Genomic DNA, 115,343 nt, shown 5'->3' with positions numbered 1-115,343 from the left:
CCGGTGAAATTACGCTACGTGGTGAAGTACTTCCTATTGGTGGCTTAAAAGAGAAATTATTGGCAGCGCATCGTGGTGGAATTAAAACAGTCATCATTCCAAAAATTAACGAACGTGACTTAAAAGAGATCCCAGAAAACGTACTGGCAGGCTTGGATATTCACCCAGTTACTTGGATTGACGAGGTGTTAAAGCTTGCTTTAGTGCATCCTGTTGAGAGTTTTTCGGTCGAAACACCTAAAAACCAAGAAAAAAGCTAAAAAAAGTGCTTTTTAGGGCTTTTCAAATCTAAACGGTATGATAAGTTAAGCACTGGTTTTCAAGCCTAGCCCTTATGGGGCGTAGGCTTAAGAAAAATATAATCATGTGAGCATTAAAAGTTTGCTCTAAAATTTTCAAAACAGTGATGTTAGTTTAAAAAACCATCGCTCTTGATAATAACAATGAAAGAGGATGATATTGTGAATAAATCTCAATTAATCGATCAAATCGCAGCTGATGCTGACATTTCTAAAGCGGCTGCAGGTCGTGCACTAGATTCATTCATCGAATCTGTATCTGGCGCGCTAAAAGAAGGCGACTCAGTTGCACTTGTTGGTTTTGGTACTTTCTCAGTACGTGACCGTGCTGCACGTTCAGGCCGTAACCCGCAAACTGGTGAAACAATCCAAATTGCTGCTGCAACTATTCCAGCTTTTAAAGCCGGTAAAGCGCTTAAAGACGCAGTAAACTAATCACTGTTTTAAACACATTAGTTATGGCGAGTGTAAAGTTACTGATTCACCACAACAGATGAATTAAGTAACTTTACCGCCAGTTACTTCAAGTGAAAAAGCGTATCTGGTAAGATACGCTTTTTTTACATGTGACAAGGTAAAATACCTTGATCAAAAAGAGATAAACAAATGCTTGAGAAAATCAGAGAAGGTTCGCAAGGACCTGTAGCCAAAATAATTTTAGGCGCGGTGATTTTATCTTTTGCCTTAGCAGGGATTGGTAGTTACTTAGGTCAAACCACAGAACAACCCGTTGCTGAAGTAAATGGAATTAAAATTAGTCAAACCGATTTTAACCGTGCTTACCAAAATGAACGTAGCCGTTTAGAGCAACAATTTGGTGAATACTTTACACAAATTGCTGCTGATCCAAATTACATGGCGCAAATTCGCCAAGGTGTAGTTGACCGCTTAGTACAACAAGAATTGCAATCACAGCTAGCGGCTGATTTAGGCCTTCGCGTAAGTGACGAAAGTGTACGTAAAACAATTTTAGAACTACCGTACTTTCAAATTGGTGAAAAATTTAATAACGACCGTTACTTGCAAGTAATTCGTCAAATGAACTTTCAACCAGATGCTTTTCGTGAATACTTACGTAAAGATATGACACGCAGCCAAGTAGTATCCGCTGTTGCAGGTACAGACTTTGCACTAGAGAGCGAGCTTAAAAGCGCAATTGCTCTACAGCAGCAAACTCGTAGTATTGATTATGTAGTAGTAAACAAAGAGGCGCTTGCCGCGAACGTTGAAGTATCAGATCAAGAAGTGTCTGATTACTATGACCTAAACGCATCACAATTTTTGTCTCCAGAGCTTATTTCAGTAAGTTACATTGAGCTTAAAGCAGCAGATATTAATGTTGAATCGGTGACCGAGGATGACGTTAAAGCGTATTACGAGCAAAATAAAGCACAATACGTTGAGCCAGAAAAACGTCGCGTATCACATATCTTAATTGATAACAGTGAAGACGATGACGCAGCAAAAGAAAAAGCTAATGCACTTCATGCACAACTAGAGCAAGGTGCAGACTTTGCTGAGTTAGCAGAGTCATCATCTGACGATATCGTTAGTGGCGAAATGGGCGGCGATCTTGAATGGATAGAACGTGACGTAATGGACCCTGCATTTGAAGACGCGACTTTCGCACTTCAAAACAAAGGTGATATTTCTGAAGTTGTTGCTTCTGAGTTTGGTTATCACATAATTAAACTTACAGATATTCAACCACAACAAGTTAAAGCGTATGACGATGTTAAAGCTGACTTACGTGCTGAACTAGAACAAGCTGAAAAAGTAGATGCGTTTTACGAAAAGCAAACAGAAATGGGTGCACTTGCATTTGAAATTTCAGACCGCTTAGACGACGCTGCAGAAGTTGCTGAAGTAGAAGTTAAATCTACACCTCTTTTAGCACTTAATGCTCTACCAGAGCCGTTAAACAGTCCTGCAGTTGTAACAGCACTAACATCAGTTGATTTACTTGAAGATAAAGTAAACTCTGAAGTTATTGAACTGGGTGAAGAGCACGCAATTATTGTTCGTATTAACGAGCATAAACCTGCTGCGACTAAACCACTGGATGAAGTAAGCGAGCAAATTAAAGCGCGTTTAGTTAACGAAAAATCATCTGAGCTTGCTAAAGAAAAAGCGCGTAGCTTATTTGCAGAAGTACAAGCAGGTAAGAGCTTAAACGATGTCGCAAACGAGCAAAGTTTAACGGTTCGCCAAGAAGCGCAGTTAACGCGTCAAAGCTACACTGTTTCACCTGCTATTGTGACTCAAGCATTTAAGATGGCTCACCCAGCAGATTCTGCAGTAGTTGAGCTTGTTAATTTAAATAATGGTGATGCAGCAATTGTTGCGCTTAAGTCGGTAACAGATGCACAAGTTGCAGCTAACATTGACCCTCAAGCAAAACAAAGTATTACTATGGCGCAAGCTAATAAAAACTACATGGTATTTATTGAAGCGCTTAAAGCAAATGCTGAGCTTAATTTACCAACGGCTACACAAACTGTTGAATAATTAATTTAGTTCATAAAAAAAGGCGCTTTTTAAAGCGCCTTTTTTATTGTCTTGAATAAAGTGGGTATTAATTACCTCTGGCAATAAACTCAATCCGATTGCCGCTAGGCTCTCTAATCATCATATGTTGCGTTGGGCCTTTTCCTAAGTTCTCTGGTGCAAACTCTATAATAATATTATTTTGCATTTTTAAGTGTTCATGTAGCTCGCTTAACTTTTTGATACTTTCAACACTGAGTGCTAAATGATGTAACCCCACATTGTCTGCCCGATTAAACTCTACACGCTTGTCATCATTTTTAACGCGCCACAGTGTAATAGTTATTTTGTTATTAGATAAAAAATAAGCAGGATAGGTTGGGTCATTTCCCAGCACTTTAAAACCAAGTACATCTGTAAAAAATACTTTAGATGAATCTAAATTGGACACTGTTAAACCAAGGTGATCAACACCGCCAACCCAATTTTTAACGTTTTTTGATGTATCAGCAATGGCTGAGGCAGACAAAAGGAGTAAGGGGGAAAGGCTAAGCAATAACGTTTTTTTAAGCATGAGGTCTCTTGTTAATTAAATAAAGTTAACAACAAGACCCATCTAAATACGGTTACCTTACAAAAAAGGTATAAATTTATAAGCTGTTTTTAGCAGCTAAGTAATCGCTGCGTTACTTTTGATTGAGGGTTTTGAAAAACATCTTCAGTCGGGCCGTATTCAACTACTTCGCCTTTATCGAGTACAACCACATAATCACTGATATGACGCACTAGGCTTAAATGATGGGTGATCATGACGTACGTAAGGCCTGTATCGCGCTGCAGCTTAAGTAATAAATTCACTATTTGCGCACGTATAGACGGGTCTAAAGACGAAACGGCTTCATCGAGCACAATCACCTTAGGATCTAAAATTAATGCGCGAGAAAATGCTACACGTTGTAGTTGCCCCACACTAAACATATGCGGGTAGTAGTGTTTATGATCGATTAACAAACCCACCTTTGAGAGCGTTGCATCAATCTTCTCAGTTCGTTCGGCTTCATCAAGCTCAGTATTATATTGCAGGCAATCATCAAGCATTTCGCCAATGGTTAACCCCGGGTTGAGCGATGCAGCTGAATCTTGAAAAATCATACGAATATGGCGACATTGATTATCGCGTACGCCATTGTCTTCAATAATATTATTTTCGAGCAAAATTTGCCCGCTATCAGCAGTATCAGCTCCTGAAAGTAGTTTTGCTAACGTACTTTTACCTGCACCTGTTTCACCAATTATGGCTATACTTTCGCCTTTACCCACAGAAAATGAAATATTTTTAAGTACTTCAAACTTTTTACGTGAAAAAAGCCCAGCTCGCACATTAAATGTTTTTGATAGCGCTTGTACTTTAAGTAGCGGCTGCATTATTTCATATCCTTAATTAACGGAAAATGGCATGCATAACTATGACCATGATGCTTAGTAAGGGTGGGAGTTACCACGCAGGCTTTTTGCGCTTGCGGGCAGCGCGGCCCGAGGCGGCAGCCAATAGGCAAATGTTGCAGGGTAGGGATAGTTCCTTTAAGGGCATAAAAAGGTTCTTTATGCGCTAAACCTTGTTCGTAGTCTGGCAGGCTTTTTAGTAATGCTTGCGTATAAGGGTGGCGAGGCTGTTTAAATATTTCATGAGTTGGACCTGCTTCAACCATTTGCCCGCAATATAAAACATGAATACCATGTGACCAATGTGCAATCTCTTCAAGTTCATGAGAGATCATTAAAATAGACATGTTTTTAAGCTGGTTTAAGCTTTTTAATAACCTAAATACTTGTGCGCGCGTTGTACTTTCAAGCGCAGTAGTTGGCTCATCAGCTATTAATAACTTAGGCGTGCGAGCAATGGCCATTGCAATCATTACTTTTTGGCATACGCCTTCTGAGAGTTCATGGGGGTAACTGCTTAGTACCGCTTCGTGGTTTTTAATACCCACTTTATGAATAAGTGCTTTTACTCTGTCTTTTCTTTCGCGGTTGCGTTTTAAAAAGAAACCTTTAGTTGCTACCTCAGGGAGTGTTTCGGCAATTTGATCAAATATTTTAGCGGTTGGGTCAAGGCAGCGGCTTGGATCTTGATAGATCATCGCTATATCTTGGCTTACTATTTTACGGCGCTTTTCTGGGCTTAAACGCATTAAGTCTACGCCGCGCCAATGTATACGGTCGGCAGTAATATCCCAGCGTTCGTTCAATACACCAATAATCGCTTTTGCTATTAGGCTTTTTCCAGAGCCAGACTCGCCTACAAGCGCATGTACTTCGCCTTCTTTTAAGCTAAAACTCACTCTGTCTACGGCTCTAATTACAGTTTCAGAGGTACGTAGTTCAATTGTTAAGTTACGAACATCGAGTAATTGCATTTAATCAGCCTTACGTGCTTTAAGCACTTGTCGCAGGCCATCGCCTACTAAATTAGTAGATAACACGGCTAAAAATAACAGCACACCAGGTAGCGCTACAGTCCACGGCGCTAAATAAATAAGGCCTAGATTTTCGGCTAATATTGCGCCCCATTCGGTCGTCGGTGGCTGAGCCCCTAATTTTAAAAATCCCAGTGCTGAAATATCTAATATAGCGGTAGAAAGTGCCATCGTGAATATAACCACAATATGCTCATAAATATTAGGGAAAATACCGCGCGATATAATATGCCAATTAGATGCGCCATCGAGTTTAAACGCAGTAATGTAGTCTTTACTTAATTCATCAACAATCAGGTTACGCACTGAGTGAATAAACTGCGGCAGTAAGGCTAAAATAATGGCCCATACGGTATTCATTAAACCTGGGCCGAGTATTGCGATTATGATTATTGCCAATAACAAAGAAGGAATAGAAAGCGTTATATCAAGTAAATGATTTAAAAAGCTTGAACGCAGCCCTTTACTAATCCCTGCAAAAGTACCTACTAGTACACCAAAAATAGTGGTGATTAGGGCGGCTACAACAGAAAGGCCAAACGTATACGTAGCCCCATTCATTAAGCGCGAGAGTACATCACGACCTAAATCATCGGTACCTAAAAGAAAGCGTACATCGCCCATTTCTCGCCACGATGGTGGAATAAGTAGTGCATCACTGTGTTGTTGATTTACACCATACGGGGCTAAAAAAGGAGCGGTGGCGGCTAATAGTGCAAACGCTATAAATATCCATAAACCAACCAAAGCAGGGTGGTTATTTTTAAACTTTCGCCAAAGTCGCGCGAGTGGCGATTTATTCGACTCTTCAGAAAATAAATTAAACTTTGCCATGAGCCTGATTCCGCGAGAGTGGATCGAATAAAGTGTAAGTAAGTTCAGCTGTAATAGAAGCTAAAATAACAAATAAAGATACCGCCATTAATCCGCCTTGAATTGCAGGAAAGTCACGCTGATAAATACTATCGATTAGCCATCGGCCAATACCCGGCCACGAAAAAATAACTTCGGTAATCATCGCAAGCGTTATTAGCGTACTAAATTGCAAACCAATTTGCTTAATTACCGGCAGTAATGCATTACGCAGTGCATGGTGCACGATAAGTTGACGGCGGTTAAGGCCTTTTGCCCTAGCTGTTTTAATAAAGTTTTGATCCATTACTTTAAGCATCGACTCGCGAGTAAAGCGCACTAATACCGTGGTTGGATACATAGCCAGTACAATAGTCGGAAGTGTTAAGTGGCGCAGCGCATCAATAAAAGCCATGCCTTTATACGGAAAGCCAGCAAGTGCAATATCAATTAAAATAAACCCAGTATTTGCGGGTATTTCGTAAAGTAGTCCCATTCTGCCCGACATAGGAAACCAGCCAAGCTTTAATGAAAAAACCATAATTAACAATAATGCGAGCCAAAATACAGGCATCGAATACCCAACCATAGTGGTCGAGTTTATAAGCTTGTCGGGCCAACGTTTATGATAGCCAGAGCCTAAAATACCCGAAGGTACACCAACAACAACCGATACAATTAAAGCATAAATACTTAGCTCTAAAGTGGCCGGTAGCAAATCAACAATATGGCTAAAGACGCTGTTACCCGAGGCAAACGAAAACCCCCAATCACCCTGAAATATTCGCCCTAAAAAGGCAATGTATTGCATAAAGTAATTGCTGTTGTATAAATATTTGTCTTCAAGCTCACTATGCTGTGCAAAGTTACTGCTCGGTATGCCACTTAAATTACTGAGTGGATCACCAGGAAATAAATACGCTAGCGAAAACGTAAATACACTAAGCATTAGTATCATAAAAAGGAATAAACCAAGGCGGCGTAAAATATAATCTAAGATCATTATTTTTTCCTCGCATTGGCAAGCGAAATAGCGCCAAACGGGCCAAGTGTTATGCCTTCCACATCGGCGCTACTCGCTTGAAAGCGCAGGCCATGAGCAATAGGCAATAACGGCAGCTCTTTAATAATCAAACTTTGTGCATCGTCGTAGTATTTTTTACGTTTGTTTAAATCAGTGGTGTCGAGTGCTTGAGTAAGCAATAAATCAAATTGGGGATTACACCAGTTTGCTGGGTTTTTGCCACTAAAAGTAGCGGTACAACTGAGCAGTGGGCTAAAAAAGTTATCAGGATCGGGTGTATCTGCCGCCCAACCAAGTAACACGCTGTCGTGCCTGTGCTCGCCAATACGCTGAATAAACGTGTTCCACTCATATTCTACAATGCTTACATTAACGCCCACTTTGCGTAAATCACTTTGCATAAGCTCAGCCATTTTACGTGCGTTAGGGTTATAAATACGACTCACAGGCATAGCCCATATTGTCATATCAAAGCCATCAGGTAAGCCTGCTTCAATAAGTAACTTTTTAGCAAGTTCTGGATCAAACGTAGGAATATCTTCTTGTGGCTCAAATGCCCAAGAGGTTGGTGGCAAAATAGATTGTGCGCGAGTACCGTTACCGTAATAAACCGCCTGCATTATTTTATCTACATCTATTGCATGCGCAAGCGCTTGGCGTACGCGTAAATCGTCAAACGGGGCACGTTCTGTATTAAACGCCCAATAACCTATATTTAAGTTTGTTTCTTTTTCGATATTTATATCATCGCGTTGCGCTAAAATACTTAATTGCGCACTACTTGGATGAGCCGTTACATCGCACTCTTTAGTCAGCATTTTGGCTATGCGCGCAGTGCCATTGGGTGTTATGTCGTAAACCAATTGTTCAAGTGCTACATCGTGCTTCCAATAAAGTGGGTTACGGTAAAAGCGTACAAGGTGATCTCGACGATACTCTTTATAAATATACGGGCCTGTGCCAATCGGGTACTGATCAAATAAGTTTTTTTGATTGTTTTTCTTAAGTTTCATGGCGTATTCTTCTGAAAGCACCACAGCAAAGTCGGTAGCCATATTGGCTAAAAAGCTACTTTCAGGATTAAACAATTCAAAACGGACTTGATAGTCAGACACGCGGACAATTTTACGAATAAGTTGATCAATCCCCACACTTTGAAAATACGGGTAATTGGCATCGCCCACAAAGTGATATGGATTGTATACATCGAATAATCGGCTAAAGGTAAATATAACGTCGTCGGCGTTAAAATCCCGCGAGGGGGTAAAATAAGAAGTAGTATGAAACTTTACATCTTTACGCAGGGTAAAGGTAACCGATTTACCATCTTCACTAATTTTCCAGTCGGTTGCCAGCTCACTTTGAAACTCTGCAGTGACAGGGTCAATACTAATTAAGCGGTCGTATAATTGGTTAGCAATTATATCAATAGTTGAACCGGTGGTCGTGACTTGCGGATTAAACGACACAGGGTTGGCTTCAGCGCAGTAAACTAAGCCTTGGTTTTTTTCTTCTATGATTTCTTCTTTGCTATCAAGGCAACCAACTAAAGTGGTGGCAAGCAAAACAAGTAATAATTTATGCACCCGCATAACCTCTGACTATTGTTGATCCAACAAGTTGTATTTTTTAAGATAACCACGTAATTGATGATACGTTAAACCAAGTACTTCTGCAGTTTTCTTTTGATTAAATTGGCTATGTTCGAGCGCTTTATTAATCATGTTTATTTCAAAGTCGTTTGAACGCTCTTTTAAGCTACACGGAAATTGAATATCAAGGGTTATATCTGCGCTTGCTTGAGCAATCGGCTGCGCAACTACAATAGGCTCTGCATTAACTGTTTGAGCCGCTATAGGTGCTTTAATGCGCGCTTTTGGTCTAAATGGGCTATCGAATGGGTCTAAAATAATCTGGTGAACGGGGATATGTTCACTACCGTGGCGATACAAACTTCGTTCAACCACATTTTTAAGTTCGCGAATATTACCAGGCCAATCATAACTAAGCAGTGTTTCTGTTGCGCTTCGGGTAAAACCGCTAAAGAGTTCCCATTCTAAATCGCGCGCCATATTCATCGCAAATTGTTCAGCAAGCAGCATAATATCGTCTTGGCGTTCGCGCAGTGGCGGCAGGGTAATTACATCAAAGGCGAGGCGATCGAGTAAGTCACTTCTAAATTCACCTTGCTCAGCTAAATAAGGAAGATCTTCGTTTGTAGCACACACTAAGCGTGTATCTACTTTTACAGTTTGTTTGCCGCCAACACGCTCAAACTCACCGTATTCTATAACGCGCAGCAGTTTTTCTTGTACCATAGCGGAGGTGTTAGCTAGTTCATCTAAAAACAGTGTGCCGCTATTAGCGCGTTCAAAACGACCTTCGTGGCGTTTACTTGCCCCCGTAAAAGCACCGCTTTCGTGGCCAAATAACTCACTTTCGAGTAGGTTTTCGTTAAGCGCTGCACAGTTAAGCTTTACGTAGTTTTGATCCCAGCGTTTTGATAAAAAGTGTAAGCGTGCTGCTATTAGCTCTTTACCTGTGCCGCGTTCACCAATAATAAGTACCGGTTTATCTAAATTAGCCAGTTGCGATACCTGATCTAATACAGACAGAAAGCTATCTGATTGGCCGAGTAAATTATCCTGTTGGCGATATTGGCTCATATTTCCTAACTCTTGGTCATTTTTACTAACAGTTAGTGTATTTCATAAGTAGGGATAACTAAAGAAATTTGTATATTTAGTTTAACGTAATGAAAATAAAGTGTATTTTAACTTTTAAAAAGTTGGCAAGCATATTGATACTAGTTATAGCAGACTAACTAAGTTTTAATTACAGAGGTAAATGTTATGGGAATTTTTTCACGTTTTGCAGATATTGTTAATTCTAATATCAACGCCATTTTAGATAAAGCAGAAGACCCAGAAAAAATGGTTCGTCTGATTATTCAAGAAATGGAAGATACGCTTGTTGAAGTACGTTCTACTTCAGCTAAAACATTAGCTGAGAAAAAAGAAATCGTACGCCGCCTAGATACACTTAAAGCACAAGTAAGTGATTGGCAAGATAAAGCCGAGCTGGCTTTAAGTAAAGACCGCGACGATTTAGCGCGTTCAGCTCTACTTGAAAAGCAAAAATCGGCAGATGCAGTTACTTCAGTAACGAGTGAACTTGAACATGTAGAGTCTCATATCGAGAAACTACAACAAGAAGTAACGACACTACAAGAAAAGCTAGCAGATGCGAAATCACGTCAAAAGGCAATTATACTTCGCCAACGTTCGGCTGAGTCGCGCCTTGAAGTGAAAAAGACACTTGATAGCTCAAAAGTAGAAGACGCACTTAATCGCTTTGAACGTTACGAAACTAAAATTGATGGACTAGAATCTCAAATTGAGTCTTACGATTTAGGTAAAAAAACGTTAGCGGACGAAATTGCTAATCTACAAAAAAATGAAAAGATAGATGATGAGCTAGCCGAACTTAAAAAGAAGCTAGCTGATAAATAACTTATAAAGGGGTACTTAAAGTACCCCACTGCTTAAAAACATCAAAACGGATTGTCAGGAGAGGATTATGTTTGATCCAGAGATACTAGTTGCACCATTTATCTTGTTTATGATTTTTGTTGCACCGCTGTGGTTAATTTTACACTACCGTAGCAAAAAACAAGTAAGCCAAGGTTTAAGTGAACACGAACATCGCCAGTTACTTGAGCTTGCACATAAAGCCGAAAAAATGGCCGACAGAGTCGAAACACTAGAAGCATTGCTTGATCAAGAGTCACCACAATGGAGACGCAAAGTATGAGTGCCAAACGCGAATTATTAAGAGACCCACAACGCGGTAAAATAGCCGGCGTATGTGCGGGATTAAGTGACTACTTTAATATGGAGTTATGGTTAGTTCGCATTATATTTGTTAGTGCGGTACTGCTAACGGGTGGCCCATTATTTGTGGTAGCGTATATTGCAGCCTGGTTTATTTTAGATAAAAAAGAGCCCGCGACAGCGCAAACTAACAGCTCAACTAAACATGACGATCCACTAGAAGTAAAATTTAAAGTATGGCAAAAGGGCGAGCCACCGCGCCGCGCATTGCAAGATTTAAAAGAGCGTTTAACGCGTGTAGATACTCGCCTTCAAGATATGGAGCGCCATGTTACTTCAAGTGAGTTTACGGTGAGCCGTGAAATTAACAAACTTTAAAGGATTTAATAGCACCTTATTTGCAGCGTGATAAATTACGGCAAATTAGGTGCAAGACACTTTATGAGCCAATCATTTGCAAAAAAGACCTTTAAAAGTATTAAAGGCAAAGCACAAAAAGCCCTTCATCGCAGTTTAGACCAACACGTAAAACTTGCCGTAACAGGCCTAAGTGGTAGTGGTAAAACAGCCTTTATTACCGCGCTTGTTAAACACTTAACAACCCAAGCGGACGATAAAAACTTACCTTTTTTTGATGTAATGCGCGAGCATCGCCATGTTGCCACTAAAGTTGTGCCGCAAGAGGCGTTAAAAGTCCCTACATTTAATTATACGCGCGCGCTAAGTTCATTATTACCCAGCGATGGGATGCCTACGTGGCCTGCATCAACCGAGCGTATTAATACACTACGCTTAGCAATAAAGTATCAGAGTAATGCAGGGCTGCGTGGGCACTTTTCGCCGCAATCAACGCTTTATTTAGATATTATTGACTACCCGGGTGAATGGCTTCTTGATTTACCTATGCTTGAACAAAGCTATTCTCAATGGTGCGAACAGCAATATCCGTTACTAACTCAGCCTTCGCGTGTAAATACATCAAGTGATTTTCTAGCTGCTGTTGAGCAACTTGATTTAAATGCGCCTGTAGATGAAAACGCACTTGCTCATATTGCTCAGCTTTATCAAAGCATGTTAGTAGGGCTTAAAAAAGATACCAAACTTGCCATGTTACAACCCGGGCGCATGCTTATGCCTGGCGACTTACAAGGCGCGCCATTGTTATTGTTTTTTCCGGTATCGGGTGAAATAAACAGTGACAATGTCGTTGCGGGGTCTAATTTAGCGCATTTAATTAAGCGTTTTAACGCCTATATAAAAGAAGTTGTAAAACCATTTTATAATGAGCATTTTAGGCACTTTGACCGCCAAATTGTACTTGTCGATGTACTTAGTGCGCTAAACGAAGGGCACGAAACACTACAAGAGCAAAGCAGTGTAATAAACCAATTACTCGCGCACTTTAACTATGGTGAGTCAGGCTTTTTTAAACGTTTATTTAAACCAAACATAGATAAAATATTATTTGCAGCTAATAAGTCAGACCACATAAGTGCAAAACACCATAAAGATTTAGCACTGCTGCTTGATTCGCTCGTGCATGAACAGAGTAATCATTTAAAGTTTGATGGTGTGCAAATAGAAACCATGGCTATGTCGTCAATTACAGCAACGCAGCCGCGCCAAATTACCGACAAAGGCCAAGCGCTTGATTGCATTTACGGTAAACCATTAAACGAGCCTGATTGGCTTACGTATTTACCGCCGCAGCCTCCCACGCGGATGCTAAATAAAAGTGAGTGGCCAGCACAGGGATTTGAGTTTTTATCGTTCTCTCCAATGCCGAGCCCCGATAAACAACTAAAACATATTCGATTAGATCATGTCATGCAGTACCTGCTAGGAGACAAATTAACATGAGTGAGTCAAACCAACCATTTCAAGCAGGGCGTCGTATAGATACGCAAAGCATTGAGCAAAACGAACCCGTTTTAGCACCTGCAAAAATTATTCAGCACGGACAAAGTGATTACGAAGAACTTGAAGATGAAGCATTAGAGCCCGAAATTGATCTTGAGCCTGTGTACAAAAAGTCAAAGTGGCAAACGCTTAAAGGTGTGTTTGCTATTAGTTTTATAGTACTGGTGCTTTTAGAGTTTGCGTACTCGTTAGTATTTGCTTTCGAGCAGTCAATTATTTTAGGCAGTGTTTATTTAACTGCGGTTGTAAGTGGTGTGCTGCTAATAGGGCGCTTATTGTGGCGAGAGTACCGAATGCTGCGCAGTTTAAAGCGTAACCAATTGCACCGAGTTGAAGCCGACAGGCTTTTAAACAGCGAGCAAGTAGGTGGTGCATTACCTTGGCTCGAAAAGCTAAATAAACACCAAGAGCTTGATAACTTTGAAACCTTTAAAAACCAAGTAGCGATGCATCACAGCGACAAAGAAATCATGACGCTGTACGCCAATAGTTTATTAATAACCCAAGACACCAAAGCTAAAAAGCTTATAAATCGTTTTGCGACTGAATCTGCACTGCTAGTTGCCCTAAGCCCACTTGCGCTGGTTGATATGATGGCTGTGCTTTGGCGCGGTACTAAACTGATTGAACAAATTGGTAAAATTTACGGCATTGGTTTTGGCTACGCAAGCCGTATAAAGCTATACCGCATGCTAATAAAACAAGTAATGTTTGTAGGCAGTGCAGAGCTTGTATCTGACCTTGCTGCAACTGCATTGAGTGCTGAGCTATTAGGTAAGCTTTCGGGACGGGCTGCGCAGGGCGTAAGCGCGGGTATTTTTACTGCACGTATTGGTTACAAAGCAATGGAGCTTAGCCGCCCATTACCACGGCTTGAGAACAAACGCAGCTTACTAAAAGGCACTGTGCAAAGCATCGCAGGTAAAATTATGAGCCGTAAAAAGGCGGAGTCAACGCAGTAAGGGTAGTGGCAATATTTGTGTACAAACATGAGCTGCACGGTTTTTACACAAATAGCCATCTGAGCATCCGGCATGCTTGCTGTTTGTAAGCGCATACGTTTTGATTGTTGAATCGCAAAAACATAATAATCAAAAAACGAGCCTACAATGAGCAAGCATCATATAAACACCCAATGTATTCACGGACCACAAAAAGCAAACGACCCGCACGGCGCACTTACTTCTCCTTTGTATCAAACCTCTACCTTTCATTTTGAAAACGCCGCACAAGGTGCTGCGCGTTTTGCAGGCGACGAACCTGGCTATATCTATACGCGCTTAGGAAACCCCACAACCACAGAGCTTGAACAAAAAGTTGCCCAACTAGAGAGCTGTGAAGCCGCAGCTGCAACCGCAACAGGTATGGGGGCAGTATCAGCCTCAGTACTGAGCTTTTTATCGCAGGGAGATCACCTTGTTGCCTCAAGTGCTTTGTATGGTTGTACCTTTGCGTTTTTCTCGCATATGTTGCCGCGCTGGGGAATCGAAGTCACGTTTGTTGATATGACCAACGAGGACGAACTACGCGCTGCCATTAAACCTAATTCAAAAATGATATTTGTAGAAACGCCAATTAACCCCACTATGGCGGTTATTGATTTGGCACTGATTGGCGCAGTTGCTAAAGAGCACAATTTAATTAGTGTGGTCGACAACACCTTTTTAACGCCGCTACTGCAATCGCCTAAAAAATACGGTATCGACATTATAATGCACAGTGCGACCAAGTACTTAAACGGCCATGGTGATGTAGTAGCGGGTATTGTATGTGGATCGCTTGAGCACATAACACACATTAAAATGACCGTACTAAAAGATATTGGTGCAACCATAAGCCCGCACGATGCATGGCTAATTAATCGAGGCCTAAAAACACTCGCTATTAGAATAGAGCGCCATTGTCAAAGCGCACAAATAATAGCTGAATATCTAGAAGCGCACCCACAAGTAAGTACCGTATATTACCCTGGGCTTAAATCGCATCCAGGTTATAAGTTTATTGGTAACCAAATGAAAGCCGCTGGTGGTGTTATTGCATTTGAAATAAAAGGTACGCTACAAGATGGCGCGCAATTTATTGATAGTATGAAACTTTGTACACTTGCTGTAAGCCTAGGCGACGCTGAAACACTGATTCAGCATCCTGCATCTATGACCCACTCGCCTTATACGCCAGAGGAGCGAGCTGCCGCTGGAATAAGTGATGGGCTGATCAGGCTCTCGGTTGGGCTTGAAGATGTTAACGACATTATTAGTGATTTAAACCAAGCTTTCACTCAAATTGGCTAGGTGTATTTAATTGTGTACGTGAAAAGTCAGGCTGCAGGCCTTTAATTTAAGGCCTGTATTTTTAATGTTCCACAGGTGTAATTATAAATTTACGATTGTAGTGATCGTGCCAAATACTGATGTTAGCCTATCTATTAAACTTTTCTTCACTTTTGCATAGTATGGGGTCATTCGATATTCAATAGATTTGAGTATCACACTGACACCGATTTAGGGCACACACCCAAGAAGGTACTTATGGCTAAAGCAAGTAAATACACATCCAAAACACCAGACGAAAATGGTGTTATACATTGGAGTGATGAAGAAAATAAAATTTGGTCTGAGCTTGTAGCACGCCAACTTGCGTGCATAGAAGGCAAAGCCTGCAATGAGTACATGCAAGGGTTAAAAAAGATTAACCTGCCGCACGATCGTATTCCTCAGTTAAGCGAACTAAACGAAGTATTGCTAGCCACTACTGGGTGGCAAGTTACGCCAGTACCTGCGCTTATCGACTTTGATGAGTTTTTTAGATTACTGGCAAACAAGCAGTTTCCGGTAGCTACATTTATTCGTAGCCGCGAAGAATTTGACTACCTACAAGAGCCAGATATTTTTCATGAAATATTTGGCCATTGCGCCATGCTAACTAATCCTGACTTTGCCGAGTTTACGCATAAGTACGGGCAATTAGGTTACGCAGCGCAGAAAAAGGACCGTGTATACCTTGCGCGTATATACTGGTTTACGGTTGAATTTGGTTTAATGCAAACCGAAGATGGCCTGCGTATTTACGGCGGCGGTATTTTATCAAGCCCAGGTGAAACCCAGTACGTATACTCAAACACCCCAGAAATCAGCCCAATGAATGTGCTTGATGTACTGCGTACGCCGTACCGTATTGATATTATGCAACCACAGTACTACACCATAAATTCGATTCATGATCTGTTTGATATATCGCAAATGGATATTATGACTTTGGTTGAGCGAGCTAAAGAGCTTGGCTTGCACGACCCAAAATTTCCACCAAAAGAAAAATTAGCCAGTTAAACATTAATGCTAAAAAAGCTAAAAGTAAGGATTTAGAATGTCTTCATTAAGTGCACAAAAATGCGAAGCCTGTCATGTAGATGCGCCAAAAGTATCTGACGAAGAGTTAGCGCAATTAATTACTAAAATCCCAGACTGGGTACCAGAAGTACGCGACAGCATTATGCAGCTTGAGCGTGTTTATAAATTTAAAAACTTTAAACAAGCTATTGCGTTTACTAACAAAGTAGGCGACATGGCAGAAGACGAAGGCCATCACCCAGGTTTATTAACCGAGTGGGGCAAAGTAACGGTTACATGGTGGAGCCATTCAATTAAAGGCCTACACAAAAACGACTTTATTTGCGCAGCTAAAACAGACGACGTATTTAACGCGCTGTAAACCACGCTAATTGAGCAAACCAACAAAAGCACTTATTTTTATAAGTGCTTTTTTATTGGTTGAATGGAAGTAATTAGTTGCCAGCTATCAGTGATGAGCAGCTCGGCGTTTATTTTTGCTTTATAGATTTTTTCGGTATTTACTAATTTCATTACTGTATTCGATTTCATATACATCTGTTGCTGAGTTTGGTGTTTCAGCAAAGAATGTCACTAATTCTAAAAATTCATTATTATTGTAATCGAGATTTTGATAATCAATTAACATACCATCTTCTGGAACTTCAGTAATCTTTATAGAGCCTGGGTACCTTACTCCATACTTTAATTTTTCATTACCTTCTTTTTTTATTATGCTTAAGAAAATCCCCTTTTCTTTATACGTTTGCGGTATGTAAATTACTTTCCCTGCCTGGTAAAGACAATCGTCTATAGTAATACCAATAAAAGGAGTGCCCATTATTTGGTTGAAATTTTCGACAAAATATTTGGGTTTTTCATTAGAGAATTTACTTGAAATCTCATTTTTTCTATTAATATTAAGTTCAAATTCTGTATCTTCTTTGTGTGCTCGCATTGACACTTCATGCCTTAGAGAGAGATATTTTTGTTTTAATTTATAATTCCTATCTAATAAAGTTTGGTATTTATCTTCTATTTTTTCAGCTTGCTCTTTATATTGTTGAAGTGTTTTGGTGAGTGTTAGGTGTTCTTCAGCTGAGCTGGAAAATTTCTCCGACATATCTTCGAACTGTTGGTTGCTATGTAATAAGTCGTCTTTAATTTTCTGGTTTTGCCCTGTTAGCTTGTTGATTTCATCAAGTTGCTGTTTTTCTGTAATTTTCAGTTTATCAATTTGACTTTGCTTTTTAGATGAGTCTTCTCGGTGCTCTAGAGTTTCCTTTATCGCACTTGTGGCTTTCTGGCTCTCATCCTGAAATTGTTTATCTAATTTTTCGTATTTCTCAATGGGAATAAATTTAGCAGGCTCTCGATTTGCTTTGAAAGAGTCATACTTTTTTTGCCAATACTCTCTGAAAAAATTAGGTATATGTACTGCAAGAGGATAGAAAATAGTAGCTAAAATTGTTAATACGATAGGGGAGTAAATGTAGAAGCCAAAGCCTAGTTCTTCATATGTGTTTAGTTTTATGCTGAATTTTAAAGGTTCAGCTAAAAACCACCAAATACTCTTCCAATTTAATAAGCAGAATGCCCAGACAAAAGTGAAAATGAGAGGCCTATCTTTAAAAAGATCAAAAAAACTACCTTGTTCTTGATTATGCATATTATTTTATCTATTTAAGTTTTTAATAATTTAACGTAATAATCTGGTTATGTAAAAGTTTAACGAATTAGAAACTGTGAATTATGTTTATTGCTTATCAGCTTATTATTAATAGCAAAAAAGCTCTAAACCAAAGGCTTAGAGCTTTTCTATATACAAGTAAAGTTCAGCTAAAACACCTAACTTCAACGTATCGTTGGGTTTCGTTTCACTCAACCTAACCTTCGATTACTCATCAATTGAGCGGAGTAGGGCGTTTATGCCTACTTTTTCGCGTGTTTGCTTGTCTACTTTTTTCACGATGATTGCAGCGTAAAGGCTGTGGGTGCCATCTTTTGACGGTAGTGCGCCTGGAACAACTACTGCGCCTGCTGGTACGCGGCCGTAGTGAATTTCGCCAGTTTCGCGGTCATAAATACGGGTGCTTTGGCTGATGTAAACGCCCATTGAAATTACAGCGCCTTCTTCAACGATTACGCCTTCAACAATTTCAGAACGTGCGCCAATAAAGCAGTTGTCTTCAATTATAGTTGGGTTAGCTTGTAGAGGCTCTAAAACGCCGCCTATGCCAACGCCACCTGATAAATGTACGTTCTTACCAATTTGTGCACACGAGCCTACAGTCGCCCATGTATCAACCATGGTGCCGTCGTCAACGTATGCGCCAATGTTTACGTACGATGGCATAAGTACAACGTTTTTACCTACAAAGCTGCCTTTACGTGCTACAGCGTTTGGTACTACGCGCATACCGCCTTGCTGAAACTGCTCTGGGGTGTAGTCGCTAAATTTAAGCGGTACTTTGTCGTAAAACTGGTTTACGCCATCGTTCATTGGTTGGTTGTCGCGAATACGAAACGACAGTAACACTGCTTTTTTAAGCCACTGGTGTACAACCCATTCACCTGATATTTTTTCGGCAACGCGTGCAGCGCCGCTATCAAGTAAATCAAGTGCGTCGATAATAGCGTGTTTTACGTCGCTTGATACTGTGCTTGGGCTGATGCTATCGCGGTTGTCCCATGCGTTTTCTATCATTGTTTTTAAATCTGACATGTGTGTCCTCTATTCTGTTTCGGCGTTGAATTTTTTACGTAATGCCTGATGAATTTTTGCTTGCTCTTCATCAGTCAGCGCTTGGTATTCGTTATTAGATACAACAAAGAAATCCTCGGCACGTTCACCTACTGTGGTAATACGGGCAGCGTGAATGTGTAGTAAATGCGCTTGGAAAACTTCGGCTATTTTGGTTAGTAAACCTTGAATATCGACGGCTTGAATTTCTATTAAGCTGCGATCTTTGCGTGCATGTGGGCGCAACACAATTTTAGGTTTAATATTAAAATCTTTAAAGCGTTGAGAGCGGCTCTTTTTAAAGCGAATTTTTTTACGCGGATCGCTCAATGCTTGCTCAAGCCCGCGTTTAATTGATTGCGCTCTACCACTGGCTATAGGGTCGCCGCTTACTTCTAGTATTACAAAGCTAAACAGGACATAACCGTCTTTTGTGGTCAGTACTTGCGCGTGTTGTATTTGCGCTTTTTTAGAGCCAATTACGCTCACTAATCTGGCAAATAGTGCGCCAGAGTAAGGGCTGTATACAAATACTTGCGTACCGCCATGCATTGCTTTGTTAGACACAATAACACTTGGTTGGCTTAAATCTGGGCTATTTAATAAATGCTCGGTTTGCCATGATATTTGCTGCTCACTAAAGGCGGTATAATAGTTGGCTTTAAAACGGCTCCAAATTAAATCAATTTTTTCCTCTTGATAACCTAAATTAAGAAGACGCTGTTTAGCTTGGTGCTTTTTGTCGCGAATTTGGTCGCGTTGATCCATTGGGTTTTCGAGCCCTAAGCGCAGTGCGCGTTGCGTGTGTAAGTATAGCTCACGCAGTAGGGTGTTTTTCCAATCGTTCCACAAGTTGTCGTTGGTTGCACGTATGTCGGCAACAGTTAAACAATATAAGTAGTCGAGTTGGCGCTCTGTTTTAATGCGTGTAGCAAAGTCTTTTATTACAGCAGGGTCGTTAATATCTTTACGCTGCGCGGTAACCGACATAAGTAAATGGTTACTTACAAGCCATGCTACTAGCTTAGCATCAGCCGATGAAAAGCCATGCAATTTAGCAAAAGCTATGGCATCAACAGCGCCAAGTTCTGAATGGTCGCCACCTCGGCCTTTAGCAATATCATGAAATATACCCGCTAAATAAAGTAGCTCTGGTTTATCCATTCGAGTAACTATTTCACTACAAATAGGAAACTCGCTAATGCCTGTTTTATCAAAGTATTCGTAAATATTTTTGATTAACTTATGGGTGTGCTCATCAACGGTATAAGCATGAAATAAATCAAACTGCATTTGCCCAAATATATTACGCCACTGTGGTAGGTAAGCGGCAAGCATGCCGTGCTTGTGCATCAGCGTAAATGCGCGTCCCATGCCATTAGGGTGTTTAACTAAGCGTAAAAATGCTTCACGGCAGGCTGCGTAATCTTGTAAGTCACCCAATAAACGACGGCGCACCTGGCGAATGGTACGAATAGTGCTTGGGTAAATATGCGTTATTGCTGGGTTATCGGCTATGTGTTCAAACAATACAAAGAGTTGGTCGCGTCTAAAAAATACCGACGGATCTTTTACGCGTATTTGATGGCCCACTTGTTCAAAATTTCTGTCGAGTTCTATCACCGTTTTTTCACTACTTTCGGGCATTATACTTTGTTCAAAGTATGAAAGTAGCATTTGGTTAAGCTCGCGCACGCGGCTCATTATTCTAAATAAGCGTTTCATCATACGCTCAACAGACGCTTTACCGTCGCTACCAAAACCTAAAATTTCAGCGGCTTGCGGTTGATGATCAAACAATAAGCGGTTTTCAGCTCGACCTGCAGCTAAATGCAGTGCAAAGCGAATATTCCATAGGTTTTCTAGGCACTCAGAAAGCTCTTGAAACTCTTCGTGAGTTAAGTATCCGTGGCTTATTAATTCTTGCAGGGTTTCGGTTCTAAAGTGCTTTTTTGCAACCCAAATAATCGTTTGTAAATCGCGCAGACCACCGGGGTTTTCTTTAATGTTTGGCTCAAGATTATACGCGGTGCCGTGGCACTTTCTGTGGCGTAAGTTTTGCTCTTGAACTTTAGCAGTAAAAAATTCACCTGAGCGCCATACTGGCGTTTCAATAATATGCATTTTGAGTTTTTCAAACTCAATGTGGTTACCAAAAATAAGGCGGCTTTCGAGCAAGCTGGTGGCAAAAGTAACGTCTTCACGTTTTTGCTCAATGGCTTGTTCTATCGTGCGCACGCTGTGGCCAATCTCTAAGTTGAGATCCCATAGCATGGTGACAAACTGGCCTATTTTTTCGCATATTTCTTCGCTTGGCGGTTTAGTTACAAGCAATAAAAAGTCGATGTCGGAGTAGGGATGTAGCTCGCCACGTCCGTATCCGCCTACAGCAATTAGCGCTAAATCAGGCTCATGCGCTAAGTCGTAAACATGAAACAGCTTTATGAGTAGGCGGTCAATAAACTCAGCCCGGGCATTAATTAAATTCCCAACCGGTTGTTTAGAAAACTCGTTATGTAGCCATTTATAAAAATAGCTAGAACAATCGCGATAATCACTAAGTTGCTCAGCATCGCTGAGCAACTTTTTTACTTTGTTGGGTAATGCCACGTGGGCTGGCTCCTTGTAGAACCTTTATTTTGATAAGTACTTTTATCAAATGGTTCGGTTTTTATTAGTGTTCGATAATCCTGTCGATTGTATCATCTGATCGTAGCGTTAAAATTTCAACACCATTTTCAGTCACTAATAAAGTATGTTCCCACTGCGCAGACAAACTACGGTCGCGTGTAACTACTGTCCAATCATCTTTAAGAAGCTTACATTGGCGTTTACCCGCATTAACCATAGGTTCAATAGTTAAACACATACCTGCTTTTAAGGCTTCGCCAGTACCGGCTTTACCGTAATGCATTATTTGTGGTTCTTCATGAAATCCTGCGCCAATACCATGGCCGCAATACTCACGTACAATTGAGTAATTAAAGCTCTCTGCATATTTTTGAATTGCTTCACCAATATCACCTAAGCGCACACCTGGTTTTACCATTTTGATAGCAAGGTATAAGCTTTCTTGCGTTACTTCTGCAAGACGTTTACCTTGAATATTTGGTGTACCAACGTGGAACATTTTAGATGTGTCACCGTGGTAACCATCTTTAATGACCGTTACGTCAATATTTACGCTGTCGCCTTCTTTTAATGCTTTGTCATTTGGAATTCCGTGACAAATAACATGATTAACTGACGTACAAACTGATTTTGGAAAGCCATGATAATTTAATGGAGCAGGGATTGCTTGTTGCACATTAACAATATAATCATGACAAATTGTATTTAGCTCATCGGTGGTAACACCTGGCACTACATGAGGGCCGATCATTTCAAGTACATCGGCCGCTAAGCGCCCAGCTACGCGCATTTTCTCTATTTCTTCAGGGGTCTTGATAATAGCGCTCATTGAGGCTCCAAAGTTGAGTTTTTAACATTTTTCGCAGAACAAATTTTGCACGCGACGTTGAGTATTTAATTTTAATATGGTATAAAGCGCGCCGTCTTTTTACAAATAAATTCTTAAATGATTTTTTGTATTTAAGGCAAACACAATTTTATTTTAACACACACACGTATCGTCACATACACTTGGGTGCATTTGAAGTTTAATTACTTCGGTGTTGGTGCTATGGGATATGTGGAGGCCTAACCCTAAACAACTATAGAGGATCTATAAAATGGCAAACGTTTCAATGCGCGATATGCTTCAAGCTGGTGTTCACTTTGGTCACCAAGCACGTTACTGGAACCCTAAGATGAAGCCTTTCATCTTCGGCACACGTAACCGTGTACATATCATCAACCTTGAGCAAACTGTACCAATGTTCAACGACGCACTTAAGTTTTTATCAAGTGCTGCAGCAAACAAAGGTAAAGTTCTTTTCGTTGGTACTAAGCGCGCAGCAAGCGACGCAGTTAAATCAGCTGCTTTAGAAAGCGACCAGTTCTTCGTAAATCACCGTTGGTTAGGTGGTATGTTGACTAACTGGAAAACTGTACGTCAATCAATCAAGCGTCTTAAAGACCTTGAAGCACAAAGCCAAGACGGAACTTTCGAGAAATTAACTAAGAAAGAAACGTTAACGCTTAACCGCGAAATGGAAAAGCTTGAAAAGAGCCTTGGTGGTATCAAAAACATGGGCGGTCTTCCAGACGCGCTTTTCGTTATCGATGCTGACCACGAGCACATTGCTATCCGTGAAGCAAACAACCTAGGTATTCCAGTTGTTGCAATCGTAGATACTAACTCTAACCCAGACGGTGTTGATTACATCGTACCTGGTAACGATGATGCTATCCGTGCTGTAAGCCTTTACACTAGCGCTGTTGCAGCTGCTATTACTGAAGGTCGCGAGAATAACATCGTTGCTCAAGCTGAGAAAGACGATTTCGTTGAAGCTGAGTAATTAGCTGTCATCAAGTCTTCATCTTTTTAAGGTGAAGACTTGCTATTCTTGTCGAGCGGGTAACCCGCTTATCTAACCTGATTTCAGATTTGAGGATTTACTAATGGCTGTAACTACTGCCCTAGTTAAAGAATTACGCGAGCGCACAGGCGCTGGCATGATGGATTGTAAAAAAGCGTTAACTGAGACTGATGGCGACATCGAGTTAGCGATTGAAAACATGCGTAAAAGTGGCGCTGCTAAAGCTGCTAAAAAAGCAGGTAACATTGCTGCTGAAGGTACTATCATCATCAAGCAAAACGCGGGTGTTGCAGTACTAGTAGAAGTTAACTGTCAAACAGATTTCGTTGCAAAAGACGTAAGCTTCTTAGCATTTGCTAACAAAGTTGCTGACGCTGCAATTGCTGACACTATCTCTATCGAAGACTTACAAGCTAAGTTTGAAGAAGACCGTGTTGAGCTAGTGACTAAAATTGGCGAAAACATCAATGTACGTCGTTTACAGTACGTAACTGGTGAAAACCTAGTTGAGTACCGTCATGGCGATCGTATCGGTGTTGTTGTTGCGGGTGTTGCTGATGAAGAAACACTTAAGCACGTTGCAATGCACGTTGCTGCATCTAGCCCTGAATACTTAACACCTTCAGATGTACCAGCCGATGTTGTTGCTAAAGAAAAGCAAGTACAAATCGAAATCGCGATGAATGAAGGCAAGCCTGCTGAAATCGCTGAGAAGATGGTTGTTGGCCGCATGAAAAAATTCACTGGTGAGGTTTCTCTTACTGGTCAAGCTTTCATCATGGAGCCTAAGAAAACTGTTGGCGATATTCTTAAAGAGAAAAACGCAACAGTTACTAGCTTCGTACGTGTAGAAGTTGGTGAAGGTATCGAGAAGAAAGAAGAAGATTTTGCTGCTGAAGTTGCTGCTCAAATTGCTGCTGCTAAAGCTAAGTAAGATTACTATTTGTGAAGCAAAAGGAAATTAGATGCAATTAAAGTACTATTTGGTTTTGCTTCGCAGCTAGAAATTCTTTAAAATAACCGCGCTTTTATGTTTAACATAAGCGCGGTTATTTTTTATCCATAATTCAATAAAAGTTGGCCCCAATACTATGATTATCAATCGCAAACCTATTTTTAGACGTGTTCTTCTCAAATTAAGTGGTGAAGCTTTAATGGGAGACGCAGGCTTTGGCATCGACCCTAAAGTTTTAGATCGTATGGCTCAAGAAATTAAAGAGCTAGTAGAACTCGACGTAGAAGTGGGTTTAGTTATTGGTGGAGGTAACTTTTTACGCGGTGGATCACTTGCAGAAGCAGGTATGAACCGCGTAGTAGGCGATCACATGGGTATGCTTGCTACGGTTATGAATGGCCTTGCAATGCGTGATGCGCTACACCGTGCATTTGTAAACTGTCGTTTAATGTCGGCTATTCCGCTTAATGGTGTATGTGACGCTTATAACTGGGCTGAAGCAATTAGCTTATTAAAAACTGGTCGCGTTGTTATTTTTGCAGCAGGTACAGGTAACCCGTTTTTTACTACCGATTCTGCAGCGTGTTTACGCGGTATCGAAATTGAAGCGGATACTGTAATTAAAGCGACTAAAGTTGATGGCGTATACAGTGATGACCCTGTTAAAAATCCAGATGCGACGCTTTATACCCATTTAAGCTACAATGAAGTTATTGACAAAGAATTAAAAGTTATGGATTTAGCGGCGTTTACTCTAGCCCGCGATCATAAAATGCCATTGAGCGTATTTAACATGAATAAATCAGGCGCGCTAAAACGCGTAATTATGGGTGAAGCGGAAGGAACACTTATTTCTTCACAAGCCTCAGATGAAGTAATCAAATAATTAGGATTAAACCGTGATTAACGATATTCAAAAAGACGCGCAAGCGCGCATGCAAAAAAGTGTAACTGCACTAGGTAGTCAACTATCTAAAATTCGTACTGGCCGTGCACACCCTGCAATTTTAGATGGCATTATGGTGTCGTACTACGGTGCACCAACGCCTTTAAACCAAGTTGCTAACGTAACAATTGAAGATTCTCGTACACTGGCTATTGGTGTGTTTGATAAGTCTTTAGCGCAAGCTGTTGAAAAAGCAATTATGGCGTCTGACTTAGGTTTAAACCCTATGTCAGCAGGTACTGTTATTCGTGTACCACTTCCTCCTCTTACTGAAGAGCGTCGTAAAGATTTAATTAAAATTGTACGCGCTGAAGTAGAAGGCGGTCGTGTTGCTATTCGTAACATTCGTCGTGATGCTAATGGCGATGTAAAAAGTTTATTAAAAGAGAAAGACATTTCTGAAGATGAAGCGCGTCAATCAGATGATGCAATTCAAAAGCTTACTGATAAGTTTATTAAAGAAATGGATACTCTATTAGCGGCTAAAGAAACAGAATTGATGGAAATCTAAGTAAGGTCCTGTCTATCTTTCGAGGTTGAATTTGCAGCAGTGTGTTTGGTTTTTAGGTAAGGCAGAGCCTATGTTGTGTGGTTATTCCCCATAATTAGGCGATAACGATGCATAAAATCCAAACACGCGCTGCCCAAAGGGTTCTGCCTAGGGGCGATTAACTCTTTGTTACTCGATTTTTACTTAGTCCACTAGGTTACAAATCTCGCGCCGCGATTAAATCGCCCCTAGATTGAACAAATTACAATCCTGAAAGGTCGACAGGACCTATTAAAATTATTAGTTTTGAAACGCCGTCTAGGGTATACTAGGCGGCGTTTTTTTATGGAATACTCGATATTTATGGTTCTAGATGCTGATACAATTTCACAGCAATGTTTACCCAAACATGTAGCTATCATCATGGATGGGAACGGACGTTGGGCGCAAGCTAGAAATAGACCTCGTGTGTATGGGCATAAAAAAGGCGTGGACGCAGTTCGTCAATCTGTTCAGTTTTGTACTAAATTAGGGATACAATCGTTAACCTTATTTGCTTTTAGTAGTGAAAACTGGCGCCGCCCAGAAGACGAAGTAAACACTTTAATGGAGCTTTTCTTATTTGTTTTAACAAAGGAAGTTAAAAAGCTTCATAAAAACAATGTAAAACTGACCATTATTGGAGACTTATCACGATTTTCTGAAGGATTACGTAGCAAGGTAGACGCTGCGCATAAGCTGACTGAAAATAACACCGGGCTGTGTTTAAATGTAGCAGCTAATTACGGTGGTCGTTGGGATATGGCGAATGCGGCTAAACAACTTGCTTTGCAAGTTGCGCAGGGCACACTTAACGCAGAAGATATTACAGAAGAGCGCTTAGCACAGCATATGAGCATGGCAGATCAGGCCGAGCCTGATTTACTTATTCGCACTGGTGGCGATGTTCGTATTAGTAATTTTTTACTATGGCAAGTTGCTTATGCAGAACTTTACTTTACCGAGACACTTTGGCCTGATTTTAATGAAGCAGCATTTGCTGAGGCCATTGCGTGTTACGTTGCCAGAGAGCGACGTTTTGGTTGTACGGGCGAACAAATAAAACAATTACTCGCTCAAACCTAAATAGAATAAGGGTCACATTTTGTTAAAACAACGAATTTTAACCTCACTTGTGCTTGCTCCATCGGCATTGGCTTTGGTTTTTTATACACCGCTTACGTTATTTAGTTACTTTGCTGGTGCAATAGTATTATTAGGCGCATGGGAATGGTCTGCATTTATGGGCCTTTGCGACAAGCTTAAACGTGCTGCCTTTGTTGTGTTTATTGGCGCTTTACTTGCCTTGCTTAATTTACATTGGCCTATTGAATCATTATGGGAAAATGGCAAGCTAGTCGGCGATGCAAATTACGTATTTACGCTTTCATTTGCTTGGTGGATTGTTGCTAGCTATTTAATTTGGCGCTACCCAGAAATGGCTAAAGCGTGGAATGAAGGTTTAGTTATGCGCGGCATTGCAGGATTACTCACGCTTGTGCCGTTATGGCTTGCCCTAAATACGCTACGTAGCGCGCAATATGCTGAATCAACACATTTTGGCTCAGTACTTATTTTAGTTGTGCTTGGCATTGTGTGGAGTGCAGATGTGGGAGCTTATTTTTCAGGTAAGAGTTTTGGTAAACATAAACTTATGCCAAAAGTGAGTCCTAATAAAACCATTGAAGGTTTAGCCGGCGGTGTAGTCGCTTCTATTATTTTTGTATTAGCATTTTGTCACTTTACCGATGTTGATTTAGTTGTATGGCCTGTGTACGCGATAATGACAGCATTTATTGCGTTGTTTTCTGCGGTGGGTGATTTACTAGAAAGTATGTTTAAACGTGAAGCTGGTTTAAAAGATAGCGGTCGATGTTTACCAGGACACGGCGGTATTTTAGATAGAATTGACAGCTTAACGGCTGCTGCTCCAATGTTTGTTATGTGCTATGCGTGGACTCTTAGTTTATGAGCCAAAAGCAATTGCTGGTTATTTTAGGCGCAACAGGCTCAATTGGTTTAAGCACATTGGATGTTGTATCGCGCAATAAAGAGTTATTTGATGTTTTTGTTTTAGCAGCAGGTCAAAACGCAAAAAAAATGGCGGAGTTGTGTATTGAACATGAACCGCTTTATGCGATTATGGCTAACCAGCAGGCCGCAGAGCAGTTATCTGCTCATTTAGCTAATACGCAGTGCCAAACTCTTGTTATGCACGGCGAGCAAGCAATGAGCGATTTATGTGCTCATCCCGATGTTGATATTGTTATGTCTGCAATTGTAGGCGCTGCAGGTTTATTGCCAACACTCAGCGCAGTAGAAGCCGGCAAAAAAGTATTGCTAGCCAATAAAGAATCTTTAGTGATGTCGGGTCAGTTGTTTATCGATAAAGTTAAACAACATAAAGCCACTTTGCTGCCAATTGATAGCGAACATAATGCTATTTTTCAATGCCTACCTTCTTCGTTACAAAATGCCAAAGGCGATCAAAAACTGCAGCAACATGGCGTAAGTAAAATTTTGCTTACCGGCTCTGGTGGCCCGTTTTTAACGCGTGATATAAATACGTTAAAAGATGTAACCGTTAGCGAAGCCGTAGCGCATCCTAACTGGTCTATGGGGCAAAAAATATCAGTAGATTCTGCAACTATGATGAACAAAGGCTTAGAGTTTATTGAAGCTAAGTGGTTATTTAATTGTGATGCAAGCGATATTGATGTGGTTATTCATCCTCAAAGTATTATTCACTCAATGGTGCAGTACCACGATGGCTCTATTTTAGCGCAAATGGGTAACCCCGACATGCGAACGCCAATCGCGCATGCGCTTGCGTATCCTGAGCGAATTAATGCCGGTGTTAAACCGTTAAACTTCTCTGATATTTGTGACTTTTCGTTTACTAAACCTGATTTTTCTCGTTATCCAAACCTACAATTAGCGATTGATGCGTGTAGTGCCGGGCAAGGTGCTACCACAACAGTAAACGCAGCAAATGAAATAGCCGTAGAAGCATTTTTAAAAGGTAGGATTGGCTTTACCGATATATACAAAATAAATGCACAAACGCTTGAAGCCGCGGCTTACACCAATGTTCAAAGTTTAGATGAAATTTTAGAGTGCGATAAATTAGCGCGTATTAGCGCTTCAGAGTTTATAACAAAAGTGGCGCATTAATATGTTTGATTTTTTTTGGAATCTTGGCTCATTTATTTTAGCGCTTGGTATTTTAGTGGCCATACATGAATACGGCCATTTTTGGGTTGCACGTAAAATGGGCGTTAAAGTGCTGCGTTTTTCAATTGGTTTTGGTAAACCACTTTTAAAATGGCACGACAAATATAATACCGAATACGTGATTGCCGCTATTCCATTAGGCGGCTATGTAAAAATGCTTGATGAGCGCGTTGATGACGTGCCGGCAAACCAACGTCATTTATCGTTTAACGCAAAATCTGTTCAAGCACGTATTGCTATTGTTGCAGCCGGTCCAATGGCCAACTTTTTGTTTGCCATTTTTGCACTTGCTGTGATGTATATGGTGGGTGTGCAGTCGGTAAAACCCGTTGTAGGAAGCATTACCGAAGGTAGCCGCGCAGAGCAGGCAGGCATTATGCCTTCTCAACACATTATAAAAATTGGCGATGACGATATAACGACATGGCAAGATGCCACGTTTGCGCTTATGTCTAACTTAGGCGAGCAAAGCGTTGAAGTTATTGTGCGTGATGAAAACCTTCAACCACGCACTAAAACACTTAATTTAGAGGGGTGGAAACTTGATCAGCGAGACGTACCACCACTGAGTTCGTTAGGTATTGTACCATTTAGGCCTCAAGCCACTTTAACAATTGCCGCCGTAACTAAAGATTCCGCCGCAGAACACGCTAATTTACAAGTTAATGATACAATTTTGGCTGTAAACGGTGAAACAATAAGCAATTGGCAGCAATTAGTTAATCTTATTACGCAATCAGCTAACAAATCTTTACAATTTAGTGTAAAAAGACAAGATACTATACAAACCATTATAGTAACTCCGAAAGGGCGCATTGATAATAACGGTATTGAGCAAGGCTTTTTAGGTGTGGCTCCCGTTGTACAGCAATGGCCTGATGGTTATGTAGAGACTAGGCATTTTGGCCCGCTCGATAGTATTGTGCGAGGCACAAAAGAAACATGGCGCTTAATTACACTCAGCTTTGACATGATTGGTAATTTAATTACAGGCCAGGTTTCGGTTAAAAATTTAAGTGGCCCTGTGGGCATTGCAGTAGGCGCTGGAACTAGCGTAAGCTATGGATTAGTGGCCTTTTTAAGCTTTTTAGCCTTAATAAGCGTTAACTTGGGTGTATTTAATTTATTACCCTTACCAGTGCTTGATGGCGGACACTTAATGTATTACATAATTGAACTTTTTCGCAAAAAGCCAGTCTCTGAAAAGACACAAGAGTTTGGTTTTAAAGTGGGTGCCTTGTTACTCATTTTTCTAACATGTTTCGCTTTGTTCAATGATGTATCGCGTTTGTAGTTACAGCGTGGCAAATTACTAATTAGAACACGATTGTAAAGCACCACTAGTAGGGTGTTATGCGGTAATACAGTTGTAAAGGATAAAGATAATAAAATGGCTATAAAAAAACATTTGGCAATAACAAGTTTATTGGGTGCAAGTTTTGCAGCCCTAGGCCAAAACTCCTTTATTGTTGAAGACCTGAAAGTTGAAGGTTTGCAGCGCGTAGCACTTGGTGCAGCGCTAACACATATTCCTATTAACGTAGGCGATAATGTTGATGACTATACGATTTCAAAAACAATAAAGTCACTTTATCGTTCTGGGCACTTTGATAACATAAAAGCACTTCGTGATGGCAACAACGTTATTTTTAAAGTAACGGAACGTCCTACCATCAGCTTTATTGAGTTTGAAGGCAATAAAGACATTAAAGACGAGCAGCTTAATGAGTCTCTTGATCAGCAAGATATTCGCCAAGGTGAACCACTTGATAAAACCGTTATCGATAGTATCGAAAAAGGCTTAGTTGAGTTTTTCCACAGTATTGGTAAATACAACGCTAAAGTAGATATCAGTATTACTAAGCTGCCACGTAACCGCGTTAAACTTAAGTTAGAGTTTGATGAAGGTGATGCTGCTTCTATCCGCCAAATTAACTTAGTGGGTAATGAACTTTTTTCTAATGAAGAACTTTTGAAGCTTGCTGAATCGCAGCAAGATTTACCTTGGTGGCAGTTTATGGGTAGCGACCGTTACCAAAAGCAAACCATTGAAGGCGATTTAGAAAAAATTCGTAGTTATTATTTAGACCGTGGTTACCTGCGTTTTAATATCGACTCAACGCAAGTTTCAGTGAGCCCTGAACGTGAATCGGTTTACGTTACAGCTAACTTAACTGAAGGCGTAAAATATAAAGTTAAAGGTTTTGACTTTATTGGTGACTTGCTTGGCCGTGAAGACTTAATTAAAAGTGTTATCCCACTTAGAGCGGGTGAGCTTTATAACGGTTCTGTAGTTACTTCATCTGAAGAGTTTATTAAAAGCTACTTAGCACGTTTTGGTTACGCTAATGCTGAAGTGCGTACAATTCCAGAAATTGACGACGAAAAGCAAGAAGTACAATTAACACTATCGGTTAATCCAGGTAAGCGTGTATACGTTCGTCGTATTATTGTTGGTGGTAACCAAAATACGGCAGATGAAGTACTACGCCGCGAAATGACACAACTTGAAGGCGCATGGTTATCTAATCAAAACCTTGAGCGTTCAAAACTGCAAATTCAACGTCTACCTTACATGGAAACTGTTGATTTTAACGTAGTGCCTGTACCCGGTGTGGATGACCAAGTAGATGTAGACTTTACTGTAAAAGAGCAATCTGCAGGTAGCTTTAATGCTGGTCTTGCTTATGGTTCTTACTTAGGTCTGCAGTTTAATATTGGTGTAACAGAATCTAACTTTTTAGGCACAGGTAACCAAATTGGTTTAAACCTTAATACGTCTACAGGTTCTGAAAGCTTAAGCTTATCGTACACAGACCCATACTTTACGCCAGATGGTGTATCGCAAGGCAGTAGCATCTTTTACAGAAACTACGATGCAAGTAAATTCAGTCTTGTTGAATATAAATCGAAAAGTTATGGTTTAGGCACAAATATTGGTTTTCCAATTGATGCTGTAAATCGTGTTAACTTTGGCGCCCGTTGGATTAAAGAAGAGCTTTCGGATATTGCAGAGTACGAGCAAACGCGTGTACTTCGTGAAACTTTCTTAGATCCAGATAACCCAGATGCAGGCTTTGACTTTACTAAGTATGAGCTGAGTGTTGGCTGGTCGCGTATCACCGTTAACCGTGGTTTATTCCCAACAGCGGGTTCGCGTCAAACTCTAAACTTAACAGCAACAACGCCTAACTCAGATCTTCAGTACTTTAAACTGAACTACGATTCGCGTTTTTACTGGCCTATATCAAATGACCACCGTTGGGTATTCTCAACGCGTGCAGCACTTGGTTATGGTAATGGTTATGGTTCTACAAACGGGTATGAGCAAACACTTCCATTCCAAGAGTACTTCCGTATAACGGAAATGGAACTACGTGGCTTTGACCGTAATACAATATTACCACGTGCTGTGTCGCGTATACCGCAGTCTATTCCGGGTACGCCAGGTGCAGACGGTACTACAACCGGTAGCATTGGTGGTGCATCAGACTTTGATATTCTAATACCGCAAGGTCGTATTGGTGGTAATGCTAAAGCTGTAGCGGGTATGGAGCTAATTGTTCCTACGCCATTCTTAGACGAAGAAAATACCAGTTCTGTACGTACGAGCTTCTTTGTTGATGCAGCAAACGTATGGGATACAGAGTTTAATGTAGACCGTTTCCAAAACTTAGCACCTGATGAGCGTGCTAAATTAGATGACTATTCAGACCCTATGCGCTTTAGGGTGTCAACCGGTCTCTCATTACAGTGGATCTCTCCAATGGGTCCAATGCTGATCAGTTTTGCGTATCCATTGCAAAAAGAAGAAGATGACGATACGAAAACCATCAGCTTTAACATTAGTAACACTTTTTAAAGGAGTTTTTTATGACTAAATTATTTAAATCAACGGCAGTAGCTGTTCTAGCAACGTTATTGATGGGTACTTCTGCGAGTGCACTTGCACATAAAGTAGGTATTGTTGATATGCAAGAGATCTACAAGCAAATACCTCAAATGGCTAAAATTGAACAGTCTTTACAAACTGAGTTTGCTGAGCGCCGTCAAGAGCTTGAAAAGTTACAAGGCGATATTCGTTTTGAAGCTGAAAAATTTAAACGCGAAAGTACCACTATGAGCCAAGCTCAAAAAGATACATTACGTGAAAAAATTCAGGGCATGCAAAAAAATCTTGCTGAACAAGGTCGTCCTTTAGAGCAAGAAATTAAAGCACGTCAAAACCAAGAGCTTGCTAAAGTTCAAGGTGTAATCATCAAAACAATTGAAGAAATTGCTAAAGATGGTGACTTCGACGAAGTTAAAGTAAAAGACACAACAATTTACTTTAACCCTAAAGAAGTGACTGATCTTTCATCTAAAGTTGTAGCCGCTGTTAGTAAGAAATAATCACTCTATGCAAAATTATACGCTTTCGCAAATTGCGGAACTTCTAGGCGCCGAACTTCAGGGTGATGGCGCTTTAGAAATAAAAAAAATAGCGACACTTGCAAATGCCCATTCTGGGCATATTGCATTTTTAGCGAACTCAAAATATCGCACGCAACTTGAGACTACTCAAGCTAGCGCTGTAATAGTTAGCCAAGCCGATGCAGAGTATTTTACTGGCAGTAAAGTTATTGTTGCTAATCCGTATGTAAGTTACGCAAAATTAGCGCAATTTATGGATACGACGCCACGATCAGCATCTACAGGTATTCATCCAAGCGCTACTATTCACCCTACAGCTATTATTAGTGACAGCGCCGCTATAGGTGCTAACGCAGTTATTGAAGCTAATGCAGTGATTGGTGACAACGCGCAAATTGGTCCGAACAGTTTTATCGGCGAATGTGTTAAAATAGGTTCTGGCACTAAGCTTTGGCCTAGTGTGACTATTTATCACGATGTTGAAATTGGTTCAGATTGTTTGTTTCAAGCAAATAGTGTTGTAGGTAGTGATGGGTTTGGTTATGCGAACGAGCACGGGCAGTGGGTAAAAATACCTCAGCTAGGCTCTGTGATCATAGGCAATAAAGTTGAAATAGGTGCAAGTACCACAATTGATCGTGGCGCACTGGACAACACCATTATTCATAGCAATGTTATTATCGATAATCAGTGTCAAATAGCGCACAACGTTGAAGTTAATTCAGGCACCGCAATTGCGGGCTGCACTGTACTTGCAGGAAGCGTTACCATTGGCAAAAACTGTCAAATCGGTGGCATGGTTGCAATTAATGGTCACATGTCTGTATGTGATGGTGTTATAATTACTGGCATGAGTATGGTGACAAAATCAATCACCGAACCAGGTATTTACTCATCTGGTATGCCCCATACAACTAACAAAGAATGGCGTAAATCAATAGCTCACTTGCGTAACCTTTCAGACATGAAATCTCGTCTTAAAGCGCTCGAAGCATTGGCTAAGTCACAACGTTGAACACTAATAAGGATGCTATTTTGGCAAACGAATTAAATAGCCTTGATATTCAAGAAATTTTAGCTTTATTACCGCACCGCTACCCGATGCTATTAATTGATCGTGTTATTGATTTTACACCTGGCAAGTCTTTACATGCTATTAAAAATGTTTCTATAAACGAACCAATTTTTACTGGGCACTTTCCAAATCAGCCAATTTTTCCTGGTGTGCTAATATTAGAATCAATGGCGCAAGCTACAGGTTTATTAGGTTTTAAAACAGTAGAAAATCGTAGCGAAAACGAATTATATTTGTTTGCAGCTGTTGATAATGCACGTTTTAAACAACCTGTAATTCCTGGCGATACAATGCATCTTCATGTTGAGTTTTTAAAAGAACGTCGCAACATTTGGAAGTTTGCTGCAGAAGCTAGAGTCGACGGCAAAATAGTATGTAGTGCCGAAATTATGTGTGCGAGAAGAGAGTTTTAATAGTGATCCATTCTACAGCAATAATCGAACCTGGCGCTAAACTAGGCAACAATGTCTCAGTTGGTCCATATAGTTATATTGGCAATGATGTTGTTATCGGTGATAACTGTATTATTGAATCTCACGTTGTTGTTAAAGGACCGTCTACAATCGGTTCTGGCAACCATATTTTTCAGTTTGCGTCTGTAGGCGAAGCCTGCCAAGACAAAAAATACAACAACGAGCCAACTACCTTGATCATGGGTGATAACAACGTTATCCGCGAATGTGCCACAATTCACCGTGGAACAATTCAAGATCAAGGCGTTACTAAAATTGGTAGTAATAATTTATTTATGGCTTATACACACGTTGCACATGACGCGGTAATTGGCGATAACGTGATTTTTGCTAACAACGCAAGTGTAGCCGGCCATGTACATGTAGGTGACTGGGTTATCTTAGGTGGTAATTCGGGTGTTCATCAGTTTTGTAAAATTGGTGACCATGCATTTATTGGTATGTATTCAGGTGTTAACAAAGATGTACCGCCATTTGTTACTACTATTGGTATGCCAGCAGGCCCAGCGGCTATCAATAAAGAAGGCATGAAACGTCGTGGTTTCGAAAGTGATGAAATTATGGCTGTACGCCGTGCATACAAAGCATTTTACCGTAAGAGCTTAGGTGCTGAAGAAGCTATTGAATCGCTTAGTGAAGATGCTGCAAAGTATCCTGCTGTGAAATTGATGGTCGATTTTGTGAAAAACTCAGAGCGCGGTATTGTAAGGTAATTACAGGCTTTGCTTTAAGCATTAAAAAACCACCCTAGATGATAAATCGAAGGTGGTTTTTTATTGTCCTGCTTTTAAGCTAATTCAGTTAATACTCAGGCTACCCAAGTTAGTATGCGCCTAATTTTTATAATAAAAGCCATCCTATGCGTTTATCTAAGTTAATTTTTACTCTTTTTATTACTTCAGTTTTAGCCGCTTGTAGTAGCCAGCCTATTGTTAAATCATCTACTGGAGAAGTTACTCAAGTTGGTAAAGCATCTTTTTATGCTGATAAATACCACGGGAGAACAACCGCTAATGGAGAGCGCTTTAGCCAACAAGCTGCAACAGCAGCCCATTTAGAATTTGATTTTGGTACTAAAGTGATTGTTACCAACCTCGCTAATAACAAATCAGTCACGGTAAGAATTAACGATAGAGGCCCGTATGTGCGAGGTCGTATTATTGATTTATCAAAGAGTATGTTTAAAAAGATAGCCGACCCTAAAGTCGGCGTTATTGACGTGTCTGTAAAGGTATTAAAACCGGGTAGTTAGTGCCACATAATCTGGATAAGCGCTACTGAGCTCTTTATGAGAGCCTTGTGCAACTACTTTACCGTCTTCTAACCATACCACATTATCCATTTGAGCAAGTAGGGCGGGATCGTGCGTAATTGTTAGTACACTCGCGTTGTTCATAACATGCATAATTGCTTGCATTACACCTTGCTTAGATTGATTATCAAGGCCTTCTGTTGGTTCATCAAGGACTAAAATAGCCGGGTTTTTAAGTAACGCTTGCGCAATGGCTATACGCCTAGATTGGCCTTGCGATACGTTACGTCCACCAGTACCTAATCGTGTTTTTAAACCTTCTTTTAGCTCATTAAACCATGGGCTTAATTGCGCTAATGAGAGCGCTTCAATCATTTGCTCTTTAGTAGCATTTGGCGCTGCATAACGTAAATTTTCACTTAACGTGCCATCAAAAATATGGTGCTGCTGAGCGAGTATATTTATAACGTTTGCGCGTATATCGCTATTTAATGAATGTAAGTTAACAACACTATTTTGATTATTTAGAGTAATGCTACCTTTTTGCAAGGGCCATAAACCAGTCAGTAAATTTACAAGCGTGGTTTTGCCGCTGCCGCTTCTACCAACAATCGCTACTTTTTGCTGAGGCATTAGCTCAAAGCTAACATCAGTTAGTGCTGTTTGTTCTCCATATTGGTAGCTAATATTGTTAAGTGCCAATGTGTTATTTTGCACGCTAAAGCTTTCATCTGCCTCTATAATTGTATTTTTATCTTGTGAGTTAGCTGCTTTATCTTCAAGTGTAAATAACCGCTCTGCTGCTTTTAATACGTTAGGTAGCTCAATAAACGCATTAGGCAGTAGCAATACACTCTCAAAGCTTGCCAGTACAAACAGGCTTAGCATGGCAAGTTCTACATTTACCATAGTATTGGCGTAAACCAACGGGACTATGGTTACTATGCTAGCAAGCATGGCTAATTGAACAACCAACAAGCTTAACCCATCTGAGTTTGCCAGGGCTTTGTGGCGAATAAATAATTGCTGATTGTATTGCTCGCTTAATACATCGCACTTATTAAGCTGCTGCGAACGAGCTTGATAAATACTCAACTCTCTTAGCCCTGTAAGTGTATCTGAAAGTTCAGAGCGAAGTTGCGCACTAAGCTGTGTTTCTTTATGGCTGTTTTTAGTGAGCTTAGCACTTAGTAAAGCAGGTATTACAACACCAATAAGTACAATGCCTGTAAAGCAAATAAGGGCGACGTTGCCATTATAGGCCGACATAAACAACATGATGATTGGTACACTTAAAAGAGCGACCAGCATAGGCAGTAAAACGTTTAAATAAAACTTGTCGAGTGCGTCTACATCGTTTTGTAATCGGTTAACTAAATCAGCGCTGCGGCTCATTGCTAAATCAACATTGTTAAGCTTACTTAACGTTGCAAATACATTCGTGCGTATTTCACTTAGTAATAAAAACGTGGCGTTATGAGTAACCAAACGCTCGCCATAGCGCGACGCGGTTCGTACAATTGCTAAAAATCGAATCGTTCCTGCTGGAGTAAAGTAGTTCATTTGCACGCCGGCAATACCTGCAGCGGCCATTGATGCTAAAAACCAGCCAGATATAGCTAATAAACCCACATTGGCTAATACCGTAATCGTCGCTAAAAATGTGCCTAGTAGCATTGCTTTGTAATGAGGAGCACAAAGCTTTAATAAGCGAATAAAGTTAGTCATGCATTACTCCTTGCTCAGCTGTTTTGAGTAAATTTGAAAATGCACCATTTTGCGCTGCAAGTTCTTCAAAGTGTCCTTGCTCAGCTATTTTTCCATCGTGCATAACAATGATATTACTGGCGTGTTTAACGGTATTGAGTCTATGAGCAATGACTAACACTAAGTTATTTTTAGCGTATTCATTAATGGCATTTTGAATCAGTTGCTCTGTTTGGCTATCAAGGTGCGCTGTAGGCTCATCAAGCACTAAGACTGGCGCTTGTTTTATAAATGCACGTGCCAGTGCGATGCGTTGCTTTTGGCCACCAGAAAGCCCTTCACCTTGCTCACCTATTAATGTTTTAAAACCATCGGGTAGGGTATTTATAAATTCAAGCACACCCGCTTGCTTTGCTGCATGTTCAAGCTCTTGTTGAGTGGCATTTGGTTTGGCCAATTTAATGTTGGCAGCAATGGTGTCGTAAAACAGCGTCGCTTTTTGCGGTATCCATGCAATGTTATTTTGCAGGTAAGTAATATCGGTTGTGCTTAAATTCTGCCCATTAATAGATAGGTGGTTAATCACCTCAGGGTGAAACCCTAATAGGCAATCAAACAGGGTACTTTTACCTGAGCCACTACTGCCTACTACCGCAATTAAGCCTTTATTAGGCAATGTTAAATTTATATTTTTAATCCCTTCGTTACTATCAGGGTATATAAAATTAAGGTCGGTAATACTTATTGAGTTAATTGTGTTTAAAGTTAAATTATTTTCAGGCGTGCTTGTAGTCACTAACGCATTTTCGTCACTTGGCAGTGGTGCATTTAAAATAGCAACCATATCGGCGGCGGCACTAATACCCTGTAAGCGTGCATGGTAATGGCTACCCAATTGGCGCAGTGGTAAATAAAATTCAGGCGCTAAAAGCAGCACAACAAAGCCTGTTGCAAAATCAAGAGTACCAAAAAACAGTCTAAAACCAATAATTACTGCGACTAATGCCACGCTAATAGTGGCTAAAAACTCAAGTGCAAATGATGATAAAAACGCGATTTTTAAAACATCGAGTGTAGCGTGTCTAAAATCATCTGAAATTTTAGCTATTTGTTTAAGCTCGGTACGTGTTGCATTAAATAGCTTGAGTTGAGTTAGACCTTGTACGCGGTCAAAAAAGTAATTGCCCAGTACAGCAAGTTGCTTCCAGCGTTTTTGGTTTAATGCCTCAGCTTTAGATCCTACTAAAATCATGAAAAAAGGAATGAGCGGGGCGGTTAATAAAAATATCAGCCCAGCTTTGTAATCTGTCGGAAAAATAACAACCAAGATTGCCAGCGGAATAAGCGCGCTGTAAGCAGCACCTGGTAGGTATTTAGCATAATAGTCGTGAAGAGCTTCTACACCATTATGTAAGGTATTGAGTGTAGCGCCTTGGCCGTGTTGTTCTATATAGCTTGGCCCAAGTAAGCTGAGCTTATTTAGAAGTGTTTGGCGCATGGCCGATTTTATTTTAAGTGCAGCAAATGCACTTAGGCGTTCACTTAGTGCTAAAAATATTGCACGTAGTAAAATAATACCAGCTAGCGGCCACAGTAAATATGTAACGCTGCTTAAACTACTGCCTTCAAACATTACATTGTGAATAGCTTGAGCCAATAAATAGGCGCCTGCAATCATTAGTAATGCGTTAAAAGTCCCCAGTGCAATGCTTAACTTTAACCACACTGCAGCGGGTTTACTTTGTAACTTTAAAAAAGCGCGCAGTGACTGCTGCTGCGCGCGATCTGGTCGAGGGTTAGTCGTCATCTTTAGCCGAGTTAGCCTCGTTTAATAAATCATGCATAGGTTGTTCATCATCAGCAATGCTGTTTTTATTTTGATGAAACTCGTACCACATTACATTTATTACACCTAAGGTACAGGCCAAAAGTACACCTAAAATCCAAGCGAAATACCACATAGTTTAGTCTCCTTAATAGCTACCGTGAGTGTTATTTTCAATTTCTTCAACTGTCACTCTGCGCCACATTTTTACGTAACACCATGTGGTGTAGGTTAAAATAAGTGGTACAAAAATAGATACTGCAACAAACATTACATTGAGCGTTCTATGGCTCGATACCGCATCCCAAATTGTTAAGCTAATATTAGGATTATTGCTTGATGGCATAATAAATGGGAACAGTGAAACACCTGCCGTCATAATTACGCCTACTAACATTAAGCTTGTTGAAATAAGCCCAAGTGCTGGCTTATTCAATTTAGAAAATATAAGAGCACTTAATGCCATTGCAAACGCTAATATAGGGAAGGTCATTGTCCACGGACGATCGCTGTAATTACTTAACCATGCACCTTGCGCTGTTGTTACTACTTTAGCTAAAGGGTCTGCGTGGCTTTGCGTATCAGGCATAGATACAATTTGGTAACCCGTTAAATTAGCAACCCAAAAACCAGCAGCTGCAAATAATACAATAAATGCAATTAGAGAGTAGCGACCATATTGACCTGAACGCTCTGCTACTACAGTTGCTGTACGAAGTTGTAACCACATACCAGCATGAGCAACTAACATGGTAATACTAATCAAACCTGCAAGTAATCCAAATGGGTTAAGCAAGCCAAAAAATGAGCCTTGGTAGCTAACACGCATTAGGTTATCAATATTAAACGGTACGCCTAAAAATAAGTTACCAAATGCAACACCAAAAACTAATGCCGGAATTGCGCTGCCTGCAAGCAAGCCCCAATCCCAGTTATTACGCCAGCGTTTTGAATCTACTTTACTACGGTAATCAAACCCAAGTGGTCTAAAAAACAAGGCAAATAGTACTAACATCATGGCAAAGTAAAAGCCCGAAAATGCAGCGGCATAAACCATAGGCCACGCTGCAAACAACGCACCGCCTGCGGTTATAAACCATACTTGGTTACCGTCCCAATGCGGGCCAATTGTGTTTATTACTGTGCGGCGCTCTGAATCTGTTTTACCAACTAGGCGAAGCAACATAGCAACGCCCATATCCATGCCATCGGTAATAGCAAAGCCAATAAGCAGCACACCAATGATCAACCACCAAAGCATTTTTAATGTTTCATAATCAAAAATCATGATTGCTCTCCTTCAGTTTGCTCAGCTTTGTTTGGTAACTCAAAATGATATTTACCTGTATGCAGCGAGCTCGGCCCTTGCTTAACAAAACGGATCATCAGCCAGCCTTCAACAATGGCTAAACCAGTGTAGAAAACAATAAATCCAGTTAAGCTAATTAGAATGTCGTTTATTGTTAGTGACGACGTGGCTAAAAAGGTCGGCAGTATTTCAGATATAGCCCAAGGTTGGCGACCATATTCAGCAACTATCCAGCCAAATTCAATAGCTATCCAAGGTAGTGGAATGCTCAATACAGCAGCCCATAACAACCAGCGCTTTTGCTCAATCACGCGGTGTGCGTTGTAGTAAAATGCCAATATAAATACACCAAGCATCGCTACACCACAGGCAACCATAATCCTAAATGACCAAAACATAGGGCCTACTTTAGGGAAAGAGTCTTTAACGGCTTTTTGAATTTGATCTTCGGTAGCATCTACAACATCAGGTGTGTAGCGCTTAAGTAGCAAGCCATAACCTAAATCATCTTTTAGGGTATTAAATGTCGCTATATTTTCAGGCGTGTCTTCACCGTTTCTAAGTTTTGTAAGGTATTTATAAGCAATCATACCGTTACGAATACGTACTTCGTGTTGCTTTTCTAGGTCGTTAATACCGGTTACTTGCTCATCGAGCGAGCGAGTTGCAATTAATCCAAGTGCATAAGGTATTTTAACCGCAGCATGTGTTACTTGCTCTTCTGAATCAGGGAAACCAAATGCGGTAAACGCAGCAGGGGCTTCTTCTGTATGCCATTCTGCTTCAATTGTGGCTAGTTTTACTTTTTGAACTTCGCCTACTTCGTAGCCCGATTCGTCGCCGAGTAAAATTACACATAAAATTGACGCTAAACCAAAACCAGAAGCGACCGAAAACGAACGCTTAGCAAATGCAAGGTCGCGGCCTTTTAATATGTACCAACTACTTATACCCAATACAAACATTGATGCAGCTACATAACCTGCCGATACAGTATGAATAAACTTAACTTGCGCTACAGGGTTAAAAACAAGCTCTGCAAAGCTGGTCATTTCCATGCGCATAGTTTGATAGTTAAACTCAGCACCTACCGGGTTTTGCATCCAGCCGTTGGCTATTAAAATCCACAGCGCCGACATGTTGGTACCAATGGCCATTAAAAAGGTTGCACCTAAATGCTGGCGTTTAGAGAGTCTGTCCCACCCTAAAAAGAACATGCCAACAAAGGTCGATTCTAAAAAGAATGCCATTAAACCTTCAATAGCAAGGGGAGCCCCAAAAACATCACCTACGTAATGCGAGTAATAAGACCAGTTAGTACCAAACTCAAACTCCATGGTAAGGCCTGTGGCCACACCAATTGCAAAGTTAATACCAAACAATTTTCCCCAAAACTTAGTCATATCACGATAAATTTCGCGACCGGTCATTACATAAACCGATTCCATAATAACTAAAATCCAGGTCATACCTATTGTTAACGGTACGAATAAGAAATGAAAGAGAGCGGTAACAGCAAACTGTAATCGCGATAGATCCACAAAGGTTTCATCTATCATTATTGGCTCCTTGAGAGTGACGGATTAACAGGGCAACATTTAATTGGCAAAGTTAAGCTTTAATGAACTTTCAGTAATTACTGAAAGTTTGTAATAGTATTTACTTTTGTGCAATTTTTGTCAACATACATATTAGTAAAACTTAATATATTTCCTATGCTACATCAGTATTAAAAACAAACAACATAAAGCCTTAACTTAGGTGATAAAAAACCAGTTATTTAAAGCGTTTAACCAAACAGTAAAACACGGTAAACTAATCCTCATGAACGCCTGGTTTACTTGTGAAATAAAATCAAATGAATAAAGATAAAAAACAACTACGAATTGGTATTGTGGCAGGTGAACTGTCGGGCGATATTTTAGGCGAAGGCTTAATTAAAGCCCTTAAAAAGCACTTCCCGGATGCTATTTTTGAAGGGATAGCAGGGCCTAAAATGCAAGCGCAAGGCTGTAAAACACTTTACGACATGGATGAGCTTTCGGTAATGGGGCTTGTTGAGGTACTTGGGCGTTTACCGCGGTTGCTTAAAATACGTAAACAACTCGTGCAGCATTTTGTAGATAATCCACCTGATGTATTTATAGGTATAGACGCACCCGATTTTAACTTACGCGTTGAAAAGCCACTTAAAGATGCGGGCATTAAAACAGTACAATATGTAAGTCCGTCTGTTTGGGCGTGGCGCGAAAAGCGTATACATACAATAAGTGCAGCGACTAACTTAGTGTTGGCGTTATTACCATTTGAGAAAGAATTTTACGATAAACACCAAGTGCCATGTACATTTGTAGGGCATACTTTGGCTGACGATATAGCGCTTGAGCACGACGATAGTAAAGCGCGTGCAGAACTCGGCTTAAGCCTTGATGACAAAGTACTGGCGTTACTACCAGGTAGTAGAGGCTCTGAAGTTGGCTTACTAAGCGAAACTTATATTAAAACAGCTGCAGAGTTGCAAGCTAAAAACCCCAATCTTAAAATTGTGGTGCCATTGGTTAACGAAAAACGCAAAGCGCAGTTTACTGATATATTAAACGCTACCGCGCCAAACCTTAATGTGAGCCTGCTAGATGGGCAATCAAAATTAGCGATGCAAGCCGCCGATGCTATTTTATTAGCGTCGGGCACAGCCACACTTGAAGGTATGCTTTATAAAAAGCCAATGGTAGTGGGTTATAAAATAAAGCCGTTGAGCTATTGGATTTTTAAAACCTTATTTACGTTTAATATAAAGTACTTTTCGCTGCCTAATTTATTAGCAGACGAAGAGTTAGTCCCTGAGTTTTTACAAAGCGAGTGTAACGTGGCTAATTTAACTAATGCGCTTACCCCAATGCTTAATACCGATAACATTGAGCTAAAAGCACGCTTTTTAGCTATTCACGAAAAAATTAGATTAAATGCCAGCGAACAAGCAGCAAATGCTGTGGCGGAGTTAATAAATGCAAATTGATAGACCCAACGTAGCCTTAATTGCCGGTGTAGATGAAGTCGGTCGCGGCCCACTTGTTGGCGACGTAGTTACTGCCGCCGTTATTTTAGACCCTTCAAAACCAATTGCTGGCTTAGCGGATTCTAAAAAATTAACAGATAAAAAACGCCAAGCGCTTGCGATTGAAATAAAAGAAAAAGCATTGTGTTACGCGTATGGTCGCTGCAATCCAACAGAGATTGATGAACTAAATATTCTGCACGCTACTATGCTTGCCATGACCCGCGCAGTAGAAGCGTTAAGCACACAACCAGAATTTGTATTTATAGATGGTAACCGCTTACCTAAACTAACAATGCCCGCGCAAGCCGTTGTTAAAGGTGATAGCTTAGTAGCTGAAATTTCAGCAGCGTCTATTTTAGCTAAAGTAGCACGCGATGACGAAATGATTGAGCTTGATAAACGCCACCCTGAATATGGCTTTGCAGGGCACAAAGGGTATCCAACAAAAGCACATTTTGCAGCGCTTGAGCAGTACGGCGCGATTGATGAGCATCGTAAAAGCTTTAAACCTGTGCAGCGTGTATTGGCGCAAGCCAATGGTGAGGGTTAAGCATGGCTGCTCCTGATTTTGTTCATTTAAGAGTTCATTCAGATTTTTCGATGGTTGACGGCCTTGCTAAAACAAAGCCAATAGTTGCTAAAGCGCAAGAGCTGCAAATGCCCGCTATTGCGATTACCGATCAAATGAACTTTTGTGGCTTAGTGCGTTTTTATGGCGCAACACATAACGCCGGTATTAAGCCTATTGTGGGTGCTGACTTTTGGGTTCGTAGCCCAGAATTTCCTGACGAGCCAAGCCGCTTAACTATATTAGCCAAAGACAACGACGGCTATAAAAACATTACCTTATTAATATCTAAAGCGTATCAACGTGGGCATGTGTTTCATCGCCCAGTGATTGACCGAGAATGGCTGGTGGAGCATAAAACGGGCTTAATTATTCTCTCTGGCGCTAAAGATGGTGACTTAGGTAAGGCGTTACTAAAAAATAATCCAAGTGTTATTGAGTCGGTAGTTAGCTTTTATAAGCAGCATTTCAGCGATAACTATTACCTTGAGCTTGTTCGCACTAACCGACCGCTTGAAGAAGACTACTTACACATGGCGGTAGAGCTTGCTACAAAAGAGCAGTTACCTGTTGTAGCGACCAACGAAGTAGTGTTTTTAAAGCCTGAAAACTTTGAAGCGCACGAAATTCGCGTTGCTATTTTTGATGGTTACACGCTTGACGATAAACGCAGGCCTAAACGATTCTCTGAAGAACAATACCTAAAAACATCAGAGCAAATGGCTGAGCTGTTTAGCGACATTCCAGAAGCCCTACAAAACACAGTAGAAATAGCTAAACGTTGTAATGTAACGGTTCAGCTAGGGACTTACTTTTTACCTGATTACCCAACTGGCTCACTCAAGATTGATGAGTTTTTAGTTAAAGTGTCAGAAGATGGTCTTGAAGAGCGACTGCAGTTTTTATTCCCCGACGAAGAAGAGCGAAAAGTAAAACGTGTTGAATACGATGAGCGACTCGATATAGAGCTTGGCGTAATTAACCAAATGGGATTCCCGGGTTACTTCTTAATCGTAATGGAGTTTATTCAGTGGAGTAAAGATAACAATATTCCTGTTGGACCTGGTCGTGGTTCAGGTGCTGGTTCATTGGTTGCTTACGCACTTAAAATTACAGACTTGGATCCGCTAGAATTCGATTTACTTTTCGAGCGATTTTTGAATCCTGAACGTGTATCAATGCCCGATTTCGACGTCGATTTTTGTATGGACAGACGAGACGAAGTAATTGATCACGTGTCGGCTTTGTATGGGCGTAATGCGGTATCGCAAATTATTACCTTTGGCACCATGGCTGCAAAAGCGGTAATACGCGATGTAGGGCGAGTGCTTGGGCATCCTTACGGGTTTGTCGATCGTATTTCTAAAATGATCCCGGGCGATCCTGGGATGACACTTGCTAAAGCGTTTGATATAGAACCGCGCTTGCAAGAAGCCTACGATGGCGACAATGAAGTAAAAGATTTAATCGATATGTGTCGCATTCTAGAAGGGTGTACACGTAACGCCGGTAAACATGCGGGTGGCGTAGTAATATCGCCAACCACTATTACCGACTTTGCCGCGCTTTATTGCGATGACGAAGGTAAGTTTCCGGTCACACAGTTTGATAAAAACGACGTAGAAACTGCAGGCTTAGTTAAGTTCGATTTCTTGGGTTTACGTACACTGACAATATTGCAGTGGGCGGTCGAAATGACCAACGTGCGCATGGAGCGCCAAGGTAAAGACCTCGTTGATATAAACACCATCCCACTGAATGATAAAAAAAGTATTGAGTTACTACTTCGCGCCGAAACAACCGCTGTATTCCAGCTAGAATCGCGCGGTATGAAAGACTTAGTACGCCGTTTAAAACCCGATTGTTTTGAAGATATGATTGCATTGGTGGCCTTGTTTCGCCCGGGTCCGCTGCAATCAGGCATGGTAGATAACTTTATCGACCGAAAATTGGGCCGAGAAGAAATCTCATACCCAGATGCGCAGTATCAGCACGAAAGCTTAAAACCAATACTCGAGCCAACTTACGGCATTATCTTGTATCAAGAACAAGTAATGCAAATTGCGCAAGTGCTAGCAGGTTACACGCTAGGCGGCGCCGACATGCTTCGCCGTGCAATGGGTAAGAAAAAACCCGAAGAAATGGCAAAGCAGCGTTCAACATTTGAAGATGGCGCAAGAAATAACGGCATTGACGGCGAACTCGCAATAAAAATCTTCGATCTGGTAGAAAAGTTCGCAGGTTATGGTTTTAATAAATCTCACTCAGCGGCATATGCATTAGTATCGTATCAGACGCTGTGGATGAAAACGCATCATCCTGCAGAGTTTATGGCTGCAGTAATGTCGGCCGATATGGATAACACCGACAAAATAGTTATTTTGGTGGATGAATGTGAAAACATGAAGCTCACCTTATTGCCGCCAGACGTAAATGCAGGCGAGTTTAAGTTTACAGTAAACCTGCAAGGCGAAATTGTTTACGGCATTGGCGCAATTAAAGGCGTGGGTGAAGCACCGGTTGATGCAATACTAGAAGCGCGTGCTAAAGGTGGTCCGTTTAAAGATTTATTCGATTTTTGTGCCCGAGTTGACTTAAAGCGCTTAAATAAACGCGTAACCGAAAAATTAATTTATTCAGGTGCACTTGATAAGTTAGGGCCAGAAAAAACACAACCAGGGCGTGCTACATTATTAGCTAGCTTAAAGGATGCAATGCGTGCGGCTGACCAACACAATAAAGCGGAGCTGTTAGGGCAAAGTGATTTGTTTGGTTTATTAGCCACCGAGCCTGATGAGGTTGAACAAGCCTTTATTAAAGCCACAGGACTCACCGATAACGAGTGGTTAGAAGGCGAAAAAGAAACGCTAGGCCTTTATTTAACTGGGCATCCGATAAATCAGTACCGCCGTGAACTTAAGCATTATACCAGCGGAAAAATAGTTGATTTACAGCCAACTAACCGTGATGTATTTGCAACCGCTGCTGGTTTAGTGATTGCCTCTAGGGTATTAATTAATAAAAAAGGAAATCGTTGGGCCTTAGTAACTTTAGATGACAAGAGTGCACGGATTGATGTACGCTTGTATTCAGACGAGTTTGAAAAGTACCAAGATATGCTCCAAGTTAACAATATCTTGGTAATATCTGGACAGGTCAGCTTTGATAACTTCTCCGGTGGTATTACAATGACCGCCAGAGAAATAAACACCATTGCTCAAGCGCGTGAAAAACGCATTAAAGCGATTAAAATGACGCTGAATATGGTGCAAGTCGAGGCAGGTTTCTTCGATAAATTACAAAAAGTACTCGAACCCTATAAAATGGGAACGTGTCCGATCAAGGTTTATTACCAACGTCCAGATGCGTTGGCGCAATTAACTCTTGGGATCGAATGGTGTGTTACGCCGAGCGACGACTTAATTCATAAGTTATCACTCATGGCTGCGCAAGATGTAGAACTAGAATTTAACTAATTAGGTAGTTTAGAGCATGAGCCTCAATTATCTTGATTTTGAGCTTCCAATTGCAGAATTAGAAGCAAAAATTGAAGAATTACAAAATATAAGCCGCGCTGGCGAATTAGACCTTGAGTTAGAAGAGGAAGTCAGCAAATTAAAAGAAAAAAGTGCCAAACAAAAACAGGAGATTTTTTCTAATTTAGGCGCTTGGCAAGTATCACAGTTAGCACGTCATCCGTTGCGTCCTTACACTCGAGATTATATCGAGCGCATTTTCACGGAATTTGACGAGTTTGCTGGCGATCGTACTTTTGCTAACGATCCGGCTATTTTAGGAGGCGTTGCGCGTTTAGATGGCGAACCAGTAATGGTTATTGGCCAACAAAAAGGCCGTGACACTGCTGAAAAAATTAAACGCAACTTTGGTATGCCAAAGCCAGAAGGTTACCGTAAAGCATTACGCTTAATGGAAATGGCTGAGCGTTTTAAAATGCCAATCATGACCTTTATCGACACGCCGGGTGCATACCCAGGTGTTGGCGCTGAAGAACGTGGTCAATCTGAAGCAATCGCGCGTAACTTAAAAGTAATGGCGACACTTAAAGTGCCGACAATATGTACGGTTATTGGTGAAGGCGGTTCAGGTGGTGCATTAGCGATTGGTGTTGGCGACAGAGTTAACATGTTGCAATACAGTACTTACTCTGTAATTTCGCCTGAAGGTTGTGCGTCTATTCTTTGGAAAAGCGCCGACAAAGCACCACTTGCAGCAGAAGCTATGGGTGTAACCGCAGAGCGAGTTAAAGAACTAGATTTAATCAGTAACTTAATTGATGAACCTCTAGGTGGCGCGCACCGCAATTACGATGCTATGGCACGTAACTTAAAAGTTCGCCTTAAACGCGACTTAGCAGACCTACAAGCGCTTACGCTTGAGGAAATGCTTGATCAACGTTATAAACGTTTAATGTCGTTTGGTTATTGCTAAACACATTAAATGTTAAAAAAAGCCGCTTATGCGGCTTTTTTGCTTTAAAATGTTCAGAGTTTTTATATAAAAGTGCGCCCATATGCATACATCAGCAATTTATCAGCAATTAAAAAAATCATTAAATAGCTATATTGAGCAAGGTAACACCGCTTTTACAGTGGCGCTTTCTGGTGGCGTTGATTCTGTGGTGTTGTTGCATTTAATGCGCACTTTAAAAGAAGATAACCCTGCAATTAATATATCGGCTATTTATGTTCACCATGGTTTGAGCCAGTATGCTGATGACTGGCAACGCTTTTGCCAAAATTTGTGCAGAGAGCTTAATGTGTCCTTTGAAGCCGCGAAAGTAGTTATTGAGCAGCAGTCGCGCACAAGTCTTGAAGCCCAAGCACGCGACGCCCGTTACAAAGCACTTGATGAGCTAAGCCCAAAGGGCAGTATTATATTACTGGGCCAGCATTTAAACGACCAAGTAGAAACATTTTTACTGCGCTTAAAGCGAGGTTCGGGTTTAAAAGGGCTTGGCGCAATGCATCAAGCACGTTTGCTTCAAAGTGGTCGCGTATGTTTTAGGCCATTGTTAAACGTAGCGCGCAGCGATATAGAAGCCTTTGCAGCACAGTTTAGTATTAACCACATAACCGATGACTCTAATACAGATGAAAGTTTTGATCGTAACTTTTTACGCTCAAAAATAGTGCCTGTTTTAGCTGAGCGCTTTAATGGGTTTGAACAATGCACTGCACGAAGTATTGAATTACTACAGCAACAGCAAACACTACTTGATGAATATACACAGTTCGATTTAAATAAGTGTATTAACGAGTATCAAGCACTGTGCGTTAATCAAGTAAGCGAATACAGTGCAGCGCGAATTGCAAATATAGTACGTGCGTGGCTTGCATTATTTACGCAAGTGATGCCATCGCAAAAGCAACTTGAACAAATTATTAATCAAGCAGTTAATGCAAAAAATGACGCACAAATGCTAATTGATTTAACCGATGGACAAATACGTCGTCATCAAGGTTATTTGTACTTTGTAACACCAAGTGCAGAATTAACAGATGCTGAGCTTAATTATATTGAGCTCAATGATTCAGAGTTAAAACTTGCAGACGGGCGCTTATTAATTAAAAACACCGGTTGCGGAGTAAGACCTCCAAAAGCTAATGAACAAGTAACAGTGCGCTTTAATTGTAATAGCGCACGTATAAAACCACTTAAAAAGCCGGGTAGCAATACAGTAAAACATTGGTTTAAAGATGCAAAAATAGCGCCTTGGTTGCGCGCCAGTGTGCCGCTTATTTTTTATAATGATGAATTAGTGCAAGTGGTTGGTTATTTTATGAGTGCTAAGCATGTTGATGAAAATGGTGTTTTTTGGGAGTGTAAATAAATGAGTAAACAGCCGCATGTTGGTTTGTCGTTAGTGACTAAAGCGCCTATGGGTATGCTAATAACCGCAGTTATTGCTGTTATCGCTAATGTTTTACTTGAGTTAAATATTGTAACGTTAGGCTATGCAGTAGTGGGTGGGGTTGTATCTGCAGCACTTTTATTGGCTTACTGGTTAGGTAAGGGTGGATTGTTTTTTATTTTAGGCGTGAGCCTCCCACTACTTTTAGTATTATTTACACCACTTGCTACTATTACCGCTTTACTGAATTTAATTAGTGGATTCTTTTTTGGCTTTTGTGCTGCTTTGTTTATTTATAAATTGGTGAGTGCAAAACCTTAGTATTGGAGTTTTAGCAATAAAAAAGCCTAGCGGGGGAAGCTAGGCTTTTTTATTTAATTAATTTAAGCAAATATTAATAAGCTTTTGCGCAGTTTCTGCCTGATGCTTTTGCTTTGTACAAACCTTTATCGGCTCGAGCAAAAATTTCGGTTTCGCTATCTTGGCTGTTAGCTAAAGTAAAACCAACGCTGGTTGTTACTTTGTATTTAGACATTAATGGCGATTTTCTGACTAAGCACATTATGCGCTCAGCAACGACTTTGTTAGTTGTAAACTCAGGGTCTTCAATAAGTAGAGCAAACTCATCACCACCAAATCTAAATACTGAATCAGTACCGCGTATGCTGCTACACAGTACTTTTGAAAATTCTTTAAGTGTATCGTCACCAATTTTATGACCAAAGTTGTCATTAACTTGTTTAAAGTTATCCAAATCAAGCAGCATTAAACTAAATGGGCGCTGATAACGGCGGCAGTTTTCAAGCTTTTGCAGCAAAAAGTCATTAAATTGACTACGGTTGTTTAAACCTGTTAATGCATCTTTTGTGGCAAGTTTCAGTACGCGGCTATACATCATCGCATTGCGAAGTGGATAAACCAGCGCAGTATGTAAAATATTTAGTTTTTTCTCAATTGCTTGACCAAGTGGGAATTTACTAAAATAAATTAGCTGGCCTAAATGATCTTTCTCAATAGATAGATCAAAAATATATGGAGTATTACCGGTATTGCTATCTGAAGTTTGAGCTGTACCTAAGGTTGATTGGAACTGTAATCCAGAAAAATTTAGCAATTGTTTTGCAAATTTTGCATATATAGCTAAAACATCTTCTATAACTAGGCTTGTTTGTAGCTCTGTAACAAGATCATGCGTTGCCGCAGACTCGTTTATTTGTGTATGTTCGGCCGAAAACGGCAAAAAATCACCGCGACCAGACACACGCTGCGTCAAAATATGGACGTTTTCCACTAAAATCCCCCCCGAGGGTGTTACTTTGCAATAACTAAGCGATTTTTGTGCCATATTTTAAAATTGCATGAAAAACAGATGGTTGTTATATTTACTTACAAGCTACTAGTTTAATTTAAACGCGAGGCTGCATTTGCAAAGTATTAATGCTCAAATTTTTGGCTTATTAGTAGCGGCAGTGTTATTTGTGTGGTTTTTTAAACGCATTGGCTTGCCGCCTATTTTAGCGTACCTAGCAACTGGTGTTTTAGCCGGCAGTCATGGCATTGGCTGGCTGGCACAATCTCACGAAATAGAGTTTGTAGCAGAGCTTGGAATTGTGTTTTTGTTATTTAGTTTAGGATTAGAGTTTTCTATTTCGCGGCTAATGGCAATGCGAAACCTAGTATTTGGACTGGGCTCGCTGCAAGTAGGTATAACCAGTTTACTCTTCATTATTATTTTATATTGTTTAGACTTTTCCTTACTCACCAGTTTTACCATTGGCACAATTATGGCGCTTTCTTCAACGGCTGTAGTGGTCAAGTTATTAAAAGAAACAGGTGAGCTTAATCAGCGCCGAGGGCAATTGGCCGTAGGTGTACTGCTATTTCAAGATATTGCTGTCGTTCCTCTATTAATAATACTCCCTTTATTTGCATCAAGTGACTCTCAAACCATTGGTTGGGCTCTAGCATTTGCCCTAAGCAAGGGGGCTTTTGTATGTGTGCTACTTTGGGCCATAGGTAAATGGGTATTGCCCATTGTTTTTAAAGAAATAGCGCAAGTACGAACCGATGAATTGTTTGTACTTACGACCATATTAGTAGCGCTATTTGCGGGCTTTTTAACGTATATGTTTGGCTTGTCTATGGCATTGGGTGCATTTTTAGCGGGAATGATGTTAGGTGAGAGCCATTACAGGCATCAGTTAGAGGCCGATATACGTCCATTTCGCGATATATTAATGGGGCTGTTTTTTGTAACTGTGGGTATGCAGTTAGATATTTTATTTGTACTGGCGCATATAGTAATAATTGTTGGCGCATTGCTTGGTTTACTCGTATTGAAAATTACAGTGGTCGCACTTAGTGCGCGGCTAATGCATGAACGAAACCAAGATTCACTCGCCTGTGGCATCATGCTGTGGCAAATGGGGGAATTTGGTTTTGTACTTATTGCACTTGCTGGGCAGCATCAGTTATTAAACTCAGAGCAAGCCTCATTTTTAATTGCGTTGGGTGTACTTTCAATGGCGCTTACGCCATTTTTGATTGATAAAACGCCGTTTATTTTAAATCGTTTGGGCATACTCGATCGTCCAAGTTTAGCATTAGAAGCAGAGCCACAAAGCAGTACGCTTTACAGTGACCATGTTGTTATTTGTGGTTTTTCGCGTGTTGGGCAAACCATAGCGCGCTTTTTAAAGCCCGAAGCAATAGATTACGTTGCCATTGAAAGTAACCCAATACTTGTACAAGAAGGCAAAGCGGCGGGTGAACCTGTAATATTTGGCTATGTTAAGCAAAAAGATATTTTAAAATGCGCAGGAGTAGAGCGAGCTCGGCTGGTAATTATTACTTTTACTGAGTTTGATCACGCGCAAGTTGTTATTGATGCCATAAAACAAATAGCACCTAACGTTAAAATACTTATTAGAACTCGTGACGACAGCCAGCTCGATTATTTAAAAGCGCTTGGTGTAACCGAAGTAGTGCCCGAGTCGTTAGAGGCGAGCTTAATGCTCGTGTCGCATGTGTTGTCTATGTCGGGCGTACCTATGACACGTATTGTGCGCCGAGTAAGTAAAGAGCGTCGAAACCGTTACCCGCTAATGCAAAGCTTTTACGCAGGGTATTTTAAAGATAGCGAAGATGCCTCAACTGACCGATTAGAATATTTACACGTTGTTGCGCTACCTCAGCAAGCTTATGCCGTGAGTAAAACAATTGAAGATCTTAATTTAGAAAAGCGGCGAGTACTCGTAAAAGCACTGCGCAGAGAAGGAGCCGAAATAGACACGCCATCAGCGCAAACAACCTTGTTAGCTAACGACGTGTTAGTACTACAAGGTAAACCAAGGCGAGTAGAGCGGGTAGAGCACTACCTGCTCGACGGAATAGAGTAACGTGCCTGTTTGGGCTTAATCTAACTCTAAAAACTCACGCATTTTAGGTAACTGCGCCATGCCATCTTCATAGCCAATTTGCATTAAGTGCTGGGTGTAGCGTTTTTCAAACAATAGGTAACTGGTTAAACTCGATTGCGAATGTTTTTTAACACCGATTGTACGCAGCAATACTTTAATCGCCCACGGCATATCGTCGTAATACTGCGCAGCAATAGCATTAAAGTTTTGCGAAGGGTTAATAACAAAGGTATCAATTTGTTTTAGCTCTTGGTGTTTATCGCGTGCAGGTAATAGTCCTAAAGTGCGATTAACACGTTCCAAACGCTCCAAATCAGACTGCATTGTGTCGGTAAATACGCTATCGAGTAAATGCCCTGCAACAGCCGATAAGCCAGGGTAATGAGGGGAGTAACCCGGTGGGTGAAGCTCTTTAGGTTGGTCGACCCCAATAATAAATATTTTTTCAGCCCCTAAATGAATTGATGGGCTGAGCGGCGAAAGCTGATGTATAGAGCCATCACCAAAATAATGGTTATAAATATTTACACTTGGAAACACCATAGGAATCGCACTCGACGCCATTAAATGCTCAACGTTAATACGCGTGGCTTGGCCTTCTCGTTTAGCGCGTTGCCATGGTGTTTGTGTATTTGATTGAAAAAACGCAACAGAGTCGCCCGTGGTATAACTAGAAGCCGTAATTGAAAGCGCATCTAAATAATTTCGGTGTAAGTTACGCTCTATCCGGTGTAAGTCTAAAATCTCATTGAGCAAACCACGTAGAGGGCGATTATTTAGCAAACTCGCTGGTGGGTGATTAATATGCTCTGACTGAAAGCTCGTTAAAATATTACGCGCAATATGACCAAATACACTTAAAAAGTCACTTTTATAAACCATAGAGGTCGAAAAGTTTTTCCAAACTGATTCAAGTTTTCGTACAGCTAAATGTGCACAAGAGGCGTAACATGCTAAAGCGGCAGAGTTAATAGCCCCAGCAGAGGTGCCATTTATTACTCTAAATGGCAATGGAGCAGTACGAGGCATACTATGAGCTAGCGCTTTAAGGACACCCACTTGATAAGCAGCTCGTGCGCCACCGCCCGTTAATAATAGGGCTATTTTTGGTTTTTCTGGATCGACTTGCTTGATTTTCATATTGGTATTTAAACTGTTCTACGTCTTTACTTTATTTATTAACTGTAAGTCTTTAAGCTAGAAGAATCAAAGGATAACTGAGTAATAGTAAGTACAGTAAGCTTATGTTTATATTTGTAAGCTAAAATAGTTATGTATTTATAGTTACTACTCATAATGAATTTTTTCCACTCAGGGTACTCTGAGTGATAACGCACTTTTAATTTTTATGGAGTTTGTATGTCAGATAAACCAGAAGCGTCAGATGTTCAAAAACGTCCGCCTAATAACAATTTTCTTTTCGCCGTTATTATTTTAATAATAGTTGTGTGCGCAGCCGCGTTTGTACTATTAAAGCCAAGTGATGAGCCACAAACACGCACAGAGGTAGAGCAAGCACCAAAAGAGCAACCAATGATGGAGCTTAAACCTGAAAACGATCCCGTAGTTGACGCGCCATCAGTTATGCCAGAAAAGCCAGCAGAGCTTGAAGTACCAGCACAAAGCCCAAGTGAGCCTGTGCCTGAAGTAAAACCATTACCAACGCTTAATGAAAGCGATGCCGTTGTAGTTGCTAAAATGGACGAGTACCTAAGTGATTCAGTAATGGGCTTAATGGTAACCGACGACGTAATTCGCCGTGGTGTTGTATTTGTAGATAACCTAGCTAAAGGTAAAGTAGCTAAAAAACACACGCCTGTTGTTCAACCAGAAGAAACGTTTAGCGTAAATGAAGGTGATATTTTAACAATTAACCCTAATAGTTATGAGCGTTACACACCGTATGTAAAAATATTTACCAGTATGAGTGCAGCGCAAGCCGTTCGTATGTACGAAGAATATAAGCCACTTATTAATAATGCATACAGTGAAATTGGTTACGGCGATGACGAGTTTAATCAAACTCTTGAAGATGCTATCGATTTATTACTTGATACGCCAGAGCCAGAAGGTGACTTACCGTTACTTCGTGATTCAGTAACGTATCAATATGCATTCTCTGAATGGGAACAGCTTCCTGATGCACAAAAACAGCTTTTACGCATGGGCCCAGAAAACATGAAAAAAGTAAAAGCAGCACTTCGTAATATAAAAGTGCAGTTAGAGAGCAATTAATACGCACTAAAACAGCTAAATACGCCGCGATTGTATATGAAGTATGCAATCGCACTTTCTTTTTAGATTATCCCTTGAATAACAGAGCAAAAGTAGAGATAATCCTTCCCGCGCCAACCAAGGCCCTCAATGGTAGTCTTATTGGTCCTCTCGCAACACTAGCAGGCGAACCTGGTCAGGCCCGGAAGGGAGCAGCCACAGTTTGTGACGTGTGTGCCGAGATGTGGCTGGTAAGACTGCCACCCAAACTATTTTAATTTATGTTGTTTGAAGTATAAGTTGACATATTTGTACTAAAAGATGACATAAATTGGAAGTGTAAGGTGGCATAGTCTAGTATTTAACCAAATGGTTAGATGGCTGACTCACATGTACAGAAGAAAACTAAAACACTCCCGTGTAAAAAACCTCCATAAATTTGCTAGTCAAAAAAATAAATCTACCTGTTTAGTTGAATCCTCTTTAGAGTTTGATGCGTGTTTCCATTTTGAATTTTCAACATCAATAGCCGCATTTGAAGCACAACCACTAGGTTACGAATATGAGTTTGATAACCGTACTTGCCGTTACACACCTGACTTTTTACTTACCCACACAGACGGCACGCAAAAATTTATCGAAGTAAAACCACAAAGCAAAATTGCCGACGAAGACTTTCGTGCACGTTTTATTGAAAAGCAAGCCATAGCAAAACAAGATGGACGTGATTTAATACTGGTTACAGATAAACAAATCCGTGTATACCCAACACTCAATAACTTAAAGCTTTTACATCGCTACTCTGGTTTTCAGTCTTTAACAGAGCTGCAAGCATCGGTGTTAGAACTTGTTAAGCAATACGGCTCTATTAAAGTGGGGCAGTTAGTTAACTTTTTAAAAGTAGCTGCCGGTGAGCTACTTGCTACTGTGCTACGCTTATTATCATTAGGGCAGTTATTTGCCGACTTAACTACAAATGAAATATCAATAGAAACAGCAATTTGGTCTAACAATGTTTAATGACGGTTTGTTTGAAGATGAATTTAATCAGCCATTACCAAAAGTAGAGACCAAACTACCTCAAAATTACGCCAAAGATTTACAAGCCCTTCCTGAAAAAATTAAAACAACAACATTTGCTAAGCTTAAATATATTCAATGGCTTGAGGCTAATATTCAAGGCGGTTGGACACAAAAAAACCTTGAGCCTTTACTGAAAGTAATGCCTGAAGTTGAGGGAGAAAAAAAGCCTAGCTGGAGAACAGCTGCACGATGGTATAGCGCTTATACCAATGCAGATAAAAATATAATGGCGTTAATACCAAGCCACCAAAAAAAGGGGAACAGGGAGCGCGAGACAGCAACTGATAAGTTTTTTGAAAAGGCACTTGAGCGTTACTTAGTAAAAGAAAAACCATCAGTGGCTTCGGCTTATAAGTATTATGCAGATTTAGTTATTATTGAAAACGACAGTGTTGTTGGTAGTGATTTAAAGCCTTTAACATACAAAGCGTTTAAAAACAGAATAGATAGCTTACCGCAATACGAAGTGATGATTGCTCGTTATGGTAAGCGCCTTGCTGATATTGCTTTTAATAAAGTAGAAGGGCATACACGGCCTACTCGTGTACTCGAAAAAGTTGAAATTGATCATACACCCCTTGATCTTATTCTATTAGATGATGAGCTGCATATCCCACTTGGTCGGCCAACACTCACCATGTTAGTCGATGTGTATAGCCATTGTATTGTTGGCTATTACTTTAGCTTCAGTGAGCCTAGCTATGATGCAGTGAGGCGAGCAATGCTAAATGCCATGAAACCTAAAAATGAAGTGGCAAAACTATACCCCGATACGATTAATGAGTGGAAGTGTGCTGGCAAAATTGAAACACTCGTTGTTGATAATGGCGCTGAATTTTGGAGTAACAGCCTTGAACTTGCTTGTGAAGAAATAGGCATTAATACTCAATATAACCCTGTTGCAAAGCCTTGGTTAAAACCCTTTGTAGAACGCATGTTCGGTACAATTAATACTGAATTATTAGACCCTGTTCCTGGTAAAACCTTTTCTAACATTTTACAAAAGCATGAATACAATCCCAAAAAGGATGCAATCATGCGCTTTACGACCTTTATGCAGTTATTTCATAAATGGGTAGTAGACGTTTACCATCAAGATGCCGACAGCCGCTTCAAGTACATACCTAGCCAGCTATGGGAGCAAGGCTTTAGTACGTTACCACCAACAATGCTGAGTAATGATGACCTCCAACAACTAGATGTTGTGCTCAGTATTTCAAATCATCGGGTGCTTCGTAAAGGCGGAATACGGCTAGAAAACTTAAGCTACGACAGTACTGAACTGGCCAATTATAGAAAGCAATTTAGCCATAAAGTATCTCAAGAAGTTTTAATTAAATTAAACCCCGATGATATTTCTTATATATATGTGTACCTCGATAAGCTAGAGCATTACATAAAAGTGCCATGCATAGATCCAAACGGTTACACCCAAAATTTAAGTTTGAATCAGCATAAAATAAATATACGTATTCATCGCGATTTTATTTCGGGCTCTATCGATAATGTAGGCTTAGCAAAAGCGCGCATGTTTATTCATAATAAAATTCAAAGCGAGTTTGAAGAGTTAAAAAGTGCGCCAAAAAACTCAAAGGTAAAAGGGGGTAAAGCGTTAGCTAAGCATCAAAATGTAAATAGTGACTCACAAAAATCAATCACGCAGAGCAAACACGTAGAGGTTAAAAAGGCTACACCTAAAGAGCAACCAGCTGATAGTTGGGATGACTTTATCTCAGATCTAGATGGATTTTAATTATGCTGACCGATAAACAAAAAGAAAAGCTTAATGAGTTTCGTGATGTATTTATTGAATACCCAATAATAAGCACGGTATTTAACGACTTCGACAGATTAAGACTTGGTAAAGGGTTAGCGGGCGAAAAGCCCTGCATGCTTTTAAATGGCGATACAGGCACAGGTAAAACAGCATTGATCAAGCAATATAAAGAACGTCACTTACCGCAATTTATTAATGGTGTTATGAACCATCCTGTATTAGTAAGCCGCATACCTAGCAATCCGACACTAGAATCTACTTTAGCTGAGCTTCTTAAAGACTTAGGACAAGTAGGTAGTACAGAGCGCAAGCTACGAGTAAACGGCACTCGGTTAACGACATCATTAATAAAATGCCTAAAAACATGTGGTACAGAGCTTATAATTATTGATGAGTTTCAAGAGCTAATTGAGCACAACCAAGGTAAAAAGCGCCGCGAGATTGCCAACCGATTAAAATATATTAACGACGAAGCGGGTGTATCAATTGTATTGGTAGGAATGCCGTGGGCAGCAAAAATAGCAGACGAACCGCAGTGGTCATCGCGTTTATTAGTAAGGCGGCAGCTGCCTTATTTTAAATTGTCAGAAAATCCAAAGCATTTTGTGCAGTTAATAATTGGCCTAGCCAACCGTATGCCATTCACCGAAAAGCCAAATCTAAGTGAGCAAGCAACAGTATTTGCTTTGTTCTCACTATCAAAAGGCTGCTTTAGAACGCTCAAATATTTTTTAGATGATGCCGTACTCTACGCTTTAGTAGACAACGCGAAAACCCTTACGACTACACACTTGGTTAAAGCATTTGAAGTATTATTTCCTGATGTACCAAACCTATTTACCTTGCCGGTTACAGAAATTACAGCAAGCGAAGTTGAGCGCTATTCACTATACAAACCTGAAAGCGCCCAAGACGAAGACCCATTTATAGCAACTAAGTTTACCGAACGGATGCCGATAAGTCAGTTGTTGAGGAAATAGGTTATACGGAGTCATGAATCTAGATTACTATTATTCGAATATTAAAAAATTAAATTATTAGGGAAAATATGAACAACACATTTGAAAGTCGTGATGAGTTTCATCGTAAGCCTGTAGCAGAAAACATGATTAAACTTTTGAGTTCATCTTTGGATATATCTCCTATGATGCTTGATGGCAGTTGGGGAACGGGGAAATCTGAATTTTGTCAAAAAACAATTAATTTATTCAAATTAAAGGATACTCACCATTTAATCTATGTAGATGCATTTAAAGCTGATCATGTAGGTGAACCACTTGTCACGCTTCTATCAGAGATAATTAAGTTACTGCCAGAAAAAGAGCAGCCAGGCTTTATTAAAAAGATTATACCAGCTACAAAGTTTGGACTTAAAACAGGAGGAAAAGCTTTTGTTGGACATATTCTTAGGCAAGATTTTGCTAGTGTCGCCGATGACTATGACAAAGATATTCAAAAAGCCGCGGATAAAGCCATTGATGCTACAGTTGAGTCAATTATAAGAGATCAGGTACAAGCTGAAAAAAATCTAACTTCCCTTAAAGATGCGATATCCAAAGTAGCAGAAGAAAAAGCTATAGTGTTTTTTGTTGATGAGCTAGATAGGTGTAAGCCTAGCTTTGCTGTAGATGTTCTAGAGCTTATTAAACACGTATTTGATATCGACAATGTTCAATTTGTATTGATTACTAACTCCCAACAATTGAGAGCATCAATAAATCATTGCTATGGTGTTGATGTTGACTCTCAAAGATATTTAGATAAATTTTTAAAATTTACTATTAAACTTAGCAATAAAACAATGCCAAATAGGTTTGAACCTATTTTTGCTTCAATGTCTCTATTTGAGCAATTGATACAAAGGAATCAGAATATACGAAGTGATACTTACTCCTCTGTATCAAAACAATTTATTGAATCTATAATTATTAATTTAGAGTTGTCCTTACGAGAAGTCGAAACGCTTGTTAGGTATTTAGAGGTTTTACAAGTTTTAACAGACAAAAATGCATTTCCAAGAAGTGGCTATTTAGGGTATACACTATTAAAAACATTGGCAGTTATCATTTATTGTTTCAAGCCCGATTTAGCCAATGAAATAAGTAACTCTAAGTATGATGCTAAAGAGATTGCTAATATCTTAGGAATAAAGAAAGTTAACCCATATCCTGAAGGTCATAATAGACCTTCGGTTCATGAAGTTCTAATGGTCGTTTTAGCTAAAGATTGTGATGTTAATACCGCTGAATTTATTCCTAAAGAAGATCAGGATAGTTGGGACAAAACAATAAATGACGGCTTTTTTAATTGGGGCATAGACCCTGGCTACGCCATTTTAGAGCTTAAAAATACATTCGAAGTATTAGGGCTGCAACCTTCCGGTACTTAATTTATTTGATTGCAGGGGACATTTGCAATCTCAAGTTGTAATTTCTAAAAAAAACACCAGAGATTTTTTCAACAGCAAGTGTCTCCTCAAAAAAAGATAAGCAAGTATTTATAATGCTTTCAGGTTTCAGCAAGTGCTCTAATTTATATGAAACATTCATTTTCTCTGCTTGCTCGACAAAGAGGTTGTAATTATAGGAAAGTGGAAATTCATTTTTTAGTAGCTCAAATATGTATTTTGTATCTATGGGGGTATTGATTGGGTAGCTATCAATAAACTCTGCTAACTTACTAAATATTAATATATACCAGCGATCAAACATCCAAAGTTGAGGGTGTGTGTTATTTTTTTTTAATAAAGCTGGATACTTAGGGTTTTTAACATTAAAATTTTCGTTTGAAGCCATATCGCTTTGTGAAGCAAGCCAAATTTTCCATTTTGGGTAATCATTTGAAAAATATCTATCTTGTTCTAATGTATAAACTTCAGCATAGTTTGTTACATGATCTATAAACTTATATTTTTTTAGTTGTTCTTCTTTTTCAGCAATTGCTATAAATTTGGCTCTTTCTAAAGCTGAGTCTGGTGGTGTAAAGTTAAGCCATTCGAACTTAAATCGTTTTGATTTTTTTATTCGACCTACGATGATTTGGCCTGAGTCTTTTTTGAGGATATCGGGGGTATCGTGTTGAAATAAAAGGGCAACATTTAACACTCGTTCTTGATTAGAGTTATTAAGAGCTACGCATTTCAATAGTAAAAAATGTTCATGCTCTGCTTCAAGTAAAACTTCTTTAAAATGTATACTTTTACTTTTTACTACTTGGGCAGATAAATCGTAATTTTTACCATTGATATTATGGTTAAATCCAATGTTGTGGCTGGGTATTTTTAATCGTTGTCGCTTTTTTAAGTTATCAAATTTACGTAGAGCTTGTTTTCTTGACTCTTCAATTTGTTGTCGAATTTTTTTATTCATTTCTATTTGGTTGAGTTCAACTTTTTGATTAATCTCTTCTCTTAATTGATCCTCACACCAACCAAATAACCAATTAGACGTATCATCATTATGCTTAAGAGCACAATTTACATCAGCATAATCCGAATCAATATAAACTGATAAATCATACTCTAAGGAAGCGAGCTTTTCTTCACGATAAAAGTTAATTTTCTCTGCTGAGCAAGGCGATGTTACCTTAATTTCAACTAATAAATCACCGACATCAGTTTCTAACTTCACATCGGCGATGTATTTGTTATGAATGCTATATTCAAGTTTTGCAGAGTTAATTAAAGCTTTTCTACTAGGTTCAGTTTTACTGTAACCTCGATGATAAATAGTAATTTCTGGAAGGTTTATTGTTTTAGCCGTTAAAAAATATTCTTGAGCGTACCGATGCAAAGCGGTCATTAAGCATGTTCTAGACTCTTCTTTAGTCGTATGAGCAAATGAGTGAGCTTTTATTTTGCCGCCATTGCGTGCGACTAAAGGGTCATTACATGCGATACAAAAGCAATTACATGCTTTACCATTTTTGACATTATTTATTGAAACAATCTTACCCGAAGCATCGCTAGCAAAAACAAGCATAAAATCCCTTTTAACTCATAAATGTATAGTTTAAGACATTACTAATTAAGTGTATATTTAAAAACTAAAATATCCTTAGTACACTTATGGGTTAGATACTAAGAGAATCTTAGCAAGATGTTTTTTATAGCTAAGGTTCACATGGAAACTCCAACACCTTCACGCCTAAAATCTGCAAGAAAAGCAGCTGGCCTTACTCAGCAACAGCTTGGTATGGCATTAGGCATGGAGCCAAATACGGCTAGTGCTCGCATGAACCAATACGAAAAAGGCAAACATGCCCCTGATTTTTTAACCATGAAACGCATCGCTAAAGAGCTAGGTGTGCCAGTAGCTTATTTTTATTGTGAAGAAGATGATCTAGCTGAGCTAATTTGTGCTCTGAGCAAAGTAGATGCGACTAAACGAAATGAAATATTACAGCATTTAGGAGCAGTAATTGAAAGAGGAAGATAATATTTTGAATCTTCCTCTTTCCAAATTTTACAGGTGCGCACTCAAATTTCTTGAACTTATTTCTTGAGCATTAAGTGTTGAAAGTACAAGTTTTTTGACATCATGATTAGTTAAGCTATTTGTAATATTTTTAATTGAATGAATGTAATTCGGTTTTGTTATAGAGCTTTCATAATTGTAGACTAGTCTTATCAGCGGAGCTATCTCTTCTAAAGCACCTAATTTTTTGGATGCATTTATTGTTTCTATATCTATAAATAGTTTTTTAGCTAGATCTGGGTTTTGTACTATCAGCTCAATAACTGAGCGTAATTGTTGTTTCTCTTTCAGTGACAAGTTCATATGTTGTAACCCCCATCTTTTAATAGCTTTTCAAGAACGGTTCTTAGATTATTACTATTTGAATCTTTATATTGATCAATTATAGTTGAATGAAACATTTTCTTTAGAATGATTTTTTCTTGCTTAGTTCCAAAAAGTGACCAGTTAGTCGTTTTTTCTACTTTTAATTCCAGAGCAATTCCGATCCCATCTTCTCCGATAGAGATTTCTTCAGCTGACTTACCTTGCTCACTCCACAAAGCTACTACACGACTAGGAGGATCTCCTAATCCTGTTGACTTTAATGTCATGCCAAGAGGCGTAACCGTCAGTACAGATGAGCCTGGGTCATCTGATAGCACCGTTGCATACTTACCCGGCCACCGAGCTTTTAGCTGCGGCCCATCTAAAAGTAAACTAACTACAAAATTTGGCCCAATGGCTCTAACTGCTTGTGCCACAGGCTCTTGTCTGGCTAAATCTTCACAAACCAATGGACACAATTTTATTCCATCAGGAGTCGTAAGAACAGCTAATTTTCTCCTCGAGATGTCAATATTTTCCCACCATTTTTTCCCTGGGTCTAATCGAGCCGCAAGGTTGTACGCTCTAATTTGATCTCTATCTAAATACCACCTGTGATGTTTTTTTTGATTTATCGTATCATACCCATCACCAATTCCAGTAAATGCCAAAGAGGCTGTATTTATACCTCCATCTTCGTCTTTACCATAAACGCCACTAAGAATCGACGGAGCATCTTCCCCAAAGTGTTCATAAATTTTCTCTTTTAGTTTATTAAATGTTTTGGTAGAAAAAGCGCATTCAGGGAATACTATTAAATCAATAGAGCCAAGTCTTTTTATTGTAGAAATAATGGCTGAACGTACCATCCTCATGACCTCATTAAAAATAGGTTCATTAGGCTCGTAGTCAAAGAAATCAAAAAAACGGTTTGTTTCAATTGGACGAATACTAGATATTTTAAATGATTCATCTTCCACTTTAAGAGGCCAAGGAATGAAAAGAACGTTGTATGATGAACTATCGAATTTATTATCTGCATCGAAACTATAGATGATTTCTGGGGCCACATTTGGCTTTAAATATGTTAGATTTTGGCATAAATTGTTAATAGTTAATCCAGATTGAGGAACTAATCCTTTATAAGCTATAAAACCGTATTTTGTATTATTATCAGCCAAATTTATGTCTTTACCTTGATTGTCTAAGTCTAAGTCTAGGTTCAAGCTACCCTCAGAATTAATCATATGCATAAAAGCTCTCATGTTGGAAGCCACTTCAGCTGGTGTTATATCGCTCAATTCATTTCTTCGAATGTTCTTTGCCCTAAATACATTATCAATTGATAAGACCAGAATGAAAGTTGATTGGCAAAACTCGGTTTGGTTTAGTAAATCGTAAATACACTTTTTCATATTTATTGATTTGAAAATATTATTAAGATGTATCTTAATATTTGACTTATTAGGTAATTTTTCTTTTTCTAAAAAATAATTCCACTCTGTGGCCGCATTTTCAGCTTCTAACTTTAATTTATCATCCCATTTGAAGTGACTTTGTGGAGCAACTAATAATCTATATTTATCAGTATAATCAAGCAGCGTATATAATATTATGAATAAATTAGGTGGCCATCCAAAAGTTTCAGTCAAGTTTTTTAATGACCCGTCTGAACTATAGTTTAATTTTAGGGTTTCAAAACCAGTTATTTTGGATCGCTGAGTACTTGGGAAAAAATTTTTAATATGTTGGATAAGTTCCACAATCCATACCTTAATATTGAAGTTTTATTGATAAAGCTTATTTTAGTTAGTGAGTTATAAATATTTAGTACTTGGCTTATAGCTCGCTTGTTAACTAGTATTTAGATTCTCGTTTTAAAATGTAAATGGGCAGACTCAGAGATATCACATCCGATAGCTTGTCGATTTAAGTTATTGGCTGCTACTAAAGTAGCTCCTGAGCCAAAAAAAGGGTCGACGACGAGTTCATTTTCATTACTGCTTTGCGAGATGAGTGTTTCAATTAACTTAACTGGCTTTTCAGTAGGGTAGCCCCTGTATACTCTTTTACATGTGAGGATATCTGGAACGCTTAGATCATTTAACTTGCGCTTACCTTTCTCGAAAAAAAGAATATATTCGTGTCTAGCTCTGTAATGATAGCCCATTCCAATAGTCACTTTATCCCAAATTATTGGCTTCCAAAACTTGAAACCTACGTTTTCAGCTATTGGCTTAATATAAAACATTGTTTCCTGATCGCAGAATAGATAAAAATGCGAACCTTTTTTCAGCACTCTGTATATTTCTATTAGTAGATCTTCAAAGCGATTATTTGGAAATATGTCGAACCATTGATTACTTGACGATTTACTTACTTTTAGGCGAGTGGTTGTTCCTATTTTTCGATATTTTTCTAATGATTCGTAGGGTGGGTCAGTAATTAAAAGATCAACACTTTCGGTTGAAAGTGTTGATAACCAATTTACCGCATCATCTTTAAATACTTGCATTAAATCTCTTTAGTTAAAGTGTGCTGCACAAGCGGCCATTGTGAAAAGCTTTCGAAGCAACGCCCTTTTTTAATCGTCGACAATCAATGCAATAGCTTTGATACCCATCAGGGTTGCGGGCCGTTTTGCGAGCAGGAGTAATTCCAAAAGAAGCCGGATATGGATGGAATATATGTTCAGAACTATTAGCGTCTGAACAATGAGGGCATGATTTAAACTTTTGACCGGTTGATGAATCTTTCTTTTGAACCATGCCGCTATTTAAAGCTTTGCCACAGCAATTACAAGCCATAAGAATCTCCTTATAAGTTAGCTTTGTATTTTTAAATTTGAGTTTTTTATTATGTTACTGGCTATTAATACATCCATTAGAAATGCCGTAACGCTCTCTACAGTATCAGATATTGTACTTTTGTGAAGTACGAATGATTTAACGATAATTATTTTTGACTATCTAATTTATTTAGCCTAAACCTAAACTAAGATTTTCTTAGTTTAGGTTGGCGATGCATTTTTTAGTTCAAACAAAACCTTATCCTGAAGAGGCGCTTGAAAGCTATTTGCTAAGGCTTGCAAGGGATAACTCATATGATGGCTATAGTGAGCTTGCTGATATTTTGTGGCAATGGCTTGCAGAGCAAGATCATGAGCTTGAAGGTGCGTTGCCGTTAGAGCTTAGCAAGGTTGATGTTTATCATGCTAGGCAAGCGAGCAGCTTTAGAATAAGAGCCCTTAAGTTGGTAGCTCAATTAGCAGATGTTAACGCTGGTGATATTCTTGGACTTGCATGGCGGCGCAGTAACTTTAAATTTGGCAACTTAGCAGCAGTAAGCCGAAATGAACTAACAACTCCCCTTGAGCTACTTCATACTGATAACATACCTGTTTGCATTGAATGCTTGTCTGAATCTTCTTATGTTCCTTTTTACTGGCATTTAAAGCCCTATAAAGCGTGTCATAAGCATAAAACACAATTAACCTCACAATGTAGGGAATGCTATAAATTAATTGATTATAGAGCTTCTGAGGCGTTTTTAGAGTGCAGTTGTGGTTGTAAACTAACCAATAGTAAACAGTTAAACGATGCAGACTTTAAAATTGCACTTGCGCTTGCAAGTAATAACAGCCATAAAATAGTCGGGTTAATATCCTGGTTTGCGAAGGTTAAGCAACTTGATGTAAGCGATGCTGACTTTAACTGCGCTTTTGTTGATTACTTTAGTACTTGGCCTGATGGCTTTAACGCTGAATTAAACTTACTCACAAATAATGCGCGTCTCAAGCAACTTAACCCTTTTAATAAAACTAAGTTCAACTCTGTCTATGGCAATGTGATTCGTGATGGTCAAATAGCTGCAACAAGTAACCGTAAAAACAAAGTAATTGATGAGATTATTAATTATTTTGTCGAATTAGTTGATAGTAACCCTAAAGCTAAACACCCAAATATTGCAGATTTACTGCTTTGTACTTTTGATACCGCAGTATTATTAAACACCACCACAGAGCAAGTTTATCGGCTTCACCAAGAAGGCTTTTTAACATGTGCTTACCCACAAAAAAAGCACGAACAGATTAGAGCTGATAGCCATGTATTTTATTTACGCCAAGTGATTGAACTACAGCAAGCATTTGCAGCTGAAAAGCCTCAAACAAAAAACCAATTTATAGCGCCGTGGTAATTTATGAACTTACAAGATGCATTTGAAATTGAATCATTAAAAGAAAAAACCACAATACTAAGAAAGTTGTTTGCCCCATACACGCCTCATGTTGCGGTAGATGGATTTGAAGAACAAGCGCTGACTGTACTCATTAACCTAGTTTATAAGCGCAGTGAAATTGATGATCTAACAAGTACAAGAACCGCTAAAAGTGTATTACGCGATGAAGTGTTACTGAGTAAGTGCATTAACGAAGTTAAATGGTTTCATACTCATAACTTAAAATACCCCGATATACGCGTAAGCCATCAACGTTTAATTAGTGAGGTTGTAAGTGAAGATATTGCGGGTATTTGCAGCCGGTCATTACCTTTAAGTTTTGGCTGGTCGCACAACAGTGCTGAAATTAATCATGCAAAGTTATTTTTAACCTCGTTTAATTGGCAAGGTGAAGTGACTTGTTTAGCAAAGTTATTAATAACTGAAGAGCCTGTTTGGATTAATTTAATAAGAGCCTACGGGTTTACTAAAAAGGCGGTTTTAGACATCGCGGCTAAAATAAAACAACAGTTGCCAGTGGCAGAACTCCCATTAGAAGTAAGCTCTTTTTCACCACAACTACAAATGCCATTCCAGCAAAGCTACCTTGCGATTACGCCTGTAGTAAGCCATGCAATGCTAGCTAAAATTCAGCAATTAACAACAGAACGTAAGTTAAACTTTGGTTTAATTGAGCACTCAAGGCCAGCCAATGTAGGCGATTTAGCAGGCTCAGTAGGTGGCAATATAAGAGCCTTGCGTTACTTTCCTAAAACAAATTCAAAGGCTGTTAACCGCTTTAAAGTAGTCAATAATGATATTGAGAAAGCATTTAAAATTCGTGCGCTATTAAGCAGTCAATTTCAACAGGCGCTTTTGGTGTTAGTGGGTATTAAGCAGTTTAATACGTTAAGGCAAAAGCGATTAGCGCGAGTAGCGGCTATTAGGCAAGTACGTGTTAGCTTGCAGTTATGGCTTGATAATATTCTTGAAGCTAAAAATAATGCGCAAAACCAAGCTTACCCTGAGTGGGCAAAGCATTACTTAGAACAGAGTATTACTAACTGTATTAGCCAATTTAGTAACATACTAAATGAAAGCCTTGGTAATTTAAGTAAGCTCAAACGCTTTGCATATCACCCTAATTTAATGGGGCTGTTTAAAACGCAGTTAAATTATGTGTTTACTCACTGTGCAACCGAAGAGGAAACATTAAATGATGAGCAAATAGTGTATGTACATTGCCAAGATATGCGAGTGTTTGATGCCGAAGCAATGGCTAACCCGTATATTCAAGGGATGCCGTCACTTACTGCTTTAAATGGGCTTGCTCATAACTTTGAGCGTAAGCTAAAAAACTTTATAGACCCTTCAATTAAGTGTATTGGCAGTGCTATTTGCATTGAAAGCTATCAACTACATACAGGTAAACCATTACCTGAGCCAACTAAGTTAAAACAAGTTGCAGGGCGTAGTCATGTAATAAGGTCAGGAATTATCGATAAACCTAAATGCGACATAACACTCGATTTAGTATTTAGACTTTTTGTACCAAATATTGAGGTGCTTAATAAATTAAACAGTCAACTTATAAAGCCTGCGCTTCCGTCTACATTTGCAGGCGGGATTATGCATCCACCTTCGTTATATCAAAATATAGATTGGTGCCGTTTATATACTAAGCCTAGTGAGCTGTTTAATAACCTTAAAGCAAAATCGTCAAATGGCAGTTGGTTATACCCTTCAAAAAAAGTAGTTAAAAGCTTTGAACAATTAATTGATGCCCTTAACGGTAATTTTAATTTAAGACCCGCTGCAATTGGTGTTGCTGCGCTTGAAGAACCCGTAAAGCGAGAGGCATCATTACATGAATACCATTGTTATGCTGAGCCCGTAATTGGGCTGCTTGAGTGTGTTAGTAATACATCAGTAAAGTACGCAGGGGCTAAGCAGTTCTTTCATGATGCATTTTGGGTTATGGATGTTCAAAAAGAGTCTATGCTTATGAAAAAGTCTAAGTTTGAGTATGAATAATGCAATTACCTCGGCACTTAAGTTACACGCGTTCGCTCTCACCCAGTAAAGCGGTGTTTTTTTATAAAACACCAGAGTCTGACTTTGAACCGCTACAAATAGAGCAAAATAAATTAGTTGGGCAGAAGTCAGGGTTTGGCGATGCGTATCAAAAGCAAAATGTGGCTAAAAATTTAGCGCCACAAGATCTCGCTTTTGGGAACCCTCAAACAATTGATGTGTGCTATGTGCCTCCAACTGTAAATGAGCTATTTTGTCGTTTTTCACTCAGGGTTGAAGCTAATAGTAATGAGCCACATGTATGTGATGACCCTAAAGTTATTTATTGGTTAAAACGGTTTTTCGAAACCTATAAAAAGAACAATGGCCTTAATGAAGTTGCAACGCGCTATGCTAAAAATATACTGATGGGCAACTGGCTTTGGCGTAATCGTCAATCACCGAATGTTGATATTGAAATACTTACTGAACATGCAGCCCCGATCATCGTTGAAGGTATACAAAAGCTAAAGTGGCAGGGCAATTGGCAAAATAATCAAACAGCACTAATAACATTATCAGAAGTTATTCAAGAAGGGCTTAGTAACCCTCAAAATTATTGTTATTTAGATATAACCGCAAAAATTAAAAATGCATTTAGCCAAGAGGTTCACCCAAGTCAAAAGTTTGTAGATACTGTTGAACAGGGCATGTCATCTAAGCAACTTGCATATACTCAAGTCGGCGATAAAAAAGCAGCAAGTTTAAACTCACAAAAAGTAGGCGCTGCTATTCAAACAATTGATGATTGGTACGAAGAAGGCTACAAACCTTTACGCACTCACGAGTATGGTGCAGATAAGCAAATATTAGTTGCACACAGAACACCTAAGACCCATTCAGACTTTTATTCATTACTCCCGCGTATTGCTTTGTATATTAAGCACATGAAAAAGCATGGTCTAGAGCAAAGTGAAGAATCAAATGCAGTTCACTTTATTGCGGCAGTGTTGATCAAAGGCGGCTTGTTCCAAAGGAGTAAAGCTTGAAGCGCTATTATTTTACCATTACTTATTTACCTAAAAATTGTGATGTAAGCCTCCTTGCAGGGCGTTGTATCGGTATATTGCATGGGTTTATGAGTTCGCGTGAAATTAGTAATATAGGTGTGTGTTTTCCTAAATGGAATGAGCAAACGATAGGTGATCAAATAGCGTTTGTATCGACAGATAAAAAGCAATTAACCAATTTATCTCAGCAAAGCTATGTTGAGATGATGGCTCATGACAAGTTATTTGGCTTATCCACAATACTCGAAGTACCAACAGAGCAAAATGAGGTTATGTTTATTCGCAACCAATCAGTAGCCAAAGCATTTGTTGGCGAAAAGCAAAGACGGTTAAAACGCGCTAAAAAACGAGCTGAAGCCAGAGGCGAAGTTTACAACCCTGAATATAAATTTGAGGAAAAAGCCATTGGCCATTTTCATTCAATACCCGTATCAAGCAAAGGAAACGGGAATAATTTTATACTTCATATACAAAAAATTGAAAAAGCTGAACCCATAAATAATCACTTTAACAATTATGGCTTTGCTACAAATCAAACATTTCAAGGCACGGTTCCTTCTTTGAATACCCTTTAAAAAGTAGCAATCGAATATTAATAATGCTTTTAATAAGTTATACGATTAGGTAAAAGTAAAGTGTAAAAATATAAAAGTCACTTAACAGTTTGTTATTTATAAAAATTCAAACTACTTTTTATAGTGAGCTGCCGAGTAGGCAGCTGAAAATTTAGAAAATAGTCGTGTAGTTCCTACACGTGTATCTTCTGCCGAATAGGCAGCTGAAATTAGGCCAGGAAGTAAACAACCACAACTTGTGACTTTTAACTGCCGAAAAGGCAGAGGCTAAATAAAAAGACTCCAACAAACGCTGGGGTCTTTTGCTCTAAAGCCGAATAATTACCTTAATCTCATTCACCTTTTTTGTGATCGTGTTTTTTAAGGCTAGGATGTTTACTTTTATTCTCTGGGGTAACACGTCTTCGCTTATCAGTTTTACCTGTAGAGTCAGCTTTAGGTTTTGGACCTGGTTTAATACTCATATTATCTTCCGTTGTAATTATTTATTTTAGTCTAGTACAAAGCCTGGGCTGTTCAAGGGTTCCAAAATTCCGCACTGACTATTTTTGCGAAAGTAGATCTAACTAAACTTATATTATTTGAAGCTTTAAGTTTTAGCTGCATGTCGCGATTCTAGAATATTTTATAATTTATATAGCTAAACAAGTTGCAAAAAGTTAGCTGTCTAGATTAATAAGGTAATTTATTTCGACTATTAACTATAAAAATACTTTTTTGAATGAAATCTGAACTGGCGGTTGAATTTTAAAATACAACCCCAACTAATTATAAAAGCATGTAACACTGTATGTGGTATTTCAGTATTGCATTAAATACTAGATATAGATTTTTGAGGTTATGAATATGCTTAAATTTTCAATTAACAAACTATTGAGTTCTTCAGGTTTAACGGACAGGGAATATTATCTCGATAACTTAAGAATATCTGATGAAATACGCTCAAAGCTCGTATCTCTTAGAGATGATGCTCGGAGCGGGATATTGGAAGCTTGGTCATATGCTAAAGAACAAGTAAAACAAGACAAAGACCTTTATGAAAGAGTACCTTTAAGTAAATTGGAGCAGCTTATAAAACTGAAGCCTCGCTTCAAAATGCAAGGTAGTTATGTATATGGCACCATAGTACAGCCAGCCCACAATTCTCAAGATATTGATTTAGATGATGGTATGTATATACCTATGAGCGTTGTACAGTATGATGATAAAACCATGAGTACAGCAATGTTTGAAGTTGTAGACAGGGTACTGAAGAAAATGGCTAGTGCTAATGGCTGGAAGCAAATACCAAAGAAAACTTGCAGTCGTTTACAGACCAATGAAGGTATTCATCTTGATATTCCTTGTTATGCTATTCCTGATGAAGACTTCAATCGTTTACGGTTATTCGAATCTGTATCAATGGAATCAAATTCAGCGCAAGACACTGAATTAAAAATTTACACTGTCAATCTAGCTCTTAGAAATGGCGAATGGTTAGAGTCGAACCCTGAGCATATAAAAGACTGGGTAAGTAGAGCAAAAAAAATTCACCCTAACTTTAAAGATATTGTAATGGTTGTAAAAGGTCTTAGAGATCATAATTATCCATCAGATGGACCAAGTTCAATATCTTTAATGGTAGCTATTGAAAAAATCATGTCGAATTCTCCCAAGCACGGAGATTTGACTGAAGAGCTATATAACGTAGTGCAGAAATTACCTGCTGTGATTTCAGATGAATTAAAGCATCCACATCCTGAGTCAGCACATTTAACAATTCACTCACCCACAGAACTAGAGAAGCAAGAATTACGAATGAAGTTTGATAGTTTCGCAATGTCATTTAAGCAAGCACTTGTTACTTCACTTACTGAACGTGAAACTTTGGATATTCTAATTAATCTATTTGGAATTAGAATGCCAAATGATCAAACAAGAATTATTCGTTGTTGTCGAGATGATAATGACCTTAAAACAAAAAAATCTGAAGTTATAACTCCTATACAAGAGCACAACACTTTCGGATGAAAAAATATTTTGAAATAGCTCATAATACCCTCATTCAAAAAGGGTTCTCACTCAATATAATGACATACACATGTACTCATGATTATTGCTACGAGGGGAGAGTTAGTATACCTCAAGTTCAGCAAGGATTCGTTGATGTCATTTTTGGTTTTAACGAAGTTCCATTTTTTGAACCGCCCTCGATATATCTTATCAACCGGCCACCCCCTTTAGATAAGTTTTGGCCTAATATTGAAAAGCCAGAAAATAGTCTACATAAGTTATGTGTATTCGATACTACAACTCATAAACTAGAGCCATATGCAATCGAAGAGGTTATTGAAATATATTTAAAAAGGGTAAAAGACATTGTTGCACGTAGTCCCCAAGACCGCTTTGATGCATTTAAAGCAGAGGTAACAGCATACTTTCCAAGAGACTTCTTTAGCTACTTCGTAAAAAGTCCAACAGAGTCTATTTTATCCATTCGATTATACGAATCTTCAGATGCAAGTAATAAACTTGCATATGTCGCAAAGTCTAGTCAAGGTTGTATAAGTCATATTACCCAAGGTAATTACTCACCAATTCCAACAATAATTACTAACTTAGGAGAGATTAAAACATCACCTGAGGGGCAAGCAGGTCTTGCTCAGGTTACAGGTTTTATCGATATAGTTAGAGGCACAAATAAAGAGACTTTAACTACTCTAAAAGAAAAGCTAAAAAACTTAATCCATAGAGAAAAAGACGATATAAAACAGTTCGAAGGTTTCGCTTTATGTTTTTATTATAATGACAATATATATGCTTATATTATTAAATTAGCTCAGGGACAGATTAAGCAACTACAAAATAGAAGTAAAAACTTCATTGAGCGCTTATTGCGTGGCCAACTGCGTGTTATGTCGAATAACTTTGGTGGGGAGTTAAAAAAAGTAACTAATGTTCATTTTTCAAATGGTTCCCAAAGCACTCTGATCAAAAGAAACTATTCCCAAAACTTAGTAGATAAGCAAATTTGTATTATTGGGGCTGGAACTTTAGGTAGCTACTTAGCACATATTTTGATGAAACATGGTGCAGGTTTGTCCAAGCCACTCCACATCTATGATGATGATTTGTTATTACCTCAAAATATTTCAAGACATTTACTCGGGTCTGAATCGTTATTTATCAATAAGGCACAAGCTTTAGTCAATTCACAAAAAAAATTAGCACCGAATAACAAATTATTTTCTCATAAGGAAAAATTTACTAATTTGGACCAAATCCCTCAAGGAACAGATATTGTAATAGATGCTACGGGTGAATTTTCAACGGCAATGACATTGAATCATCAGTATATAAGTAAAGAGTTTCCTTTTAAACTTTACCATTCGTATTTGTGTGCCGGTGGTCACTCTGCTAGGTTATTTAAACAAGGTGATGGCGGATGTTATAGGTGTTTATTTGATAACCAACATAAACACATAGATAAAGAGTTCAAAAAAGCAGAACATAAAGCATTGATTACAAGAAATTGTGGTGAAAGCAATGTGCAATTTCCTGTTGATAGTTCAATTGGTGCTGCATCATTCATTGCTGCAAATATTTTAGAGAGCGAGTATTCAGATAAAAAAAGTGCTTACATATATTTTAAAACTTTAGGAAAAAAAGCAGCAGAACATAAAAATAAGCCGTTGCAACGTTCACCTTATTGCCCAGTTTGTAAGGTGGAAAAAAATGAGTGAGGTGATTAAAGTTCATTTTGATCCTAAGGTAGTATCTTTAATAATGGATTATTCTAGGCAAAGAAATGAGGCTGGAGGCTTGCTACTTGGACATAGGTACACCAAAGAAGGGTCAGTTGAGTACGAAATAATTAAAGTTACAACCCCTTCTTTTATGGATGTTAGGGCGCGTGCTTTATTTCAAAGAAGAGATAAGAGTCATTTAGAACAAGCTGTACAATTCCACAGGGATACCAATGGTTATGGAGATTACCTTGGGGAGTGGCATACCCACCCTGGTGGAGCATCAATAAAACCATCTATAAAGGATTTGTTAGCCTTTAGAAGCTCACAAAAGCTAACAAAAACTCCACTAATCTATGTCATAGCTAATCCATACAAGCTAAACACTTATACGTCAGGGGGTAATGATGTGGTCTCTTATTATTAGTAAATATGGCAGTACTGTACAAAAGGTTATAATTTTATCCTTAATATCACTTGGCTTCTTAGTCGCCACGTTAGGATTACAATATACATCTGTAAGGTATGTAGTGGTGCCTATTGTAATTTTTATTTTTTTATTCAACCTAAAACTTTGGGAATATGTTTGGAAAATATCTTTGATACAAAAGCATTTTTGTCCAAATCTAAGTGGTAAGTGGAAAGGTACTTTAAAAGCTAGATATAAATTACCTGACGATGATGAAGTTCAAGAAAAGCATGTTCGTGTTGACTTCGATATCAAAATGTCTTTTTTAACTTTCAAAATGACAGGAGTAAGTGAGAATAACTATATGAAAAGTGAGGTGATATCTTCTTGGTTAAAAATTGAAGATGGTAATCTTTACTTTTACTATAATTATAAGGTTTTTGTTAAAGATCCACTTCCGACAGATGAGCAGCTTTTTCATGGTTCCGCGAGACTCGAGTTGCTTTGGAATGACAACGAATATCATTTTGAAGGTAACTATTGGACTAACAGGAAATGGAATATTGGTGGGCAAACAGCAGGGCACATTAAGTTAGATCGACTTTAAAACGTAAAGAGGGTTAATCCGGTTTGAACTTGGGTTTACCCGTTTAGTAGGCATTATTTAAAGGGTAGTTATGAGCTTCAATTCTTGGAAAAGCTATATGCAATTTAGTTATTCCGTACGAAATAAATCACGATATATTTTAGACGGAAGTGCGCAAAGCTTCCTACAAGGTATCAAAGATACTTGTAAAAGTCGTATAGAAGTGATTGAACCTAACTCAGAAATGTGGAGAGCCCAAATGGGGCATGATTGCTTGCCACTTCTTCAAGATGGTATTCATGTCGATGATATTTTTGCCCCTTATTCTGAGAAAAGAATGAGGCCTTTGCCTGACAGCGCATCAGAAGGGAGAGCAAATCCTAAGGGGATTCCTTGCTTATATGTCGCATCTCAAAAAGAAACAGCAATGTCAGAGATCAGACCTTGGTTGGGTTCGAGCATATCAGTTGCAAGATTTACCAATTCTAAAGAACTTCAAGTAATCGACTTTTCAAAACAACTAAATGTTAAACTACCTTTTTATTTTTCAGAGCCTGATGATGCTAAAAGGATTGAAGCTGTTTGGACTAATATAGATAAAGCTTTTTCTCAACCAGTGACAAATAGTGACCAAAAGTCTGACTATGCCCCTACTCAAATAATAGCTGAGTTAATCAAGTCGTTAGGTTATGACGGCATTGCTTATAGAAGTTCGCTTGGCCGAGGACACAACCTAGCACTTTTTGATTTGCATAGTGTGATTTTCAAAGAAAGCAGTTTGTTTCGAGTTAATGATGTTCAGTTTTCTTTTGAAAGTAATGATGACGAACGTTTCAATGAAAAATATGTATAGTCGAGCACGTTCATAATTCTGAATGTCCTCTTTCTCTAAGCAGTTTAGACAGAGCTTAGGGATTTATGAGTTTAAGCCAAATGGGCAATATATTATACTGTTATTACCCTAACTATTTCTTATCTTTTTCTACTCTTGGCGCTGAGTAATCTTTTATGTACTCTTTAATTAAAGGAGTCTCATTACATAAAGCTTTATTTGGGCACTTTATGCCAGTTTTTGCTTCAATATTATGTCAACTTACACTTCACTTGTGCCGTTGTAGCTCAATGAAATCGAATGTGCCTATGCCAACTTATACTTCAAACAACATTGGGTGTTTGAACTAATAAAGTTAATTCCTCAAAAATAATTCCTCTAATTAAATAATACTATTTATTTATAAATTACTTTATAAATTACTTTATAAATTACTTTATAGATTGCTATGTCATTTTTGTTAAAAATATTACTAATAACTACATGATAGTATTAATTAAAAGTAAATTAACCTCCCTTTTAAACATGTTGCTCATCCTCGATTCGTAAATGCGACTTAAGTCTATATTGTGTAGTACGAAGTTAGGATTAGAATAATGCCAAATTTAGAAAGGGGCTCAAAATGAACTTGGAACGTATTCGCAATAGTAATCTGCATAATAAAGTTATGTCTGCTGAGCAGGCAAGTCTGTTTATTAAAGATGGAATGACTGTAGGGATGAGTGGCTTCACTCGCGCCGGAGAAGCTAAAGCAGTACCCAGAGCATTAATTGAGCAAGTCAAAAAAAATCCTATCAAAATAAATTTAATGACGGGTGCATCACTAGGTAATGACTTAGATAAACTCCTTACAGAAGCGGGCATTTTAGCGCGTCGTATGCCTTTTCAGGTAGATAGCACTTTACGTAAAGCGATTAATAACGGTGAAGTAATGTTTATTGATCAGCATTTATCTGAAACGGTTGAGCATTTACGCAATCATCAATTAACTATGCCTGATGTAGCTGTTATTGAAGCGGTTGCCATTACCGAAGAGGGGCATATTGTGCCTACTACATCGGTTGGTAACTCAGCAAGCTTTGCTATTTTTGCAAAAGAAGTCATTGTTGAAATTAATATGCTGCATAACCCTAATCTTGAAGGTTTGCACGACATATACATTCCATCGTATCGTCCTACTCGCCAACCAATGCCGTTAGTTAAAGTAGACGACCGCATTGGTAGCACTGCAATTGCTATCGATCCTGCAAAAATTGTTGGTATTGTTTTTACTAACCAAAGCGACTCGTTTTCTACCGTTACCGACCCAGATGAAGACACCGCATTAATTGCGCGCCATTTAGTTAACTTTTTTAAAGACGAAGTGGCTCAAAATAAATTGCCAGCTAATTTAGGTCCATTACAAGCAGGCATTGGTAACATTGCTAATGCGGTGATGATGGGGCTACTCGACTCTGACTTTAAAGACCTAACAATGTATTCAGAGGTACTGCAAGATTCGACGTTTGACTTAATTGATGCAGGTAAGATGAGCTTTGCATCAGGCAGCTCAATTGTTTTGTCTGAGCGTTGTAACGCGCAAGTATTTAATAATTTAGAAAAATACAAAGACAAGCTAGTGTTACGCCCTCAAGAGATTTCGAACCACCCTGAAATAGTGCGCCGTTTAGGTATTATTGCCATTAATACTGCGCTTGAGTTTGATATGTACGGCAATGTAAATTCAACGCATGTGTGTGGCACACGAATGATGAATGGTATTGGCGGCTCGGGTGACTTTGCCCGAAATGCCCATTTAGCTATATTTGTGACTAAGTCGATTGCTAAAAATGGCGCTATTTCAAGCGTTGTGCCTATGGCGAGCCATGTTGATCATAACGAGCACGATGTTGATATTTTAGTAACTGAGCAAGGCTTAGCTGATTTACGTGGCTTAGCACCGCGTGAGCGTGCTGTACAAGTTATTAAGCATTGCGTGCACCCTGATTATCGCGAAGCAATGTTCGACTATTACAATCGCGCTTGTGAGCGTGGCGGGCATACCCCGCATTTACTCGAAGAAGCGTTTAGCTGGCATATTCGCCTTGAACAACAAGGCAGCATGAAAAAAGTATCCACAACAGATGCTCCAGTGCAACTGTCTGCATAAGCATTTTGGTTTATTAATATTGAATTAGTAAGTTTTATACTTACTTTTAAACCGCACTAGTGTCAGCTCAATCAGCTTTGATTAGTGCGGTTTGATATAAACTGTAAGTCCAAAATAATTTTATACCTACTCTTTGCATACCTTTCCCAACCACCTTTTATTATTTTATTCACTTAGGTTTAAGTGCTATTACCGTTATTAAGTGTGTAATGTGTTTATTAAAAAAAGAGATACTAAAATGGCGTTTGACAGAGGATTAGAAGAGCGACCTTACAGTAAAACCAGTTAAGGGCTTGGTTTATATTTTGCCTGAAGGTTTTGAGTCTGATTCTGATTTAGCATATTGGGTAAATACGTGCGTTAACTTTGTAGAGTCTTTGCCGCCCAAACCCTTTAAAAAAACGACCCGCACTTAAGTAAATTAGCGAAGTATCACCTTAATTAAAATAAGCACTGCAATCAAATTACTGGCGCTATGAGCATGAATGCTACATAATTGAGCGACTGCTCAATTATGCGCTTTTTACTTATGTATGATTCATACTGTTTCAAAAGACGCTTTAAATTTTTTAGTAAATAAAAGAGAGAATGTAATGATTAAAGTAAGCGTATTATACCCAAATAATGAAATTGCTACTTTCGATATGGACTACTACTGTAAAACACATTTACCCCTAGTTGCAGAGTTAGTTGGTAAAGCGCTTATATCAAGTAGTGCAGATGCAGGTTTAGCAGGTGGCGCACCGGGCGAAGCGCCAACTTATATTGCTATGGGGCATTTAGTGTTTGAATCGGTAGAATCTTTTCAGCAAGCCTTTGCACCTCATCAAGAGGCAATAGCCGCTGATTTAGTTAACTTTACTAACGTGTCTCCAGTAATTCAAATTAGCAATATTGCTGGGTAAATTACACGCTAAAACTAATTTAAGAACTACTTAATAACCCCTACCGCATTTAGTGCAGTAGGGGTTTTATTTTAACTGCAATAAAAGGGCTAGCGCTCTGTTTTAAGTAATATTAGTTCTAATATTTAGATGTATTAAACCCGCCCTTGTGTTGATTATGAAAATGATAAAAGTTATCATTTAGGTTGTTGGCTATCTACACTTCTCCCAGGAATTATCATGTTTAACCCTAATTATTTGGCATTAAGTATTGCTGCGTCTTTATCTGTTTTTTCTAATATAGCTTTTTCACAACAAAACGACGACATTGAAACTATTGAAGTAACTGGCCGTGCCCAGCAATTTTACCTAGAAACCGAAAGTAAAATTGTGACTAAAACTAATTTAGATCTTATTAAGCTTCCGCAATCTGCGCAGGTATTAACCGAGCAACTTATTATTGACCAAGCAGCCCGCGACATTACCGATTTGTATCGCTCAATAGCGGGTGTAAGTGAGTACAGCTACTCAAGTGTAACTTTTCGTGGTTTTAGAGACGACGCTAACGTATTTTACGATGGTGTACGTGGCGACCCGTATTCGGGCTTTGGTGTACCGCAGTTATTTAATGTATCGCGCGTAGAAGTATTAAAAGGCCCTGCATCTGCTTTATATGGTGGTGGTGAACCTGGCGGAATGATCAACTACGTCACTAAAAAGCCAAGTTATACGCAAAGCAAAGAGCTAAAATTAACACTAGGTAATTTTAATACACGTGGTGCATCGCTCGATATGACCGGTGGTTTAAGCGACACAATGGCCTACAGATTAGGTGGTTTTTATGAAGAGCAAGATAGCTTTCGTAATAACGCAGATGCTAAAAATACCGAGCTTACTGGCGGGTTGTTATTTGATTTAAGTGATTCAACAACATTAACTACAAGTGTTGATTACATCAAACAAGACTTAGGCGGTAACCGTTTACGCGGCGTACCGGTTGACGACAACGGTAATTTTTTAGTTGACCCAAGTTATAACGCGAACGAAGCGAGTGACTATCAAAACATGGAAGCATTAGTGCTTCAAGCAGAGCTAAATCATTATTTTAGTGATGATTTTTCGGTTAGTTCAACACTTCGCTATTTAGATAACGAACGTGACCAAGCTTACCATGAGTCGCAAAATTGGATAGATGTAAACGGCGATGGTTTAGCAAACATTGACGACGAGACAATTGGGCGAGAGTACCGTAAGCAATACCGTGCAAACGAAGAAATTAGCTTAACCACTGACTTTGTTTATAACTTTGAGCAAGGGCAGTTAGCGCACCAATTTTTATTTGGTGGCGACTACCACACCGTTGATACCGAGTACGATTACTTGCGTGCCCGCTTTGAGGCCGATGGCGTTGCTAATTTAAACATATTTAATTTAAATTACGGAGAAACCGACCCAAGCACTTATAACCTAACCGATTTAAACCGCGATGGTGTAGATACCGATCGCTTTGGAATATACGCACAAGACGTAATAAGCATAGGCGAGCAGTGGACTATTATTGCAGGCCTGCGTTACGACCACTTTAAAGAGTTTAACCAAGAAACGGGCTTTAGTTACTCAGATAACGGCGTGACCCCACGTGTTGCTGTGACCTACCAACCTGTTGAAAATACATCGGTATATATTAACTACTCAGAGAGCTTCAACCCAACATCATCGGCCGATCAAGAAGATGTAGAAAGCGAAGGTAACTTAGAGCCAGAAACAGGTAAACAAACTGAAATTGGTATGAAAAACCAATGGCTTGATGGCAAAATAATGAGCACCTTTGCTATTTACCAAATTAATAAAGAAAACGTAGTAATGAACAACCCAGAAGACTTAGGAGCGGGGGATGGCATTGCCGCACTTTTAAATATAGGTGAGGTAGAAAGTCGCGGGTTTGAAACAACGCTCGTGGGCGATTTATCAGCGCATTGGACAGTAACAGCAAACTACGCTTACAACGATACAAAAGTAGTTAAAGGAGTAACGGGCGACACTGTTTCAAATACATTTGGCGACGGCTCTCGTTTTTCTAATGCACCACGCCATCAGGCAGGTTTATGGACTCGTTACGCTATTGACTCAATTGACTCATCAATCGCATTTGGTGCTAATTACGTAAGCGAGCAGTTGAGCAGAGTAGGGCAAAAAGTTAAACCGTTTACCGTATTCGATATGAGCTGGACCACTCGCTTTGATGATGTTTTATTAAGCGTAAATATTAATAACTTATTTGATAAAGAATACGCAGTAAGTGGTTTTACTGAGCGTAATGGCCATTTTCCGGGTAGCCCACGTGAAATAGTAGGGCAAATAACGTATAAGTTTTAAAGTGATTTGAGCGCGAATTTATCTCGCGCTTATTTTTTTATCGCTATTAAATTTAGCCGCTTCTTGTGTAGTGTTAGCGGCTTAGATATTGACTCTATTAGTAAAGTATCGAATATAAACGTGGTTTTTTAAGTCCATTTTTTTAGCCAGTACATTACAAAAAAACGAATTAAAAACAGTAGTATAGCTATAAGTAAAAGGGAGGACGCTGCGCTTAATCAAGGTGTGCTGTTAGAAAATTCCAGCGCTTTATTTAGCATAACTTAAGCCTGTTCAATATAGTTTTATATATTGCAGCAAGTTATGTACCTTTGTTTGGAAAAAGTAGCTGCCGATTTTTAATCGACAGCAAATATTATACTTTTTTGGCTAACCACATACCGCCTAGCACGGCTGCAAAAAATAATAAAAACTCCATTTTAAGAGACACTAATTGAACCAAGCCCGGGCCTGGGCATATGCCACTTAAACCCCATCCTAAACCAAAAAGTACTGAGCCGATAATTAAGCGCGCATCAATATTTTTTAAATTGCTTAAATTAAATGTGCCTGAAATAAGTGGCTTCTCTTTTTTTGCAACCCATAACCATGTAAGCATCATTATTAGCATGGCAACAGCCATCACTATAATTAAGCTTGCGTCCCATTGATTCCCGTAGGTAAGAAAGTTAATTACTTTAGCGGGGTTTGTCATACCGCTAATAATAAGCCCTAAGCCAAATATAAAGCCTATAACAACCATCATAATTGCTTTCATTATTTATCCTACAAGGTTTGCTGTAATAAAGGCGACAAGCATAAATGTGCACGTTGCAACCCAAGAGCGGGTAGAAAAACGCGACATGCCACATACGCCATGTCCACTTGTGCACCCATTAGCTAAAGTTGTGCCTGCGCCAACTAAAAGCCCCGCAACAATAATAAGCCAAGGCGGCAACTGTAATTCGCCCTCCAATAAAGAAGGGGCAAATACTCTTACAGCTACACCTGCCAACAATAACCCTAAAATAAAGTATAACTGCCAACGCGAGCCCGAATTTGCTTTAGCAAATACAGACTTAACAATGCCCGATATACCTGCAATTTTTCCGTATAAAACAAGTAATAACGTACACGCTATACCTATTAATGCACCGCCTATTGCAGCCGATACTGGGGTGAATTCTGTTACCATTTTTTAAATTTCCCAAACAATAGAAACACCTAAACCGGTTTGTTTCATTTCGATTGATATTTGCTGATTTGGCGCTAAATAGTTAGCACCCGTTACTTTTTTAGCTGGCGAATAAAAAGCCATAGCGTTTAATTGTACCTTGTTGGTAAAAGAATGGCTAAAGCCCGTTGTAAAATGCCACTCCTGAACGCCCGGCGCTAAAATATTTAATATAACTTGCGACGAAGGAATAGGTTGCTCGGTGTAAGACACCCCAAAACGAATCTTTTGTTGCGATGTACGCTGCCACTGATAGCCAAGCTTATAAATAGTCATATCGTTCCAGCCAAATCCAGCACCTGCGTTAGCTCCTAAAGGCGCTGACATCAAGTTATCAACTGGGTTTGAAATACTTTTTACTTCGCTGTAATTTATTTTTTGCCAATCAAATACCACCTGATTACTAGGTGTAAGTTTATAAGCTGCACCAATTTGAAACGAACTTGGCAGATCAAATCCGCCTTGCTCTGCAAACAAACCTTTATAGCTATCAAACTCTTCCATCGACACTGATGAGCGGTAACTTGCGCCTAAACTAAGCGATGAGTTAATTGCATGGCTTATCCCTAATTGAACACCAAACCCCGTACTTGTATCAGTACCATTATTAGTAAGCGCTTCTGGTGACTGCGAAAAAGGAGCAAAGTTTCCAAGCCCTTGCGCTTCAAATTGTTGCACTACGTAAATAGGGGATACACCAAGGCGTGTTTGTTCATTCAACTTATAGCTTACTGTTGGGCTTATAAAGAGCTGCTTTAAATCAACGCCTGCCGTACCACCATAAAAGGTTCCTTCAGGAGCAGACTCTGCGCCGTACTCAGAATTCATACCGCCATTGCCATACACTAATAAGCCAATATTTACTTTTTCATTTAATTGGTGGCCAATAGCAAATTCTGGAATGGCGAATACGGAGTTGTCGCTTTTTTGTGTTTTTGCTTCAAGATAAAATGCGCCAGGGTAAAAAGTATCTACTTTCGATGCAGTGTATTTTCGCTCAGGTGAAAAAAGCTCTAAGCCCAGAGATAGCTGTGTTCCGTTTGGCAAAAAAGTAGCAGGATTATTAGCGCCAGACATTAACTCTTCTGAAAGGGCAACACCTGCGCCAGCCATGCCTTTGTGGGTCATGCCGTAGCCGTGAGTAAAATAACCATTAGTAGCAAATGCACTGAACGAACCTAACGCACACGTTAAAGCTAAGCCTGATATTAACTGTTTTTTCATTTTAGTAGACACATAAAGTTGGAATGGGCGGACAATAGCTAATTATTGATATTCTAAAAAGGAATTTAAATAGATTAGTTATAATAAAAGGTAATAGAGCAATGGCTATAAAGTTAAAATAAATGAGCAAAGATTGCTATTTAACTTTTAGGTTATTTATACAGGGAGTCCATATAAGACCCTAGATAACGCTGCTTTATAAAAAGGCAAAGCGGCGACTAATATCACCGCTTTTAAAAAATCACATAGATTCGAGCGTTTTACCGCGCGTTTCTTTAATGTATTTAACAACAAAAAAGATGCTTATAAGTGCTGATAACGCATAAAAGCCGTATGCACCGGCAAGGCCTATATTGGCAAGCATAATAGGGAAGGTCATGGTGATTGCAAAGTTAGCAATCCACTGCGCACTGGCAGCAACAGCAAGCGCTGCACCACGAATACGGTTATTAAACATTTCGCCTAATAATACCCATACAATAGGGCCCCAACTTAAACCAAAAAATACCACAAATAAATTTGCCATAATAAGTGCAAACGTACCCATGTTATCGCTAAGCGCAAGTTTGCCTGCTTCATCAAGGCCTGCGCTGCCAAATATATAAGTAAGCGCGCTTAAGCTAATAAACATACCAATACTGCCTACAAGCAGCAGTGGTTTACGGCCAACTTTGTCAACTAACGCAATGGCAATAAAGGTCGATACAATATTAGTAGTGCCCGCTAATACATTTATAAATAACGATTGTGACTCATCAAACCCAGCGGCTTGCCAAAGCTCAGAGCCGTAATAAAACACCACGTTAATACCTACAAATTGCTGAAATACACTCAGCGCCACACCTACCCAAACAATTGGGTGTACTTTTTTACTGCCATCAATAAATAAATCGCGAATACTTGGTTTTGTATCGCTATGCAAGGAGCGTTTAACATCGCTTATTTGCTTATCTGCATTGTCGTTTGAAATTTTGCTAAATACCGCTTTTGCAGCGTTTACTTTACCTTGCGCCACTAAATAACGAGGCGACTCCGGAATAAACAACACACCGACTAAAAACAGTACAGCAGGTACAAGCTCAGCCCAAAACATCCAGCGCCAAGCGGCTATATCAAGCATTAAAATGTTTTGCGCGCTGCCTGCTGCATCAGCAATTAAATAGTTACTTAAAAACGCAGCAAATAAGCCCAATACTATAGCGAGTTGTTGCAAGGTTGCTAAACGACCACGTAGTGCGGGTGGTGCAACCTCAGCAATGTAAGCTGGCGCTAATACCGATGCAGCACCAATCCCTAAACCACCAAATAAGCGGTAAAAAATAAACTCCGCAGAGCTTTCGCTAATGCCTGAACCAAACGCACTAATGGCAAAAATAATCGCAGTGATGATCATAATTGCACGGCGGCCAAACTTATCAGCCAGCGGCCCCGCAGCAAGTGCACCTAAGGCACAACCAAGTAATACAGACGCTACATTAAACCCCGTAGCCACACTGCTAGAATTAAACGCATTACCGAGTGCCGACACCGTGCCGTTAATAACACCCGAGTCAAAACCAAATAAAAAGCCACCAATAGCAGCCACGGCCGATATAAATATTACGTAAAAAAGAGAGGTGCTTTCAGCTGTGTTGGCTGAGTGAGTAGGCGATGTGTGCGTTGTCATTATATGCCCTGAAATATAAATTAAATATAAAGGAGCATAATATCGTAAAGCGCTATGGCTGAATATGTTTTTGCGGGTATAAAGGGTTTGGCGGGTATAAATTGAGCCTTTCTAAAGGTTTTAATTTAAGGGCCTTAATTTGAAGGTACTAGCTTAAAGGTACTAGCTTAAAGGTACTAGCTTAACGGCGTTAGTTTAAGTACTTTGAAATTAAGTAGCGCCTTTTTTAAATAACACAGACTGAATTTTGATAAATAATATGCATTTTATGGTCAATGCCTGTTTACCAATATTACTGTTCTTTATTATTTTGGTGTATTTTTGTAATTACGTAAACAGATCTGAGGTTAAGTAATTGTTTACATGTGGTTATTTGATGGTTAAGGTAAATGTATTGTAAAATAGGGACATCTGTCGATTTATGAAACGACAAATATCCTAGACTAAGTTGTTAGGTGCACCGGAAAACTCGATGAAATCGTTGGTATTAGTTGCAGTATCAATTCTATTTTTGCGTGTTCAAAGCAGATTGATAATGAATCTTTTAATTTCAACGATATTGCATTAGAAGCTAATGCGATAATTGTTTCCACAAAATTGATATGTGGGAATTGCCGATCTCAATTGCAAACCTTAAATCAGAAAATGTGCAACTTAATGAACTCGGCCTTTTTATAAGGTTAAATAGTTCTTTTGTGTCCTAAGATGGTTTGTTTATTCCGAGAATTAAAATGACTGATTATATAGGAGCTATATAAAGAATTGAAATTAAAGGTTTTTTACAGTTTTAGAGTCAAAGGGTAAATATAAAAAATGCATTAAGACGGATTTGTCAGAAGAGCTCTGCTAAACCGCTTATGCAAGATGTTAGGTCATTCAGAAGGAGTGCAGTCTTTCTAGAAAGTTTGAAGCAAAATGGCTTTCAAGCGATTGAAGCCTTTGTAACTAATAGCAGGAAAATAGAGGTTATATAACCTCGCAATTGGAATAAGTATTGAGAGGGAGAACTTTTTGATTGATTTGTTGAAAATCTGGTTGAGCTCCAAGAGCTGGTTTTGGAAGTTTCGAACAAGGTTAGGAAAAATTGGTTTTGTCTTCGAGCGAAGCGCGTACAAGAGAAACGCCTCAGTCTTAAAAGCAAAGTCAAACACTCGCATTTTAGGTTCTTTCATATGGAGCGGTGTGAAAAGTTTGTTTTGGATCATTTTGAGTTTGGCAATCCTAATTGTCGTTGAAGGTTACATTAATAACAATCTATCTTGGTTCCCAACACTTAGTGCAGACGACAAGAAGTTTAATATCGAGCAGCTCAGACTGTACGCCCAGCTACTCACTGCAATATTCTCGATCTACTTTGCTACAATCGGCATTATACTGAGCGCCGGTTACACCAGACTTCGCCAAGATATTATCCAAATGCTCACCAACGAGCAGGTGGGGAGCGTGTATTCTCGAGTTTTGGTGTTTTCAGCGATGTTCTGTTTAGCTGCAACTACCTTGCCTTTGTTTGGATTAGAACCCGGTCTTTTAGTTTATGCCGGAGGTACAATCTTGACTCTGTTGAGCGCTTTTGCTTTGTTTCCTTTGGGCCAGAGGCTATTTAATTTCTTTGACCTAAATATTCTAGTTGGTAGCGAAATACTTCCCAAAATTGCGCGCCATATCGAAGGTGCGGCAAACCACAAAAATTCAAATTCATTGGCCAACCATCATTCAAAGGCGGCGCGTCTGGCTCTTGAACAACTTTCTTACATTGATGAACGTCTAAAAGCAAGCAAGGAAGGTTTGAAAGATAAACTGCCAGCGTTAACCGACGGTTATATGGCTTTGCTTTTGCACTACCTTCAACGAAAGCACAAAATAGATCAAGAAAGCTATTGGTTTCCTAGGCTGAGCATGCACAAACAGTGGTTTCTGGCGGGGGACACAGCCACTTCAATGGCGCTACAAACTAGCAGCCAGCAACCGCTGATTGAAGAAAAGACTGACCATCAATGGCTCGAAAACGACCTCGTTGATAAATTGTCTCACCATATTGAGCTAGCATTTAAAGTCGGTGACTTAGAGCTTGCATTAAAACTCATCGGTCGCTTCTCGACTCGTATTTCATCTTATGTAACACAGTTCCAGTTCGATATTGGCATGCAAGAGCTCAAAAGATTCAAAGAAATCATAGAGCAGGCTTTCGAGTCACTGGATCACGTAGCGGATGATAAATCAATGAAGCTAAAGATTAGCATAGCTGACACATGGGCTGCGCTAGGTAGTAACCTTTGTTTAGAAACACTACGCGGAATGCTTACATTTGAAAAAGAACTGGAAAATTTTTTTGAGACGGACGAGTGGTCCAAGAAGTCACTGAGTCGCCTACCTGCTTTTTTACAAGTAGAGCTAGCCTTCATCGTCGAACGCATTGAATTTGAAAAAATGATAGAGGGGCAGCGCCTATCCAAGCCCAAATACGTCCAACAGCTGGCTATTCAAAAGCTGTTGCTACACTATGAAAATGTCCTTCCTGCCGTATGCGACTTCTATCAAAACTTGCTCCCAGATTTTGTGGAGTCATTATCAGAGTTGAAAATGACCAAGTCCGCAACACAAGTGGTTCTCACAAGCTTACATAGCCATTGGAAACTACCACGTTGGATCGATGATATTGGCCAACTCGTCGGTCGGTATCATAAACATGTGCATTACACCGAAGAGCAATACAAATTACCTGAAATAAAGACCGTCGAGATGAACGAGCAACTTGCTTCAGCCCGAGATGACGCAATTACACGCCTCGGCAGTGGAACCATGGTCGGACACATATTCGAATCAAAACACAACGATGAACTACCGGATCATTTTGGACAGATCTACTTCGAGCTGGCCGAAGCGTGTATTAGTGCACTGGAAAAAAACGCTGAAAGTAAGTTGGACAAGGTTCTCCCTATGTTCATGTCGATGGCGTTTCTTGCGGCGGATTCAAGGTTTGCAGATCCATTACTGGATGTAAACAATGAGTTCAGGCTACATCTCATTTCAACGGTGATCAATGACTTGGCTTCAGTCTTAGGTTTTGCCATTCTTTATGGGGAATACTTTGGTAATGAAAAGTTGTCTGCAGGGGCGATAGCGAAGTTCGATGCCTGGATTGAGCACGCTACTGACAAGCAGCAGTACTTCAAAAGAATGGTACTCCTTTCAAACCCGCACAGCTTTAGCTTGAGTGCCTCGCCGCGTGGTCTAATCCGGATTAACTGGAAAATGTCGTTTGAACATCGCGCGAGACAAGATGGTTTTGGGGACCAGATGAGAATGACGCGAGGAGTGTCACACCCAAACAAAATCGTGAGGGAATTCCTGAGCTCGCATTCCGATGCGTCTCACCTGTTTTTTGCAAAACAGGTCGTACCGCAACTCGGTTTAATAGACTTCGAGATTGATTACCACATCACTAATCTTGCTCGCCGGTTGTGTGAGGAAGGAGAAGAGGTTCAGCATGAAGATTTTTAGATCCGAACCCTTGCACCTATATCAACATCATGATGCGCATCTTGGTTTTTTTGATAGACTATTGGTTAAAGGCGAACAAGAGAGGCCTGGCTTCAATCGCCGGATGTTCGATGAAGATTTTGCGAGATTGTTTAATTCAATGAGCCGTGGAAGTAGTAATTTATTCGAAATTGAGTCAAATGACGACGACCTCATGCAAAAGCTACTTGGTAACGTTAATACAAGATACGGTTCACATACTATTGACGAATCAATACGTGGGCTGGTGGAGGAAATAGCTCAGTCGCTAATTTGGTGCGGAAGTTCGTACTTTTTTATTCACGAAGATACAGAGCAGGAAAAAATTCACTTGGCTTCATTCCACTCATACGGCGTTCTGAGTCTTTTTGGTACTCTTATTCAGTGGGTGCCTAAGCGACGGGAAAGGCACTGGGATCGAGATGGCGAGGTATTTTCGAGAGAAATACGGATCTTGGATGCAGCCAAAGTAATGCGCTTCGACATGCCCATACTAATAAAACGCATGTTATCCGCACAGAACAGGACCTTAACTGTCCTTGACAAACACCAATTTGGGGAAACGAACTTCCACTCTCAGGCTACACACGACACTCCTAATCCGACCAACCATTTCGATTTTAGTGTGTGGAAAGATACGCAAGAACATGCTTTGTATCGTGCTACGCGAAGAACCGGCTGGAACGGCAGAAAATATGACTCGATAAAGCGATTGGACTTCTTCGATTGTCACCGACTTATCCGCTTTCGACGAAACCAACTCTTGTTGATAGATGATATTTTGAACCAACTCAGCAGTGAGCTCTCGAGGGTTGGTAAAAGTTACAAAGCTGATTTCTCGGTTAAAATATCGGGAACTGATGAATTGCCCAATGTCGCATACCTTAACGAATTGGAGGTGAAGCTGGCCCGTGAAGAGGTTGGAATCAACGAAATCTTAGACTATTGCTATGAGCGTTGAATGGCTGGTTCGTAGATCCGCATTACAGTGTTAACCCTAATGGATATTTTGAGCGTACATGATGTCTTAGGTCACTTCGGTTAAAATAACAAGTGGTTACAGTAATTATATCGCCATTTAGAGAAGGACGTTTATATGAATGTATTCGAGTGTGACCTTGTTGCGCTATTACTTTTCATTTTTGGAGTGATATTGTTCATCATTAGCTATCTAATTTTCACTAATATTAAAGGTGATTTGCTATTTTCAATCTAAATAAACTTCAATGTTTGATTAAAGCTCATAACAATGGAGTTAGAGCGGATACCGACAAGAGTAGGCCGCTCGACATAATTCAGCGTTAGCAGCCTCTTGGCCTATGAGTAATCGTGAGGGAATATGAAGAGTTTAATAGTAATATTTTTTAGTGTTTTTACTTTGCTCGGGTGTAGTAAACCATTACCTGAAAATAAATTATCATATGTAGGTGAATGGCAAAGTAAAGAGATGTATTTATTGATTCTTGCCGACGGTACCGTTTCTTATAAACGTTTAAAAAGCGGTGGCTCAACTTCGATTAATGCACCTTTAAAAGAATTTTTTGGGGATGACTTCATTGTAGGACTCGCATTTTTTACAACTACTTTTGACGTTACTAAAGCGCCATACCAAGAAGAAGGCAAGTGGTTCATGATTGTTGACGGTGTAATACTAAGTAAATCTATCGAGCAAACGTAATGTAAAGGTAGCTAACAAGAGTTAAAACCATCAACCGCTAATCCATAACTAGTATAAAAATATTTTTAGCACTATTTATAGTGCTAAATCCTCCCCAGTCTCTGCCTTACACCTCAAAGTTCTCTTTTTACAATTCTATAGCCAGTGCTTTAGGTCGAATGCTTTGTACTCGGTTGTATACTTCTTCTTTTGTGTAACCTGCAGAATTTAAAATAAGTGCAGCTACCAACTTTGTACGGCCAGTGCCGCCTTTGCAATGTATGACAATGGTCTGTTTGTGTAGTGTGGTTTGTAATGTGTCGCTTTTTACATTTAGTGCTTATTGACTCTGCATTATTTTTATATGGCAACTATAAGCATTACTGATTACAAGTTTAAGATTGAATAATAAGCGCAAATACTGGATACTGTTTTTATATACAGTTGTGGCGATATTATGAAAAAAGAATTACCAGCAAAATACTATTTAGCGCATTTTAGAGAGCTTATTGAGTTTGTAACAAGTAAATGCATGCATTTACTTGAGCCTAAACATAGTGAATTTATTAGTAAAATTAACCAGCTAGATGAGCAAAGCCAGTGCATGTTGGCGCGTGTGTATTCGCGTAAGCCTTATTTGGTGCAAGCGCAATCGCTTAATTATGAAGAAATAACCTCGCCGCATCAGGCTATTTATACGCTAAAAAAAGCCGGTATTTTATTTGAGCCAAACGAGCAGCATTACTCGCAGCTTTTGGCTCACTTAACCAAACCTGCTTTGCTGGAGTTGCTAAGTAATTACGACGAGCAAATAAGCTTTAAAAAGAGTGCCGCTAAAGGCGCGCTGGTGGATATTGCCCGTGAGTTTTTTAAAGCCTGCCCACACGAGCTTGCGCCGCTTTATAGCCAATATGTAATTAATAACCGCAGTGATTATTACGAGTATTTTGAGTTTTTATTTGCAGGCAAACTAAGCGGTGGTGATGTGAATCATCAAAATCGTTTTGTAATGCGAGACTTAGGCTTAACCGCTACGCGCGAAGGCCACAGCGAGAGTTTGTCGCGCTTTGAAACACTTAATGAAGCGCAATCAAACTATTTACTAAACCGTTATCGGTTAGTATTCAAAAATATAACCGATGAGAGCGATTACGTTGCTTTAGGGTCGCAGGTTTTAGTGCAAGCCGCGCACGGTGCCATTGCTGTTGCGTTAAAAAACAAATTATTAGTAAGGCTTTATCGGCAATTAAAAGGTGTTGATAGCGAACTTGCTTTTAGCTTACTTGAAGGGTGCGTGGATGATAGCGAAGCACAAGAAATTCAAATAAGAGAGCAATACAGGCTTGGCAATAAAGAATGGGTAAAAGCACGGTTAGAAGCCATTATTGAAAATCCGCTTACGGATGATTTACTGTATTTTGCTGACGATTTTTTAATGCGTAAGTTTAATAAAAAAACACGTTCGCGTTTAAGTGCCATGCTTAGCGATACCCAGTGCGTGCTAGAAATAGATGAACTGTACCGAGGTGAAGTAGAGCAGGGCGTAAACGATTATTATACTCGCCAAGGTATGGCAGTATTTAATACCGAAAACACGCTTTGGCAAAGTTTGTTTGGTTTAGTATTTTGGCACGAGTTATTTGTAGAGTCGCCTTACCCGCCATGTAATGAGTTTGATATTTATCCGCAAGTATTAAGGCTTGGTAATTTTTATGAAGCGCAGCAAACACAAATAGATGAGCGCTTAGCGCAGTGCCAAACGTCGCAAGCATTACTTAATTTAGTATGCAAAAATGCAGCGCAATACTTTGAGCAACCTAATGGTTTATTTAGATGGCACCAAGAGCTACTACAACCGTTAGAAGCACTCATTTTAAATAGCCCGCATGAGGCATTAATTACTCATTTAACCAATATGAGTAAGCATTATTTACAACTAAAAGACGGCTACCCCGACTTAATGGTTATCAATAATGGCAAAGTACATTTTGAAGAAGTAAAAGCACCGGGCGACAAACTTAGGCGCAACCAATTAACCACCATTGATAACTTAAAAAATGTGGGCTTTGAGGTACACATTGCCGCTGTTAAATGGTTTGTAGATCCAAACCGTATTTACAGTGTGGTCGATATAGAAACCACGGGCGGCTTAAAAGGCGGTAACCGCATTACCGAAATTGGCCTTGTAAAAGTACAGCACGGCAAAGTAATAGACACCTGGACGACACTTGTAAATCCACAGCGGCACATACCTGGATTTATAACGTCACTAACTGGTATTAGCGACAGCATGGTTTATAACGCGCCCGTATTTGCAGAGGTTGTAAAGCCACTAATTGATAAACTAGCAGGCAGTATTTTTGTAGCCCATAACGTTAATTTTGACTACGGCTTTATTAAAAAAGAATGCGAGATGGCAGGGCACTTTTTTAAAATGCCAAAAATGTGCACCGTGGTTGAATCGCGCAAAGCGTTTAAAGGCTTAAAGTCGTATTCGCTGGGCAATCTTTCATCGCACTTTAATTTAAATTTAACCAGCCATCACCGCGCCCTTGCCGATGCAACGGCTACTGCCGAGCTGCTATTACTTATTCAGCAATCCCAAAGTAGTGAATAGGTCCTCAGGTTAACTAAAAGCCACTAACTAGTTATGCTATGAATAGTCAGCACTTAATTGAAAATTAATTATGTGCTGACACTTAAAATTGGTCTTTAATATCATTTAGACTTCGGAGTCTAAATTGTGTGCTCTGTTTATATTCCCCCTCCTTTCTTTGTTTAAATCCTCTATATTAAACTGATCAAACCAGTAACTTTAAATCAGCTGTAAAAATTAAATTTGTTTATTATTAGTTGCTTGAATGAGTTTTATGTTTTTATTTTTATAGCGCGTGTTAGTTACGTGTAAAAGTTGCATTAATCGCTGTTGCATTCGAATGCAAAAAGCGGTAGTTTTTATGAGTCGAAAAAATAGTCATTTAAATATCGCGTTTTTAATAATTATAAATAATAAGAATGTGATGGTGGGGCATAGCGCCCACAGATGCTTAATAAAATTCATTTCAACAGGTGGAGAATTTATCTCATGACGACGAATATTTTACGTAAAACACTTATTTTTGCTGCTGTAAATACGGCGTTATTAGGCTCAGCATCTGTATTTTCACAAGAAGCAAAGTTAAACCCTAACAAAGAGTTGGAGGTTATTTCTGTTACCTCTACTAAGCGGGTTAAAAGTATTCAGTCGGTGCCTTTGGCAGTTACTGCGGTATCGGCTAAAGATTTACTAGAAAATGGCATAACTGATATTTTAAGCCTTGATAGCCTAGCGCCAGGTTTAAAGTCGGGTGTGTCTGGCAGTGATGCTCGCCCTGCCATGCGCGGTGCCAGAACAGAGCAAGTAGAAGCTAACGATGTTGCGATTGCGTTTTATTCTAATGGCGTTTATCGCCCTCGTCATGGGCAAGCACTTGCTGGTTTTGTAGATTTAGAGCGTGTAGAAGTACTTCGCGGGCCTCAAGGTACGTTGTTTGGTCGTAACTCATTTGGTGGAGCTATTGATGTAATAGCTAAAAAGCCAGAGCTTGATATTACCGAAGGCGGTATGGCTACAACATTTGGTAATTATGGTCATTTACGTGGTGAAGGCTTTTTTAATGCCGCTTTAACCGATGATACCGCAGTACGCTTTACCGGGGTGCGAGAAATACGCGACCCATACGTAGAGAATTCGTTTAATGAATCAGCAGGCTTAAAAGATGCTGATATGTATTTTTTGCGTGGCCAAATATTTACTGAGTTTAACGATGATGTAAATTTAAATGTAAAAGTAGAAACATGGCAGGACGAATCAAATGGCGGCGGTGCATTTGGCTATCATATTTTAGGTGTACCTATAAACCCAGCGACAGGTAAAACAAGCTTGTCGGCACCATTAACTGAGCGAATTGGTCGCGATGATGTGTGTGGCAGCAATTGTGGTCGCTTTGGTGCAGGCTTAGATAATGCAGCAACATCAGGGCTTGATACTGCACAAGGTGTGTCGTCAGACCCATTTACTCAGCAGTTTGATTACCAACCATCACGCGATGTAAGCGATGTAAGTATTAGCGCCGAGTTAAACTGGTCGCTAGAGTCGGTTGATTTAAAAATAATTGCAGCCTCAATGGATTACGAAGAAACACGCCTTACCGATGGTGATTTTTCGACTTATGCAGCCACCGTAGATGGTAACGCAATTGAATCTAAAACTAACTCGTTAGAAGTACAAGTTAGCTCTACATACGAAAGTGATTTTGAGTGGGTGGCTGGTATTTACTTATTTTCAGAGGATCTAGATAACGCTTTTTTAAATGCGAGCTACGGAGTCGTGGTTGATAATGTACCCGATACAACGCAGCCTCAAGCGCTTCAATATGCACCTTGGTTAAACCAAATTCAGTTAGAAACGCGATCAGCGGCGGCTTACTTTCAAGGTAACTACGCATTTAATGATGATACACGCGGTATAGCCGGCATAAGGTATACAAATGATAGCCGTGAGTGGGATATTTACGGTCAAAATACTAATGATTTAAGCACGCTAGATTTTTCAGAATTAGAAGTTAAAGACGCAGATGGCGATTGGAGTAAAGTCACGTGGAAGTTAGGCGTAGAGCATGACTTAACAAATTCTCAATTGCTTTATGCTACGGTTTCTACAGGCTTTTTAGCGGGTAATGCACAGGGCGCTTTTAATGGCGAAAATAGCTACGACGAGCAAACAGTAACGGCTTACGAAGTAGGCTTTAAAAGCATGCTGCTTGATAATTCATTAAGATTTAACGCCTCTTTATATTACAACCAATACGAGGACTTACTTTCTACGCGTTTTCAAAATGTAGGCGGTACGGCGGTATCGTTTTTTGGTAATGCGGGCGAAATTGATGCTGCTGGTCTTGAGCTTGAAATTGATTGGCAGGCAAGTGATGCATTGCGCCTAGGTGCACGTGCCGCGTTTACAGATTCTACTTATGGCGACTTTGTTACGCCAAATGTGTTTGAAGAAGGCGGAGAGACCATTAATGGCGTAGATAACTTACTGCAACTTGACGGTAACGAAGTGCAGTTAAGCCCAAAATATAACATTACTCTATTGGCGAGTTACGAGTTTGATTTAGGTGATAAAGGCCGCATTGTGCCTGCTACCAGTATTCAGTTATCGGATTCGTATACGACCAACGATCTCCCTTTTTCGTTTGGTACGCAAGATAGCTATCAAAAATACGATGCCAGCATTGCATGGTATTCGGCCGATAATGAGTGGGCCATACGCGCATATGTTCAAAATGCAGGTGATGAGCTTATTTTGCTTAGAACGGTTCGCTTTGGCGGTAACGTAGCGGCTGCTGACTATGCTAATCCTCGCACTTATGGTGTAAGAATAGGTTACAACTTTTAAGCCTGTTATCGCTTTTAACTGCTTCATACTCAGCTAGGGTTTAGCTGAAGTTAAGTTATTAATAAAATTGGATATTATTTAAAAGGCCAGCAATATTGTATTGCTGGCCTTTTTATTTTTTAGATTTCGAAATCATGATTATCTTAATTTTAAGCTGTTGTTATTTATTGTTTTTAATAATTAAGGTTAATTATTGGTCAGAAAGTTGTTGATCTTTTTGACTTCGAAGTCTATTTTGTATCAATGCATTTTCAATTGATACAATTTGTTTACTGTAATAATTGAAAATGTAGAGTTGGGGAGAAGTAGACACGTTTTAAACTCGGGAGAATAATTATAATGAAAGCTAAATTTACACGGACTCTCGTTCATTTTGCTGTAACAACTGCTATTGCAGCAACCACAATGAATGCTCACAGCGCCGAAGAAGCAACATCAACAAAAACTCAGCAGCAAATTAAAGAACCAGCGATTGAACGCATAGCCGTTACTGCAAACCGTCGCTCACAAGATCTACAGGAAGTATCATCATCAATCACTGCTCTCGGGGAGGCTGATATTGCCCGTGCCGGTATTATTGATGTTACGGGTCTTGAGCAGGTTGTACCGGGTTTACGTATGGGATCATCTGGTGGTGAGGTTCGTCCTGCCATGCGCGGCGCACGTACTAATGAGGTGGGTGTAGCAGGCACCGGTATTGCCGAGCAAATTGTAGGCATATTTCAAGATGGCATTTACGTACCTACTACCTCATCTGGTTTAGGAGCATTGGTGGATGTGCAGCGCATAGAAGTGCTGCGTGGCCCACAAGGTACTCTATACGGGCGTAACACCTTTGCTGGCAGTATTAATATAATTACTAATCAACCTGTTTTTGACGATTTACTGGGGAGTATAAAAGTTGAAACAGGGAGTTATAACCGCAGTGCTTACGAGGGTATTATAAATATTCCTGTAAGCGATACAATTGCGACTCGTTTTGTAGTGGCCTCTGATCGCCATGATGGCTATATCAATAATTTAGTGATTCCAGGACCTTCGGATGATTTACGCGAAAAAAATCAGTTTTATATGCGTAATGTCACTAAGTGGCAACCAAACGATAAGTTTAACGCAACGGTACGTTTTGACTACTCGCGTAAAAACTCAAACTCAGAAGCTATTTGGGGCTATCAGCAAATTGCGGGTTACCAAATAAGCGAAACGTCACCTGGCTCCGGTATATTTGATCCTAACCCTACAATTACAGCTGGGCATATTTATCAGCCAAGTGATGCACAGCACGAAGATCTTGGTCCATATGATGTTTATCGCAATAGCTTTTCGCTTGATAAACAAGAGAGCTTTTCGACAACAGTAGCACTTGAGTGGTATACCGATTTTGCTGATATTAAGTGGACGACTAACTATTCAACCCTTAACGGCAAGCAATACTACGACAACGACTATAGCGATGGCGGTATTGATTTTGTAGGTGGTTTTGGGCGAGTGGACGATCAAAAAACTCTATCGTCTGAGTTACAGTTTGCGTCAAATAATGATGATTCTGATTTTTCGTGGATTGGTGGACTTTATTACTTTGACCAAGAAGCAGATTGGAGCTGGTTATCGCATGCAGATACAACAGGCGACGGTGTTTCAGACTCTGTTGTTGTGCCTTCGTGGGGGAATCCAGATTACGACCCGCATACGGCTAAATCTATCGCAGCGTATGGGCAGTTACGTTATCAAATTAGTGAAGACTTACGTGTTGTAGGTGGCTTGCGTGTTAACCAAGACGATAAAACGTTTACTGGTGATACCATTCCCGATTGGGATGATTCTGCAATGTTATATAAAGCGGCTGCAGAGTACGACATAAACAAAGACATAATGGTGTATGCAAGCGTAGCCACGGGTTACAGAACGGGTGGTGCAAACGATTCGCGGGTGGTAGCACGCGGTGCAGACCCACTTTATGATAACGAAGATGTTATTTCGTACGAAATGGGTATGAAGAGCTACTTGCTAGATGGTGCAATGCGTTTAAATGTGTCGGTATTTATGAATAAGTACGAAGACGTAAAAGCACAGTTGTTTGCAACGTCATGTAACGATACAACAACGGGTGATACCGTTTTAGAATGTGTGTCTGCAGGTACAGCCACAACATTTGAGTATTACGAAAATGGCGGTGACGTAGAAACAAAAGGCCTTGAAGCCGACCTTCAATGGGTACCAATTGATAATTTAACACTTACCGGTACGTTATCGTTATTGGATAGCGAATTTGCGGATGGTTACGCTGTGGGTAACGAGCAACTTCGCCCGTTGCTAGCACTTGGTAATCAAGGCGGGCGTCAAGATATAAACGATAATTCAAGCCAATTTAGTTTTGAAGGCTGGCGACCTGCAATGGCGCCAGAGTACAGCATGGGGCTTTCGGCGCGTTATGAATTTAGTTTAGGGGGCGACTCGTACTTAGTACCGTACATTCAAATGAATTACTTAGACGATTACTACGCGTTTGATACAAACATCCCTGAGGTAAGAGTAGATGCGCATTTAATGGCTGATGCACGCCTAACTTGGTTTATAAACGACAGCGTACAAATTGAGGCTTATGTTAAAAATATTGGCGACAAAGCCATATTAACGCGTGGCGTGGTGCATTCACAAATTGTTGATGGTTTGCCAGCTAACTCAGTACAAGCAAACTGGAGCAACCCGCGTACGTGGGGCGCGAGCTTAAAATATCAGTTTTAAGGTTTCCTAAAATGGTCAAATGACCATAACTTTCAGCCAGTTAATAAATTTATTAGCTGGCTTTTTTATTTAAAAAAGTTAGCGAATTAGCTCGCACTGAGCATTAGTATCATATTTAGCGAGTCTTTTTTTACATTCATCTAGGGCTCTTTTATTTGCTTTAGATTGTGAACTGTACCCCTCTGAAAAACCATAAAACTCGCCGCCATTTTCGGTTTTCCCTAGTGCGAATGCTTTTCTGCCAGCTCTTGACTCGAATGTGGTTAATGCATTTACCGTAGCTACATTATAAGAACTTGAGTCACACAAAAGCGCGTTGGGTTCTACTTCACATAGTGTAGGCGTAGCTTGGCAGCCAGTTAAAAGTAAGACGATACCTATACTGAGATACTTCATTTATTGTCCTTAATTATTATAATTTAAGGCTTAATGTACCTAAAAAAGTTGAAATTATAAACAAAAAAAGCGCTCAGTGAGCGCTTGAAGGGAAGTAATAAGTGTTTACAGTGCGAATTGCTGATTTAACGCGAGGGTGTCAAATTGCATAACTTCGCTTGATATTAGAGTGTTAGTAAATGTAATAACGGTGAGTATTTGTTGGCGAACGCGTACGTTTTTGGCATTAAAAGTACCATCGAGTGTCCAGCAAATTGTTGCTTGGTTTAAGGCACTGTCAAACTGTACGGTTTCTAATTGGGCGTAGCATCTGCTTAGGGTTTGTGAAAGCGCTAAATGGCAATTTAACAGCGCATCTTTTGATTGTGTTTCGTTACTGCCAGCAAGAATAACGTCTGCATTTTTAGCATAAACACTTTCAAAATTAGCTAAGTTATTAAGCTGCCAAATTTGCCACCAATTATTTAATGTTTCGGCGGTTTGCGTTGGTAATTCACAAATATCACTGGGCGTTGCATGAAAGGTCGTTGGGTGCAGCTGGTTATCTAAATCGCAAACCATAATAGGGTCGCTTTTAGGTAACTTAGGGATCACCAGCGTATTATTACTTGCCTCACCTGTAAATTCGTTGTTAGCCAATAAGAGCGTATCAACGACACATTTTACTGATTTTATGAAGATGTTATTGTGCTTTATAACAAATGAAAGTCTTACTGGTTTTAGCAATTTTTTTGGTTGCAATACCAGCTGTAAAATCTCAAGTTCCTGGCCTTTACTGTGCGTTTTAGATATTAATTCTGATACACCATATTGCGCTAAAAAATCAAGCCATAGCGGCTGTGCTTGCAATGAACCCATGGCGGTAAAGTGATGTTGTTGCCAACGGCTACTGCGCAGCAATTTACCTGAAATAGTTTTAATATCTGCTTTGGTGTATAAATCGATAATTGCGTTGATCATGCATTTACCTCCAATTCTGTTTGGCTATTTAATGCGTGTGCTCTAAATAGGTTTGCGAGTAGCGCAACTTCGTCAAAAACGGTGACTTCTTCAATGATTTTTTGGTTTTTGATACGTAAATGTGAGGCACCCAACACAAAATAAGGAAGATTTTTTAGCTCACTTAATTCACCGCTTTGAGGGTTAAAATGCCCCGCAAGTGACCAGCGAATTGCAACATCTGTAGTGCTTTCATCAAAGGGTGTAATTGCTAAGTGATCGACGGTTAGCTTGGCATCAGGGCAGTTGGCAAAAAATTGTATAAATACGCCATTTATTTGTGCAAGGCCGGTTGCCATTCTGCCGCTTGGCCATTGTTGTGTGGCCGTTAAGTTATAAAACTCGTGTATTTTGGCAAATTGCTTTTGGTTAAATAATGTATCTAGCCAGTTATGCGCAAATGCGGCCAGTTCACCGTCTAAAATTGGAGTGCTTGGCGTGCGGTGATCAATTGCTTGTACTCGGGTAAACTCTTCATCAAGCCATAGGGTATGTTTTTCTTTACTTGGTACTTTGGCCATGTGCTTGGCTACATTAATAATACTTAGGCCAAGTTGTTTAACTAAAAAGCCGTTGTCGCGTACTAGCCATTCTTTTACTATTTTATTTTCAAAACAAACGCAGTCGGCAATGGTGGTTACTCGGCCTGTTTTATTTGTAGCAGGGCCAAATTCTGAGTTACCGGTATTACTCATTACACTGCTAATTAAGTGTGATGAGTAGTAATGCTCGTTGCCGTCTTCTGAAAAAATAACATTTTCGCCAATTAGGCTTCTATCAGGGAATGCGGCAATGGTTTTAAGTGTGCCTTGAATAACATCTTCAATATTTTCGCCATAAGCGCCAAGTGTAAAAACAGGGCATACATCAGCGTAATAGCGATAACATAAACCAATGTTTTTTTGCTCCCAAATGCGGTGCGTAATACGTAAAATGTAATCAACAATATCAACAAACTCTTCGTCAAACCCTATAAGCGCTTGCTGCTTTTTACTTTGCGGGTTTAATACGCTCGATAAAGGCAGCCAGTAAGGTTGGGTAATTGTGTTTTGTGTGCTCATAAATACCTCTTAGTTTGCTGCAGTGATTTTATTTTGCATTTGCTCAAAAATATCAATACCCATTCCCTCTAATAAATGAGGAATATCGATAGCGACCCAGTTTTCTTTTAAAATTCCGTTTTCGCAGCGCCAAAAGTCCATAACACGCGGAAACAGTTTATTACCCGATGCAGGTAAACCTAGCCAGTCATCCCCTGTATGAGTACCGTACATATGCGGCCAGCCACCGGTGGCTACAAAATTGTCGTGGCTTACTAAGCAGAGTGTTTTATTGATCCCACGATCAGGGAACCCTTTTAAAAATGGAGCTTGGTGGTGTTCTCTAAAGCCACTAATGCCTCGGGTTGTTCCTATACCGGCTGGGCCATACCAAATAAAATCTGGGTGCCAGTATTTTTCTAAATTAATGCTGTACAGGTCTTTACCATCGTAGCGGCCAAGCTCAGTAAGCATATCAATTACGAGCTGTTCGTTGGCTTTACTTAGTTCGTCGTTTTTAGCTGTAGCAGGCACACCATCAAGTGTAGTGGGGGGCATTATTAAACCCGGGTAACCTAAGCTTGGACGCAGTGGATTTACACCCACTTGGTTCATTACATCGATTAAATCTAAAAAGGTATAAACGTTAACTACTTTATTGTTTTCTATTTGAGCCATTTCGCTATAACGAATAAAAATACTTTTACCGCTGGCTGGAATACCTAATAACGGTTTTGTGAATGTGCCAGTAAAGTAACCTGTTGCGCATATCCATTGCTCGTCTTTGTAGTCGCCCTCAATAGAAATAAAGGGTTTACGCTCTATATCGGGTAATGAGTTTTTAAGCACTTTAAAGTAATTATTAATTACATTTTGTTTAGATGTAATTGGTTCAAAAGGGTGGCTTACCTGCCATTGAACGGTATCCGCAAGCAATGCTTGGTTTGGTAATTCTGCAGCGCTGAAGTTTTCAAAAAGTTGTTCTAAAATATTCATTTATTTCACCTTATACAAAATGTTCAAATAACATGAGAGACGCGAAGCTCACTACAAAAAAGCCGAGTAACCAGTAGTTTATTGAGTCAAATTTACCTGGAACTAAATACCAACCATTTTCTTTTTCAGGGCGGTTTTGTTCTTTAAACACTTTTAGCTGACCTTTAATGGTGTACTCGTTGTATTCCTCTTGAAAACCATCAAAAGCGATACTCAAAACAATACTAAATACAACACACGTTAGGGCACCAATTGCACAGTACCAAGGCCACGCTATATCGGTGTAAAGGGCGCATATTGCAACAGTTACAAACGATACTAATGTGCCAATTAAGAGGCCTTTTTCGGTTGTGTGCTTAGAGAAAAACCCTAGTGCAAACATACCTAATTGAGCACCTACAAAGTATGAACCTACCTTGGTGAGTATTTCTAAAATTGAGCCTTCGCTGTAAAGGTGATACATAATGGCGGGTACAATGATGATGATTGCCCAGCCAAGGGTAAATAAACGTGTTGCAGCTAAATAATGTGCGTCGTTTTTTTCAGGTGCAAAATACTTTTTGTAAAAGTCGATAGTACTAATTGTAGAGAGTGAGTTAAGCGCTGAGTCGAGGCTCGACATAGAAGCAGCCATTACGGCTGCCGCTATAATTCCCATTAACCCTGGCAGACCATAGTCGGATGCAAACTGTAAAATAATTAGGTTGTCGTTTTCAAATGTACGTCCGCCGTAATAGCTGTAAAACAACACGCCCATAAATATAAAGAACAGGTAAATAAAGAATGCAATAAAGCCCATTAATAGATATGACTTTTTAGCATCACCAATGTTTTTAGCTGCAAGCGTACGCTGCACCATCATTTGGTTAGTACCGTAAACAGTGATGTGATAAAGCGACATAGCTAGCACGCCAGACCAAACGGTGGTTACTTGCGTGAAGTCGAACGAGAAATTAAGAGGGTCTAACTTACCTTGTGCTTTTAACTCAGTAAGTGTTGAGCTAAACGAGCCATCCATCGAGGTAATAAGGGCATACATAATAATGCCGGCACCAATAAATAATATTGCTGATTGGATAACATCGGTCCATATTACGGCAGTTATACCTCCTAGCATGGTATATATTAGTGCGATAATAGTGACTAAAAATATAGCAGTAATAACGTTAATATCTACAATAAAGGCAAGTACTAGGGAGGTTGCATAGAGTACAGCGGCTGAGCCCATTGTTTGTGAAATAAGCCAAATTGTGGAGATTAAAATCCGCGCTTTTTTACCAAAACGACGCTCTTGGTATTCGTATATTGAGGCGACACCTGCATTGTAAAAAAACGGAAAAAACAAACACACAACAGCCACAATAACGAGTGGGTAGTTTAAGTGTATGGCAATAACCGATAACCCCTCTTTGTATGACCACGCTGGCGCACCTAAAAATGTAAGCGCACTAACATAGGTTGCCACTACCGATATACCAATAGCCCACCAAGGTGTATTTTTTCGGCCAATATAAAAATCATTAGCACTGCTCACCTTTTTACTTATTACAAACCCAAGTATGAGGTTAGCAATAATGTACCCGATGAGAATGCTCCAATTCAATAATCCAAAATCATTCATAATTAATCCTGTTAGATTAGGTATTACGGGCTAATTAGCCTATTTATACTTTTTATTTTGAATCATCATGAATCACTTTGACTTCGAAGTCAATTGTCATTAGTATTATTTTAAATCGATTTATAACTTAGTATTTACAGGCTTTTAATTACTCTTTAAATAGAATACATTTTAGCAATGCATATTTATTTGCGGTTTAAGAGTGTTAATTTGATTGCGCAAACAACAAGGGAACATCATGGCAGAAATAATTAATAATAAGCAGTTGGTTCGTCAGTTTCATGCTGCATTAGAAAAAACACAAGGTAATGATTTAAATGCTGTATTTAAAGAGTACTTGGCAGATAATTACAGCTTTAAAGGTGTGCATCCGTTTAATGAATTAAATAATGCTAATGATGTGATTGAGCATGTTTGGCAGCCTTTATTTCATTCTTTTAAAGCACTTCAGCGCCGTGAAGATATTTTTATTGCAGGGCAAAGTGAAGCCGATGGTGGCGAGTGGGTAATGAGTATGGGCCACTTTATGGGCCTCTTTGATCGTGACTGGTTAGGTATTGCACCTTCTCATAAATTGGCGACAATTCGCTACGCTGAGTTTAACTGTGTTAAAGACGGTAAAATTATTCAAACTGGTTTTTTTGTCGATATTATTGGGGTGATGCTACAAGTAGGTTTAAACCCATTACCGCTCTCTACCGGGCAATACTTTACTTATCCTGGGCCACGTACCCACGATGGAGTTCGTTTAGGTGAAGGGAGCGATGAGCAAAGTACGCGCACAATGAACTTGGTTAATCAGATGATTGATAACCTAACCGCGCTTAATCAAAGCGGTATAAATACCTGCCCACCTGAAGTGCTTGCAAAAACATGGGATGAAAATATGGTTTGGTATGGCCCTGCGGGAATTGGCGCTACATATACAATTGAGCGTTATCAGCAACAGCATATGTATCCGTTTAGAGAAGGGTTAACGGGTAAAGTATTTAATGGCCATATTTGCCGGTTTGCTGAGGATGAATATGCATGCTTTTTTGGTTGGCCAAACTTAACAAATACCGCCATTGGTGGCTTTTTAGGTTTACCTGGAGCTAATACTCCTGCTGATATGCGCGTGGTTGATGTATATCATCGTGAAGGTGATAAGCTAGTTGAAAACTGGGTAATTATTGACTTACCGTATTGGTTAAAACAACAAGGCTTAGATATTTTAAAACGCACACAAAGTATTGCTAATCCGGGGGCGTAGCCTGTTTAAGCTATAAAAAAGCTCTGTTTTACAGAGCTTTTTTATTTATACGGCTTTAATTGTTAGGGCGCAAAGTTTAAATAGTGCGCTTTAGTTAGTTCTTTCATACGAGCTAATACATCAACTCCAATTTGATTGTACACATCAAGCATATCTATCAGCACCCAGTTTTCGCGAATTAAGTTATTCTCGACTCGCCAAAAGTCGAGACTACGCATGGTTATTTGCTGATTTGCGGGCGCAATACCTAACCAACCACCGTTACTAATAGTCATGCTCATACCAGGCCATGCAGTAAACCCTACGTAGTTTTCATCGGCAAATAAATAACCTTTACTTGCATCGCCTACACGATTGGGTAGGGCATTTAAAAACGGGATTTGATGCCAATTTCTAAAGCCTTTTATACCGCGTGCAGTGCCTATTGTGCTTGGTCCATACCAGCTACAATGCGGATGCCAAAAGTGCTCTAGCTTCATGGCTTCAATGCCACCTTCAGCATAAAATCCAAGATGCTCACACATATCGCCCACAAGCTTTAAACTTTGCGCAGCTTGTTCGCTATTATAAGGACGGGTGATTACCCCATCTTGTGTGGCAGGCCCTGGCACATGCCACTCTTTGCCTAAGCTCGGAGACAGTGGCCATACGTTTGCTTGCATCATTACTTCGGGAATATCCCAAATAGCTTGTACTTCAACCACTTTGCTATTTTTAATCCGGTAAAACTCATGAAAACGCATACTCACTTGATGCCCTGTGGGTGGAATGCCTAGCCATGGTTTTTCGAATGAGCCGGTATAGTATCCACAGCAGCCAACCCAATCAGAGTCGTTTATAGAGCTACCTGCCATTACAATGGTATCGCGGCGTTCAAGGCCAACAAATGCTTTGCTAAGGGGTAAATAGGCTTGCTCAATAAGTGCATTAGGATTTGCGAGTGTTTCAAACGGGTAGCAAAGTTGTATTAATGCGTCATCAGTAAATAAGTTTGTGACTTCTTTTTTGAGCAAATTTATATCAAAGTTATAAAGTGCGCTTCTGAAGTTTTTAATTAACTCTTTATTTTTGTTATGGATACTCATATTTTTGATTCACTTGTAGCTGATTCAAAGTCTGCACGTAATTGCTTAGCACCACTTAGTAAAAAGCTATGATCAGAGCCTAATAAATAAAAACTTACGCCTAACGATTGCCAATGACTTAGCTCACTTAAATTACCAACAAACATGCCACAGCATTTATTATATTTTGCCGCCGCGTTAGCTATTTTAGTAACGGCATCAATAACAATCGGAGCGCTTGGGTTGGTTTCACCGAGGGAAATAGTTAAGTCCATTCGGCCTATAAAAATACAGTCAATTTCGTTTATTTGGCATAATTCATCGATGTTCTCAAGCGCATCGGCATCCTCTATTTGAGCAATAATGCAGGTAGATGATTTGTTGGCTGCTAAGTTATCGATTAATGCATGTGTGGTATAGCCTGCAAAGCGGCTTGAACCTGCGTAACCCCTACCGTTGTTGCCATAAAAGCAGTTTTTAATAATCGCTTTTGCTTGCTCTGGCGTTTTAATGTGAGGTAGCACTAAACCATCGGCACCGATATCTAAACTGCTAAGTATAGTGGCGTGATCGGTATTACTTACGCGAATAAGGGTCGGCATATTTTTAGTACGCGCTGCCATAATGCAACTATCTAAATCGCCGCGATCAAACGGAGCATGCTCTGCATCTAAACACAAAACATCGAGATTAGTGTGAGAAAGTACTTCGGTATTATGATAATGAGTACTTTTTATAAATGTGCCTAATAGCAATTGTTGAGCATTTAACTTTTGTTTTAAATTCATTTAATAGACTCCAACCAATCTAAGAGTAGTGCGTTTAGGGTGTTACTTCTTTCAAGCGGGACGAAATGCCCACAATTGCCTAATAAAATAAGATCGCTATTAAGGCAAGCGTTATGCATTGTTTTTTGAATAGTGCTTGGACATAAAACGTCACGTTCACCACCAACAAATAGTAATTTTTTATTGGTTTGCTTAATAACGTTTAGGGTGTCTTCGCGTGTTGCAAGGGCATTTAATTGTGCACTAAAAGCGTTAAAACCAAGCTCATTTGCCATTGTTAATGCAAGTTCACTGTGCTTTATATTTGGCTGGTGGAAATAATGCGGTAAAAAGTCGTGCTTAAGTACGCTTTCTACGCCTGTAGCGTGTGCTTGCTCAATTTGTTTTTGCCTAATAGCCGGGCGTTCGAGTTTGTCGGCTAGGCTATTACTTGATATTAAGCACAGCGACTGTATAAGCTCAGGGTTTGATTTTAAAAGTGCAAGGGCAACAATCCCACCCATTGAAAAACCAATAAAAGGAGCAGGCTTTAGGGCTATGGTTTTAGTAAGCTCAGCCATTTTTGCAATGCTTGTTTGTTCAGTAAATGGAATAACGTGAGGGGTATAACCCGCATTTTGAAGGGCAATTATTTGCGCTTCAAACATACGGTGGTTACACATAGTACCAGGTAAAATATAAACAGGATTTTTGGCCACAAAAATTCCTTAATTTAGCGTGTTTTAATAGAGTTCCCTGTAATTAATGAACCGGTAAAAACTCGTGCTTCAGCAGCGGCTTGAGGGTTTTCAATACGTTCCATGAGTATGTCTACAGCGGCTTTAGTTAGCTGTTTCATAGGTTGTTGTATTGTGGTTATTTGATAGTTGTACCAAGACGCAGCACTAATACCATCAAACCCTACCACCGACACATCGTCGGGTACGCTTAAGTTTAAGTTTTGTTTGATTTCATCAATTATGCCAATGGCCATTACATCGTTACTGCAAATAATAGCATCGGGTAGGGTGTTTGTTTTTAACCAATCTTCTAATGCACTTCGTGCTGATTTATAGCCATAATCACCATAAATAACAGGCGTATTTTGGATACCTAAAGTGTGTAAATAATTTTGAGCTATTTCACGGCGCTCGTTGGCTACATCGGAGTCATCTGGGCCGGCAATAATTAAATACGACTTATGGTTAGATTGGTGTAATAAATCAATTAGCTGTTTAATGCCTTTATCGTGATTACAGCAAACTGTGTTTGCATTCGATTCAGGCACATTACGGTTATAAAGCACAATAGGTGTGCTGTGTTTAGCAAATAAATCCAGGCTTTTACTATCAAAGTGAGCCGCTAGAGCAATTACGCCATCAACCTGAAAGGTCCAAATGTTTTCGAGTAATTCATCTAATTCGTCTGCGTCATCAAGAGTAAAGAGCAGCACTCGTTTATTGTTAAGTGCTAGCTCTTTGTTAAGCTCAGAGAGTACCTCAGGGTAGTTCAAGTTTGCTCGCGATGATAAAATAACCGCGACCATACCAGACTGTTTGGTGATCAACATACGGGCAATGGCATTAGGGCGATAGCCCATTTCATTGGCTGTTGCGACTACCTTTTCGCGGGTTTTTTTAGACACGCTAAATCCGGGTCTAAATACACGCGATACCGCTGATTGTGATACACCCGCTTCGCGGGCTACATCATATGAGGTGACTCGTTTTTGCTTTGACAATGATTTATTTCCTATATCGTCTTACTCGTATGTCTGCTTGTTCTTTGTGGCCAGCGAACCCTTCTGCAGCACATAAACGTGAACAATACTCACCAACAACAACCGAGGCTTCTTCTGTTACTCGTTGGAAAGTACATGTTTTTATGAATTTTCCTACCCATAGCCCACCAGTATAACGCGCTGCTTTACCTGTGGGTAGTGTATGGTTTGTACCAATACATTTATCTCCATAAGAAACGTTAGTTTGCGGACCTAAAAACAAGGCTCCAAAGTTTTGCATGTTTTCTTTGAAGTAGTCGGTATTGCGAGTCATAATTTGTACGTGTTCAAATGCAAGATCGTTAGCAACTTCGATCATCTCCTCATAGGTATCACATACAATAACTTCACCATGATCCTTCCATGCCACACCTGCAATATCAGCTGTAGGTAATATGGTAAGTTGTCTCTCTACTTCAGCCATTGTATCAATAGCTAATTGCTCAGAGTTAGTCAGTAAAATAGCGGGAGACGTAGGACCGTGCTCTGCTTGGCCTAATAGGTCGGTTGCACATAGTTCGCCATCTACACTGTCATCAGCAATAACGAGTGTTTCGGTAGGGCCTGCAAATAAATCGATACCAACTCGGCCAAATAACTGTCGTTTAGCCTCGGCTACAAAGGCGTTACCCGGGCCTACAATCATATCTACTGGAGCAATAGTTTGCGTTCCAATAGCCATTGCAGCAACGGCTTGTACACCACCGAGGCAGTAAATTTCATCTGCGCCTGCCATATCCATTGCAACCACAATTTCTGGTGATGGCTTGCCATTAAAAGGTGGAGCCATGGCGATAACACGTTTAACACCGGCTACTTTAGCCGTTAATACACTCATGTGCGCAGAGGCTAGTAGTGGATATTTCCCTCCTGGTACGTAACAACCTACGCTCTCCATTGCTATGTGTTTATGGCCAAGTGTAACGCCAGGTAGTGTTTCTACTTCAACGTCTTTCATTGAGTCACGTTGAATTTGAGCAAAATTGCGGACTTGGCTTTGCGCCCATTTAATATCTTCGATTAATTGATCATCAAGTTGTGCATAACACGCTTTAATTTCATCACTAGATAGCCTGAAAGACTTCGGAGTCCACTTGTCAAATTTTTCAGAATATTCACGAATTGCTGCATCACCTTCAGATTCAACACGCGCTAAAATATTTTCTACAATATCTCTTACTGATTGATTTTGTTTTTGTTTTGAGTCAATTGGCTGACCTTTTTTTAAATGCTTTATCATTGTTTATATCCTTAGTGACTAGTTATTTTATACACTGTTGATGAGACGTACTGGTTAAATAATGTCTTGCATCTGTGGGTACTCTAATTAATAATGACTTCGAATGCAATATAGATTTTAGGTGAACAAATGGGATTTGATAAAACTCTTTTACTTGGTAAAACCATTTTGATAACGGGTGCGGGTAAAGGCATTGGTAAATCGTGCGTACAAAAGTGTGTAGATGCGGGTGCAAATATAATTGCTGTGGCGCGTACAAAACACGATTTGGAGCAGCTCAAGGAATATGCTCCTTCGCAAATAGAAATCTGGCCGCTTGATATAAACAGTGATGCTTTTTATGATCGTTTACGAGGGCTTACTAAGTTAGACGGTTTACTTAACAACGCAGGTATTAACCGTGTTGCGCCAATGCTTGAGCAAACAGATGACAATATTGATGATGTAATTTCGATGAATATTCGTAGTGTTTATCGAATAAGCCAAGCAGCATTACCAGCTTTAATTAACTCTGGTGCCGGTGCTGTGGTTAACATGTCATCTCAAATGGGTTTTGTAGGCTCACCTAATCGCACTTTGTATTGCATGAGTAAGCATGCGGTAGAGGGGCTCACCAAGGCACTTGCTGTTGAACTAGCAACACAAAATGTACGTGTAAACACGGTTGCCCCTACGTTTGTTGAAACGCCAATGACAAAGCCAATGCTTGAAAATCCCGACTTCAAAAAGTTTGTTTATGACATGATCCCAATGAAAAAAATTGCCCAAACGGATGATGTTGCAAATGCTTGTGTATTTTTGCTTAGTGAGTTGTCTGCAATGATCACAGGAACAAGTATAAAAATTGATGGCGGCTGGACCGCTCAGTAATTAATTTAGGAGAGAATAATGAGTTTATTTGCAGATCGCTTAGTACGATACGATGATTTAATTCCGTGTAAGAACGCCTTTATTGATACGCGTTCGCCTGGTAGTGATCAAAAAGAAAATTTTACTATTATAGGTCCAGGTGTTGCAGAAAACCCTAATCAGCATGTGCATATTTCTATACCACATGGGTTTAATATTGGTGGTGCTCGCCAACCTGCTGGGTGCTTAAACTCGCAGCATAGCCACTTAACCGAAGAAATATTTGTTGTACACAGTGGCACATGGGCATTTTATACCGGTGTAGACGGTAAAGACGCTAAGGTAATTTTAAACGAAGGTGATATTATTTCGATTCCTTTAGATATTTTTAGAGGATTTGAAAACGTAGGTAATGGTATTGGCTACTTATATGCAGTGCTTGGCAGTGACGATCCGGGTAGAGTACTTTGGGCTCCACAAGTATTTGATATGGCAAAAGAGTTTGGCCTTATTTTACTTGAAAATGGCAGTTTAGTAGATACAACGCTCAATGAAAAAGCCCCTGATGGGGTTAGTCCAATGGCTGTTACTAGCAGCGAACAAATAGCGCAGCACCGAATAATAACAGACGAAGAGCTTGCGCAAACAGTGGTCAGAGCAAGTGATTTTAATTGGAACAAGCACTCTTACCTAAGCCAATTCGAAGGTGTTTACGAAGCACCGCTAGTGGGTAATTTAAATGCCGATACGCCTATTCAAACACAACTAAATTGGCCACATGGATTTAATATATCAGCGTTAAAACTCCAACCAAATGCAAAAATAGCAAAACACATTCGTTTTGAAGAAGAGGTTATTTTTGTTCATCAAGGTAGCTTAACCATTGATTTAGGCGATAAAGTATTAACGCTTACTCAAGGAGATACATTTTCAGTTCCTATTGAGCATAGCCGAGCGTTTAGTAATGAAGCGAAAAATGATTGTATTGTGTATATTACTCGCAGGAATGATTCGCCAAAAGATCCGCAATTTATTTAAACTTTAATGCCATATGTAATTTAAGGCACTTAGCTTGTTTTAGCTAAGTGCCTTCTTCGTGGTAAAAAACCAGTAACCAGCATAGTGCCTACAATTACAAATAGTGCGCCTAGTAATGTATTTGACCCTATTTGCTCATCTAAAAATAAATGCCCCCAAAATATGCCAAATAATGGAATTAAAAAGGTGACAGTGAGTGCTGAAGTTGGGCCTATATCGTCAATAAGTTTAAAAAATAATATATAAGCAAGGGCGGTACATACCACGCCCAGTACTAATACACCTAGCATAACGTTGGTGGTTGGAACTTCACGTATTGGCATAAATAAGATAAGTGGCAATACCATAAAACTCGACGCCCACATTGAGCCATGGGCGTTATCGAATGGGGCCAGTTTAGGCGCATTTTTAGTGTAATGTGATGCAATGGCATAGCAAAGTGAAGCGCTTAATGCCGCTACTATGGCTATGATTGATTGGCTATTTAATACAAAGTGATTTTGGCCAACGAGTATTGCAACACCTATTAAGCCAAGTAGTAAACCAAGCACCATACTTTTATTGGGCTTTGTTTTCGTCCATAAAATACCTACTACTGCGCCCCAAATAGGAGTTGTTGAATTTAAAATTGATAAAGTAGAAGCGCTTATAGTTTGAGCTGCGTAAGCAAAAAATAAAAACGGCAGAGCCGAATTAAACGCGCCTATAATAAAAAAGTGTTTTTTGTGTTCAGTAAAGGCTAAACGGCGCTTTAAATACAAGGCAACAATAAATAAAGTAACTGCAGCAAAGCCGACTCTAAACTCAATTAATACTGCAGGCCCCAAGCTGTTAGCTGCCATTCGCATAAATAAAAATGATGCGCCCCAAATAGCGGCCAGAAAAAATAATCGCAGTAAGCTTGCTAAGGTCATGATAGTATTTTAATTATGCATATTGGGTTTTAGAATAGCAGGGTTTATAAACCCTGTAAGCCATATTCGGAACTGGCATATAAAAACCTAAATTCAAGAAATAATAAATTAAGGATAAGAATGAAAAAATTCTCAGTAGCTTCTATGGTATTTATCACTTTGTTGGGGGGATGTAATTCTAGCCCAATCAACCTTTATAGTGATACCACCATGAAAAAGAATGAATATAATGGTATTAAAGCGTATCGAAAAGGGCAGTTTGAGGCCGCTTTCAATTATTTAAAAGAGCCTGCTGGGCTAGGCTATAAAAGCGCACAGTACACATTGGCGTTTATGTTTTTGAAAGGCCAATACTTGGAGCAATCTACTAAACTAGGGATGGGCTGGCTAGGCGTTGCAAAGGAAGCGGGGGTTGAAAATTGGTCTGCGCAATACGATGTATTTTACAGTGCAGCGAATACGCAGCAAAAACAACAAATAGACGAAACAGTTGCGTTGTATATAACGCAATTTGGCGTTAAGGCACAAAATATGACCTGTCGTCGTTCAACTTCGCCTAGGCGTACATTTGGTGAAGTTAAAATTGATTGCACTAAGCACGAAGGTATCGTTACCGAGCACGACATACAAATAATAGAATAGAGTTATAGCCTTTCTAGCTTCTTTTCAAAGTCGCTTTTAACTATTTCAAGTGCTTTGAGTACTTCTTCTGGAGCAACATCGTGTTGCTCTAAAATCATTATTAAATCTACTGCAAGTTTAATATGCGTAGGGGCTTGATCAAGTGGGTTTGTCATTTAACTCTTTCTTTTTTGATATTTGGTTAATGGCAACATTTATAGCTGTTTGCACACGTTGTTCCATATGTATACGCTCTGATTGTGGTAAATAAAATGCCATATCAACATCGTAGCGAATGTATCGTGGTGGGAGTTGGTTTAGTACTGTACAGCAAAAGTCAGCCATTACGTCTTCATCATATTTTTCGTCAAGTTTAAGTTTGATAACTTCCTCGACTACAATTTTCTCGTAATAGTTGTGTATGTCTTCGTGTAATCGCATATTCCCACCGCTTTAAAAAATAATCCGTTTAACTGAGTCTATACTAAGGCTTGCTATAAATCGATAGCGGCTTTAAAGAGTTGTTTATGAAC

102 protein-coding genes, 1 other RNA gene and 1 pseudogene (2 of these 104 cut by a window edge) are annotated in these 115,343 nt (G+C 39.5%); 61 read left to right on the top strand and 43 right to left on the bottom strand.

The window, feature by feature from the left end:
- The 3 genes from lon to I6F49_RS04125 form a co-directional block, all read left to right on the top strand.
- Positions 1-260: the final stretch of an endopeptidase La gene (lon, locus tag I6F49_RS04135; protein ID WP_197160126.1), read on the top strand. Its footprint begins 2,110 nt before the window's first position; the window shows 260 of its 2,370 coding nt (coding positions 2,111-2,370); the start codon falls outside the window, past its left edge; its stop codon occupies positions 258-260.
- Between the two features lie 183 nt (positions 261-443).
- The gene (locus tag I6F49_RS04130; RefSeq protein ID WP_157823336.1) at positions 444-734 is read left to right on the top strand and encodes an HU family DNA-binding protein; all 291 of its coding nucleotides are present in this window, start codon (positions 444-446) and stop codon (positions 732-734) included.
- 171 nt (positions 735-905) lie between these two features.
- Positions 906-2,807, top strand: a complete 1,902-nt coding sequence (locus I6F49_RS04125; RefSeq protein WP_197178599.1) for a SurA N-terminal domain-containing protein — start codon at positions 906-908, stop codon at positions 2,805-2,807.
- 67 nt (positions 2,808-2,874) lie between these two features.
- Here I6F49_RS04125 and I6F49_RS04120 read toward each other — a convergent pair whose 3' ends face one another.
- The 7 genes from I6F49_RS04120 to pspF form a co-directional block, all read right to left on the bottom strand.
- Positions 2,875-3,360, bottom strand: a complete 486-nt coding sequence (locus I6F49_RS04120) for a VOC family protein (protein ID WP_197178597.1) — start codon at positions 3,358-3,360, stop codon at positions 2,875-2,877.
- An 89-nt stretch (positions 3,361-3,449) separates the two neighbouring features.
- Positions 3,450-4,211: an ATP-binding cassette domain-containing protein gene (locus tag I6F49_RS04115; RefSeq protein ID WP_197160130.1), complete on the bottom strand. Its 762-nt coding sequence runs from the start codon at positions 4,209-4,211 to the stop codon at positions 3,450-3,452.
- Positions 4,211-5,203 carry a peptide ABC transporter ATP-binding protein gene (locus I6F49_RS04110; RefSeq protein ID WP_166421609.1) on the bottom strand — a complete coding sequence of 331 codons (993 nt, stop codon included), beginning with the start codon at positions 5,201-5,203 and terminating at the stop codon, positions 4,211-4,213. The genes I6F49_RS04115 and I6F49_RS04110 overlap by 1 nt, the downstream gene beginning before the upstream one ends.
- On the bottom strand, positions 5,204-6,097 hold the full coding sequence (locus tag I6F49_RS04105; protein ID WP_166421610.1) for an ABC transporter permease subunit: 894 nt from the start codon (positions 6,095-6,097) through the stop codon (positions 5,204-5,206).
- Positions 6,084-7,118, bottom strand: a complete 1,035-nt coding sequence (locus I6F49_RS04100; protein WP_197178595.1) for an ABC transporter permease — start codon at positions 7,116-7,118, stop codon at positions 6,084-6,086. The genes I6F49_RS04105 and I6F49_RS04100 overlap by 14 nt, the downstream gene beginning before the upstream one ends.
- Positions 7,118-8,725, bottom strand: coding sequence for an ABC transporter substrate-binding protein (locus I6F49_RS04095; protein WP_197178593.1), 1,608 nt, complete (start codon positions 8,723-8,725; stop codon positions 7,118-7,120). Before I6F49_RS04095 ends, I6F49_RS04100 begins: the two co-directional genes overlap by 1 nt.
- Before the next feature lie 15 nt (positions 8,726-8,740).
- On the bottom strand, positions 8,741-9,805 hold the full coding sequence (pspF, locus tag I6F49_RS04090) for a phage shock protein operon transcriptional activator (protein ID WP_166421613.1): 1,065 nt from the start codon (positions 9,803-9,805) through the stop codon (positions 8,741-8,743).
- A gap of 186 nt (positions 9,806-9,991) precedes the next feature.
- Here pspF and pspA point away from each other — a divergent pair, with 186 nt between their 5' ends.
- The 8 genes from pspA to I6F49_RS04050 all read left to right on the top strand — a co-directional run bounded on the left by pspA (position 9,992) and on the right by I6F49_RS04050 (position 16,600).
- Entirely contained in the window at positions 9,992-10,651 is a 660-nt protein-coding gene (gene pspA, locus I6F49_RS04085) for a phage shock protein PspA (RefSeq protein ID WP_197178591.1), read from the top strand.
- 67 nt (positions 10,652-10,718) lie between these two features.
- Positions 10,719-10,952: an envelope stress response membrane protein PspB gene (pspB, locus tag I6F49_RS04080; RefSeq protein ID WP_024612319.1), complete on the top strand. Its 234-nt coding sequence runs from the start codon at positions 10,719-10,721 to the stop codon at positions 10,950-10,952.
- The gene (gene pspC, locus I6F49_RS04075; protein ID WP_197178589.1) at positions 10,949-11,350 is read left to right on the top strand and encodes an envelope stress response membrane protein PspC; all 402 of its coding nucleotides are present in this window, start codon (positions 10,949-10,951) and stop codon (positions 11,348-11,350) included. Before pspB ends, pspC begins: the two co-directional genes overlap by 4 nt.
- Before the next feature lie 63 nt (positions 11,351-11,413).
- On the top strand, positions 11,414-12,832 hold the full coding sequence (locus tag I6F49_RS04070) for a YcjX family protein (protein WP_197119481.1): 1,419 nt from the start codon (positions 11,414-11,416) through the stop codon (positions 12,830-12,832).
- Positions 12,829-13,854 (top strand): TIGR01620 family protein, encoded by a 1,026-nt coding sequence (locus I6F49_RS04065; protein WP_166421616.1) that lies wholly within the window; start codon positions 12,829-12,831, stop codon positions 13,852-13,854. Before I6F49_RS04070 ends, I6F49_RS04065 begins: the two co-directional genes overlap by 4 nt.
- 147 nt (positions 13,855-14,001) lie before the next feature.
- Entirely contained in the window at positions 14,002-15,183 is a 1,182-nt protein-coding gene (gene megL / locus I6F49_RS04060; protein ID WP_197178587.1) for a methionine gamma-lyase, read from the top strand.
- Between the two features lie 237 nt (positions 15,184-15,420).
- Complete coding sequence (gene phhA, locus I6F49_RS04055) at positions 15,421-16,218, top strand: phenylalanine 4-monooxygenase (protein WP_165740569.1); 798 nt, start codon at positions 15,421-15,423, stop codon at positions 16,216-16,218.
- A gap of 37 nt (positions 16,219-16,255) precedes the next feature.
- A complete protein-coding gene (locus I6F49_RS04050) occupies positions 16,256-16,600 on the top strand; it encodes a 4a-hydroxytetrahydrobiopterin dehydratase (protein WP_165742980.1) in 345 nt (114 codons plus the stop codon).
- Between the two features lie 120 nt (positions 16,601-16,720).
- On the opposite strand, the gene I6F49_RS04045 is transcribed toward I6F49_RS04050, so the two are convergent.
- The 4 genes from I6F49_RS04045 to map all read right to left on the bottom strand — a co-directional run bounded on the left by I6F49_RS04045 (position 16,721) and on the right by map (position 22,421).
- On the bottom strand, positions 16,721-17,887 hold the full coding sequence (locus tag I6F49_RS04045; protein ID WP_197178586.1) for a hypothetical protein: 1,167 nt from the start codon (positions 17,885-17,887) through the stop codon (positions 16,721-16,723).
- Between the two features lie 228 nt (positions 17,888-18,115).
- Positions 18,116-18,943: a 2,3,4,5-tetrahydropyridine-2,6-dicarboxylate N-succinyltransferase gene (gene dapD / locus I6F49_RS04040; RefSeq protein ID WP_165728528.1), complete on the bottom strand. Its 828-nt coding sequence runs from the start codon at positions 18,941-18,943 to the stop codon at positions 18,116-18,118.
- 9 nt (positions 18,944-18,952) lie between these two features.
- A complete protein-coding gene (gene glnD, locus I6F49_RS04035) occupies positions 18,953-21,571 on the bottom strand; it encodes a [protein-PII] uridylyltransferase (RefSeq protein WP_197178584.1) in 2,619 nt (872 codons plus the stop codon).
- A gap of 64 nt (positions 21,572-21,635) precedes the next feature.
- Complete coding sequence (map, locus tag I6F49_RS04030; RefSeq protein ID WP_165739365.1) at positions 21,636-22,421, bottom strand: type I methionyl aminopeptidase; 786 nt, start codon at positions 22,419-22,421, stop codon at positions 21,636-21,638.
- 271 nt (positions 22,422-22,692) lie between these two features.
- Here map and rpsB point away from each other — a divergent pair, with 271 nt between their 5' ends.
- The 14 genes from rpsB (at position 22,693) to I6F49_RS03960 (ending at position 36,319) form a co-directional block, all read left to right on the top strand.
- The gene (gene rpsB, locus I6F49_RS04025; RefSeq protein WP_007580978.1) at positions 22,693-23,421 is read left to right on the top strand and encodes a 30S ribosomal protein S2; all 729 of its coding nucleotides are present in this window, start codon (positions 22,693-22,695) and stop codon (positions 23,419-23,421) included.
- 103 nt (positions 23,422-23,524) lie between these two features.
- Positions 23,525-24,376 carry a translation elongation factor Ts gene (gene tsf, locus I6F49_RS04020; RefSeq protein ID WP_007580981.1) on the top strand — a complete coding sequence of 284 codons (852 nt, stop codon included), beginning with the start codon at positions 23,525-23,527 and terminating at the stop codon, positions 24,374-24,376.
- Between the two features lie 157 nt (positions 24,377-24,533).
- Positions 24,534-25,283 carry a UMP kinase gene (gene pyrH / locus I6F49_RS04015; protein WP_197178582.1) on the top strand — a complete coding sequence of 250 codons (750 nt, stop codon included), beginning with the start codon at positions 24,534-24,536 and terminating at the stop codon, positions 25,281-25,283.
- A 49-nt stretch (positions 25,284-25,332) separates the two neighbouring features.
- The gene (gene frr / locus I6F49_RS04010; RefSeq protein ID WP_231609641.1) at positions 25,333-25,854 is read left to right on the top strand and encodes a ribosome recycling factor; all 522 of its coding nucleotides are present in this window, start codon (positions 25,333-25,335) and stop codon (positions 25,852-25,854) included.
- Between the two features lie 324 nt (positions 25,855-26,178).
- Positions 26,179-26,958, top strand: coding sequence for an isoprenyl transferase (locus tag I6F49_RS04005; RefSeq protein WP_166421107.1), 780 nt, complete (start codon positions 26,179-26,181; stop codon positions 26,956-26,958).
- A gap of 19 nt (positions 26,959-26,977) precedes the next feature.
- Positions 26,978-27,844, top strand: a complete 867-nt coding sequence (locus tag I6F49_RS04000) for a phosphatidate cytidylyltransferase (RefSeq protein WP_197178580.1) — start codon at positions 26,978-26,980, stop codon at positions 27,842-27,844.
- The gene (ispC, locus tag I6F49_RS03995; protein ID WP_166421105.1) at positions 27,841-29,046 is read left to right on the top strand and encodes a 1-deoxy-D-xylulose-5-phosphate reductoisomerase; all 1,206 of its coding nucleotides are present in this window, start codon (positions 27,841-27,843) and stop codon (positions 29,044-29,046) included. The genes I6F49_RS04000 and ispC overlap by 4 nt, the downstream gene beginning before the upstream one ends.
- 1 nt (position 29,047) lies before the next feature.
- Positions 29,048-30,400 (top strand): sigma E protease regulator RseP, encoded by a 1,353-nt coding sequence (gene rseP, locus I6F49_RS03990; RefSeq protein WP_197178578.1) that lies wholly within the window; start codon positions 29,048-29,050, stop codon positions 30,398-30,400.
- Between the two features lie 96 nt (positions 30,401-30,496).
- Entirely contained in the window at positions 30,497-32,968 is a 2,472-nt protein-coding gene (gene bamA / locus I6F49_RS03985; RefSeq protein ID WP_197178576.1) for an outer membrane protein assembly factor BamA, read from the top strand.
- A gap of 11 nt (positions 32,969-32,979) precedes the next feature.
- Positions 32,980-33,498: an OmpH family outer membrane protein gene (locus tag I6F49_RS03980; RefSeq protein WP_024606271.1), complete on the top strand. Its 519-nt coding sequence runs from the start codon at positions 32,980-32,982 to the stop codon at positions 33,496-33,498.
- Positions 33,499-33,505: 7 nt separating this feature from the next.
- A complete protein-coding gene (gene lpxD / locus I6F49_RS03975) occupies positions 33,506-34,534 on the top strand; it encodes a UDP-3-O-(3-hydroxymyristoyl)glucosamine N-acyltransferase (RefSeq protein ID WP_197178574.1) in 1,029 nt (342 codons plus the stop codon).
- Positions 34,535-34,554: 20 nt separating this feature from the next.
- A complete protein-coding gene (gene fabZ / locus I6F49_RS03970) occupies positions 34,555-35,007 on the top strand; it encodes a 3-hydroxyacyl-ACP dehydratase FabZ (protein WP_166421101.1) in 453 nt (150 codons plus the stop codon).
- A 2-nt stretch (positions 35,008-35,009) separates the two neighbouring features.
- The gene (gene lpxA / locus I6F49_RS03965; protein WP_197160167.1) at positions 35,010-35,780 is read left to right on the top strand and encodes an acyl-ACP--UDP-N-acetylglucosamine O-acyltransferase; all 771 of its coding nucleotides are present in this window, start codon (positions 35,010-35,012) and stop codon (positions 35,778-35,780) included.
- A gap of 146 nt (positions 35,781-35,926) precedes the next feature.
- Positions 35,927-36,319, top strand: a complete 393-nt coding sequence (locus I6F49_RS03960; protein ID WP_197178572.1) for a septal ring lytic transglycosylase RlpA family protein — start codon at positions 35,927-35,929, stop codon at positions 36,317-36,319.
- Here the strand turns inward: I6F49_RS03960 and cydC are convergent.
- Genes cydC through I6F49_RS03935 form a run of 5 tightly spaced genes read right to left on the bottom strand, consistent with a single transcriptional unit; the run spans position 36,302 to position 42,719 of the window.
- A complete protein-coding gene (gene cydC / locus I6F49_RS03955) occupies positions 36,302-38,047 on the bottom strand; it encodes a thiol reductant ABC exporter subunit CydC (RefSeq protein ID WP_197178569.1) in 1,746 nt (581 codons plus the stop codon). The two genes, I6F49_RS03960 and cydC, sit on opposite strands and share 18 nt — an antisense overlap.
- The gene (cydD, locus tag I6F49_RS03950) at positions 38,040-39,833 is read right to left on the bottom strand and encodes a thiol reductant ABC exporter subunit CydD (protein WP_197178567.1); all 1,794 of its coding nucleotides are present in this window, start codon (positions 39,831-39,833) and stop codon (positions 38,040-38,042) included. The genes cydC and cydD overlap by 8 nt, the downstream gene beginning before the upstream one ends.
- Positions 39,823-39,987, bottom strand: a complete 165-nt coding sequence (gene cydX / locus I6F49_RS03945) for a cytochrome bd-I oxidase subunit CydX (RefSeq protein WP_197178565.1) — start codon at positions 39,985-39,987, stop codon at positions 39,823-39,825. The genes cydD and cydX overlap by 11 nt, the downstream gene beginning before the upstream one ends.
- A gap of 12 nt (positions 39,988-39,999) precedes the next feature.
- Positions 40,000-41,139 carry a cytochrome d ubiquinol oxidase subunit II gene (gene cydB / locus I6F49_RS03940; protein WP_231615026.1) on the bottom strand — a complete coding sequence of 380 codons (1,140 nt, stop codon included), beginning with the start codon at positions 41,137-41,139 and terminating at the stop codon, positions 40,000-40,002.
- Positions 41,136-42,719: a cytochrome ubiquinol oxidase subunit I gene (locus I6F49_RS03935; protein WP_165739353.1), complete on the bottom strand. Its 1,584-nt coding sequence runs from the start codon at positions 42,717-42,719 to the stop codon at positions 41,136-41,138. Before I6F49_RS03935 ends, cydB begins: the two co-directional genes overlap by 4 nt.
- Positions 42,720-43,018: 299 nt before the next feature.
- On the opposite strand from I6F49_RS03935, the gene lpxB reads away from it, so the two are divergent.
- The 6 genes from lpxB to I6F49_RS03905 all read left to right on the top strand — a co-directional run bounded on the left by lpxB (position 43,019) and on the right by I6F49_RS03905 (position 50,979).
- Positions 43,019-44,176: a lipid-A-disaccharide synthase gene (gene lpxB, locus I6F49_RS03930; RefSeq protein WP_165739351.1), complete on the top strand. Its 1,158-nt coding sequence runs from the start codon at positions 43,019-43,021 to the stop codon at positions 44,174-44,176.
- On the top strand, positions 44,166-44,768 hold the full coding sequence (rnhB, locus tag I6F49_RS03925) for a ribonuclease HII (RefSeq protein ID WP_165739349.1): 603 nt from the start codon (positions 44,166-44,168) through the stop codon (positions 44,766-44,768). The genes lpxB and rnhB overlap by 11 nt, the downstream gene beginning before the upstream one ends.
- A gap of 2 nt (positions 44,769-44,770) precedes the next feature.
- On the top strand, positions 44,771-48,262 hold the full coding sequence (gene dnaE, locus I6F49_RS03920; RefSeq protein ID WP_197178563.1) for a DNA polymerase III subunit alpha: 3,492 nt from the start codon (positions 44,771-44,773) through the stop codon (positions 48,260-48,262).
- 16 nt (positions 48,263-48,278) lie between these two features.
- Positions 48,279-49,235 carry an acetyl-CoA carboxylase carboxyl transferase subunit alpha gene (gene accA / locus I6F49_RS03915; protein WP_007581016.1) on the top strand — a complete coding sequence of 319 codons (957 nt, stop codon included), beginning with the start codon at positions 48,279-48,281 and terminating at the stop codon, positions 49,233-49,235.
- Positions 49,236-49,317: 82 nt separating this feature from the next.
- Positions 49,318-50,637 (top strand): tRNA lysidine(34) synthetase TilS, encoded by a 1,320-nt coding sequence (tilS, locus tag I6F49_RS03910; RefSeq protein WP_197178561.1) that lies wholly within the window; start codon positions 49,318-49,320, stop codon positions 50,635-50,637.
- Positions 50,638-50,979, top strand: a complete 342-nt coding sequence (locus I6F49_RS03905; RefSeq protein WP_197178554.1) for a hypothetical protein — start codon at positions 50,638-50,640, stop codon at positions 50,977-50,979.
- A gap of 73 nt (positions 50,980-51,052) precedes the next feature.
- Here I6F49_RS03905 and I6F49_RS03900 read toward each other — a convergent pair whose 3' ends face one another.
- The gene (locus tag I6F49_RS03900) at positions 51,053-51,949 is read right to left on the bottom strand and encodes a GGDEF domain-containing protein (protein ID WP_197178552.1); all 897 of its coding nucleotides are present in this window, start codon (positions 51,947-51,949) and stop codon (positions 51,053-51,055) included.
- 133 nt (positions 51,950-52,082) lie between these two features.
- On the opposite strand from I6F49_RS03900, the gene I6F49_RS03895 reads away from it, so the two are divergent.
- Complete coding sequence (locus I6F49_RS03895) at positions 52,083-54,056, top strand: monovalent cation:proton antiporter-2 (CPA2) family protein (RefSeq protein ID WP_197178550.1); 1,974 nt, start codon at positions 52,083-52,085, stop codon at positions 54,054-54,056.
- A gap of 15 nt (positions 54,057-54,071) precedes the next feature.
- Here I6F49_RS03895 and I6F49_RS03890 read toward each other — a convergent pair whose 3' ends face one another.
- Complete coding sequence (locus I6F49_RS03890; protein ID WP_024599802.1) at positions 54,072-55,217, bottom strand: patatin-like phospholipase family protein; 1,146 nt, start codon at positions 55,215-55,217, stop codon at positions 54,072-54,074.
- 219 nt (positions 55,218-55,436) lie between these two features.
- On the opposite strand from I6F49_RS03890, the gene I6F49_RS03885 reads away from it, so the two are divergent.
- From I6F49_RS03885 to I6F49_RS03860, 6 genes are all read left to right on the top strand, one after another.
- Entirely contained in the window at positions 55,437-56,312 is an 876-nt protein-coding gene (locus tag I6F49_RS03885) for a DUF3014 domain-containing protein (protein ID WP_197178548.1), read from the top strand.
- A 139-nt stretch (positions 56,313-56,451) separates the two neighbouring features.
- An RNA gene (gene ffs / locus I6F49_RS03880) (signal recognition particle sRNA small type) lies at positions 56,452-56,548 on the top strand.
- A 133-nt stretch (positions 56,549-56,681) separates the two neighbouring features.
- The gene (locus tag I6F49_RS03875) at positions 56,682-57,311 is read left to right on the top strand and encodes a TnsA endonuclease N-terminal domain-containing protein (protein WP_197178546.1); all 630 of its coding nucleotides are present in this window, start codon (positions 56,682-56,684) and stop codon (positions 57,309-57,311) included.
- On the top strand, positions 57,304-59,127 hold the full coding sequence (locus tag I6F49_RS03870) for a Mu transposase C-terminal domain-containing protein (protein WP_197178544.1): 1,824 nt from the start codon (positions 57,304-57,306) through the stop codon (positions 59,125-59,127). Before I6F49_RS03875 ends, I6F49_RS03870 begins: the two co-directional genes overlap by 8 nt.
- 2 nt (positions 59,128-59,129) lie before the next feature.
- A complete protein-coding gene (locus I6F49_RS03865) occupies positions 59,130-60,131 on the top strand; it encodes a TniB family NTP-binding protein (protein WP_197142609.1) in 1,002 nt (333 codons plus the stop codon).
- Between the two features lie 68 nt (positions 60,132-60,199).
- Positions 60,200-61,540 (top strand): KAP family P-loop NTPase fold protein, encoded by a 1,341-nt coding sequence (locus I6F49_RS03860; protein ID WP_197178542.1) that lies wholly within the window; start codon positions 60,200-60,202, stop codon positions 61,538-61,540.
- Position 61,541: 1 nt separating this feature from the next.
- Here the strand turns inward: I6F49_RS03860 and I6F49_RS03855 are convergent, their stop codons facing one another.
- Positions 61,542-63,131 carry a hypothetical protein gene (locus I6F49_RS03855; protein WP_197142605.1) on the bottom strand — a complete coding sequence of 530 codons (1,590 nt, stop codon included), beginning with the start codon at positions 63,129-63,131 and terminating at the stop codon, positions 61,542-61,544.
- A gap of 141 nt (positions 63,132-63,272) precedes the next feature.
- Between I6F49_RS03855 and I6F49_RS03850 the strand changes: the two genes are divergently transcribed.
- Entirely contained in the window at positions 63,273-63,587 is a 315-nt protein-coding gene (locus I6F49_RS03850; protein WP_197142603.1) for a helix-turn-helix domain-containing protein, read from the top strand.
- Positions 63,588-63,614: 27 nt separating this feature from the next.
- Here the strand turns inward: I6F49_RS03850 and I6F49_RS03845 are convergent, their stop codons facing one another.
- The 4 genes from I6F49_RS03845 to I6F49_RS03830 all read right to left on the bottom strand — a co-directional run bounded on the left by I6F49_RS03845 (position 63,615) and on the right by I6F49_RS03830 (position 66,739).
- A complete protein-coding gene (locus I6F49_RS03845; protein WP_197142601.1) occupies positions 63,615-63,929 on the bottom strand; it encodes a hypothetical protein in 315 nt (104 codons plus the stop codon).
- On the bottom strand, positions 63,926-65,695 hold the full coding sequence (locus I6F49_RS03840) for a hypothetical protein (protein WP_197178540.1): 1,770 nt from the start codon (positions 65,693-65,695) through the stop codon (positions 63,926-63,928). The genes I6F49_RS03845 and I6F49_RS03840 overlap by 4 nt, the downstream gene beginning before the upstream one ends.
- A gap of 101 nt (positions 65,696-65,796) precedes the next feature.
- Positions 65,797-66,447 carry a DNA-methyltransferase gene (locus I6F49_RS03835; RefSeq protein WP_197142378.1) on the bottom strand — a complete coding sequence of 217 codons (651 nt, stop codon included), beginning with the start codon at positions 66,445-66,447 and terminating at the stop codon, positions 65,797-65,799.
- 13 nt (positions 66,448-66,460) lie between these two features.
- Positions 66,461-66,739, bottom strand: coding sequence for a hypothetical protein (locus I6F49_RS03830; RefSeq protein ID WP_024590745.1), 279 nt, complete (start codon positions 66,737-66,739; stop codon positions 66,461-66,463).
- 214 nt (positions 66,740-66,953) lie between these two features.
- On the opposite strand from I6F49_RS03830, the gene I6F49_RS03825 reads away from it, so the two are divergent.
- Genes I6F49_RS03825 through cas6f form a run of 4 tightly spaced genes read left to right on the top strand, consistent with a single transcriptional unit; the run spans position 66,954 to position 71,808 of the window.
- Positions 66,954-68,129 (top strand): TniQ family protein, encoded by a 1,176-nt coding sequence (locus I6F49_RS03825; protein ID WP_197178538.1) that lies wholly within the window; start codon positions 66,954-66,956, stop codon positions 68,127-68,129.
- A 3-nt stretch (positions 68,130-68,132) separates the two neighbouring features.
- A complete protein-coding gene (locus tag I6F49_RS03820; RefSeq protein ID WP_197178536.1) occupies positions 68,133-70,184 on the top strand; it encodes a type I-F CRISPR-associated protein Csy2 in 2,052 nt (683 codons plus the stop codon).
- Positions 70,184-71,212, top strand: coding sequence for a type I-F CRISPR-associated protein Csy3 (gene csy3, locus I6F49_RS03815; RefSeq protein WP_197178534.1), 1,029 nt, complete (start codon positions 70,184-70,186; stop codon positions 71,210-71,212). Before I6F49_RS03820 ends, csy3 begins: the two co-directional genes overlap by 1 nt.
- Positions 71,209-71,808 (top strand): type I-F CRISPR-associated endoribonuclease Cas6/Csy4, encoded by a 600-nt coding sequence (gene cas6f / locus I6F49_RS03810; RefSeq protein ID WP_197178533.1) that lies wholly within the window; start codon positions 71,209-71,211, stop codon positions 71,806-71,808. Before csy3 ends, cas6f begins: the two co-directional genes overlap by 4 nt.
- Before the next feature lie 332 nt (positions 71,809-72,140).
- Here the strand turns inward: cas6f and I6F49_RS20460 are convergent, their stop codons facing one another.
- Entirely contained in the window at positions 72,141-72,272 is a 132-nt protein-coding gene (locus I6F49_RS20460) for a hypothetical protein (protein WP_267135521.1), read from the bottom strand.
- Positions 72,273-72,654: 382 nt separating this feature from the next.
- Here I6F49_RS20460 and I6F49_RS03805 point away from each other — a divergent pair, with 382 nt between their 5' ends.
- The 8 genes from I6F49_RS03805 to I6F49_RS03770 all read left to right on the top strand — a co-directional run bounded on the left by I6F49_RS03805 (position 72,655) and on the right by I6F49_RS03770 (position 82,769).
- Positions 72,655-73,818, top strand: coding sequence for a CBASS cGAMP synthase (locus I6F49_RS03805; protein ID WP_197178531.1), 1,164 nt, complete (start codon positions 72,655-72,657; stop codon positions 73,816-73,818).
- Entirely contained in the window at positions 73,815-75,530 is a 1,716-nt protein-coding gene (locus tag I6F49_RS03800; protein WP_197178529.1) for a ThiF family adenylyltransferase, read from the top strand. The genes I6F49_RS03805 and I6F49_RS03800 overlap by 4 nt, the downstream gene beginning before the upstream one ends.
- Entirely contained in the window at positions 75,523-75,960 is a 438-nt protein-coding gene (locus I6F49_RS03795) for a Mov34/MPN/PAD-1 family protein (protein ID WP_197178527.1), read from the top strand. Before I6F49_RS03800 ends, I6F49_RS03795 begins: the two co-directional genes overlap by 8 nt.
- On the top strand, positions 75,938-76,549 hold the full coding sequence (locus I6F49_RS03790) for a hypothetical protein (RefSeq protein ID WP_197178520.1): 612 nt from the start codon (positions 75,938-75,940) through the stop codon (positions 76,547-76,549). Before I6F49_RS03795 ends, I6F49_RS03790 begins: the two co-directional genes overlap by 23 nt.
- 70 nt (positions 76,550-76,619) lie before the next feature.
- Positions 76,620-77,381, top strand: a complete 762-nt coding sequence (locus tag I6F49_RS03785) for an RES family NAD+ phosphorylase (RefSeq protein WP_197178518.1) — start codon at positions 76,620-76,622, stop codon at positions 77,379-77,381.
- Positions 77,382-77,982: 601 nt separating this feature from the next.
- The gene (locus tag I6F49_RS03780; RefSeq protein WP_197178516.1) at positions 77,983-79,509 is read left to right on the top strand and encodes an acetyl-CoA hydrolase/transferase family protein; all 1,527 of its coding nucleotides are present in this window, start codon (positions 77,983-77,985) and stop codon (positions 79,507-79,509) included.
- 593 nt (positions 79,510-80,102) lie between these two features.
- Positions 80,103-80,414 (top strand): EthD family reductase, encoded by a 312-nt coding sequence (locus I6F49_RS03775; RefSeq protein WP_197119496.1) that lies wholly within the window; start codon positions 80,103-80,105, stop codon positions 80,412-80,414.
- A 219-nt stretch (positions 80,415-80,633) separates the two neighbouring features.
- Positions 80,634-82,769 (top strand): TonB-dependent siderophore receptor, encoded by a 2,136-nt coding sequence (locus tag I6F49_RS03770; RefSeq protein WP_197178514.1) that lies wholly within the window; start codon positions 80,634-80,636, stop codon positions 82,767-82,769.
- Between the two features lie 355 nt (positions 82,770-83,124).
- On the opposite strand, the gene I6F49_RS03765 is transcribed toward I6F49_RS03770, so the two are convergent.
- From I6F49_RS03765 to I6F49_RS03750, 4 genes are all read right to left on the bottom strand, one after another.
- A complete protein-coding gene (locus tag I6F49_RS03765; RefSeq protein WP_007584057.1) occupies positions 83,125-83,526 on the bottom strand; it encodes a DUF6691 family protein in 402 nt (133 codons plus the stop codon).
- 3 nt (positions 83,527-83,529) lie between these two features.
- Positions 83,530-83,943 (bottom strand): YeeE/YedE family protein, encoded by a 414-nt coding sequence (locus I6F49_RS03760; RefSeq protein WP_165740903.1) that lies wholly within the window; start codon positions 83,941-83,943, stop codon positions 83,530-83,532.
- A gap of 3 nt (positions 83,944-83,946) precedes the next feature.
- Positions 83,947-85,206: an OmpP1/FadL family transporter gene (locus I6F49_RS03755; protein WP_197178513.1), complete on the bottom strand. Its 1,260-nt coding sequence runs from the start codon at positions 85,204-85,206 to the stop codon at positions 83,947-83,949.
- Positions 85,207-85,447: 241 nt separating this feature from the next.
- A complete protein-coding gene (locus I6F49_RS03750; protein WP_197178511.1) occupies positions 85,448-86,872 on the bottom strand; it encodes a sugar porter family MFS transporter in 1,425 nt (474 codons plus the stop codon).
- Between the two features lie 1,011 nt (positions 86,873-87,883).
- Between I6F49_RS03750 and I6F49_RS03745 the strand changes: the two genes are divergently transcribed.
- From I6F49_RS03745 to I6F49_RS03735, 3 genes are all read left to right on the top strand, one after another.
- Positions 87,884-90,373: a hypothetical protein gene (locus I6F49_RS03745; protein WP_197178509.1), complete on the top strand. Its 2,490-nt coding sequence runs from the start codon at positions 87,884-87,886 to the stop codon at positions 90,371-90,373.
- Positions 90,360-91,352, top strand: coding sequence for a hypothetical protein (locus I6F49_RS03740; RefSeq protein ID WP_197178507.1), 993 nt, complete (start codon positions 90,360-90,362; stop codon positions 91,350-91,352). Before I6F49_RS03745 ends, I6F49_RS03740 begins: the two co-directional genes overlap by 14 nt.
- A gap of 378 nt (positions 91,353-91,730) precedes the next feature.
- The gene (locus I6F49_RS03735; RefSeq protein ID WP_197142404.1) at positions 91,731-92,069 is read left to right on the top strand and encodes a hypothetical protein; all 339 of its coding nucleotides are present in this window, start codon (positions 91,731-91,733) and stop codon (positions 92,067-92,069) included.
- Between the two features lie 127 nt (positions 92,070-92,196).
- Here the strand turns inward: I6F49_RS03735 and I6F49_RS03730 are convergent.
- Positions 92,197-92,376, bottom strand: a pseudogene (locus tag I6F49_RS03730) (tyrosine-protein phosphatase); the annotation flags it as partial.
- A 129-nt stretch (positions 92,377-92,505) separates the two neighbouring features.
- On the opposite strand from I6F49_RS03730, the gene I6F49_RS03725 reads away from it, so the two are divergent.
- The 3 genes from I6F49_RS03725 to I6F49_RS03715 all read left to right on the top strand — a co-directional run bounded on the left by I6F49_RS03725 (position 92,506) and on the right by I6F49_RS03715 (position 100,233).
- Positions 92,506-94,665, top strand: a complete 2,160-nt coding sequence (locus I6F49_RS03725; protein WP_231615024.1) for an exonuclease domain-containing protein — start codon at positions 92,506-92,508, stop codon at positions 94,663-94,665.
- A gap of 468 nt (positions 94,666-95,133) precedes the next feature.
- The gene (locus I6F49_RS03720) at positions 95,134-97,488 is read left to right on the top strand and encodes a TonB-dependent receptor (RefSeq protein ID WP_197178505.1); all 2,355 of its coding nucleotides are present in this window, start codon (positions 95,134-95,136) and stop codon (positions 97,486-97,488) included.
- Positions 97,489-97,827: 339 nt separating this feature from the next.
- The gene (locus I6F49_RS03715; RefSeq protein WP_197178504.1) at positions 97,828-100,233 is read left to right on the top strand and encodes a TonB-dependent receptor; all 2,406 of its coding nucleotides are present in this window, start codon (positions 97,828-97,830) and stop codon (positions 100,231-100,233) included.
- A gap of 78 nt (positions 100,234-100,311) precedes the next feature.
- On the opposite strand, the gene I6F49_RS03710 is transcribed toward I6F49_RS03715, so the two are convergent.
- The 5 genes from I6F49_RS03710 to I6F49_RS03690 all read right to left on the bottom strand — a co-directional run bounded on the left by I6F49_RS03710 (position 100,312) and on the right by I6F49_RS03690 (position 105,285).
- Positions 100,312-100,629: a hypothetical protein gene (locus tag I6F49_RS03710; protein WP_165741065.1), complete on the bottom strand. Its 318-nt coding sequence runs from the start codon at positions 100,627-100,629 to the stop codon at positions 100,312-100,314.
- Between the two features lie 105 nt (positions 100,630-100,734).
- A complete protein-coding gene (locus tag I6F49_RS03705; protein ID WP_197178502.1) occupies positions 100,735-101,589 on the bottom strand; it encodes a hypothetical protein in 855 nt (284 codons plus the stop codon).
- On the bottom strand, positions 101,586-102,689 hold the full coding sequence (locus tag I6F49_RS03700) for a nuclear transport factor 2 family protein (protein ID WP_197178500.1): 1,104 nt from the start codon (positions 102,687-102,689) through the stop codon (positions 101,586-101,588). The genes I6F49_RS03705 and I6F49_RS03700 overlap by 4 nt, the downstream gene beginning before the upstream one ends.
- A gap of 9 nt (positions 102,690-102,698) precedes the next feature.
- Positions 102,699-103,664, bottom strand: a complete 966-nt coding sequence (locus I6F49_RS03695; RefSeq protein ID WP_197178498.1) for an ester cyclase — start codon at positions 103,662-103,664, stop codon at positions 102,699-102,701.
- Positions 103,665-103,674: 10 nt separating this feature from the next.
- A complete protein-coding gene (locus I6F49_RS03690; protein ID WP_197119509.1) occupies positions 103,675-105,285 on the bottom strand; it encodes a sodium:solute symporter family transporter in 1,611 nt (536 codons plus the stop codon).
- 238 nt (positions 105,286-105,523) lie between these two features.
- On the opposite strand from I6F49_RS03690, the gene I6F49_RS03685 reads away from it, so the two are divergent.
- Complete coding sequence (locus I6F49_RS03685; RefSeq protein WP_197160224.1) at positions 105,524-106,537, top strand: nuclear transport factor 2 family protein; 1,014 nt, start codon at positions 105,524-105,526, stop codon at positions 106,535-106,537.
- Positions 106,538-106,599: 62 nt separating this feature from the next.
- On the opposite strand, the gene I6F49_RS03680 is transcribed toward I6F49_RS03685, so the two are convergent.
- The 5 genes from I6F49_RS03680 to hisD are packed head-to-tail and all read right to left on the bottom strand — an operon-like array spanning position 106,600 to position 111,388.
- The gene (locus I6F49_RS03680) at positions 106,600-107,622 is read right to left on the bottom strand and encodes an ester cyclase (RefSeq protein ID WP_197178496.1); all 1,023 of its coding nucleotides are present in this window, start codon (positions 107,620-107,622) and stop codon (positions 106,600-106,602) included.
- Positions 107,619-108,389: an HpcH/HpaI aldolase family protein gene (locus I6F49_RS03675; RefSeq protein WP_197178494.1), complete on the bottom strand. Its 771-nt coding sequence runs from the start codon at positions 108,387-108,389 to the stop codon at positions 107,619-107,621. The genes I6F49_RS03680 and I6F49_RS03675 overlap by 4 nt, the downstream gene beginning before the upstream one ends.
- Complete coding sequence (locus I6F49_RS03670) at positions 108,386-109,087, bottom strand: alpha/beta fold hydrolase (protein WP_197178492.1); 702 nt, start codon at positions 109,085-109,087, stop codon at positions 108,386-108,388. Before I6F49_RS03670 ends, I6F49_RS03675 begins: the two co-directional genes overlap by 4 nt.
- A 14-nt stretch (positions 109,088-109,101) precedes the next feature.
- Positions 109,102-110,109 carry a LacI family DNA-binding transcriptional regulator gene (locus I6F49_RS03665; protein WP_197178490.1) on the bottom strand — a complete coding sequence of 336 codons (1,008 nt, stop codon included), beginning with the start codon at positions 110,107-110,109 and terminating at the stop codon, positions 109,102-109,104.
- 4 nt (positions 110,110-110,113) lie between these two features.
- Positions 110,114-111,388, bottom strand: coding sequence for a histidinol dehydrogenase (gene hisD, locus I6F49_RS03660; RefSeq protein WP_166420259.1), 1,275 nt, complete (start codon positions 111,386-111,388; stop codon positions 110,114-110,116).
- A gap of 129 nt (positions 111,389-111,517) precedes the next feature.
- Between hisD and I6F49_RS03655 the strand changes: the two genes are divergently transcribed.
- Together I6F49_RS03655 and I6F49_RS03650 are read left to right on the top strand one after the other, a co-directional pair.
- Positions 111,518-112,258, top strand: coding sequence for an SDR family NAD(P)-dependent oxidoreductase (locus I6F49_RS03655; RefSeq protein ID WP_197178488.1), 741 nt, complete (start codon positions 111,518-111,520; stop codon positions 112,256-112,258).
- Positions 112,259-112,276: 18 nt separating this feature from the next.
- Positions 112,277-113,275, top strand: coding sequence for a cupin domain-containing protein (locus I6F49_RS03650; RefSeq protein WP_197178486.1), 999 nt, complete (start codon positions 112,277-112,279; stop codon positions 113,273-113,275).
- Between the two features lie 29 nt (positions 113,276-113,304).
- Here the strand turns inward: I6F49_RS03650 and I6F49_RS03645 are convergent, their stop codons facing one another.
- A complete protein-coding gene (locus tag I6F49_RS03645) occupies positions 113,305-114,189 on the bottom strand; it encodes a DMT family transporter (RefSeq protein WP_197178484.1) in 885 nt (294 codons plus the stop codon).
- Positions 114,190-114,309: 120 nt separating this feature from the next.
- Between I6F49_RS03645 and I6F49_RS03640 the strand changes: the two genes are divergently transcribed.
- The gene (locus I6F49_RS03640) at positions 114,310-114,831 is read left to right on the top strand and encodes a sel1 repeat family protein (protein ID WP_197178482.1); all 522 of its coding nucleotides are present in this window, start codon (positions 114,310-114,312) and stop codon (positions 114,829-114,831) included.
- Between the two features lie 2 nt (positions 114,832-114,833).
- Here the strand turns inward: I6F49_RS03640 and I6F49_RS03635 are convergent, their stop codons facing one another.
- The 3 genes in view from I6F49_RS03635 to I6F49_RS03625 are tightly spaced (at most 53 nt apart) and all read right to left on the bottom strand, a layout consistent with a single transcriptional unit that may run on beyond the window.
- Positions 114,834-114,986 carry a DUF2496 domain-containing protein gene (locus I6F49_RS03635; RefSeq protein ID WP_197178480.1) on the bottom strand — a complete coding sequence of 51 codons (153 nt, stop codon included), beginning with the start codon at positions 114,984-114,986 and terminating at the stop codon, positions 114,834-114,836.
- Positions 114,970-115,251: a late competence development ComFB family protein gene (locus I6F49_RS03630; RefSeq protein WP_197178478.1), complete on the bottom strand. Its 282-nt coding sequence runs from the start codon at positions 115,249-115,251 to the stop codon at positions 114,970-114,972. The genes I6F49_RS03635 and I6F49_RS03630 overlap by 17 nt, the downstream gene beginning before the upstream one ends.
- Positions 115,252-115,304: 53 nt before the next feature.
- Positions 115,305-115,343, bottom strand: partial view of a histone deacetylase family protein gene (locus tag I6F49_RS03625; protein ID WP_197178476.1) — the 3' end only. Its footprint extends 855 nt past the window's final position; only the last 39 of its 894 coding nucleotides appear in the window; its start codon lies off the right edge, out of view — the gene reads right to left on this strand; its stop codon occupies positions 115,305-115,307.

Source organism: Pseudoalteromonas sp. SWN166 (genome assembly GCF_015864485.1).
GTDB lineage: Bacteria > Pseudomonadota > Gammaproteobacteria > Enterobacterales > Alteromonadaceae > Pseudoalteromonas.
This window is presented reverse-complemented; position numbering and strand designations above follow the sequence as displayed.

Bases quoted from the DNA above. Each gene is read 5' to 3' on its own strand.
- I6F49_RS03710 (WP_165741065.1), bottom strand. From the start codon at position 100,629: ATGAAGTATCTCAGTATAGGTATCGTCTTACTTTTAACTGGCTGCCAA.
- rpsB (WP_007580978.1), top strand. From the start codon at position 22,693: ATGGCAAACGTTTCAATGCGCGATATGCTTCAAGCTGGTGTTCACTTT.
- I6F49_RS03765 (WP_007584057.1), bottom strand. From the start codon at position 83,526: ATGAAAGCAATTATGATGGTTGTTATAGGCTTTATATTTGGCTTAGGG.
- cydB (WP_231615026.1), bottom strand. From the start codon at position 41,139: ATGATTTTTGATTATGAAACATTAAAAATGCTTTGGTGGTTGATCATT.
- ispC (WP_166421105.1), top strand. From the start codon at position 27,841: ATGAGCCAAAAGCAATTGCTGGTTATTTTAGGCGCAACAGGCTCAATT.
- I6F49_RS03680 (WP_197178496.1), bottom strand. From the start codon at position 107,622: ATGAGTATCCATAACAAAAATAAAGAGTTAATTAAAAACTTCAGAAGC.
- I6F49_RS04070 (WP_197119481.1), top strand. From the start codon at position 11,414: ATGAGCCAATCATTTGCAAAAAAGACCTTTAAAAGTATTAAAGGCAAA.
- I6F49_RS03685 (WP_197160224.1), top strand. From the start codon at position 105,524: ATGGCAGAAATAATTAATAATAAGCAGTTGGTTCGTCAGTTTCATGCT.
- I6F49_RS03630 (WP_197178478.1), bottom strand. From the start codon at position 115,251: ATGCGATTACACGAAGACATACACAACTATTACGAGAAAATTGTAGTC.
- I6F49_RS04125 (WP_197178599.1), top strand. From the start codon at position 906: ATGCTTGAGAAAATCAGAGAAGGTTCGCAAGGACCTGTAGCCAAAATA.
- I6F49_RS04045 (WP_197178586.1), bottom strand. From the start codon at position 17,887: ATGCATAATCAAGAACAAGGTAGTTTTTTTGATCTTTTTAAAGATAGG.
- I6F49_RS03650 (WP_197178486.1), top strand. From the start codon at position 112,277: ATGAGTTTATTTGCAGATCGCTTAGTACGATACGATGATTTAATTCCG.
- csy3 (WP_197178534.1), top strand. From the start codon at position 70,184: ATGCAATTACCTCGGCACTTAAGTTACACGCGTTCGCTCTCACCCAGT.
- I6F49_RS03800 (WP_197178529.1), top strand. From the start codon at position 73,815: ATGAAAAAATATTTTGAAATAGCTCATAATACCCTCATTCAAAAAGGG.
- phhA (WP_165740569.1), top strand. From the start codon at position 15,421: ATGGCTAAAGCAAGTAAATACACATCCAAAACACCAGACGAAAATGGT.
- I6F49_RS03935 (WP_165739353.1), bottom strand. From the start codon at position 42,719: ATGATAGATGAAACCTTTGTGGATCTATCGCGATTACAGTTTGCTGTT.
- I6F49_RS03695 (WP_197178498.1), bottom strand. From the start codon at position 103,664: ATGAATATTTTAGAACAACTTTTTGAAAACTTCAGCGCTGCAGAATTA.
- I6F49_RS03750 (WP_197178511.1), bottom strand. From the start codon at position 86,872: ATGACAACGCACACATCGCCTACTCACTCAGCCAACACAGCTGAAAGC.
- I6F49_RS04105 (WP_166421610.1), bottom strand. From the start codon at position 6,097: ATGGCAAAGTTTAATTTATTTTCTGAAGAGTCGAATAAATCGCCACTC.
- pyrH (WP_197178582.1), top strand. From the start codon at position 24,534: ATGATTATCAATCGCAAACCTATTTTTAGACGTGTTCTTCTCAAATTA.
- tilS (WP_197178561.1), top strand. From the start codon at position 49,318: ATGCATACATCAGCAATTTATCAGCAATTAAAAAAATCATTAAATAGC.
- I6F49_RS03735 (WP_197142404.1), top strand. From the start codon at position 91,731: ATGAAGAGTTTAATAGTAATATTTTTTAGTGTTTTTACTTTGCTCGGG.
- bamA (WP_197178576.1), top strand. From the start codon at position 30,497: ATGGCTATAAAAAAACATTTGGCAATAACAAGTTTATTGGGTGCAAGT.
- I6F49_RS04115 (WP_197160130.1), bottom strand. From the start codon at position 4,211: ATGCAGCCGCTACTTAAAGTACAAGCGCTATCAAAAACATTTAATGTG.
- I6F49_RS03705 (WP_197178502.1), bottom strand. From the start codon at position 101,589: ATGATCAACGCAATTATCGATTTATACACCAAAGCAGATATTAAAACT.
- I6F49_RS04050 (WP_165742980.1), top strand. From the start codon at position 16,256: ATGTCTTCATTAAGTGCACAAAAATGCGAAGCCTGTCATGTAGATGCG.
- accA (WP_007581016.1), top strand. From the start codon at position 48,279: ATGAGCCTCAATTATCTTGATTTTGAGCTTCCAATTGCAGAATTAGAA.
- map (WP_165739365.1), bottom strand. From the start codon at position 22,421: ATGAGCGCTATTATCAAGACCCCTGAAGAAATAGAGAAAATGCGCGTA.
- I6F49_RS03640 (WP_197178482.1), top strand. From the start codon at position 114,310: ATGAAAAAATTCTCAGTAGCTTCTATGGTATTTATCACTTTGTTGGGG.
- pspA (WP_197178591.1), top strand. From the start codon at position 9,992: ATGGGAATTTTTTCACGTTTTGCAGATATTGTTAATTCTAATATCAAC.
- I6F49_RS04130 (WP_157823336.1), top strand. From the start codon at position 444: ATGAAAGAGGATGATATTGTGAATAAATCTCAATTAATCGATCAAATC.
- I6F49_RS20460 (WP_267135521.1), bottom strand. From the start codon at position 72,272: ATGAGTATTAAACCAGGTCCAAAACCTAAAGCTGACTCTACAGGTAAA.
- I6F49_RS03755 (WP_197178513.1), bottom strand. From the start codon at position 85,206: ATGAAAAAACAGTTAATATCAGGCTTAGCTTTAACGTGTGCGTTAGGT.
- I6F49_RS04005 (WP_166421107.1), top strand. From the start codon at position 26,179: ATGGAATACTCGATATTTATGGTTCTAGATGCTGATACAATTTCACAG.
- I6F49_RS04065 (WP_166421616.1), top strand. From the start codon at position 12,829: ATGAGTGAGTCAAACCAACCATTTCAAGCAGGGCGTCGTATAGATACG.
- I6F49_RS03835 (WP_197142378.1), bottom strand. From the start codon at position 66,447: ATGCAAGTATTTAAAGATGATGCGGTAAATTGGTTATCAACACTTTCA.
- I6F49_RS03830 (WP_024590745.1), bottom strand. From the start codon at position 66,739: ATGGCTTGTAATTGCTGTGGCAAAGCTTTAAATAGCGGCATGGTTCAA.
- I6F49_RS03720 (WP_197178505.1), top strand. From the start codon at position 95,134: ATGACGACGAATATTTTACGTAAAACACTTATTTTTGCTGCTGTAAAT.
- cydX (WP_197178565.1), bottom strand. From the start codon at position 39,987: ATGTGGTATTTCGCTTGGATTTTAGGTGTACTTTTGGCCTGTACCTTA.
- I6F49_RS03700 (WP_197178500.1), bottom strand. From the start codon at position 102,689: ATGAGCACACAAAACACAATTACCCAACCTTACTGGCTGCCTTTATCG.
- I6F49_RS03820 (WP_197178536.1), top strand. From the start codon at position 68,133: ATGAACTTACAAGATGCATTTGAAATTGAATCATTAAAAGAAAAAACC.
- cydC (WP_197178569.1), bottom strand. From the start codon at position 38,047: ATGACTAACTTTATTCGCTTATTAAAGCTTTGTGCTCCTCATTACAAA.
- tsf (WP_007580981.1), top strand. From the start codon at position 23,525: ATGGCTGTAACTACTGCCCTAGTTAAAGAATTACGCGAGCGCACAGGC.
- I6F49_RS03775 (WP_197119496.1), top strand. From the start codon at position 80,103: ATGATTAAAGTAAGCGTATTATACCCAAATAATGAAATTGCTACTTTC.
- I6F49_RS03675 (WP_197178494.1), bottom strand. From the start codon at position 108,389: ATGAATTTAAAACAAAAGTTAAATGCTCAACAATTGCTATTAGGCACA.
- cydD (WP_197178567.1), bottom strand. From the start codon at position 39,833: ATGACGACTAACCCTCGACCAGATCGCGCGCAGCAGCAGTCACTGCGC.
- I6F49_RS03845 (WP_197142601.1), bottom strand. From the start codon at position 63,929: ATGAACTTGTCACTGAAAGAGAAACAACAATTACGCTCAGTTATTGAG.
- I6F49_RS03865 (WP_197142609.1), top strand. From the start codon at position 59,130: ATGCTGACCGATAAACAAAAAGAAAAGCTTAATGAGTTTCGTGATGTA.
- I6F49_RS04120 (WP_197178597.1), bottom strand. From the start codon at position 3,360: ATGCTTAAAAAAACGTTATTGCTTAGCCTTTCCCCCTTACTCCTTTTG.
- I6F49_RS03960 (WP_197178572.1), top strand. From the start codon at position 35,927: ATGCGTTTATCTAAGTTAATTTTTACTCTTTTTATTACTTCAGTTTTA.
- I6F49_RS04100 (WP_197178595.1), bottom strand. From the start codon at position 7,118: ATGATCTTAGATTATATTTTACGCCGCCTTGGTTTATTCCTTTTTATG.
- I6F49_RS03690 (WP_197119509.1), bottom strand. From the start codon at position 105,285: ATGAATGATTTTGGATTATTGAATTGGAGCATTCTCATCGGGTACATT.
- I6F49_RS03790 (WP_197178520.1), top strand. From the start codon at position 75,938: ATGATGTGGTCTCTTATTATTAGTAAATATGGCAGTACTGTACAAAAG.
- I6F49_RS04110 (WP_166421609.1), bottom strand. From the start codon at position 5,203: ATGCAATTACTCGATGTTCGTAACTTAACAATTGAACTACGTACCTCT.
- I6F49_RS03805 (WP_197178531.1), top strand. From the start codon at position 72,655: ATGCTTAAATTTTCAATTAACAAACTATTGAGTTCTTCAGGTTTAACG.
- I6F49_RS03645 (WP_197178484.1), bottom strand. From the start codon at position 114,189: ATGACCTTAGCAAGCTTACTGCGATTATTTTTTCTGGCCGCTATTTGG.
- hisD (WP_166420259.1), bottom strand. From the start codon at position 111,388: ATGATAAAGCATTTAAAAAAAGGTCAGCCAATTGACTCAAAACAAAAA.
- I6F49_RS03875 (WP_197178546.1), top strand. From the start codon at position 56,682: ATGTACAGAAGAAAACTAAAACACTCCCGTGTAAAAAACCTCCATAAA.
- I6F49_RS03770 (WP_197178514.1), top strand. From the start codon at position 80,634: ATGTTTAACCCTAATTATTTGGCATTAAGTATTGCTGCGTCTTTATCT.
- I6F49_RS03785 (WP_197178518.1), top strand. From the start codon at position 76,620: ATGAGCTTCAATTCTTGGAAAAGCTATATGCAATTTAGTTATTCCGTA.
- pspC (WP_197178589.1), top strand. From the start codon at position 10,949: ATGAGTGCCAAACGCGAATTATTAAGAGACCCACAACGCGGTAAAATA.
- I6F49_RS03635 (WP_197178480.1), bottom strand. From the start codon at position 114,986: ATGACAAACCCACTTGATCAAGCCCCTACGCATATTAAACTTGCAGTA.
- pspB (WP_024612319.1), top strand. From the start codon at position 10,719: ATGTTTGATCCAGAGATACTAGTTGCACCATTTATCTTGTTTATGATT.
- I6F49_RS03980 (WP_024606271.1), top strand. From the start codon at position 32,980: ATGACTAAATTATTTAAATCAACGGCAGTAGCTGTTCTAGCAACGTTA.
- lpxB (WP_165739351.1), top strand. From the start codon at position 43,019: ATGAATAAAGATAAAAAACAACTACGAATTGGTATTGTGGCAGGTGAA.
- I6F49_RS03740 (WP_197178507.1), top strand. From the start codon at position 90,360: ATGAAGATTTTTAGATCCGAACCCTTGCACCTATATCAACATCATGAT.
- I6F49_RS03715 (WP_197178504.1), top strand. From the start codon at position 97,828: ATGAAAGCTAAATTTACACGGACTCTCGTTCATTTTGCTGTAACAACT.
- rnhB (WP_165739349.1), top strand. From the start codon at position 44,166: ATGCAAATTGATAGACCCAACGTAGCCTTAATTGCCGGTGTAGATGAA.
- megL (WP_197178587.1), top strand. From the start codon at position 14,002: ATGAGCAAGCATCATATAAACACCCAATGTATTCACGGACCACAAAAA.
- dapD (WP_165728528.1), bottom strand. From the start codon at position 18,943: ATGTCAGATTTAAAAACAATGATAGAAAACGCATGGGACAACCGCGAT.
- I6F49_RS03870 (WP_197178544.1), top strand. From the start codon at position 57,304: ATGTTTAATGACGGTTTGTTTGAAGATGAATTTAATCAGCCATTACCA.
- rseP (WP_197178578.1), top strand. From the start codon at position 29,048: ATGTTTGATTTTTTTTGGAATCTTGGCTCATTTATTTTAGCGCTTGGT.
- I6F49_RS03725 (WP_231615024.1), top strand. From the start codon at position 92,506: ATGAAAAAAGAATTACCAGCAAAATACTATTTAGCGCATTTTAGAGAG.
- dnaE (WP_197178563.1), top strand. From the start codon at position 44,771: ATGGCTGCTCCTGATTTTGTTCATTTAAGAGTTCATTCAGATTTTTCG.
- I6F49_RS03825 (WP_197178538.1), top strand. From the start codon at position 66,954: ATGCATTTTTTAGTTCAAACAAAACCTTATCCTGAAGAGGCGCTTGAA.
- I6F49_RS03655 (WP_197178488.1), top strand. From the start codon at position 111,518: ATGGGATTTGATAAAACTCTTTTACTTGGTAAAACCATTTTGATAACG.
- I6F49_RS03885 (WP_197178548.1), top strand. From the start codon at position 55,437: ATGTCAGATAAACCAGAAGCGTCAGATGTTCAAAAACGTCCGCCTAAT.
- I6F49_RS03890 (WP_024599802.1), bottom strand. From the start codon at position 55,217: ATGAAAATCAAGCAAGTCGATCCAGAAAAACCAAAAATAGCCCTATTA.
- I6F49_RS03905 (WP_197178554.1), top strand. From the start codon at position 50,638: ATGAGTAAACAGCCGCATGTTGGTTTGTCGTTAGTGACTAAAGCGCCT.
- I6F49_RS03850 (WP_197142603.1), top strand. From the start codon at position 63,273: ATGGAAACTCCAACACCTTCACGCCTAAAATCTGCAAGAAAAGCAGCT.
- lpxD (WP_197178574.1), top strand. From the start codon at position 33,506: ATGCAAAATTATACGCTTTCGCAAATTGCGGAACTTCTAGGCGCCGAA.
- I6F49_RS03860 (WP_197178542.1), top strand. From the start codon at position 60,200: ATGAACAACACATTTGAAAGTCGTGATGAGTTTCATCGTAAGCCTGTA.
- I6F49_RS03760 (WP_165740903.1), bottom strand. From the start codon at position 83,943: ATGGTAACAGAATTCACCCCAGTATCGGCTGCAATAGGCGGTGCATTA.
- frr (WP_231609641.1), top strand. From the start codon at position 25,333: ATGCAAAAAAGTGTAACTGCACTAGGTAGTCAACTATCTAAAATTCGT.
- I6F49_RS03780 (WP_197178516.1), top strand. From the start codon at position 77,983: ATGAACTTGGAACGTATTCGCAATAGTAATCTGCATAATAAAGTTATG.
- I6F49_RS03795 (WP_197178527.1), top strand. From the start codon at position 75,523: ATGAGTGAGGTGATTAAAGTTCATTTTGATCCTAAGGTAGTATCTTTA.
- I6F49_RS03855 (WP_197142605.1), bottom strand. From the start codon at position 63,131: ATGCTTGTTTTTGCTAGCGATGCTTCGGGTAAGATTGTTTCAATAAAT.
- pspF (WP_166421613.1), bottom strand. From the start codon at position 9,805: ATGAGCCAATATCGCCAACAGGATAATTTACTCGGCCAATCAGATAGC.